The 115343-nt window shown below is 72.1% G+C and carries 85 protein-coding genes and 1 pseudogene (2 of these 86 running past the window's edge); 53 read left to right on the forward strand and 33 right to left on the reverse strand.

Features of this window, described 5'->3' with window-relative positions:
• Both WME82_RS19050 and WME82_RS19055 read right to left on the reverse strand, forming a co-directional pair.
• Positions 1-929, reverse strand: the 5' portion of a protein-coding gene (locus WME82_RS19050) for an SBBP repeat-containing protein (protein WP_438044001.1). 481 nt of this gene lie to the left of the window's left edge; 929 of the gene's 1410 nt are visible here — the first part of the coding sequence; the start codon lies at positions 927-929; its stop codon lies beyond the left edge, outside the window.
• Positions 930-1318: 389 nt separating this feature from the next.
• Positions 1319-2137 carry an SDR family NAD(P)-dependent oxidoreductase gene (locus tag WME82_RS19055; RefSeq protein ID WP_438044002.1) on the reverse strand — a complete coding sequence of 273 codons (819 nt, stop codon included), beginning with the start codon at positions 2135-2137 and terminating at the stop codon, positions 1319-1321.
• Positions 2138-2575: 438 nt separating this feature from the next.
• Here WME82_RS19055 and traA point away from each other — a divergent pair, with 438 nt between their 5' ends.
• The gene (gene traA / locus WME82_RS19060; protein WP_438044003.1) at positions 2576-4705 is read left to right on the forward strand and encodes an outer membrane exchange protein TraA family protein; all 2130 of its coding nucleotides are present in this window, start codon (positions 2576-2578) and stop codon (positions 4703-4705) included.
• Positions 4702-6597: an OmpA family protein gene (locus WME82_RS19065; protein ID WP_438044004.1), complete on the forward strand. Its 1896-nt coding sequence runs from the start codon at positions 4702-4704 to the stop codon at positions 6595-6597. Before traA ends, WME82_RS19065 begins: the two co-directional genes overlap by 4 nt.
• A 187-nt stretch (positions 6598-6784) precedes the next feature.
• Here the strand turns inward: WME82_RS19065 and WME82_RS19070 are convergent, their stop codons facing one another.
• Complete coding sequence (locus WME82_RS19070) at positions 6785-7435, reverse strand: hypothetical protein (protein ID WP_438044005.1); 651 nt, start codon at positions 7433-7435, stop codon at positions 6785-6787.
• A 239-nt stretch (positions 7436-7674) separates the two neighbouring features.
• Between WME82_RS19070 and WME82_RS19075 the strand changes: the two genes are divergently transcribed.
• Together WME82_RS19075 and WME82_RS19080 are read left to right on the forward strand one after the other, a co-directional pair.
• Entirely contained in the window at positions 7675-8193 is a 519-nt protein-coding gene (locus WME82_RS19075) for a peptidylprolyl isomerase (RefSeq protein ID WP_438044006.1), read from the forward strand.
• Positions 8194-8333: 140 nt separating this feature from the next.
• Positions 8334-8858 carry a hypothetical protein gene (locus tag WME82_RS19080; protein ID WP_438044007.1) on the forward strand — a complete coding sequence of 175 codons (525 nt, stop codon included), beginning with the start codon at positions 8334-8336 and terminating at the stop codon, positions 8856-8858.
• 42 nt (positions 8859-8900) lie between these two features.
• Here WME82_RS19080 and WME82_RS19085 read toward each other — a convergent pair whose 3' ends face one another.
• Positions 8901-10694, reverse strand: a complete 1794-nt coding sequence (locus WME82_RS19085) for an ATP-binding protein (protein ID WP_438044008.1) — start codon at positions 10692-10694, stop codon at positions 8901-8903.
• Between the two features lie 123 nt (positions 10695-10817).
• On the opposite strand from WME82_RS19085, the gene WME82_RS19090 reads away from it, so the two are divergent.
• The 3 genes from WME82_RS19090 (at position 10818) to WME82_RS19100 (ending at position 13445) form a co-directional block, all read left to right on the forward strand.
• Positions 10818-11435 (forward strand): DUF47 domain-containing protein, encoded by a 618-nt coding sequence (locus tag WME82_RS19090; protein WP_438044009.1) that lies wholly within the window; start codon positions 10818-10820, stop codon positions 11433-11435.
• Positions 11432-12439 carry an anion permease gene (locus WME82_RS19095; protein WP_437746919.1) on the forward strand — a complete coding sequence of 336 codons (1008 nt, stop codon included), beginning with the start codon at positions 11432-11434 and terminating at the stop codon, positions 12437-12439. The genes WME82_RS19090 and WME82_RS19095 overlap by 4 nt, the downstream gene beginning before the upstream one ends.
• Before the next feature lie 127 nt (positions 12440-12566).
• Positions 12567-13445, forward strand: coding sequence for an NmrA/HSCARG family protein (locus WME82_RS19100; RefSeq protein ID WP_437748000.1), 879 nt, complete (start codon positions 12567-12569; stop codon positions 13443-13445).
• 69 nt (positions 13446-13514) lie between these two features.
• Here WME82_RS19100 and WME82_RS19105 read toward each other — a convergent pair whose 3' ends face one another.
• Positions 13515-14702, reverse strand: coding sequence for a 6-phosphofructokinase (locus WME82_RS19105; protein WP_437746920.1), 1188 nt, complete (start codon positions 14700-14702; stop codon positions 13515-13517).
• A gap of 139 nt (positions 14703-14841) precedes the next feature.
• Positions 14842-17583: a phosphoenolpyruvate carboxylase gene (locus WME82_RS19110; RefSeq protein WP_438044010.1), complete on the reverse strand. Its 2742-nt coding sequence runs from the start codon at positions 17581-17583 to the stop codon at positions 14842-14844.
• Positions 17584-17791: 208 nt separating this feature from the next.
• Here WME82_RS19110 and WME82_RS19115 point away from each other — a divergent pair.
• A pseudogene (locus WME82_RS19115) lies at positions 17792-18673 on the forward strand (serine/threonine-protein kinase); the annotation flags it as partial.
• A gap of 662 nt (positions 18674-19335) precedes the next feature.
• Positions 19336-20244, forward strand: coding sequence for a LysR family transcriptional regulator (locus WME82_RS19120; protein WP_438044011.1), 909 nt, complete (start codon positions 19336-19338; stop codon positions 20242-20244).
• Between the two features lie 6 nt (positions 20245-20250).
• On the opposite strand, the gene dut is transcribed toward WME82_RS19120, so the two are convergent.
• Positions 20251-20706 carry a dUTP diphosphatase gene (dut, locus tag WME82_RS19125; RefSeq protein ID WP_437746923.1) on the reverse strand — a complete coding sequence of 152 codons (456 nt, stop codon included), beginning with the start codon at positions 20704-20706 and terminating at the stop codon, positions 20251-20253.
• An 18-nt stretch (positions 20707-20724) separates the two neighbouring features.
• On the reverse strand, positions 20725-22104 hold the full coding sequence (locus WME82_RS19130) for a M50 family metallopeptidase (RefSeq protein WP_438044012.1): 1380 nt from the start codon (positions 22102-22104) through the stop codon (positions 20725-20727).
• Between the two features lie 113 nt (positions 22105-22217).
• On the opposite strand from WME82_RS19130, the gene WME82_RS19135 reads away from it, so the two are divergent.
• On the forward strand, positions 22218-23081 hold the full coding sequence (locus WME82_RS19135; protein WP_438044013.1) for an SGNH/GDSL hydrolase family protein: 864 nt from the start codon (positions 22218-22220) through the stop codon (positions 23079-23081).
• 119 nt (positions 23082-23200) lie between these two features.
• On the opposite strand, the gene WME82_RS19140 is transcribed toward WME82_RS19135, so the two are convergent.
• From WME82_RS19140 to WME82_RS19160, 5 genes are all read right to left on the reverse strand, one after another.
• A complete protein-coding gene (locus tag WME82_RS19140; protein WP_437746926.1) occupies positions 23201-23950 on the reverse strand; it encodes a lysophospholipid acyltransferase family protein in 750 nt (249 codons plus the stop codon).
• Between the two features lie 183 nt (positions 23951-24133).
• A complete protein-coding gene (locus WME82_RS19145; RefSeq protein WP_437746927.1) occupies positions 24134-24565 on the reverse strand; it encodes a secondary thiamine-phosphate synthase enzyme YjbQ in 432 nt (143 codons plus the stop codon).
• A 9-nt stretch (positions 24566-24574) separates the two neighbouring features.
• Positions 24575-25480 (reverse strand): HvfC/BufC family peptide modification chaperone, encoded by a 906-nt coding sequence (locus WME82_RS19150; RefSeq protein WP_438044014.1) that lies wholly within the window; start codon positions 25478-25480, stop codon positions 24575-24577.
• Positions 25464-26321, reverse strand: coding sequence for an MNIO family bufferin maturase (bufB, locus tag WME82_RS19155; protein ID WP_438044015.1), 858 nt, complete (start codon positions 26319-26321; stop codon positions 25464-25466). The genes WME82_RS19150 and bufB overlap by 17 nt, the downstream gene beginning before the upstream one ends.
• A 146-nt stretch (positions 26322-26467) precedes the next feature.
• Positions 26468-26785, reverse strand: coding sequence for a hypothetical protein (locus WME82_RS19160; protein WP_437300493.1), 318 nt, complete (start codon positions 26783-26785; stop codon positions 26468-26470).
• A 376-nt stretch (positions 26786-27161) separates the two neighbouring features.
• Between WME82_RS19160 and WME82_RS19165 the strand changes: the two genes are divergently transcribed.
• The 4 genes from WME82_RS19165 (at position 27162) to WME82_RS19180 (ending at position 30860) form a co-directional block, all read left to right on the forward strand.
• Positions 27162-28151, forward strand: coding sequence for a hypothetical protein (locus WME82_RS19165; protein WP_438044016.1), 990 nt, complete (start codon positions 27162-27164; stop codon positions 28149-28151).
• Positions 28132-29187 carry a hypothetical protein gene (locus tag WME82_RS19170; protein WP_438044017.1) on the forward strand — a complete coding sequence of 352 codons (1056 nt, stop codon included), beginning with the start codon at positions 28132-28134 and terminating at the stop codon, positions 29185-29187. Before WME82_RS19165 ends, WME82_RS19170 begins: the two co-directional genes overlap by 20 nt.
• Before the next feature lie 94 nt (positions 29188-29281).
• A complete protein-coding gene (locus WME82_RS19175) occupies positions 29282-29758 on the forward strand; it encodes an SRPBCC family protein (protein ID WP_438044018.1) in 477 nt (158 codons plus the stop codon).
• Between the two features lie 628 nt (positions 29759-30386).
• Positions 30387-30860, forward strand: a complete 474-nt coding sequence (locus WME82_RS19180) for an SRPBCC family protein (RefSeq protein ID WP_437872844.1) — start codon at positions 30387-30389, stop codon at positions 30858-30860.
• Positions 30861-30926: 66 nt separating this feature from the next.
• Here WME82_RS19180 and WME82_RS19185 read toward each other — a convergent pair whose 3' ends face one another.
• The 4 genes from WME82_RS19185 to WME82_RS19200 all read right to left on the reverse strand — a co-directional run bounded on the left by WME82_RS19185 (position 30927) and on the right by WME82_RS19200 (position 36105).
• Entirely contained in the window at positions 30927-33416 is a 2490-nt protein-coding gene (locus WME82_RS19185; RefSeq protein ID WP_438044019.1) for an efflux RND transporter permease subunit, read from the reverse strand.
• 866 nt (positions 33417-34282) lie between these two features.
• Positions 34283-35005: a hypothetical protein gene (locus tag WME82_RS19190; RefSeq protein ID WP_437746938.1), complete on the reverse strand. Its 723-nt coding sequence runs from the start codon at positions 35003-35005 to the stop codon at positions 34283-34285.
• Between the two features lie 32 nt (positions 35006-35037).
• On the reverse strand, positions 35038-35463 hold the full coding sequence (locus tag WME82_RS19195; RefSeq protein ID WP_438044020.1) for an EVE domain-containing protein: 426 nt from the start codon (positions 35461-35463) through the stop codon (positions 35038-35040).
• 105 nt (positions 35464-35568) lie between these two features.
• Entirely contained in the window at positions 35569-36105 is a 537-nt protein-coding gene (locus WME82_RS19200) for a L,D-transpeptidase family protein (protein WP_438044021.1), read from the reverse strand.
• Between the two features lie 117 nt (positions 36106-36222).
• Between WME82_RS19200 and WME82_RS19205 the strand changes: the two genes are divergently transcribed.
• Entirely contained in the window at positions 36223-37269 is a 1047-nt protein-coding gene (locus WME82_RS19205) for an RNA polymerase sigma factor (RefSeq protein ID WP_438044022.1), read from the forward strand.
• Positions 37270-37498: 229 nt separating this feature from the next.
• Entirely contained in the window at positions 37499-38530 is a 1032-nt protein-coding gene (locus WME82_RS19210; protein ID WP_437746942.1) for an OmpA family protein, read from the forward strand.
• Positions 38531-38557: 27 nt separating this feature from the next.
• Here WME82_RS19210 and WME82_RS19215 read toward each other — a convergent pair whose 3' ends face one another.
• Positions 38558-42979 carry a hypothetical protein gene (locus WME82_RS19215; protein ID WP_438044023.1) on the reverse strand — a complete coding sequence of 1474 codons (4422 nt, stop codon included), beginning with the start codon at positions 42977-42979 and terminating at the stop codon, positions 38558-38560.
• A 71-nt stretch (positions 42980-43050) separates the two neighbouring features.
• Between WME82_RS19215 and WME82_RS19220 the strand changes: the two genes are divergently transcribed.
• From WME82_RS19220 to WME82_RS19245, 6 genes are all read left to right on the forward strand, one after another.
• The gene (locus tag WME82_RS19220; protein ID WP_438044024.1) at positions 43051-45495 is read left to right on the forward strand and encodes an ABC transporter substrate-binding protein; all 2445 of its coding nucleotides are present in this window, start codon (positions 43051-43053) and stop codon (positions 45493-45495) included.
• 96 nt (positions 45496-45591) lie between these two features.
• The gene (gene galE, locus WME82_RS19225) at positions 45592-46608 is read left to right on the forward strand and encodes a UDP-glucose 4-epimerase GalE (protein WP_438044025.1); all 1017 of its coding nucleotides are present in this window, start codon (positions 45592-45594) and stop codon (positions 46606-46608) included.
• A gap of 187 nt (positions 46609-46795) precedes the next feature.
• Positions 46796-48931, forward strand: a complete 2136-nt coding sequence (locus WME82_RS19230; protein WP_438044026.1) for a peptide ABC transporter substrate-binding protein — start codon at positions 46796-46798, stop codon at positions 48929-48931.
• On the forward strand, positions 48928-51336 hold the full coding sequence (locus WME82_RS19235; RefSeq protein WP_438044027.1) for a glycoside hydrolase family 31 protein: 2409 nt from the start codon (positions 48928-48930) through the stop codon (positions 51334-51336). Before WME82_RS19230 ends, WME82_RS19235 begins: the two co-directional genes overlap by 4 nt.
• Positions 51337-51908: 572 nt before the next feature.
• On the forward strand, positions 51909-53690 hold the full coding sequence (locus WME82_RS19240; protein ID WP_438044028.1) for a di-heme-cytochrome C peroxidase: 1782 nt from the start codon (positions 51909-51911) through the stop codon (positions 53688-53690).
• A 23-nt stretch (positions 53691-53713) separates the two neighbouring features.
• Positions 53714-54784, forward strand: a complete 1071-nt coding sequence (locus WME82_RS19245; RefSeq protein WP_438044029.1) for a catalase family protein — start codon at positions 53714-53716, stop codon at positions 54782-54784.
• A gap of 170 nt (positions 54785-54954) precedes the next feature.
• On the opposite strand, the gene WME82_RS19250 is transcribed toward WME82_RS19245, so the two are convergent.
• Positions 54955-55854 (reverse strand): LysR family transcriptional regulator, encoded by a 900-nt coding sequence (locus WME82_RS19250; RefSeq protein ID WP_438044030.1) that lies wholly within the window; start codon positions 55852-55854, stop codon positions 54955-54957.
• 49 nt (positions 55855-55903) lie between these two features.
• On the opposite strand from WME82_RS19250, the gene WME82_RS19255 reads away from it, so the two are divergent.
• Positions 55904-56620 (forward strand): SDR family oxidoreductase, encoded by a 717-nt coding sequence (locus tag WME82_RS19255; protein ID WP_438044031.1) that lies wholly within the window; start codon positions 55904-55906, stop codon positions 56618-56620.
• Positions 56621-56846: 226 nt separating this feature from the next.
• On the opposite strand, the gene WME82_RS19260 is transcribed toward WME82_RS19255, so the two are convergent.
• Positions 56847-57113 carry a hypothetical protein gene (locus WME82_RS19260; RefSeq protein WP_438044032.1) on the reverse strand — a complete coding sequence of 89 codons (267 nt, stop codon included), beginning with the start codon at positions 57111-57113 and terminating at the stop codon, positions 56847-56849.
• Between the two features lie 37 nt (positions 57114-57150).
• Here WME82_RS19260 and WME82_RS19265 point away from each other — a divergent pair, with 37 nt between their 5' ends.
• Positions 57151-57798, forward strand: a complete 648-nt coding sequence (locus WME82_RS19265) for a fibro-slime domain-containing protein (protein WP_438044033.1) — start codon at positions 57151-57153, stop codon at positions 57796-57798.
• 111 nt (positions 57799-57909) lie between these two features.
• Here the strand turns inward: WME82_RS19265 and WME82_RS19270 are convergent, their stop codons facing one another.
• On the reverse strand, positions 57910-58314 hold the full coding sequence (locus tag WME82_RS19270) for a hypothetical protein (RefSeq protein WP_437553661.1): 405 nt from the start codon (positions 58312-58314) through the stop codon (positions 57910-57912).
• Positions 58315-58612: 298 nt separating this feature from the next.
• On the opposite strand from WME82_RS19270, the gene WME82_RS19275 reads away from it, so the two are divergent.
• Positions 58613-59446 carry a class I SAM-dependent methyltransferase gene (locus tag WME82_RS19275; RefSeq protein WP_438044034.1) on the forward strand — a complete coding sequence of 278 codons (834 nt, stop codon included), beginning with the start codon at positions 58613-58615 and terminating at the stop codon, positions 59444-59446.
• Between the two features lie 38 nt (positions 59447-59484).
• Here the strand turns inward: WME82_RS19275 and WME82_RS19280 are convergent, their stop codons facing one another.
• Positions 59485-60987 (reverse strand): GH1 family beta-glucosidase, encoded by a 1503-nt coding sequence (locus tag WME82_RS19280; RefSeq protein WP_438044035.1) that lies wholly within the window; start codon positions 60985-60987, stop codon positions 59485-59487.
• Positions 60988-61101: 114 nt separating this feature from the next.
• On the opposite strand from WME82_RS19280, the gene WME82_RS19285 reads away from it, so the two are divergent.
• From WME82_RS19285 to WME82_RS19335, 11 genes are all read left to right on the forward strand, one after another.
• Positions 61102-62070 (forward strand): quinone oxidoreductase family protein, encoded by a 969-nt coding sequence (locus WME82_RS19285; protein ID WP_438044036.1) that lies wholly within the window; start codon positions 61102-61104, stop codon positions 62068-62070.
• Between the two features lie 198 nt (positions 62071-62268).
• The gene (locus tag WME82_RS19290) at positions 62269-62628 is read left to right on the forward strand and encodes a glutaredoxin (protein WP_437746957.1); all 360 of its coding nucleotides are present in this window, start codon (positions 62269-62271) and stop codon (positions 62626-62628) included.
• Positions 62629-62891: 263 nt separating this feature from the next.
• Positions 62892-63812 (forward strand): ABC transporter permease, encoded by a 921-nt coding sequence (locus tag WME82_RS19295; RefSeq protein WP_012236088.1) that lies wholly within the window; start codon positions 62892-62894, stop codon positions 63810-63812.
• A gap of 2 nt (positions 63813-63814) precedes the next feature.
• On the forward strand, positions 63815-64876 hold the full coding sequence (locus tag WME82_RS19300) for an ABC transporter permease (protein ID WP_437872868.1): 1062 nt from the start codon (positions 63815-63817) through the stop codon (positions 64874-64876).
• A 45-nt stretch (positions 64877-64921) separates the two neighbouring features.
• Complete coding sequence (locus WME82_RS19305; RefSeq protein WP_437300518.1) at positions 64922-65935, forward strand: ABC transporter ATP-binding protein; 1014 nt, start codon at positions 64922-64924, stop codon at positions 65933-65935.
• A complete protein-coding gene (locus WME82_RS19310) occupies positions 65932-66948 on the forward strand; it encodes an ABC transporter ATP-binding protein (RefSeq protein ID WP_438044037.1) in 1017 nt (338 codons plus the stop codon). Before WME82_RS19305 ends, WME82_RS19310 begins: the two co-directional genes overlap by 4 nt.
• A 62-nt stretch (positions 66949-67010) precedes the next feature.
• The gene (locus tag WME82_RS19315) at positions 67011-68465 is read left to right on the forward strand and encodes a hypothetical protein (protein WP_438044038.1); all 1455 of its coding nucleotides are present in this window, start codon (positions 67011-67013) and stop codon (positions 68463-68465) included.
• A 124-nt stretch (positions 68466-68589) separates the two neighbouring features.
• Positions 68590-68937: a BolA family protein gene (locus tag WME82_RS19320; protein WP_438044039.1), complete on the forward strand. Its 348-nt coding sequence runs from the start codon at positions 68590-68592 to the stop codon at positions 68935-68937.
• Positions 68938-68951: 14 nt separating this feature from the next.
• Entirely contained in the window at positions 68952-69764 is an 813-nt protein-coding gene (locus WME82_RS19325) for a metallophosphoesterase family protein (protein ID WP_437767767.1), read from the forward strand.
• A 160-nt stretch (positions 69765-69924) separates the two neighbouring features.
• Positions 69925-72108, forward strand: coding sequence for a hypothetical protein (locus WME82_RS19330; protein WP_438044040.1), 2184 nt, complete (start codon positions 69925-69927; stop codon positions 72106-72108).
• Positions 72109-72127: 19 nt separating this feature from the next.
• On the forward strand, positions 72128-74893 hold the full coding sequence (locus WME82_RS19335; protein ID WP_438044041.1) for a hypothetical protein: 2766 nt from the start codon (positions 72128-72130) through the stop codon (positions 74891-74893).
• Between the two features lie 83 nt (positions 74894-74976).
• Here WME82_RS19335 and WME82_RS19340 read toward each other — a convergent pair whose 3' ends face one another.
• Positions 74977-75357 carry a CBS domain-containing protein gene (locus WME82_RS19340; protein WP_437916730.1) on the reverse strand — a complete coding sequence of 127 codons (381 nt, stop codon included), beginning with the start codon at positions 75355-75357 and terminating at the stop codon, positions 74977-74979.
• Positions 75358-76139: 782 nt separating this feature from the next.
• Here WME82_RS19340 and WME82_RS19345 point away from each other — a divergent pair.
• From WME82_RS19345 to WME82_RS19360, 4 genes are all read left to right on the forward strand, one after another.
• Entirely contained in the window at positions 76140-76967 is an 828-nt protein-coding gene (locus tag WME82_RS19345) for a hypothetical protein (protein WP_438044042.1), read from the forward strand.
• A 1-nt stretch (position 76968) separates the two neighbouring features.
• A complete protein-coding gene (locus WME82_RS19350; protein ID WP_438044043.1) occupies positions 76969-81162 on the forward strand; it encodes a serine/threonine-protein kinase in 4194 nt (1397 codons plus the stop codon).
• Between the two features lie 416 nt (positions 81163-81578).
• Positions 81579-82490: an esterase/lipase family protein gene (locus WME82_RS19355; protein WP_438044044.1), complete on the forward strand. Its 912-nt coding sequence runs from the start codon at positions 81579-81581 to the stop codon at positions 82488-82490.
• A gap of 54 nt (positions 82491-82544) precedes the next feature.
• Positions 82545-83558 (forward strand): lipase secretion chaperone, encoded by a 1014-nt coding sequence (locus tag WME82_RS19360; RefSeq protein ID WP_438044908.1) that lies wholly within the window; start codon positions 82545-82547, stop codon positions 83556-83558.
• Between the two features lie 9 nt (positions 83559-83567).
• On the opposite strand, the gene WME82_RS19365 is transcribed toward WME82_RS19360, so the two are convergent.
• A complete protein-coding gene (locus WME82_RS19365) occupies positions 83568-84293 on the reverse strand; it encodes a hypothetical protein (protein WP_438044045.1) in 726 nt (241 codons plus the stop codon).
• Between the two features lie 489 nt (positions 84294-84782).
• Between WME82_RS19365 and WME82_RS19370 the strand changes: the two genes are divergently transcribed.
• On the forward strand, positions 84783-84914 hold the full coding sequence (locus WME82_RS19370) for a hypothetical protein (protein WP_438044046.1): 132 nt from the start codon (positions 84783-84785) through the stop codon (positions 84912-84914).
• Positions 84915-84951: 37 nt separating this feature from the next.
• Here the strand turns inward: WME82_RS19370 and WME82_RS19375 are convergent, their stop codons facing one another.
• The 3 genes from WME82_RS19375 to WME82_RS19385 form a co-directional block, all read right to left on the reverse strand.
• A complete protein-coding gene (locus WME82_RS19375) occupies positions 84952-85446 on the reverse strand; it encodes a PaaI family thioesterase (RefSeq protein WP_438044047.1) in 495 nt (164 codons plus the stop codon).
• 84 nt (positions 85447-85530) lie between these two features.
• Positions 85531-86823 (reverse strand): fatty acid desaturase family protein, encoded by a 1293-nt coding sequence (locus tag WME82_RS19380; RefSeq protein ID WP_438044048.1) that lies wholly within the window; start codon positions 86821-86823, stop codon positions 85531-85533.
• Positions 86824-86840: 17 nt separating this feature from the next.
• Positions 86841-87899, reverse strand: a complete 1059-nt coding sequence (locus WME82_RS19385) for an alpha/beta fold hydrolase (protein ID WP_438044049.1) — start codon at positions 87897-87899, stop codon at positions 86841-86843.
• Positions 87900-88453: 554 nt separating this feature from the next.
• Between WME82_RS19385 and WME82_RS19390 the strand changes: the two genes are divergently transcribed.
• On the forward strand, positions 88454-89155 hold the full coding sequence (locus tag WME82_RS19390) for a hypothetical protein (RefSeq protein ID WP_438044050.1): 702 nt from the start codon (positions 88454-88456) through the stop codon (positions 89153-89155).
• 78 nt (positions 89156-89233) lie between these two features.
• Here WME82_RS19390 and WME82_RS19395 read toward each other — a convergent pair whose 3' ends face one another.
• On the reverse strand, positions 89234-90214 hold the full coding sequence (locus WME82_RS19395) for an IS110 family transposase (protein ID WP_438039300.1): 981 nt from the start codon (positions 90212-90214) through the stop codon (positions 89234-89236).
• Between the two features lie 641 nt (positions 90215-90855).
• Here WME82_RS19395 and WME82_RS19400 point away from each other — a divergent pair.
• Complete coding sequence (locus tag WME82_RS19400; protein ID WP_438044051.1) at positions 90856-92268, forward strand: FG-GAP repeat domain-containing protein; 1413 nt, start codon at positions 90856-90858, stop codon at positions 92266-92268.
• Between the two features lie 78 nt (positions 92269-92346).
• Here the strand turns inward: WME82_RS19400 and WME82_RS19405 are convergent, their stop codons facing one another.
• Both WME82_RS19405 and WME82_RS19410 read right to left on the reverse strand, forming a co-directional pair.
• Complete coding sequence (locus WME82_RS19405; protein ID WP_438044052.1) at positions 92347-93042, reverse strand: hypothetical protein; 696 nt, start codon at positions 93040-93042, stop codon at positions 92347-92349.
• Positions 93043-93119: 77 nt separating this feature from the next.
• Positions 93120-94688, reverse strand: a complete 1569-nt coding sequence (locus WME82_RS19410; RefSeq protein ID WP_438044053.1) for a GMC family oxidoreductase — start codon at positions 94686-94688, stop codon at positions 93120-93122.
• 159 nt (positions 94689-94847) lie between these two features.
• Between WME82_RS19410 and WME82_RS19415 the strand changes: the two genes are divergently transcribed.
• The 5 genes from WME82_RS19415 (at position 94848) to WME82_RS19435 (ending at position 106386) form a co-directional block, all read left to right on the forward strand.
• The gene (locus WME82_RS19415) at positions 94848-95192 is read left to right on the forward strand and encodes a hypothetical protein (RefSeq protein ID WP_012236117.1); all 345 of its coding nucleotides are present in this window, start codon (positions 94848-94850) and stop codon (positions 95190-95192) included.
• Between the two features lie 3 nt (positions 95193-95195).
• A complete protein-coding gene (nirB, locus tag WME82_RS19420) occupies positions 95196-97640 on the forward strand; it encodes a nitrite reductase large subunit NirB (protein ID WP_438044054.1) in 2445 nt (814 codons plus the stop codon).
• Positions 97641-97651: 11 nt separating this feature from the next.
• Positions 97652-97969, forward strand: a complete 318-nt coding sequence (locus WME82_RS19425) for a Rieske (2Fe-2S) protein (protein ID WP_437553717.1) — start codon at positions 97652-97654, stop codon at positions 97967-97969.
• A 163-nt stretch (positions 97970-98132) separates the two neighbouring features.
• Entirely contained in the window at positions 98133-100010 is a 1878-nt protein-coding gene (locus tag WME82_RS19430) for a serine/threonine-protein kinase (RefSeq protein WP_438044055.1), read from the forward strand.
• Between the two features lie 295 nt (positions 100011-100305).
• Positions 100306-106386, forward strand: coding sequence for an AAA family ATPase (locus WME82_RS19435; protein ID WP_438044909.1), 6081 nt, complete (start codon positions 100306-100308; stop codon positions 106384-106386).
• A 113-nt stretch (positions 106387-106499) separates the two neighbouring features.
• On the opposite strand, the gene WME82_RS19440 is transcribed toward WME82_RS19435, so the two are convergent.
• Positions 106500-107261 carry a hypothetical protein gene (locus tag WME82_RS19440; protein ID WP_438044056.1) on the reverse strand — a complete coding sequence of 254 codons (762 nt, stop codon included), beginning with the start codon at positions 107259-107261 and terminating at the stop codon, positions 106500-106502.
• A gap of 197 nt (positions 107262-107458) precedes the next feature.
• Here WME82_RS19440 and WME82_RS19445 point away from each other — a divergent pair, with 197 nt between their 5' ends.
• The 3 genes from WME82_RS19445 to WME82_RS19455 all read left to right on the forward strand — a co-directional run bounded on the left by WME82_RS19445 (position 107459) and on the right by WME82_RS19455 (position 111490).
• A complete protein-coding gene (locus WME82_RS19445; protein WP_438044057.1) occupies positions 107459-108391 on the forward strand; it encodes an AraC family transcriptional regulator in 933 nt (310 codons plus the stop codon).
• 186 nt (positions 108392-108577) lie between these two features.
• The gene (locus WME82_RS19450; RefSeq protein WP_438044058.1) at positions 108578-109687 is read left to right on the forward strand and encodes a PAS domain-containing protein; all 1110 of its coding nucleotides are present in this window, start codon (positions 108578-108580) and stop codon (positions 109685-109687) included.
• Positions 109688-109888: 201 nt separating this feature from the next.
• A complete protein-coding gene (locus WME82_RS19455; RefSeq protein ID WP_438044059.1) occupies positions 109889-111490 on the forward strand; it encodes a PAS domain-containing protein in 1602 nt (533 codons plus the stop codon).
• A 56-nt stretch (positions 111491-111546) separates the two neighbouring features.
• On the opposite strand, the gene WME82_RS19460 is transcribed toward WME82_RS19455, so the two are convergent.
• Complete coding sequence (locus tag WME82_RS19460; RefSeq protein WP_438044060.1) at positions 111547-112797, reverse strand: AgmX/PglI C-terminal domain-containing protein; 1251 nt, start codon at positions 112795-112797, stop codon at positions 111547-111549.
• Between the two features lie 167 nt (positions 112798-112964).
• Here WME82_RS19460 and WME82_RS19465 point away from each other — a divergent pair, with 167 nt between their 5' ends.
• Both WME82_RS19465 and WME82_RS19470 read left to right on the forward strand, forming a co-directional pair.
• On the forward strand, positions 112965-113843 hold the full coding sequence (locus tag WME82_RS19465; RefSeq protein ID WP_438044061.1) for a DNA-formamidopyrimidine glycosylase family protein: 879 nt from the start codon (positions 112965-112967) through the stop codon (positions 113841-113843).
• A gap of 125 nt (positions 113844-113968) precedes the next feature.
• Complete coding sequence (locus tag WME82_RS19470) at positions 113969-114727, forward strand: hypothetical protein (RefSeq protein ID WP_438044062.1); 759 nt, start codon at positions 113969-113971, stop codon at positions 114725-114727.
• Here WME82_RS19470 and WME82_RS19475 read toward each other — a convergent pair.
• On the reverse strand, positions 114679-115343 hold the final stretch of the coding sequence (locus tag WME82_RS19475; RefSeq protein ID WP_438044063.1) for an ATP-binding protein. Its footprint extends 2803 nt past the window's final position; 665 of the gene's 3468 nt are visible here — the last part of the coding sequence; its start codon lies beyond the right edge, outside the window; it ends in the stop codon at positions 114679-114681. The genes WME82_RS19470 and WME82_RS19475 overlap by 49 nt on opposite strands.

A 115343-nucleotide genomic window follows, 5' to 3' on the forward strand; every position in this document is an offset into this window, starting at 1 on the left:
GGGCGACCCGACTGGTCCACCGTGATGCCAAACGGCTGCACGTCCCCGGAGCCCGGTCCGTCGAGCGCTCTGGCCCACACCGATTGCCCCGCGGGCGTCAGCTTCACGATGAACTGGCCTCCATCGACTCGAATTGGCACCTCGCGAGTGCTGAGATTGATCGTGTCCACGGACCAGCCGAGGACGAAGATGTTCTTCGAGCTGTCGACCGCGACTGCAGTGGCAGCTTCATACAACGATGTGCCGTTGAACGTGCGCACCCAGCAGCCTGGCTCGCTCACGAGCCCGGTGGCACCGTCGAGCTTCGCCACGAGGATGTCCTCGCCGCCAGGGGTGATCGATCCCTCGCCGAGATCGATGGGCTCGCTGAATCTTCCTGCGACGATGATGTCGTCACTTGCGTCGATGGCGACTCCGGTGAGTGTGCCGCGGCCTCCCAGGCCGATGCTCCAGACATGTTTGCCCGATGCGTCAAGTCGAACGATGAACGGGCCCGCTGGGAGCGGCCCCTCGCCGAAGTCGATTCCCCCCTCAACGCTCTCGCCGGTCAGAACGGGGTTTCCCCTGGAGTCGACGGCAAGGCCCGCGGCATAGTCCGCGCCGAGGTCCCCGAAATGTTTGGCCCAGAGGCGCTCGCCAGCTGGGCTCAGCTTGAGGAGCAGCACGTCACCTCGGTCGCTGGCCGAAGAAAAGGATTCTCCTGCGATCGCGATCGTCCCTGAAAAAACTGCGCTGACGAACACGTTCCCCTCAGCATCGCTCGCAACTGCCGAAGCCCCGGCGCCGCCGGCTTGCTCGAACGCTGTCGCCCAGACGATGCACTCCAGCCCATCGCAGTTCTCATCGTCCGCGGCGTCGCAGCGCTCCACCGCAGGCAGGACCTCGCCCTCGCATACGCCCCAGGTCCCGTCGGCGCCGCAGGTGCGCATCCCTTCCCGGCACATCCCCTCGTTCCTGGTGACGGGCGGGCCGCCGTAGCAAGCTTCCGAATCGTCCGGCGTGCACGATGTGGGCTCGCCTTCACCGCCAGCGCCCCCGACACCGCCGGCGCCCCCAGCACCTCCAGCGCCCCTGCCGCCAGGCGACTGATCGGTGAACTCATCGAGGCCGAGCAGCGCCGCGCACCCGCTGGCGTACAGGGTCAGGCCGATGATCGAACCAAGAGTGTACGCTCGTGCGTGCATGCGATGTTCTGCGCGCTCGCCATCTACCGCGGGAGCGGCCATGCGGGCGCCGGAGCGGAGGTTATCACATCGGAAGAGCTGCCGGCACCGTATCTTCGGAGCGAGCGCCCCGGGGCGTCGCGCGTGGTTTCGTCCTAGCCTCGGGCGCGTCGCGGCATGGTGCCATATCCGATGAAGGAGAGCGCTATCCGCGATGAGAGCCGGCGAATCGCCGCGCGAGGGAGGAAGCGGGCGAGCTGGGACGTCGCCTTGCTCAGCGCGGTCGGGACGGCGACCACGTCGCCCCGATCCGCTGCCGCGATGCCGTAGGCCGCGCAGTCCTCGGCGGTGAGCTCGAACGGCATCTTCCTGCGCGGCACGCCGGGCGCGCCCGCGTCGAAGATCTCGGTGGTCACCGGCCCCGGGCACAGGGCGGTCACCGTGACACCGGTCCCGTCGAGCTCGACGGCCAGGCTCTCGGACAGCGAGAGCACGAACGCCTTGGTGGCTCCATACACCGCATGTCCCGGGGTCGGCTGGAACGCGGCGAGCGACGCGACGTTGAGCACGCGCCCTCCGCCGCGGGCCACTAGGTCGGGGACGACCGCCGCGCAGAGCGCGACGACGCTCTCGCAGTTGAGCCGCACCAGCATCGCCTGCGCCGAGGGATCACCGTCCAGAAAGGGCCCGAATCGCGTCGTTCCCGCGTTGTTGACGAGCCAGGCCGCGCCGCCCAGCTCGCGCGCCCGATCCCGCACGCGGAGGGCAGCGCCCTCGCTGGTGATATCGAGCTCCAGAGGGTGGATGGGCGCGTGCCCAGCGGCGCTCGCCCTTGCGGAGAGCTCCTCCAGACGGTGCGCCCGCCTGCCGATGGCGAGCACCGGCTGCCCGCGCGCCGCGAGCTGCCGCGCGATCTCAGCGCCGATGCCGGACGAGGCGCCTGTGACGATACCGAGGCCCGAGGTCGTGGTCATGGAGCGAGCCTTTTATGCTGCTTCGTCCAGGATCGCGAGCGGGCCGTGCCCCTGATCTGCGGGGGCCCCGGTCAGCAATCTTTCCGTGCGATATTGCCGCAGCGCGGCAGAATCGCGCGAGGGCATCGAGCGCGTCATCGGCTCTGGGGAGCCGAAGGTCGCGCGCAGGTGTCGACCTCGTGCCGTTCCCGTCACCAGGCCATCCGCTCCAGGCGTGTGCGGCCGATCGCCCGTGCGGTTTGCCAGCCGTCCCGCGCGCATGACAGCATCGGACCATCGGGCGGTAGGGGTGGTAGAGGACCGTCGCCTACATGCGGAGCGGGCTTTCGCAGCCTTCCTCTTGCAGATCACGGCGCGGAGCGGCTAGCCTGGAGCTCGTACTTCCGGAGCTCGGGTGCTGAGGACCCGCGAGCGATGCAAAGGACCCGCGAGCGAGCCATGCGCATTCGACGAGCTGCTCTAGTCGCCACGGCCCTGCTCGGGCTGCTGCCAGCGCCGGCGCGCGCACAATCGCAGCCATTCGGCCCGGTCACCCTCTATGAGCCCACCATCGACACGCTGCCGGAGGTCGAGGGGACCGGCCTCTGCGCCGCATCGGCCCTGTCCGACAACGTGGATAACGATTTCTATGTGCCCCTCCCCAGGGACGAACCTGGCGAGCGTCTGGCTTATAACGACAAGGTCAATGCGTTCATCACCAGCAAGATCGGCGATGTCGTGGCAGAGTATCGCGAATACGTCGTTCGGACCGTCCTGGATCTCAGCAACAACAACAGCGACGTTGATGAGGACGAGAACCAGAACGACGAAAGCCCACTGAGCTACGGCGACTTCACCGGACTGATGTCGACGACGTGCCAGGAGGGCGGGTGCGACTTCCCCTGGAACAGCCACGGCACCGGCCAGCCGTTCGGCTCCAGGCTCCGCGGGTTCTTGCTCGTCCCCGAGGAGATCGTGGGTCGACCCGTTCATATCGGCTTCTACGCCGACGATGCGATAAGCCTCACCTTCTGGGACAAGTCCAACGGCGTGCAGCCCGTCATGGTCCGTCCGGCGCGGCTCGGCCTTCCGACATGGCGCCTCACGAACACCGTCATCTTCGAGAAGGCAGGCCTGTACCCGCTCGAGATCCTCTACGTCGAGATCGCCGAGCACGCGGCGCTCGAGATGTCCTACTTCGTCGGCGAGTTCGAGGACTTCGAGCTCGGCGCGCGGGTAGCGGGCAGCGAGAGCCTCAACGCGGCTGGCTATTCCCTCTTCCAACCCGCGCAGTTCTTCCAGACGCTGAGCGGGTCGCCGTCGTTCCCCGATCTCGACCAGTGCCAGCAGTGCAATCGCCAGTTCGCCGGCCAGGCCGGGACCAACGGCTGTCCTGGAAGCTACTATTGCAATGAGGCGGCCCTGTGCGCCCCGTGTGACACCGCACAATTCTGCGGCGAATCCTGCTCGGCCTGCACGGGCGACACGCTGTTCTGCATCAACCTGGAGGGCAGGTCTCAGTGCGCCGAGTGCCGCACCAGCGCCGACTGCCGCGACGGCTTCAGCTGCGACCCCGAGACGCACGAGTGCGAGGAGGAGAACGAGTGCGAGATCGACCCGGACTGCCCGCGCGGCAAGATCTGCGTCGAAAACACGTGCGTCGTATGCGACACGGCCGACCGCTGCGCCGGCAACTCGTGCAACTGCTGCCCCAACGGCATCAACGGCACGCAGATGGACTGCGCGGCCGTCGAGCCGGGGGGGATCGAGATGTGCGTCGAGTGCCTCACCGACGAGCAGTGCCCCGACGGCAAGGTGTGCCACGTGCCCACGGGCCATTGCATGGACAGGCCGCTCCCGACGAACGCGCTGCCCAACTGCTGCGGTGAGGGCTGCGTCGACTGCATGCACCCCGAGGACCCGAACGACCCGCAGTCGCCCCCGGTGCCGTTCTGCCTCCCCGGGCCCGTCGGGACGGCGTGCGCCGCGTGCCGCAACGACATGGATTGCGCCGAGGGACAGTACTGCCTGAGCGGTGAGTGCAAGGAATGCGTCAAGGATAGGCGCTGCGGGCCGCGCTGCGACAGCTGCGGCGGCGACACGCCGTTCTGCCTCGGCCAGTTCTCCGAGCTCGCGGCGTGCGTGCGCTGCACGTCGGACGAGCAGTGCGCCGGCACGACCTGCAACCGCGAGACCCACGAGTGCGACCCGCCGGGGTGCATGGCGACCTGCGGCGAGGACACCCCGCACTGCGACGGCGAGAAGTGCGTCGAGTGCTACGCCGACACGCAGTGTCCGTGCGGCAACACGTGCGACCTCGCGACGAACACCTGCGACATCTCCTGCAAGACGAACCTCGACTGCCTCGGCAACGAGCACTGCCGCTGGACCGACGAGGCGGACGCCAAGGAGTGCGCGCTCGGCCCGATGCCCGACAACGTCGCGTGCGGCGGCACCCTCGCCGAGATCTGCAGCGTCTCGGTCGTCGGCCAGAAGGGCGCCGATCCGCGGGCCGCCGGGCTCGTCGCCCTCGCGGCGCTGGCCCTGATCGAGCGAAAGCGCCGCCGGCGCAGCGGAGGTGCCTCGTGAGAACGCGTCCACTCCTCGCCCCCCTCCTCGCGCTGTCCGCGCTCCTCGCCGGGCGCCCCGCGCTCGCCGAGGAGGGGCGCTTCGATGCCCAGGTCTTCCGCCCGGCAGCGGCCCCGCGCGATCTCGTGATGGTCCAGAAGTCCGAGGTCATCGGCAACCTCTCGCCGACCGTCGGCCTCTACAGCGACATCGCGGCCGACCCGCTCGTGCTGCTCGTCGCGGGCGACGACACGAGGCAGGCCGTCGACGCCATCTCCGGGCGGCTCGAGCTCGCCTTGCTCGCGGGCATCGGCTTCTTCGACGTGTTCGACGTCACGATGGCCATGCCGCTCGTCCTCTTCCAGGAGGGCGGCAACCTCCGCCGCTTCGGCACCGAGGGGTCGGTCAAGAGCTCCTCCGTCGGCGATCTCCGCCTGTCCACGAAGATCTCGCTCCCGTACCTGAACCGGAAGGAGCAGGTCAAGGAGGGGTTCGGGATGGCCATCTCGGGCAACCTCAACTTCCCCACGGGCGACCAGAACGCGTTCACCAGCGACGGGGCGCTGAGCGGCGGCGCGACGCTCATCGGCGACTACCGGTTCAACTTCGGGCTGCTCCTCGCCGCGAACGCTGGCATCTGGCTGCGGCCCGACAACCAGTTCGCGGGCGTGCGCGTCGGCGACATGGCGCAGTTCGGCGTGGCGGCCGAGCAGTACGTCGTTCAGAGCTGGGGCCTGTCGGTCATCGGCGAGGTGTACGGCTACCCCTCGCTCACGAGCTACCCCGACGACCCGGGGCAGATCCCCGCGGAGGCGCTCCTCGGGCTGCGCTGGCAGACCAAGCACGGCATCACGATCACCTTCGGCGGGAGCTTCGGCGCGGCGTGCGGCTTCGGCTCGCCCTCGATCCGCTTCTTCAACGTCATCACGTGGCAGCCGAAGACCTCCCAGGAGCAGGAGGAGATCAACCGCCTGCAGCAGCGCGACAACGACGATCCGGATCGCGACGGCCTCATCGGCGCCGCGGACCGCTGCCCCGACGTGCCCGGGAGCCCCGAGAACTTCGGCTGTCCGGACCTCGACACCGACGGCGACGGCATCTTCGATCGCGACGACAAGTGCCCCGACAAGCCCGCCGGTCCGCACGGGAAGGACGGCTGTCCGCTCGCCTTCATCCGGGGCGACGAGATCGTGATCACCGAGCAGGTCCACTTCGCGACCGACAAGGACATCATCCTCGAGGACTCGAACTCGACGCTCGAAGCGGTCGCGCAGGTGCTGATCGACAACCCCGACATCCGCGAGGTGCGGATCGAGGGCCACACCGACGTGCGCGCGACCGACCTGTACAACATGGCGCTGTCCCAGCGCCGCGTGGCGAGCGTCATGGCGTACCTGATCGCGAAGGGCGTCGATGCCGCGCGGCTCCAGGCGGTCGGCTACGGGCACACGCAGCCGATCTACGACGACACCGGCTGCCAGGGGCACGACGACCAGCTGTCGCCCGATTGCCAGTTCATGACGTCGAAGAACCGGCGCGTCGTCTTCCGCATCCTGCGCTACGGCGCGGCGGGGGCGAAGCCGCTCACCGGCGCGCCCGAGGGGGGCGAGCAGCTCCTGCCGTCCGGCGGCGTGCTGCCGCAGAAGACCCAGGGCACGCTGCCCAGCCAGGGCACGCTGCCGGGGCAGGGGGTCCTCAAGTCGAACGTGCTGCCGAGCGGCGGATCCTCTCTCCCGCCTGCGGGCGGGGCGCCCGGCGGCGCGGCACCCCTGCCGAACCGCGGCAACGCGGGCGGTCTCCCGAGCAACACGGGCGTGCTGCCGCGATCCGGTACCCCCGCGCCCGCGCCGCCGGCACCGGCGCCGTCCTCGTCGAGCCAGCCGCCTGCTCCCGGAGGCGGGGGGACTCGCTAGGAGGGCGTCGATCCTCGGGCCTACGGAGATGGATGGAAGAGGCGCGATGGCGGTCGAGCGCGCGTTGCGAGAAGAGCGGGCGTAGCTCGAGACTGCCGAGCTCCGAGCGCCTCAGGGGAGGAGAGGTCAAACGGACGTCAGCGTCCCAGCGGCAGGAGCCGCGCGACGCTGACGTCTTCTGTTGCGCTTACTTCTTCGGCGCGGGCTTCACGGGCGCCGGTGTCGTGGCGGGCTTGGCCGACGACGACGGGGGGAGCGGCGACGGCGGGGCAGAGGAGGCCGGCTTGGCCGACGACAGCGGGGTGGGCGACGCGGGCTTCGCCCCCGGCTTGCCTGGCTTGGCCGAGGTCGCAGGAGCGGGCGAGTCCTCGTACGGCTCGTCGGCTGCAGCCGGAGGAGCAGCAGGCTGGTCCGCCGGCGGCGCCTCCGGCTCGGCAGGCGCCGCCGAGTCGGCGGGCGGCGTCGCCGGGTGCAACGTCAACGGCTTCGCCTCTCCCTCGGTGCGGCGGACCCAGATCACCGCCGTCCCGCTCGCGACGCTGGCATAGCGGCCGTCCTCGGTGCGGATCTCCTCGTTGACCGCCTCGATGACCGCGTCGCCGCCGACGCCGCACGCGGCCTTGCGGAGCGACTCGAGGCGCTCCGCCTCCGTGCGGGCCGTCGGATCGCTCGCGATCGGCTGAAGGCGATGGTACTCGCGATCGGGCAGCTGGCCCGCCGGAATGACGTGCATGTCGCTGCAGAACTCGCCGGAAGGCGTGCGTTTGTCTCGGAACTGAGTGCTGCAACCGGCGATCAGCGCGGCACCCAGGGCCGCCGAGAGGAGGAGGCGCTGCATGCTGCCTTCTTACCAGCGATGCGACGCGCGATGCAAACCCCGTGCATCATGGACGCAGCCGACGTGCACCAGGGACGCCAGCCGATCCGGCGGCACGCCGCCTCTCGCAGGTTTCTTGCGGGTGGATCGGCTCCTTATGCCGTGCCCGTCACCGGGCCGCCACACCCGCTGCCACCGCCCCATCCACCGTCCCATCCAGTGTTCCGATCTCGTGAACGCCTGGATATGCTTCGCGGCCGATGCGCCCGATCGAGCGATCCGCTCCTCTCGGCTTCCTCACCTTCCTCGGCGCGGCGCTCGCCGCCGCGTGCAGCGCGCCTCAGGCGGCGCCGCACGCCCCTCCGCGCAGCGCCGCCCCTGCCGAGGAGAGCGCCTCGAGCGCCGCTGCGTGCCTCGCGGCCGCCAGCGCACCGCGGCAGGCCCGCCCCGACGAGCCGCCGCGGATCGGCGTGAAGCACATCCTCGTCCGCTATGCCGGCGCCGATCGCGCCGAGGGCACGACGCGCACACGCGAGGAGGCGTGCCTGCGCGCGATGGAGGCGCGCGACAAGATCCGCGGCGGCGCCGACTTCGGCGAGGCGGTGGCGCAGTACAGCGAGGAGGCCGGCGCGGCGTCGCGCGGCGGCTCGCTCGGCACCGTGGAGCGCGCCGACGTCCTGCCGCCCTTCGCCGATGCGGCGTTCGAGCTCGATATCCAGCAGCTCAGCGACGTCGTGGAGACCCGCTATGGCTTCCACGTGATCCTCAGGACGGAATAGCCCTCCTGCCGAGAGCGAGCCTCCCGCCGGAGACCTCTCTGGCTGCCCGCGCGCTGCCTCTCCTCGCAGGCCACATCACGGCGCCTCGCGGGCCGCGCGCAAGGGTTGCGTTCTCGGCGGAGGCGCAGCATGAAGCACCCATGCGCGCTCACAAGCTCCTCGCCGCCTTCGCCGTGATGATCGCCTCGCCAGCGCTGCTGATCGCGGCGTGCAAATCCAGCGACGAGCCGGAGGAGGTCGCCCCGGCGCCAGGCGCCGTCACGGCGCCGACCGCGACGGCGCCGCCGCCCGCGGCGACCGGGACGGTGCCGGCCGCGACGGCGCCGCCGCCCGCGGCGACCGGGACGGTGCCGGCCGCGACGCCGACCCCGGCCGCGCCTCCAGCGACCACGACGGCCGCCCCGACCCCAGCCGCCCCGGCGACCCCGAAGCCGGACGCGGGCGCGCCGGCGGACGCCGGCGCGCCGAAGGACGCCGGCACCGCCACCACGGCCGACGCGGGGGCGCTCTCGACCAAGCTCGCGGCGTGCGCCGCGAAGTGCCAGACGATCCTCCAGACCTGCCTGACGCCGAAGTTCCCCGCGGACGGCGGCCTGCCCGCGCTCGCCGATCCGGCGGCGTGCCAGGGCTCGTTCGACTCCTGCCGCACCGCCTGCGCGCCGTAGCTCCCGCCCCCCTCGGCGAGGCCGGCTCCAGCGCCGCCGAGCCTACTTCTTCTGGGCGCCGGTCGGCAGCGTGATCCGGAAGAGCGCGCCGCCGGCCGCGCCGGTCGTCACCGTGATGTCGCCGCTCATCGCCTCGACGAGGTGCTTCGCGATGGACAGGCCGAGCCCGGTGCCGCCCGACGCGCGAGAGCGGCCCGGATCCACCCGGTAGAACCGATCGAAGACGCGGGCCTGGTGCGCCGCAGGGATGCCCGGACCGTCGTCCTCGACCTCCAGGACGACGCGCCCGCTCGCGGCCCGCGCGCGCACCACCACGTGCGAGCCGTTCGGCGTGTGATGGATCGCGTTGTCGACGAGGTTGGTCAAGATCTGGTCCAGCGCGCGCGGATCCGCCGCGACGAGCGTGCCCGGCGCCACGTCGATCTTCACGTCGGTGTCCCTCTCCATGGCGCGCCCGCGCAGGAGCGCCACCGCCGCCTCGGCCTGCACCGAGAGGTCGAGCGTGCCCGGCGAGAGCGGCCGCTCGCCGCCCTCGATGCGCGACAGATCGAGCAGATCGTCCACGAGCCGGTGCAGCCGGGTCGCGTTCCGCTCGATCACCTCGACGAAATCGCGCGCCGCCTCCGGGTCGTCGAGCGCGCCGCCGAGCAGCGTCTCGCTGCTCGCGCGGATCGACGCGACCGGCGTGCGCAGCTCGTGCGACGCGTTGGCGATGAAGTTGCGCTGCAGGCCCTCGATGCGCCGCAGCTCGGTCACGTCGAAGAAGACGGCGACGACCCCCGCCGCCCCGCGGCTCTGCGCCGGCAGCGCGAGCGGCGCGGCGTTCACGAGCAGGATCCTGCGCCCCGGAGGCCCGGCCACGCCTGGCGCCGCGGGCGAGATCTCGATCTCGCGCGTCGCCGCCGCGCGCGCGAGCGCGACCTCCTCGAGCAGCTCGTGCAGGCTCGACGAGCGCAGCACCTCGAGCGGCGGGCGGCCGACCGGGTCCCTGCGGATGCCGAGCAGCTGCGAGAGCGCCGGGTTGACCAGCGTGATGTCGCCCTTCTCGTCCGTGACGAGCACGCCCTCGCGCATCGACTCGAGCACCGCGCCGAAGCGCTCTCCCTCGCCCCCGAGCTCGCGCCGCGACACCTCCAGGCTCTCGGCGAGGTCGTCCAGCGCGCCGCCCAGCGTGGCGATCTCGTCGTGCCCCTGCATGCGCGCGCGCCGGCCCAGGTCGGCCCGCATCTCCCGCGCGACGCCCGTCAGGTAGACGAGCCGCCCGGAGAGGGCGCGCGCCCCGGCGAGCGCCGCGGCGACGGCGAGCGCGAGGGCCAGGAGGGTGCCCTCCACCACGCGCGTGCGGGCGGCGGACAGGCTGCGGTCGATCGCGACCGGCTCGAACGCCACCCGCACCACCCACGGCCCGTCCGGGCGATCGAGCCGCTGCGCGGCGTAGAGCATCCGCATCCGCGTCGTCTTGCTCACGCGCTCGCTGCGCCCCGTGCCCTGGCGCCGCGCGTCGGCGACCTCGTCGCGCGTCGCGTGCGTGTCGAGCTGGCCGAGCCCCTCCGGCGCGACCGACGAGTCGCCCCGCACCGCGCCCTGCGGATCGATGAACGTGACGCGCGCTCCTGCGACCTTCGACAGCGCCGTCGCGAGGGCGGGCGCCTCGGCGGCGAGGTCTCCTGACCTCGCGGCGACCTCGGTGACGAGCGCCGTCCGCGTCGCCAGGTCGTCCTCCGTGTGCGCCGAGAGCTCTGCCCCGAGCGTCTTCAGGACATAGCCGTCGAACACCAACGCCGCGAGGATCGCGATCCCCACCGCGAACGCGATGAGCTTGCTTCGTATACCCATGTCACCAGCGTGCCCGGCTCACGCCGCGCGCGACGTGGGCGAAGATCCTCATGTTACCTGGTTTTGTCCGTCCCATGACGACTCGTTGACGTGATGCGGGGAGACGGGTAAACGCCCGGCCCCATGGGATTGACCCGTGACGCAGTCTTCTTCGACGCGCTGGCCAACCATGCGCGAAAGAGCGTCGCAGCGAGCGAGCTCCTCCTGGAGATGCTCGACCGGCTCGACGACGCCCCGGCCCTGGTGCAGCGGATCTCCGACCTCGAGGACGAGGCCGACAAGATCACCCACGAGTGTCTGGCCGCCCTCCACCAGACGTGGATCACGCCGCTCGATCGCGAGGAGATCCACGCGCTCATCACCCGCCTCGACGACGTGCTCGACTGCATCGAGGCGGCGAGCGTGAGGCTCGTGCTCTTCGAGATCACCAGCGCCCTGCCGGACGCGCGGCTGCTCGCGCAGGATGTCGTCGACGCGTGCACCGTCATGAGCTCCGCCATCCAGTCGCTCAGGGACCTTAAGAAACAGCCGCACCTCCTTGAGCTCTGCGTCGAGATCAACAAGATCGAGAACGCGGCGGACGCGCACTACCGCAACGGGTTGGCGGCGCTCTTCAAGAAGGGGAACGACCCGCTCCTCGTGATGAAGTGGCGCGATATCTATGACCTCTTGGAGCACGCGACCGACCGCTGCGAGGACGTCGCGAACATCATCGAGGGCATCGTGCTCGAGCACGCATGACGACCTACATCCTCGCCATCCTCATCATCGCGCTGGCGTTCGATTACATCAACGGCTTTCACGACGCCGCGAACTCGATCGCCACGGTCGTCTCGACGCGCGTCCTGTCGCCGCGCACCGCGGTGCTCTGGGCAGCCGCCTTCAACTTCATCGCGTTCGCGCTGTTCGAGCCCACAGTGGCGCGGAACATCGCGAAGGGCGTCGAGCCGGGGTTCATCACGCCGAACGTCATCCTGGGCGGCCTGCTCGGCGCGATCATCTGGAACCTGCTCACGTGGTGGTGGGGGCTGCCGTCGTCGTCGTCGCACGCGCTCATGGGCGCGTTCGCCGGGGCCGCGGTGAAGAGCGCGGGGCGGCTGTCGGTGCTCGACGCGACGGTCTTCGGCAAGACGGCGGCGTTCATCCTTGTGTCGCCCTTGCTCGGCGCGGTCATCGGGTTCTCGCTCATGCACGCCATCCGGCGGCTCGCGCGGGGCTGGACGCCCGGGAAGGTGAGCTCCCGGTTCCGGCGGCTGCAGCTGCTGTCCGCCGCCGCCTACTCGCTCGGGCACGGCGGCAACGACGCCCAGAAGACGATGGGCATCATCACGGCCCTCCTCATCTCCGCGGGCCTCCAGGAGGGCGGCAAGGACCCGAAGCCGATGCTCTGGGTCGTGCTCGTCTGCCACGCGGCGATGGGCCTCGGCACGCTCTCCGGCGGCTGGCGCATCGTGAAGACCATGGGGATGAAGATCACGAAGCTGAAGCCGGTGGGCGGCTTCGCGGCCGAGACGGCCGGCGCGGCGACGCTGTTCAGCGCCACGGCGCTCGGCATCCCCGTGAGCACGACCCACACGATCACGGGCGCCATCGTCGGCGTCGGCGCCACGAGCGGGCGCCTCTCTGCGGTCCGCTGGGGCGTCGCCGGGCGCATCGTCTGGGCCTGGATCTTCACGATCCCCGCCTCGGCCGCCCTCGCCGCGGTCGCCTACACCATCGCGAGCGTCATCAGCGGCCAGCCCTGACGGCGCAGGCGAACGCGGCGTGACGCCATGCAGGCGAGCAAGCGCCTCGCTCGCGCGCCAGGCGGCGGCGCTCGCGCGGCCCGCCCTGGGACTTACGAAGCGCGCCGCCGATCTCCATAGCGCGACCATGCGGGCGCTCGTGACGGGGGCGACGGTGGCGCCGGGAGGGGCGGTCGCGCGGGCCTTGCTCGCCCGCGGGCACCGCGTGCGCGCGTTCTCCGCCAGGCCTGGCGATCCGACCGCGGCGCGGCTCATCGAGCTCGGCGTCGAGGTCGTCCAGGGCAGCGCCGACGAGCCCCGCTCGATCGCGCGCGCGGCGGCCGGCGTCGACGCGGTCTTCGCCATGGGCTCGCCGATCGAGGGCGGGCCCGCGGCCGTCGAGGCGGAGCTGCGGCTCGGCCTCGCCGCCGCCGAGGGCGCGAGCGCCGCGGGCGGCGCGCACCTCGTCTACACCTCGGTCGCGAGCGCCGACCGGGGCACGGGCGTCCCCCATTTCGAGAGCAAGGCGACCGTCGAGCGGCACATCACCGCGCTCGGCGTCCCTTGCACGATCCTCGCCCCGGTGTGCCTGATGGAGAACCTGCTCACGCCCGCGGCGCTCCTCGGCCTCCGGCGCGGCGTGTACGCCGCCCCGCTCCCGGCGGGCTGCCCGCTACAGCAGATCGCGGCCGACGACGTGGGGCGCTTCGCGGCGCTCGTGCTCGAGCGCCGGCGCGACTTCCTCGGGCACCGGATCGAGCTCGCGTCCGACGAGCTCACCGGCGCCGAGGCCGTCTCGGCGCTGTCCCGCGTGGCCGGCCGCGAGATCCGCTACGCCGAGGTGCCGCTCGCCGAGGTGCGCGCGCGCAGCGAGGACCTCGCGGCCATGTTCCGCTGGCTCACGCGCGGCGGTCACGGCGTGGACCTCGGGGCGCTCCACGCCGCCTACCCGGAGGTCGGGTGGCGGCGCTTCGAGGACTGGGCGCGCGAGCACCTCGCGGGCACGCTGACCCGAGCGGTCGCGTGAGCCTGCGAGGGCGCCGCGTCGATCCGGCGCGTGGTCCACCCGGCCCGCGCGCGGAGCTCATCCGACGTGCTACGGAGCGCGGCTCGGTCGGGCCGCCCCGAGGCTGATGAAGTGGTCGAGGATCCAGGTCTTGAAGCGGCTCAGGTCGAGCCGGTCGAGCAGCGGCAGGAACGCCCGCTCCACGCCGTCCTCGCGGCGCACGGAGGCGAAGTCGAGCACGCCGACGTCGTTCGCGGCGAGCACGTACGGCATCACCTCGGTGCGCCCCTCGTCGAAGGCCGCGAGCAGCAGCGACCCCTTGAGGAAGGCGGCCGAGACGTCGAGGAAGGCGGGGCGGATCCCGCGGATGTACCGGCTGAACGGCTCCGCGATCACGCGCTTGTCCGGTGAGTCGCGGAGCCCCGCGCCCTCGAGCTGCATCTTCAGGTAGTCGCTCGCCGACATGCCGGGGTGCTCCTTGCGGCGGCGCTCGGCCTCGTAGCCCTCGGCGACGATCACGAGCGCGTAGTCGGCGCGCTTGAGGCCGTCGGCGAGCTCGCTCAGCACGTCCTGCGGGAAGCGGAAGAAGGGGAGCACGATGAGGTGCGCCCGGGCAGCCACCGCGCAGTGCAGCGCGTGCCGCCCGCTGCGATTGCCCATCATCTCGAGGATGTAGATGCGCTTGTGTGTATAAGCGTCCTCGTAGAGCCCGCGCGCGATGGTCGCGCCCGTCTCCACGCCGGACAGGAAGCCGATCGCGCGATCGCCCTCCAGATCGTTGTCGATGGAGACGTTCACGAAGCCGGCCTGCGGGCGCACCTCGAACTCGTCGAGCCACGCCTTGATGCCCTCGAACGTGCCGTTGCCGCCGACGCAGATGAGGTGCGTGAACCCCTGCGCCTTGAAGGTCGCGGCGGCCTGCTTGCGCTTCTCGCGATCGAGGAAGCCGGAGTAGCGCTCGCTGCGGAAATCGCTGCCCGCGTCGAGCACACGCCGCCCCATCGAGCGCGCAGGGATGCCCTGCGCGAGCAGATCGTAGCGCTGGCGGCGGCTCATGATGAGGCGCTCGAACTGGGGCTGGGCGCGCGCGTCCGCGGTCAGGGAGCGGAAGCCCTCGGTCGCGGCCCACACCTCGTAGCCTCGCCGCGCCGCCTCCTCGGTCAGCGCGACGGCGACCGAGGAGTAGCCAGGGGCGTTGCCGCCGTCGAAGACGAGCAGCAGGCGCTTGTCCGATGCCGGGAGGGTGTCGGGACGTCCGAACTCGACGATGCTGGTCATGGCGCCGGCCTTCTACCACGCGACGACGAGGTTGGCTGAGCGATTGTCACACGTTCGCGCTCGTTGTTTGACGACGCCCGGCGTTGGACGACAGCGCCGCGCGGCGTCGAGCGAGCGCGTGGCGTCGAGGGCGCGCCGTTCACCCCGTGTTGCGCATGCCGGCGGCGATGCCGTTCAGCGTGAGCAGGAGCGAGCGATCGCGCCCCGAGTCGCCGCCGCGGCTCGCCCGCAGGAGCTCGACTTGCAGGAATGAAAGGGGGTCGACGTAAGGATTGCGCAGCGAGATGGACCGCTGGAGCGTCGGGTTGCCCTCGAGCAGCCGCCGGTTGCCCGTGAGCCGCTTGAGCCACGACCGCGTCCGCTTGTATTCCGCGATGATCCGCGGCGCGACCACCTTGCGCGCGGCGGCCGGCGCGAGCTCCGCGTAGCCCGCGAAGATCGTCATGTCGGCCTTCGCGAGCACCATCTCGACGTTGTCGATGACCGCCCGGAAGAACGGCCACGACGCCATCATCTCCTTCAGCAGCTCCGCGCCCTCGGGGCGCTGGCCCATCGCCTCCAGGCCGCTGCCGACGCCGTACCACCCCGGGAGGATGGCCCGGTTCTGCGTCCACGCGAAGACCCACGGGATCGCGCGCAGCGACTCCAGGCCGCCCGCGCGCCGCTTGCTCGGGCGCGAGCCGAGCGGCAGGCGCGCGATCTCGTCGATCGGGGTCACGGCCGTGAAGAACTCCACGAACTTGGGCTCCTCCCAGACGAGCGCGCGGTAGGCGCGCCGGCCCGTCTCGGCGAGCTCGTCGAACGCAGCGGCGTAGCGCAGCTCGGACGCGGTGGGCGGCCGCGGCTGCGCGCCCAGCGTGTGCAGGAGCACGCCGCTCAGCATGATCTCCAGCGTGCGCATCGCGAGCTCGGGGCGCGCGTACTTGTGGTCGAGCGCCTCTCCCTGCTCGGTCGCCTTGTAGCGGCCGCCGACGCTGCCGGCCGGCAGGGCGAGCAGCGCCTGGTGCGCCGGTCCGCCGCCGCGCGCCACCGACTCGCCGCGGCCGTGGAAGACGCGGAGCGGCAGCTCCGCCTCCGCGGCGATCTTCGGCAGCGTCTCCTGCACGCGCCGGAGCGCCGCGCTCGCCGCGAGCAGGCCGACCTCCTTGCCGGAGTCGCTGTAGCCGATCATCACCTCCTGCACGCCGCGGGCGAGGACGTGCGGCCGGTACTCCGGGTGCGCGAGCAGCGCGCGCAGGATCCTCGCGCTGTCGTTCAGCGCGCCGAGCGACTCGAACAGCGGGACGACGTCGATCCGCGCGCACGAGCGCGCCTCGTCCCACAGCCCTGCGGCCTTCGCGCTCGCGAGCGCGGCGAGCACGTCGTGCTCGCTCTGGGTCATCGACAGGATGAGCGTGCGGCAGGACGACTCTCCGCCGTCGCGCTGCGCCGCGGCGATGCGCTGGAGCGCCTCGAACACGCGGCGCCCCTCGGGCGTCATCTGCGCCGGCTCGACGCGGCCCTCCGCGAGGCTCTGCGCCGCGGCGCGCGCGTCCTCGGCCGGCGCGCGCATCTCGAGCTCCGCGAGCGCGAAGCCGAGCGCGCGCACCTGCGAGAGCAGCGCCCGAGCGCGCCGCTCGCCCGAGCTCGCGCAGCGCGCGGCGCGCAGGCTGTCCGCGACGACCGCGAGGTCGCGCTCGAGCTCCGCGGGCTCGCGGTAGGGGACCGCCAGCGTCGGCTCCTCCGGGCGCACGAAGGCGCGCCCCTCGCGCGTGGGGCCCTGCCCGGAGCGCGCGCGCGCCTCGGCGCGGCCGTGCTCCGCGTGCTCGAGCGTGGCGGTGAGGCGCGCCTCGATGAAGTGCAGCTTGCGGCGCCACGGCTCGCCCTCGGTGCGCGGGCCGAAGTGCGCGGCCACCTCGGGCATCGCGGCGGCGTCCTCCTCGATCGAGGCGAGCAGCCAGGGCGGCGGCGTGACGTGCCGGACCGACTGCGACAGCGCGCCGCCGAGGTCGCGCGCCGCCCGGATGAGCCGGCGCAGCCCGCGGGTCCGGTAGGCGAACAGCGCGTCCTCGAGCACGGCGGGCACGACGAACGGGTTGCCATCCATGTCGGCGCCGACCCACGAGTGGATCCGGAGCGGCACGATCTCGGCGTCCAGCGGCTCGCCGTACGCGGCCTCGAACGCGCGCCCGATCGCCGCGGGCAGGTCGGGGAGCAGATCCCAGAGGATCTCCTCGATGTACCAGGCGACGTTCTTCACCTCATCGCCGACGGTGGGGCGATCGCGGCGCACCTCGTCGGTCTGCCAGAGCGCGGTGATCTCCTCGCGGATCTGGGCGAGCTTACTCGCCGACTCGTCGGGCGTCAGCTTGCAGCGATCGCGCTCCTCGAGGTTCCTCGCGATGCGGTAGAGCTTCTCGAGGACGGTGCGCCGCGCCGCCTCGGTCGGGTGCGCGGTGAAGGTGAGCGTGACGTCGAGCGTCCTGAGCGCGGCGCGCACGCGCTCCGCGGGGACGCCGGCCTTCTTGAGCGTGTGCATCGCGGCCTCGAGCGAGCCGCGCTGCGGCCGCGCTCCGGGATCCGTCGCGTACGCGCGCGCGCGGCGGATGCGGTGGTGCTGCTCCGCGAGGTTGACGAGCCGGAAGTAGACGGTGAACGCGCGGATGACGGGCTCGAGGCGATCGTGGGGAAGCTCCGCGAGCAGCTTGCTGAGCTCCGCGGCCGCGTGCGCGCGCCCGTCGCTGGGGCCGCGGCGCCGGCGGATGGCGAGCGTGCGGATGCGCTCTTCGATGGCGAAGAGCTCTTCTCCCTCCTGCTCGATCAACACTTCCCCGAGCAGGCGTCCAAGCAGGCGAACTTCTTTGCGAAGAGGTCGATCGACCTCACGGCGGCGCGGCGGCATGGCGGCCAGCGTAGCGCGATGCGGCGTAAAACGGACCACCGAGTGTGGCCTGGGCGGACGGTCGGTGGCGCCGGGGGTGTGGCGGCGCCGGGGCAGGTGGCGCGCCTCGGGGCCTGGGCGGGTGGGCGGTGGTGCGAGCACGGTCCGTGCATCGCCCGTTCATCCGCGCCCTTTCGAAGCCTCGTCGAGCTCGTGTACCCTCGGGCGGATGGCCGATGACGTGTTCGGGATCGTCGGCACGACCCAGGGGGCGTTCAAGGTAGAGCGGGTCGTCGCCGAAGGTGGGTTCGGCGTCGTCTATCGGGCGTACCACGAGGCGTTTCGAGCGCCGGTCGCGCTGAAGTGCCTCAAGGTCCCGGCGACGCTGCCCGAGCAGCTGCGCGTGCAGTTTCTTGAAAAATTTCGTGAGGAAGCGGAACTTCTGTTCCGCCTGTCGGCCGCGATCCCTGCCGTCGTCAGGCCGCTGCACCACGACGTGATCTCGGCCGCGACCGGCGCCTTCGTGCCGTTCATCGCGCTGGAGTGGCTCGAGGGCCGCACGCTCGCGAGCCACATCGCCTCCCGCGCGGCGATGGGAGCGCCCCAGCTCGCGCCGGGGGAGGTGATCCGGCTGCTCGCGCCGGTCGCGCGCGCGCTCGAGGCGGCGCACCATTTCCCCGGGCCGAGCGGCCCCACGTGCGTGGTCCACCGCGATCTCAAGCCGGCGAACATCTTCCTCGCCCAGATCCATGGCGCGGAGGTCGTCAAGATCCTCGACTTCGGCATCGCCCGCGCCCGCGACGCCGCGACGGTCATGGCCGGCCAGACCGCCACCACGTCGGGCGGCCTCTCGACGGCGTTCACGCCCGCCTACGGGGCGCCCGAGCAGTGGGCGCCGAAGCGCTTCGGCAAGACGGGCCCCTGGACCGACGTCTGGGGGCTCGCCGTGACCGTCGTCGAGGCGCTCGCCGGCCGCGAGATCATCGGCGGGGATCACGTGGCGATGATGGGCACGGTGCTCGACGAGAAGCGCCGCCCCACGCCGAGGAGCGAGGGCATCTTCGTGCCCGACGCGCTGGAGGCCGCCTTCCGGCGGGCGCTGGCCGTGGATCCGCGCGAGCGCTTCCGGGACATCGGGGCGTTCTGGGACGACGTCGAGCAGGCGCTCGGGCTGCCGAGGAGCGCTCCGCCGATCGCGGTGCCCAGCCGGAGCCACGCGCCGGCCGCCGCCCGCGTCCGCTCCTCGGTGTTGCCCGCATCGCCCTCGCCGTCGGGATCGACGCGGTCGCAGGATCTCCTCCAGGGCACCGCCCTCGCGGCGCCGGCGGCGTTCGCGGAGGCGACGGCCCGGGAGCTCCACCTGCCGGAGCGCGGCGGCGGCCGCTTGCAGCCGCACAGCCTCCCCACCGAGCCGGTCGTGCCGCTCGCGCTCGACTGGTCTCCTCCCGCGCCCGCGCCCTTCGCGCGGCCGTCCTATGCGCCGTCGAGGATGCCGCCCCCGATGATGGAGCGCGCGCCCGCGCGCCCCAGCCTGAGCACCGGGGAGCTCATGGCGATGTTCGCGTTGCCCGTGCGGCTCGCCGGCGCGGGCGTCGTCATCACCCTCCTCGATCTCGCGGCCGCCTCGCTGCTCTTCGGCGGCCAGCGCATCGGCGTGGGCCCCATCGGCGGCGTGGGCCCGATCGGGCTCTTCCACGTCGCGGTGGGCCTCGTGGTTCTGGGCATCGGGATCGCGGTGTTCCGGCTGTTCTCGTCGGACCGCTAGCGCAGCCCATGCCCGCGAAGCCGCAGGACCTGGGCGACACGCGATGGGACGACGTCCGCGTCTTCCTCGCCGTCCATCGGCACGGGAGCCTGGGCCAGGCCGGCGCGCGCCTCGGCCTCGACACGTCCACCGTCAGCCGCCGCTTGACGGCGCTCGAGGCGTCGCTCGGCGCGCGCCTCTTCGACCGCACCCGCGACGGCCTCGTCCCCACGCGCGTCGCCGAGCTCGTCCTGCCCGCCGCCGAGGCGATGGAGGCCGCGCACCGGCGCCTCGCGCGCGACGCCTCGGGCGCCGAGGCCGACGCCGAGGGCGTCGTGCGCCTCAGCGTCGCGCCGGGCTTCGCCGACTCGTTCGTGGTCCGGAGGCTCCCGCGCCTCCGCGCCCTCCACCCCAAGATCCGCGTCGAGCTCGACGCGTCCGTCCGCGTGCTCGATCTCACCCGGCACGAGGCGGACCTCGCCCTCCGCTCGATCCGGCCGGAGGGCGCCGACCTCGTCGTGACGAAGCTCGCGTCGGCTCGCTGGGTCGCCGCCGCCTCGGAGCAGCTCGTGGAGCACGCCGGCCCCGTCGAGGCGTGGGACGCCGTGCCGTGGATCGCCTGGGATCGCGACCTCACCAGCTTCCCGGCGGCGCGCTGGCTCGCGCGCCACGCCCCCGGGGCGGAGATCGCCCTGCGCACGAGCTTCTTCGTCTCGCAGCTCACCGCCGCGGAGATCGGGCTCGGCGCCCTGCTGGTCCCCGAGCCGTACCTGGAGGTGCATGCCCTCGCGCCGCTGAGGTTCGCGAGCGCGCTCGAGCCGAGTGCGGCGGAGTGGCCCACGGACGATCTCTGGCTCGTCGGCCACCGCGCCCTGCGCGACGTCCCCCGCGTCGCTGCGGTGTGGAGCTTCCTCATCGACGAGCTCAGGTCGCGGTGAGCTCTGTCACTCCTCGCGCTGCACGCCCGTCGATCCGTAGCCGCCCGCGCCGCGCGCCGTCGGCGCGAGCGCGGGGACCAGGACCACGTCCGCGAGGGCGACCGGGCAGATCACGAGCTGGGCGATCCGATCGCCGCGGTGCACCGTGAACGGCGCTGCGCCGAGGTTGATCAGGACGACCTTGATCTCCCCGCGGTAGTCCGGATCGATCGTCCCGGGGCTGTTCAGCACGGTGACGCCGTGGTGAAGCGCGAGCCCCGAGCGCGGCCGCACCTGCCCCTCGTGACCGTCGGGGAGGGCGACCGCGTAGCCCGTGGGCACGAGCTTCCGCTCCCCGGGCGCGAGCGTCACCGGCGCCTCGATGGCCGCGCAGAGATCGAGCCCGACGGCTCCCTCGGACTGGTAGGCGGGGGGAGGGACCTCGATCGGCCCCACGCGGAGGAAAGGCACCTGGATGCGCACGCGGCGGAGCCTAGCCGGTCACGGGCGCGGCAGCAGCGCCTCGAGCGCCGAGCCCCGGAGCGCCTCGAGCGCCGAGTCCGACCACGCCCGCGCCCGATCCGAGAACCCGGCCTCCACCGCGCGCCGGAGCAGATCGAGCGCCCCCTCGAGGTTCCCGTCCTTGGCGCTCGCGCGCGCCGCGCCGTACGCGTCCTCGCCGAGGCCCACGCGGCGGAAGATCGCCTCGTAGAGCCGCGCCGACCAGTCGAACGCGCCGCGCTCAAACGCGATCTCCGCCATCCTCCGCGCGTCGTCCTCCGAGAGCTGCTCCACGATGTCCAGCGCCACGGCCGCGGCCCGCGCCGCCTCGCCCTGCTCCACGAGCACCCGGATCAACGGGCCCGCGACCTCCTTCCGGTCGTCGCCGGCCTCCCGGGCCGCCTCGAGCACCTTCCGCGCCTGCTTCAGCTCCCCGAGCGCGAGGTGAATCGCGCCGACCAGCGCCGGGTCGGGCTCGCCCTGCTTGCGCGCCTGCGCGAGCGCTTCCCCCGCGCGCTTCGTATCGCCGAGGAGCAGATGCGACCAGCCGATGAGCTCGTGCGCCTCCCGGAGCGCGCGCTTCGGTGGCGCCGGCGACTGCGCGAGCACCTCCGCCGAGAGCGCCATCGCCTCGCCCGTCCGCTCGTCCTCCACGGCCCGGCGCGACCGCTGGAGCAGGACGGCCGTCTCGGGCGGCATCGACTCCTCCTGGAACTCCGCTCGCCGGCGGTTCGCGGAGGGCGACGGCACCGCCGGCTCGCTGCGGAACCGCTGCAGGCTCTGGAACGCGGACATGACGAGGATGAACGAGAAGAAGAAGAACCCCGCCCTCAGGAAGAAGATGGCGAGGATCACGGCGGCGATACCCGAGATGGCCGCCGTCAGCCGGGCTCGCCGCGGGCCGAGCGCGTGCTCGAGGACGTGGCCGCCGTCGAACGGGAGCACGGGGATCAGGTTGAGGACGCCCCACCACACGTTGACCTTGATGAGCATCTCCATCCCGTTCAGCACCAGCGTCGGGAGGGCGTAGAGCGCCGGCACGTAGCTGAGCACGAGGTGGAGGACCCCGGCGACGAAGAAGCCGGCGAAGGGGCCTGCCAGGCTGATCAGCACGTGCTGGAGCCGCCCGAGGGGCAGGAGCGAGCGCCATGTCGTGGTCCCGCCCATGAAGTGGAGCGTGATCTCCGGCTCGATCCGGTGCCGCTTGATGGCGAGCGCGTGGCCGAACTCGTGCATCAGGACCGACAGGAAGACCACGAGGATCCAGACGAGGAACAGCTGGTACTGCTGACTGGCCAGGATTCCGTACCCGAGCAAGGCGGCGGAGAGCCAGAACCCGAGCTGGACGTCGACCGAGACTCCAAACAGACGGAAGCTCATGCGCATGTAATAAGCCGTGCGGGCCGTTCGCTCAATGATTGCCGTGCGGACGCGGCCGGCCGTAGAGTGCGCGCCGCGCACGCGGCCGCGCGGACGCGGCGCCGGGAGCGAGCATGGGCAGGGAGATCCGGGTCAGGAGATGGGCGCTCGCCGGGGTTGCCGCGGCGGGCATGGCGTGCGGCGCCGCACCGGCGCCCGCGCCATCCCCCGGGGCCTTGCCGACGCCCGCGCCGCCGTCGGAGGCCTCCGCGCCGGCCGCCGCCCGCCCGCCCGAGGCCTCCGCGCCGGTCGAGGCCGCTGCCGCGCCGCTGGCCGCCGCGCCCCCCGAGTTTGCGGTTCCGCCCAACACGGCGGTCCTCCACGTCGGCGACTCGTTCGCGGTGGCGGGCTTCGCGCAGGCGCTCCGCCCGAGGATGCAGGAGCACCGCGTGCGCTACGCGGTGAAGGCAGAGACCAGCTCGTACACGGTGACGTGGGCTTCCAGGATGGAGCTCCTGGTCGCGAACTACCAGCCGGACCTCGTGATCATCAGCCTGGGCGCCAACGAGGTGGAGAACGTCAACCCGCCGGCCCACGCCGGCGCGATCCGCCGCATCGTCAAGGCGATCGGCGGTCGTCCGTGCGTGTGGGTGTCGCCGCCGCTCTGGCGCAAGGACACCGGCATCATCGACGTGATCCGGACGAACTCGGCCCCGTGCCGCTTCTTCGACTCCGACGCGCTGGTGCCGGGCCCCCTCCCGCGCCAGAAGGACAAGATCCACCCGAACGAGGTCGGCGGCGCGCGCTGGGCCGAGGCCTTCTGGAGCTGGCTCACGGCGGAGCACCTCCCGGCCGGCGGGGACCAAGGCGGCGCGGCGCTGGCGCGCGGCCCCTGGGCGCTCCGGCCGTCTCCGCCGGAGGAGCACCGCTCCCGGGCGGAGGCCCCGGAGAGCGCGGCCAAGCCGGGCGAACAGGTGCCGGAGCGGCGGTCGGAGTGATCCGAGTTGAACGGCTGACGGGGGAATTCCTCCGCCCTGCCGGAATGATGGAACCGCCAAGGCGCCCAAAGACGCCAAAAGACATCACCTTCGGCCAAGTACCCCCACCGGCCGGCGCCCTACGCCGCCGACGTCGCGACGCCCGCGCCGCGGTGGACCAGCCCAGGATCGTGGCCGAGCGCCCCTGCGATCGCCGCCCTCACGTCCCGCATCAGCCGGTTGCGGCCCCCGGCGCCGTAGGGCGCCGGATCGATCGGCGGCATGATCGTGACCACCACCCGGTGGTGCTCCTGCACCACGAAATCCTTGGCCCGGAGCACGTGCCGCGTGCCGTCGATCGCCACCGGGAGGATGGGCGTGTTGGTCTCGATCGCCATCCGGAAGCCGCCGCTCTTGAACGGGAGGAGCGCGCCGGTCTTGCTCCGCGTCCCCTCCGGCGCGATCCAGACCCGGGTCCCGTCCTGCAGCATGGACGCGCCCACCTGCAGGCTCGCGCTGGCCTGGACGTGATCGCTCCGGTTGATCCGGATGAACCCCGCCGCCTTCATCGCCTGGCCGAAGATCGGCACGTTGAACAGCTCCTTCTTGGCGATCATCCGGAGCCGCCCGGGGATCGCGCGGAACACCACCGGGATGTCGAAGAGGCTCTGGTGGTTCGACATCACGACGAACGGCCGCGCGCCAGAGGCGTGCTCGCGCCCGCGCACCACCAGATCCACGTCCGCGTCCTCGAGCACCTTGCGCGCCCACCAGTCCAGCCGCTCATCGCAGCGCTCGAGGGTCACACGCCCGATCATCGCGTCCACCACGGTCGGAAAGCAGATCCGGGCAGTGTCGAAGATTCCCATGAACGTCGTCTGAAGGCTCATCGCTCTCTTCCCGCTGGTTCCGCTGAAAGGTGAGGGGATCGCGTGGCGCGCTGGCGACCGATCAGGCCCTGCCGTACGCGGCGGGCAAGCGGCCCCCGAGGGGCGCCGAGCTCATCCAGGGCTCATCCAGCACTCGTCCACTGCTCGTGCTCGTCCGTACGCGAACGCCGCAAAGTATACCACTCAACCCCCGGCTGTGGTGCCGGTCACGGTCACTACCACACGGCGCGCGTGGGGAGAACTACGGTGCTCCCAGACATACAGGGCTTGCCAGGTCCCGAGCGCGAGGCGGCCGCCGGAGATCGGGATCACCTCGCTCGAGCGGGTGATGGCGCTCCTGAGGTGGCCCGGCATGTCGTCGGGGCCCTCGTCGTCGTGCTCGTACTCGCGGCTCTCCGGGGCGAGGCGGGACATCCAGCGCTCCAGGTCGCGGAGGACGGCCGGATCGGCGTTTTCCTGGAGGATGAGGCTCGCGGACGTGTGCTGCAGGAACACGGCGCAGAGCCCGACGTCGACGCCCGCGCCGGCGACGACGCCCGCGACCTCGCGCGTGATGTCGACGAAACCCCGGCCGTTCGTGCGGATCTCGAGCGTGCGCTGGACGATGGTGGTCACCGCGCCATCTTAGCCGCCTTCAGCGCGGGCGCCCGGCACGACGTCGACGATGAGCCCCCAGCTCGTCCATCGCTGGAACCACACGCCGACGCGCTCGGCCAGCGCCGCGCCCGCCCCCTCTCCGCCGCCCGTCGTCTCGTCGCCGCAGGCCTCCGCTCCGTGGGCTCCGGCCGCCACCTCCTCACACGCCGGGACGAGCGGTACGCCCCGCCCGAGCGCCTCGAGGAGGGCGAACGCCGGCGGCTCGAGCTCCTCGAAGCGGATCGTGAGATCGGCGCCGCGGAACACGGCGAGGCGGACGGGGCGGGGCGCGGGCAGCGCGGGCGACAGGCCCTGCTTGAGCTCGCTCCGGAGGACGTGCGCCGGGTGGCCGAGCCGCACCAGCGCGAGCAGCGGGTGAAGGACGATCCTGGCGGTGGACCAGCCGTCCGCCGGCATGCCCGTCACCTTCGCCGGATCGAGCGGAGGGGGCGAGGCGCCGTCGAACAGATCGACGAGGGCGTGCTCGTACCGCGCCACGTCGCGCGCGAGATCCCGCAGGGCAGGGGGGAACCCCTCGTGGGCGCCCGCGAAATCGGCGACGTATCGCCCGAGGTCGCGCAGCGTGAAGCTCGCGGGCGGGTGCGCTGCGAGGTAGGCCCTCGCGAACGCGTCGAAGCCGTCGTCGCCGAGGACGTGCGCCAGCGCGGGGTAGTCCTCGCGGAGCGCGTCCCTGTGCCGCAGCCAGAACTGCCGCCGGTAGATGTCGGCCTGCTCGGCGGGCGCGAGCCGCTCGCTCCCGGCGACGTGCTCGCGGCACAGGCCGGCGAGCTCGGCGTCGTCCGGGAGCGGCGCGCCGGCCGTGAACATGCGGGTGAGCTGGCCCATCAGGGCGGCGAGGCCGGCCGGGGGCGCGGGGTCAGGCGGCGCGCGCACGCGCCACCTCCTGCCGGATCGTCCGCGCCTTCTCCGCCTCGGCGGCGAGGACCTCGAACGAGGGGAGGTCGTCGTCCCACTCGATCAGCGTCGAGACGTCGCCGGCGCGGGCGACCGCGCGCCGGTAGAGCGCCCACACGGCGTCGACCACGTGATCGCTGTGGGTGTCGAGGATGTACGCGCCCTGGTGCGTATGGCCGGCGAGGTGGAACTGCACGATCCGGTGGTGCGGCACGCCGTCGATGTAGGCCTCCGGATCGAAGCCATGGTTGTACGAGGAGACGTAGACGTTGTTGACGTCGAGCAGGATGCCGCAGTCGGCCTCCTCCGCGACCGCCGAGAGGAACTCCCACTCGCTCATCCGGCTGGCCGTGAAGGTCAGGTAGCTCGACACGTTCTCGAGCGCGAGCCGGACCTCGAGGAAGTCCTGCACCACCCGCGCCCGCGCCGCGACGTGCCGCACGGCCTCGTCGGTGTACGGCAAGGGGAGCAGGTCGTGCAGGTTGATCCCGTGCGCGCCCGTCCAGCACAGGTGATCGCTCACCCAGGGCGAGCCCACCCTGGCGAGCAGCGCCTTCAGCCGGCGCAGGTAGTCGAAATCGAGCGGATCCGTGCTGCCGATCGACAGCGAGACGCCGTGCTGGACGAGGCGGTAGCTCGAGAGGACGCGCTCGAGGTTGGCGATCGGCATGCCGCCGTCCACCATGAAGTTCTCGCTGATGATCTCGAACCAGTCGACCCGGGGCCGGTGCTCGAAGATGTGCCGGTAGTGCGGGATGCGCAGCCCGACGCCGACGCCGAGGTCGGGGAGTCCCAGCCGCATCCGTTCGGGGTTCACCATGGTTCACCGCGAGCCTTGCTCAGGGGTGGAGGGATGCGCCGCGGCGCCTCACGGCCCAGCGGATCCGGCGGATCCGCGTGGCATGGCCCGACGGCCCAGCGGATCCGGCGGATCTGCCGGATTCCGCCGGGCCGGGCGCGCCGAACCTACGACGAGCAGTCGGCCGGCTTGCAGCCGCCCTTGCCCTTGCACTCGTTCTGGCCGGCGCACGCGTGGCTGTCGCTCTTGCAGCCGCCCTTGCCCTTGCACTCGTTCTTGCCGGCACAGCACGCCTTCGCGGCGTTCTCCGGCGCCGCGGCCGGAGGCGCATCGGCCGCGGGGGCGGCGCCCGTCTCGGGCGCGGGCGGAGGCGACGAGGCGCAGCCCGCGAGGCCCGCCACCATGCCCGACACCGCCGTCAACGCCAACGTCTTGCCCATGTCGATCGTCATCTGATCCTCCACGCTCGTCTTCGTCGCGATCACCGAGCCCACCGCGCGCCTCGCCAGCATGGCGCGCCCGCGCGCTGGAGCCCGTCGGGTCTCGCCGGCCTCTCGACCGCGCTGAGCCCATCGGCTACGCGTCACTACGCCCGGCCGGTTCCACGGTTTCACTTCGGACGCGTTGATTCTTCATTCAACTCCCCGTAAGTGAGCGGGGTTGACCTCCACGCCCACGCGAGCCCCCCCTGCGTGCACGGCGTCCGGCGGCGTAGCCTCTGCGGCTGGGGCGCGCGGCCAGCGTGCAGCGTTCCATGCACGACGTAACTCGCTTCGGACGGCAGGCGCAAGACAAAGCGTTCAGCGCGGCGCGCCGGCGCCGTGGCGCGTCCTCGTCCACCCGCGCCGCGGGGCGCTCCCCGTGCTCGCGGCGCTCTCGCTGGGGGCGTCCGGCTGCGGGGGGGCTCCGCGCGCGGGGGCCGGCGCGGCGGGTGATGTGGCCTCCGGGCGCGAGCTCCCGGTCGAGGCGATCGCCGCCGAGCTCGAGGCGATGAGCGGCGCGGTCCTCGAAGGGCGGGAAGCGACGTTCCGGGGCATCCTGGCCGACGCGATCGCGAAGGACGCGTACCTGTGCCAGCCGGCTCCGCGCCGCGTCTTTTCCGGGGCGCGCGGCGACGTGCCGGAGGGGGAGCGGCGGATCGCCGGGGTGATGCCGCACTACGGCCTCTTCTTCGGCCCGATGAGCTACCTCGTGCGGCGGCGCGGCGGCGCCTGGGAGGTCGACGTGCGCATCGCGGTCGACCCGCCGGAGGGCGCGGGCTGGCTCGAGCTGCCCGACTGCGGGCTCTCCGCCCGGCTCGGGGGCGCGATCGCGTGCCGCGGGACGCCGTATGCGCGCTCGGGATCGACGGACGCCTGCCCGGGCTCCGGCGTGTTCACGGCGAGGGCGACGCCGGCCGCGATCCGCGCGCTGCTCGCGCGCTGGTCGGACGAGGCCGAGGGGTACTGGAACCGCGACGCGCGCGCCTTCGGGCTGCCGGTGCGCTACGACTTCGACTTCGTGCTGGCGGACGAGGCGCGCGCGCGGGCGCTCCGGGTCGACCTCGCGGTGCCGCTCTCGCCGACGTGCGGCAGGACGCCGTACTTCAGCGCGATGCGGGCCGGCTGGTCGCTGCCCGTGCTCGCCCACGAGGTGGGGCACGTGCTCGGGCTGCTCGACGAGTACGAGGCGCTCTCCGGGATCGTCCGTTGCTATCCGAAGACGCCGTTCCCGGGCGCCGAGATCAGCCGGATGGGGCTGTCGATGAAGGAGGAGACGCGGCTCCTGCCGATCCATCACTACCTCGTGCTCCGCCGCTTCTTCTGCCGCGAGCCCGCGTCCATCGACCCGTATGCCGGCGCGATCCGCTGACCCGACGCCGGCGCGATCCGCCGAGCGCTCCACGCGGCCCCGCGCCTGCCGCCGCCTCGCGGCCGCGGCGCTCGCCTACGTCAGCGCCGCGGCGCTCGCGTGGACGGGGCTCACGGGCTGCCGCTCGGAGCCAGAGCGCGGCGTGGCGGACGCGGGGCCTGGCGCGGCGGACACGGGAATCGGCGCGGCGGACGCGGGGGCCGGGGCGTCGGACGTGGCGCCGCCGCTCGTGGGGGCGCCTCCGGGGCCGAGGGCGCTCGCGCCGCCGGCGGAGCCGCGCTGTCCGCCGGAGATGGTGCGGGTCGCGCGCCGGTTCTGCGTCGATCGCTACGAGGCGGTGCTGCTCGACAAGGAGACGGGGCTCGAGATCTCGGCGTTCTATCCTCCGTCGCGCCAGGCGGCCGCGTCCGTCGAGCGTGTGTGGTCGAAGATGCGGCTGCAGCTCGGGGACGACGAGGCGCGCCGCATGGAGCTGCCGCTCCTGCCCGGCTGGCAGAAGCAGCGCGAGTTCGAGCCGCGCGCGGTGTCGCGCAAGGGCGTGCTCCCGCAGGGCTACACGACCGGCGCGCAGGCGGATCTCGCGTGTCGGAACGCGGGCAAGCGGCTCTGCTCGCTCGACGAGTGGCGGACGGCGTGCCGCGGCGAGCGAGACGAGCAGTTCCCGTACGGGCCGACCTACGCGGACGGGCGGTGCAACGTGTTCCGCGAGCACCACCCGGCCGGCGTGCTCCACCGCGACGTGACGCTCGGGCACAGCGACCCTCGGCTCAACCTGGTGCGCGTCGCCGGGGCGCCGCTCTTGCGGCGGACGGGCGAGACCGCGACGTGCGCGAGCGCATGGGAGGACGACGCGGTCGCCGACATGGTGGGCAATCTGGACGAGTGGATCGACGATCCGGAGGGGACGTTCGTCGGCGGGTTCTATGCGCGCGCGACACGCGAGGGGTGCATGGCGCGCGTTGCATCGCACGATTTCACGTATTTCGACTACTCGACCGGCGTCCGCTGCTGCGCGGATCTGCGCGCGGCCCCGTGAGGGCGCGCTCGAGGCGACACGCGACGCTCTGGTAGCATCGACCGCTGCGGGGAGATCTGCACGCGCCCGTGCGACGCCGCGAGGAGGTACACCGATGCTCGACGCCCGATATCACGTCTACGATTCAGCTGTGCTGGACGCCCCCATCGAAGAGGCGTGGAGAGAGCTCCGAGATATCGTCAAGCTCCTGCCGATCGTCTTCGGTGACGGCGTCAAGGACTACCGTTACGTGGACGGCGGCTCGGCGGAGAAGATCCCGTCGCGCTTCGAGTTCACGCTCCATCCGTCGGGAGACAAGGCCGTGGAGGAGGTGGTCGCGCGATCCGAGACCGAGCACTCCGTCACGTACCGGCTGCTCGGGCAGGTCCTTGGCATCGAGGGGTACATCGCGACGTACCGGCTCCACCGCATCACGACCGAGCCGGGCAAGGCGTTCCTCGAGTGGCCCCGCGAGTTCGGCGTCGCGCCGGGCCAGGAGCCTGAGAAGGTCGTCCCGTCGGTCGCGGCCCTCACCGCGAAGGAGATCGTCGCCATCAAGGAGCACTTCGCGAAGCGCCGCCGCTCCGTGTGATGCACAGCGACCTCGGCCGAGCGCGCGGGGCCGAGGTGGAGCCCCACGGTTCCGCGAGGGATGGCAGCAGGGGGCCGGAGTCCGATGGCAACCGCTGGAGTGGCCTGCGCCGGGGGGCCTCAACGGATCGCAACCGTTAGGAAGGGCCTGCGCCGGGGGCCTCAACGGATCGTAACCGTTAGGAAGGGCCTGCGCCGGGGGGCCTCAACGGACCGCAACCGTTGGGAGGGGCCCGCCGCCGGGGGTCTTCAACGGACCGCAACCGTTGGGAGGGGCCCGCCGCCGGGGGTCTTCAACGGATCGAGTGCGCGCGAGGGGCCCGCCGCCGGAGGTCTTCGACGGATCGAGTGCGCGCGAGGGGCCTGCGCCCGGGCGGCAGCAACGGATCGCGTGCGCTGAAGCGGGCGCGAGCGACGGGTCCGCGACGGATCGACTCCGCTGGGGGCGGCCAGGGCTCGGGCCTGCTGGCGCGCGACCACCCGGGTCGTCCGTTCACGACGGCGCATCTCGCCTTCCCGAGCGCACGCCGCCGTGACGAGGGCGCGCTCGAGAGGCCGCGACATCCCCTGATAGCATCGCTCCGCCGCGCATGGCGGTGTCGCGCCTGCGGCATCGGGAGGAGGGAGCCATGATCGACGCGCGTTATCACGTCTACGACTCGGCGGTGCTGGACGCCCCCATCGAGGAGGTCTGGCAAGAGGTCCGCGATATCACGAAGCTCATCCCCGTCGTCTTCGGGGACAACGTCAAGGAGTACGGCTACGTGGAGGGCGGCTCCGCGGAGAAGGTGCCCTCGCGGTTCGCATTCACGCTCGTCTCGGGGGAAAGCTCGCTGGAAGAGGTGGTCGCGCGCTCCGAGACCAAGCACACCGTCACCTACCGGCTCTACGGGCAACTCTTCGGCATCGAACGATACACCGGGACCTACCGGCTCCGGCGCATCACGACCGAACCGGGTAAGACCTTCCTCGAGTTTCCACGGGAGTTCGGGGTCGCGGCAGGTCACGATCCCGCGCAGGTCGTCCCGACCATCGCCGCGCTCACCGCGAAGGAGGTCGCGGCGATCAAGGCGTACTTCGCGAAGCGCCGCCGCGCTGCGTGATCCTGCCGCCGCGCCACGAACATCGCGGCACGGCGGCCGCCCGAGCGCACTGCGCGCCGGGCGCGCTCAGGTCGTGGGGCGGCCGACCGCGAGGAAGGCCTCCTCGCCCTTCGGGCGCCGCCGGTCGCGCCAGACGAGCGCCGCGGGCAACACCAGCACGGCCGCGAAGAGGCACGCGAGCTCGCCGATGACCGCGGCGACGCCCAGGCTCCGCACGGCGTAGTTCTGCGAGCGGACCAGGGCGAGGTAGCCCAGCGTCGTCGTGAGGCTGCAGAGGATCACGGCGCCGCCCGTCTCGCGCACCGCGGTCAGCGCGCCGCCGGCGCCCTCCCGCGCGTACCGCTGCACGATGTTCACGGCGTAGTCGACGCCGATGCCGAACGTCAGCGGCAAGGCGATGAAGTTCAGGAAGTTGAGCTTCACGTCCATCAGCACGAGCAACCCCGCCATCCACGAGACGCCGACGAGCAGCGCGCCGAGCACCGCGAACGCCGGGCGGCCGCCGCGGAAGGCGACGAGCACGACGAGGACCGTCGCGGCCAGCGAGAAGAGCACCGCCGGCGGCACGTCGTCGATGACCGCCGCCCACATGTCCGCGTAGATGACCGCGCGCCCCGAGCCGCGCACGACGCTGCCGTCGGGGAGCCGCGTCTCGCGGTACGCGTCCGCCCACCGGAAGAGGTAGTGCGCGTCGTGCACGCTCTCGGGCGTGATCGGGCTGATGTACACGATGCGCCCGCGCGTCCCGTCGGTCTCGGTGAAGGCGCGCGCCACGCCCGCCGGCAGATCGTCGATCCCGAACGGCGCCAGATCGTCCGGCGGGATGACCGCCTGGATGCGGCGCCAGTCCTCGTCGCCCACGAGGCCGCGCTTCCGCGCCCTGAGGACGCGATCCTTGATCTCCTGGAGCAGCGGGAGCTTCTCCGCCTGATCCCGCGGGACCAGATCCTGGAGCGCGTAGATCTCCTTGAACGGCTTCTCGCCCTCGGGCGCCGCGTCGCGCCTCGCGTAGAGCGCGGCGCGGAGCGGCTCGACCTGCTCGGGCCGGTCCACGAGGATCGCCATGCCGTCGGTGCCGACGTAGCCGGTGATCTCCTCCGCGAGCGAGCTCAGGCGGATCTGCGCCGCGCGGGCTCCCTCGTCGTTGCGGAGGTTCTGGAGGTTGTACTCCATCGGATCGGCGCGCACGTAGCTCACCGCGGCGACGAGGCCGGCCGCGGCCAGGGCGAGGCCCGCGAGCGTGAGCGTGACCGGGCTCCGCGACGCGAGCCGCGCGAACGGCGCGCCGAACGCGATGCCGCCCTGAGCGCGCCGCCGCAGCCTGCCGAGCAGGCCCGGCGACTCCTGCTCGAGGGGGACGATCCGGTCCATCACCGCGAGGATGCTCGGCAGCGCGACGAACGTGGCGATCCAGCAGAGCACCATGCCGGCGCTGCCGATGAGGCCGAAGTCGTGGAACCCGCGGAACTCGGTGACGAGCAGCGAGCCGTAGGCGGCCGCGGCCGCGCAGCCGGCCGTGAGCGTGGGCAGCCAGGTCTCGCGGTGGGCGACGCGCACGCCCTCGAGCAGGCTCGCGCCGCCGCGGCGCGCCTCGAGGTAGCGCGCCATGTAGATGATCCCGAAGTTGATCCCGTTGCCGGCGACGATCGAGAAGAGGAACCCGGTCGCCATGTTGAGGTGGCCGAGCGCGAGCTGGGTGGCGCCGAACGTCCAGGCGACGCCGATGCCGATCGTGATCAGCATGGCGACGAGCGTGCGCAGGCGCAGGTAGTAGAGGAACACGACAGCGGCGATGAGCACGGCGCCCGAGACGCCGACGTCGGTCAGATCCTCGTTGATCGCCGCGTACTCGGCGATGCCGGTCTGAAGATCGCCGGCGAGGCCGTGGGTGATCCCGGGCTCGAACGAGGCGGGGCGCACGCGCTCGACGACCTCGCTCACGCGCCGGATCGCCTCGGAGCCGGCGGCGAAATCGCTGGCCATCACCTTCGAGCGGATGGCGACGACGACGGTCTTTCCGTCCTTCGACTGGTAGTAGCCGTCGGGGTAGCGCCCCGTGTCGACCCCCTGGAGGCCGAGGCTCTGCTCGATCGAGCTGGCGCTCACCTCGGGGGGCGGCTCGTCGTCGTCGAGCAGCGCGCCCGTCGCCTTGTTGACCTCGTAGGCGTAGCGCGCCTCGATGTCGTCCCTGAGCTTGGTGAGCCTGTCGCGGTCGACGTAGAGTCCGGCGCGCGGCGAGAGGAAGCGGTAGGCCTCGTGCACCCCGTCCTCGACGCTGCCGACCCACGGGGGGCCGATCTTCTCGATCTCCGGGACGAGCGCGTCCGCGGCCCGCTGGAGCGCGGCGGTGGGCGTGCCCTCGCCGCCCTGGAGCACGACGAAGAGCGTGGAGACGCCGGCCGTCTTGGCCGCGACCCGGTCGAGTTCCTGCACGCTGGGCCGCGACGCCGGCAGCAGCGACTCGAACCCGGTCAGCACATGGAGCCGCGTCGCCAGGAAGAGGGCGATGACGGTGAGGATCCCGGTCGCGAGCAGCGGCAGCGCCGGCCGCTTCACCTGGAGCTCGGCGAGGCGCGACGCGAGCCCGCCGCCGCGCGACGAGGGCGGCGCGAGGCGGGGAGAGGGCTCGCGGGGAGCTTCACCGGAGCTTTCGTGTGAATCAGGGGAATCAGGGGAAGGAAACGGGCGGGACGCCGGAGGCGGTGGCATGGGCGGAGCGGACATGAGACGGTGTGTGGTTCCGGGGCGGAAAGGGACGTTGGAAGGACGGTGGAAGCGCCGGGGTGAAAGCGCCGGTGGACCACGTTCTAGGGAACGGGCGCCCCGGAGAACAGCGGTCGTGTGCGGCGCGGCGACGGCGCGCCGCCGAGGTCCAGGTGGCCGCGGAGGCGCGCCGGGCCCGCGGGCGCTCCCACGGCCCCGCTGACCATGATGCGGTGTTCGGGATGCGCAACGACGATCTCGTGCGCCGCCTGATCGGTCACGAGATCGCCCGCCTCGCGGGGCGAAAAAGCGGCACTACAGGGAGCTCGTGGCCGGCTCTCGACGTCATGGCCTCAAGGATGGGCGCCCGGCGTGCCTCCCGTGTCGAGTCCGCTCCCCTACGACGCCTCTCCCGCGGGCCTCGCGCGATCGGAGGGGGCCTGTGAAGCCTTGCTCGCGTCGCGCAAGGGCCAAGGCAGATAGGGTGTCGCCGGCGGCCAAGCCCGCCGATCGATCGCCTCATGAGGTATACGAACAGGCCCTGGTTCCGCGTGCCACAAATCCCGCCAGGGATCTGTCTCGCAAACGAAGAGAGATTCGACGCAAAGACGCGAAGAGCGCAAAGACGCGAAAATACAAAAATCTGTTCTTTTTTGCGTCTTTGCGTCTTTGCGTTGAAAACTCTCTCCGGATCCCGGGCCGGACCTCTGGCGGGCGGACTAGGGGCCCGGCGGGGTCGTGCCGGCGTCCGCGGCCCCCGCGCGGCGAGGCTTCGCAGCGCCGCCTGAGCCCGCGTCTCGGGGCGCGCCCGCGTCCACCGGCGCGGCGCCCGCGTCTCGGGGCGCGCCCGCGTCCACCGGCGCGGCGCCCGCGTCGGCCTCGGCGCCCGCGTCCGGCGGCGGCTGGTCGGGTGCCGCGGGGGGCGCGGGCGGCGGGGGCGCTGGCGGGAGCTCGCTCTCCCAGCACTCCGGCTTCGGGGGCGCCGCGAAGTGGACCGCGCGCGACGCGGCGTCGCCCTTCCGGGTGACGAGCTTGTCGGTCTTGTACACGGTCGCGTTGCCGCACGCGTACTCCGCGGCGTCCTTCGACTCGCGCGCCACCACGCGCGTCCGGGGCGCGCGCTGGTTCTCGCACTGGGCCCACTCGATCTCGTACTCGGCGTCCTCGTCGGAGAGGAGGATCCGGCTCGGCGGATCGTCCTTGGACCGGCGCCCGGTGAGCGTCGTCCGGGTGATCGGCTCCTTGCCCTCGCGCACCGTCAGCGTGACCGGGAAGCGAAGGCTCCCGCGCATGTGCGCGCGCGTCGCGCCGATCTCGAAATCGGGGCAGATCGGCTCCCCGTCGATCGGGGACGGCACGGGCGGGCCGCCGCACGCGGCGCTGGCGAGGAAGCTGCCGAGGAAGAAGACGGCGAGGGGTCGGGCTCCGGGGCGGAGGTTCACGACGGGATTAGTCGTTTCCCCGGGTCCGCGCGTCAAGCGATCTTGGTCTTGCCCAGCTTCAGCACCCGATCGAAGTGCTCCTTCGAGACGGGCACCACGCTGAGCCGCGACCGCTTCAAGAGCGAGATCTCGGCCAGCGACTCGTCGCCGCGGATCGTGTCGAGGCTCACCTGCACCTTGAGCGGCGCGACCGGCTCGATGTCCACCACGCTCCAGTCCTCGTCGGCGTCGGCCGTCGGATCCGGGTACGCTTCGCGCTTGACGCGCGCGACGCCCGCGACCGCCTTGCCCTCGCTCGAGTGATAGAAGAGCACGAGATCCCCCTGCTTCATGGCCCGCATGTTGTTGCGGGCCTCGAAGTTCCGGACGCCGTCCCACGTCGTCTGGCCGTCGCGCACGAGCTGCGCGAACGAATATTTCTGCGGCTCGCTCTTCATCAGCCAGTAACGGCGAGACATGCACGATCTCCAGGGCAGGCGCGAGGGCGGCGCCGGCCTCGCCGTCGCGCTCTCATCCTCGACGGACAGCCCGTCGATTTGACCGGCTACCCTAGCACCGCCCGTTCAGTCGGTGATCACGATCTTGGCGCCGTCCGGCGTTCGACGCGCGATCTCGTCAATCTCGTCGTCGTCGAGGGCGATGCAGCCGAGCGTCCAGTCGCTCTCCTTGTGCACGCCCGCGAGCTGCGCGCTACCTACGCCGTGGATGCCGATGCTGTGCCCGACTCCGCGGCCCGGCGGGACCTCGCCGCGCCGCTTGAGCTCGGCGAAGCGCGCGCGATCTTCCTCGTTCGGGTAGCTGACGATCAGGAACCGATGGAACAGGCCGTTGATGCGGCCCGCGACGCGGTACGTGCCGACGGGGGTGCGCCTGTCGCCCTCGTAGCGCTTCGGCCCCGGCCCGCCCGGCCCGAGGGCGACCCGGTAGGACCGGATGATCTTGCCGCCCGCGACGAGATCGAGCGTGTGCTCGCTCTTGTCGATCCGGATCTCGGTGACCGGCGGGGCACCGCCCTGGGCGGCGGTCAGGGAGGGGACCGTGTGGGTGAGGGAAGCGGCGAGCAACGCCGCGGCGAGGACGAGAGGGGGCCTGAGGAGCATTCCCGACCGTCGGCGCCGGGCTGGAGAGTGTGACGCCCGGTCGAGGCCTGCAGTATTCTCGATCGGGCGCGTCACACTCCGCGGCCGCGGCGCGATGCAGGGTCGATGAGCACGCCGATGACCACCGAGGACCGCAGCCCCGCGACGAACCCCCTGGCAGAGCCGGGGCTCCGCCGAGCCCTCGAGGATTTCGTGCGGCGGCGCGTCCCGAGCGGCGAGGTCGACGACGTGGTGCAGACGGTCCTCTGCGACGCGCTCGCGTCGCCGGGGCGCCCTGCCGACCCGACGGAGCTCCGGCGCTGGCTCCTCGGGATCGCGCGCCACAAGGTGGCCGACCACCACCGGCGCTCGGCGCGGGAGGCCGCGACGGAGCTGCCCGACCTGCCGGTCGGACCGCCGCCCGTCGAGGCGCGCGAGCTGGCGCGCTGGGCGGAAGAGCAGGCCTCCGCGAGCCGCGACGCCCGGCAGACGCTGTCGTGGATGGCCCGGGAAGGGGAAGGCGAGAAGCTCGAGAGCATCGCCGCCGAGGAGCAGGTGCCCGCCGCCCGGGTGCGGCAGCGCGTGTCGCGGATGCGGCGCTGGATGCGGGAGCGCTGGATGGCCGAGCTCGCCGCGGTCGCGGCGCTGGCCATCCTCGCGATCCTCGTCGCCCGGCTCCTGCGGTCGACGAGCGACGCGCCGTTGATCGCGCCCCTGCCCGAGCCGCAGCCGAGCGCGCCGCCCGACGGGCCTTCACCGCCCATCGCGCCGCCCTCGCCGCTCGACGCGCTGGAGCGCGCGCGGTCGCTGCGGGCCGACGCGCTGCGCGCCTGCGACGAGGCGGCCTTCCGCCGGTGCCTGGACCAGCTCGACGAGGCGGATCGGCTCGACCCGGCGGGCCGCGACGCGCCGGAGGTCGCCGCGGCGCGCGAGCGCGCGCTCGAGGCGCTCCGCGCGCCGACGGAGAAGGCCCCGGCGCCCGTCAACGAGAAGCTCGACAAGAAGGACGAGAGCAACCCTCGCCCCGCGCCGAAGCCTCGCCCGAAGGTGGCGCCGCCGCCCGCACAGAAGCCCACCTCGTCGGTGCCCGCGGAGCAGATGCTCAAGGAACAGATGCTCAAGTCGAGGAAAGCAGCGCCGAAATCGAAGGCCGACGAGATGGATTTCCCGTCGGGGAAACTCTAGCTGCTCGCGCCAAGGGGCGAACGACGCGCCGAGATCGAGCCGAACTCGACGGCTCGCCGTCGCCTCCGGAGCGGGGGGGCCGACGCGCTGCCGAGGGGGAGCGGCGCGCGCCGCCGTACGAATCCATCTCGCAGTTTCCGGCGTAGTCGTCTAAACACGCTGGCGCTCGGCGCCATCAACGACGCCAAGGAGAGGAGCCCAGGAGATGCGAACGACGAGATGGCTTGGAATGGCATTCGCAGTGTCCCTGCTCGCGGCGAGCGCCGGCTGCGCGGTTGAGCCGCAGCAGCAGACCGCGAAGGCGCCGGCACCGCCGCCCGCGCCGCCGCCGCCTGCGCCGCCTGCGCCGCCCCCTGACGCGGACGCGGACGGGGTGCTCGACGATGGCGCTGACAAGTGCGTCGCCGAGAAAGAGGACGGCCTGCCGCCCGACGCCAAGGACGGCTGCAAGTCGACCGACCCGGACGGAGACGGCCTCGTGGCCGATGCCGACAAGTGCCCGACCGAGGCCGAGGTCAAGAACAACTACAAGGACGACGACGGTTGTCCGGACGTCCCGCGGGTCGCGCTGCTCGGCAACGAGGTGAAGCTCAACGAGAAGATCGCCTTTGCCGCCGGCAAGCCCGATATCGAGCCCGCGTCGCAGGAGCTCCTCGCGAACATCGCGCAGGTCCTCAAGGACCATCCGGAGATCCAGTTCGTCGAGGTCGCGGCCTATTCCGAGAAGCTCGCCAACGACGCCGCCACCGTGACGCTCACGAAGAAGCGCGCCGAGGCGGTGGTGAAGGCGCTCACCGCGCTCGGGGTCGAGAAGAACCGCGTGCGGGCCGCCGGCTACGGGGCGCACTGCGCGACCGATCCGGGCGAGACCGAGGAGGCGAAGGAGAAGAACCGCCGCGTCGAGATCAAGATCATGCGGCTCGACGGCAAGGACACCGGCGTCGAGCTCGCCTGCGCCGCGGTCGCCACCAAGGGCCTCAAGCCGGCCGGCGTGCCCGCGACCGCGCCGAAGGGCGCCGCGAAGGCCTCCGACGCGAAGCCGGTGGACCCGAAGGCCGCCGCCAAGCCCGCGGACGCGAAGCCCGCCGCTGCGCCCGCCGCACCGGCGCCCGCCGCCGCGCCGCCGGCTGCAGCGCAGCCCGCCGCCGCCGCGCCTGCCCCCGCCGCGCCCGCCGCGGCGAAGCCCGCGGACACGAAGCCGGCCGCGGCGAAGCCCGCGGACACGAAGCCGGCCGAGACGAAGCCCGCCAGCGTGAAGTAGGCGCTCGGCGCCGCGCGAGCGGGCAGGCTAGCGAGCCTGTCCGCGCGCGGCCGCGAGCAGGCTCGCGAGCGCCTCGCGCGCGGCCTGCCGGCGCTGCGGCTCGGGCAGCGCGCCCGGGCGCAGGCGCTGGATCTCGGCGCACAGCGCGGCGCGATCGCCGGCGAGAGGCGCGCCGCACGGCGCGTCGCGCGCGCCGTCTCCGGGGGCGTCGCGCGGCGCAGGCTCGCCGGCGAGCACGGCCGCGGCGGCCTCGATGAGGCGCGCGGTCGCCGCCGCGCCGGCGTCCTCGCCCCGGAATCGACCCACGAAGTCGGGCTGCTTCGAGAGCCGCGAGAGGACGTCCCAGCGCTGCTCGCGCACGGCGAGCTCCGTCGCGAAGAGCACGACCTTCAGGTTGCGGCCGAGGTCGGGGAGGGCGCGCGTCTCGCCGTCGAGCGCCATCAGGTCGTCGACGACGCTCGCGTCGAGCGCCGCGGCCGCGCAGCGCACCGCGACGCTGAGCAGATCCGCGCGCAGGGCCGGGCCGAGCGAGGGAGCGCGGCCGAGCGCGCGCGCGGCGGCGAGCACGACCGGGCCGCAGTGCCCCTCGCGGCGCTGCCGCGCCAGCATCACGCCGGCGTCGTAGAGCCGGCCGCTCTGCCGCAGCGCCTCCACGGCGGCCGTGAACGCGTCGGGGTCGTACGTCCCCCGCTCCGCCGCCGTGAGGAAACCGTCGAGACTGCGCAGGGCAGGGCACGCGGCCGCGCTGCCCGCGCGCGCCCGTCGTTGGAGGTGCGGCAGCTTGCCGAGGACGTCGGCGATGCGCAGCGAGAGCGCGAGCGGGTAGGCGTCGCAGGCGGGCTCCTCGTAGCCGCCGAGCTCGACCCTGGCCTCGGTGCACGCGAGCGGCCTGGCGACCGCGGCGAGCGAGCGCGCGGTCCTCGCGACGAGCGGATCGAGCCCCTGGACCGCGGCGAGGCCGGCCGGGAGCGGATCGAGGAGCGCCGTGACCGCGGCGTCGTCCGCGTCCGGCGGCAGGAGGCCGCGGACGAGCGTCCAGAGGTCGCCGGCGAGGAAGGGGTGACCGGCCTCGGCCGCGAGCTGGGCGTCGATCGCGAGGAGCGCGCGGGCGTCCCGGCCCCAGGCGAGCGGCTGGTCCGGGCGCAGCGCCCGCCGCCCGAGCCGGAGGCCGAACGAGAGCGCGGCGATCGCCCGGCGCGCCGCGGCGGTGCCGCGCTCGGCGTCGCCGTCGAGGAAGTGGTAGGCGGCCGCGAGCGCCGCGGCGCTGACGTAGGCGCGCGCCGCGTCCTCGTCGCTCCGGGGCGAGCCCTCGGGCGCGAGCGCCGCGGCGAGGGAGCCCTCGGGCTCGCCGCGGGTGCGGAGCCCGAGGCCGAGCTGGAAGCCGTTCGCCCCTTCGAGGAGCCCGGCGCCGTACGAGACGTCGAAGCTGAGCGAGAAGACGCGGGTCGCGGTCTTCTCCTCGTAGCGGTAGGTCATGCGCGGCACGCGCAGGCCGCGGGCGTCGGCGGCGGCGAGGACGCGGTCGAGGGCGTCGCGCGCCTCGGCGCGCCGGCCGCCGGCGAAGTCGCGCACGGCGCCGACGAGGGCGAGCACGTCGCCGGTGTCGGCCGCCTGGCAGGCGTCGTCCGACGCCTTGCTCATGGCGGCAGCGTACGCCGACGGATCCGGGGCAATGCCGGCCCGGGCCTTCGCGATCTCGCCGAGGTACGAGAGCGCCCAGGCGACCCGGCTGCCGCTGTCGTTCGCGAGCGCGATGGCGTCGGGCGACGGCGGCCCGCCCAGCACGGCGGCGCCGAGGAGCGAGGCGAGCAGCGCGAGGTCGGCCTGGTCGCGCAGCCCGAGGGCCGAGAACGCGCGGGCGTAGCCGACGAACAGGCCCCGCAGATCGCCGCCGCCGTCGCGCGCGGCGGGGAGCGACGCGAGCGCGTCGAGCAGCGCGCCGCCGGCGGGGCCTCGTCCGACGCCGCCACTCCGCGCCGGATCGTCGCGGAACGCCGCGGAGAGCCCGCGGAGCACCCGGCCGAGCGGGGCGCCGCTCCGCTCGGCGAAGCGCTCCGCGGTGGACGACTCGAGGAGCGCGCGGGCGAGCGCGTAGCCGCCGGTGAGCGCGTCGGCGAGGTCATGGTCGACCCAGCCGGAGAGGCCCGCGGCGACGGCGGCCTCGGCGTCCGCGGTCGGGAGGGTGAAGCGCGGCGGAGCGACGCGCGCCGGCGCGCCGGCGGCGCGCGGCGGCGCCGAGAGGAGATCGATGGCGTCGGAGAGGAGCGTCACGAGGAGCCGCGCCCGGCGCGCCCACGGGCCGTCGCCCTGCCTGTACCGCGGCGCGAGCAGGATCCGTCGGCGGACGTCGCCGAGCCGCGCGAGGGCGCGGCGGGCCTCGGGGCTCGGCCCGCGCCCGGCGGCGCAGGCGGCCCCGGCCGGCGGCGGCTTGCGCGAGCGCTCGGTGAGCAGCACGGCGAGGACGCCGTCGGCCAGCGCGGTGACGTCCTCGACGAGCTCGGGCGGGGGCGCCTCCGCGGCGTTGGCCGCGCCGGCGCCGGCCTCGGCATCGCGCGCCGCGAGCCCCGCGACGGCGCGCCGGAGCGCGTCGCGCGCCTGCCGGCGCTCCGGGGGGAGCCTGGCTGCGCCGGTCGCCTGCGGATCCAGCGCGCCGGCGGCGCCGAGCGCGGCGTAGCGGGAGAGGCTCGCGGCGAGCGCCGCGAGGCCGGGGTAGGGCAGCGCCGGGGCGGGCGCGAGCGCGCGCTCGATCTGCGCGGACGAGAACGCGAGATCCGGCGCCTGACCGGAGGCGAGCCGGTACAGCGCGTCGGCGGCGTAGAGGCCGGCGACGCCCCATCCAGCCTGCTCGGTGAGCTCGCCGCGGAGCTTGGCGGTGAGCGCGCCCTGCAGGGCGAGGAAGTGCGGGGGCTGCACCTCGGGCGGGTACGCCATGCCCGCGAAGACGCCGGCGAGCGCCGCGCCGAGGACGGCCTCCGGGTCGTGCGCCTCGGCCATGCGGCGCTGCACGGCGATCTGCGTGAGGTCGACGATGGCGTCGCGGAGGGGCTCGTCGGCGAGCACCCCGGGGCTGTAGGCGAGGGGGATCAGCGCGAGCGCGCGGTAGCGGCGCGGCTCGGCCTCCGCGAGGGCGCGCAGCGCGGCGAGGTGCGCGAGGCCGAGCTCGGTGGCGCGGCGGTGGACGGCGCTGCCCGCGCTGCCTGCCTGGCTCGCGGCGGGCGTGGGGCTGCGCTCGTGGAGCAGGGCGGGCGCGTGGGCCCACGCGGTGCTCGTTTGCTCGACGGCGCGGACGAGCGCCTCGTAGCGCGGCAGCCACGCGTCGAGCGGGAGGCGCCGTCCCGGCGCCGCCGCGGTGCTCGCGGGCGCGGCAGAAGGGTCGCCCGGGGCGAGGGCGCCGGCGAGCGCCGCGGCGAACACGAGGTCGCGCGGGCCTTCCATGGGGGGCGCGACGTCCCGGCCGCAGCCGGGGGCCTTGCCGAGCAGGTCGTCGAGCGCGGCGCGCCGGTCCGCGGGGACGGCCCGCAGCACGGCCGCGCCGCGGGCGCGCCACGCGGCGCGGCCGTCCCGGGCCGTGCGCACGCGGAGGAGGTCGCCGTAAGGCGTGTCGCCCGGCGCGGGCGGCGGGCCTGGCCGGGGGGCCGAGGGCGCGAAGGGAGCGTCGTCCTCGGCCTCCTCGAGCGCGACCCCGGCGGTCGCGAGCAGCTGCAGCGCGTAGCGGCCGCGCAGGACCGGCTCGTCGTTCGGGTCGCGCCCCTTCACCGCGGCCGCGAGGGCGTCGGCCGCGGCCGCGGCCTCGACGTAGCGGAAGCGGCCGGCGGCGCCGAAGGCGCGGCGGACGAGCGCGGCGAGCGCGATGTCGTCCGCGACCCGCGAGAGCGACGCGTCGCCGCGCGTGATCGGCGCGAGGCCGGCCATGAACGGCGCGAGCGGATCGGCCGGAAAGAGCTGGACGGAACCATGGCGGGCGCGCGCGTGGACGAGGTGCTCGTACCCGAGGGCCTCGCCGATCGCGAGGAGCAGCGCGTCGGCGGCGAGGGCCCCAGGGGGCGGCAGCGGCGCGGCGCGGATCCATCTCGCCTCCGCCGCGGCCGCAGGCGCTCGCGCCGCGGCCTTGGCCTCCGCGCCCGCCTCGACGATGACCGCGGCCCGCGGCCCGCGCCCGCCGCGCCGGTCGAGGTCGCGGAGCAAGAGCGCCCACGGGTCGTCGGCGTCCCGGGCGGCGCGGGCCGAGATGTAGCCGAGGGCGAGCTCGCGCGGCGGCCGGCCCTCCGCGAGCGCCGCGGCGAGGGCGCGCTCGCACGCGTCGAGGTGCGCAGGATCGCACTGGGCGGCCTGTGGGGGCGTGGCGCCCGGGGAGGCCGCGCCGCCGCAGCCTGCGGCGAGCAGCGCGAGGAGCAGCGCGGAGCAGAGCGGGAGAGCGCGCGGCGAGGAGGACACGCGATCGTGCAGCATGGCGCGCGCGCGACCTTACACGAAACCACCCCTGTCTTCCTGCCTCCGGAGCGCCGTGCTACGCGCGCGGTATGCGACGGGCTTCGGAGCGACGAGGTGCCGGCGGCGCGGGGGGCGGCGGGAGCGCCGGTTGCGGGGCGCGCGGCGCCTCCGCGGCGCTCGGGCTCGCGATCCTCGCGCTCTCGGCGTGCAGCGAGGGCGAAGGCGGGTATGCCGGGACGACCGCGCGCGTCGGCAAGGACACAGAGACGATCTACATCAACAACGGCAGCGAGCCCGAGTACCTGGATCCAGGAAAGTCCAACGACTCGGCGAGCTCCACGCTGGTGCAGCAGATGTTCGAGGGGCTGACGACCTACGGCGCCGGCGACCTCCGCCCGGTGCAGGGGGTCGCGACCCACTGGGAGCAGAGCGACGACAACCGGCTCTTCCGGTTCCACCTGCGGCCGGAGGCGCGCTGGTCCGACGGCAAGCCGGTCACGGCGCACGACTTCGAGTACGCGTGGAAGCGGGTGCTGCGCCCCTCCACGGCCTCGCTCGCCGCGACGAACCTCTACGTCCTCAAGAACGGCGAGCTGTTCAGCCTCGGCAAGCTCAAGGCGCTGCGCGAGGCCGCGCCGCTCCGCGCGGCCCCCCGGCCCGACGCGCCATCCGCGCTCGATCTGCCGAAGGGGGCGTTCGTCGTGGTGCTGGCGCGCTCGCCGATCCAGGTGGACACGGCGATCGCGCCCCTCGCGGCGCTGCCGGAGGGATCCGCCGCCGTGACGTTCGCGAAGGGCGACGGGAAGGGCGACGCAAGCGATCGGCTCTCGTTCGGCGCGGCAGGAGGCGGCGCGACAGGGGGCGACGCGGCCGCTGGCGGCGCGGCGCCGCTCGGCTCGGCGCCCGGCGGCGGCTGGCAGGGCGCCGTCGTCGACATCGTCCGCGTGGGCCCGCCGTGCAAATGCAACGGCGCCGCCGACCGGTGGTTCGAGATCGAGCGGGGCGGCGCGCGCGGCTTCCTCCCGGGCTGCGCGCTCGTCCCCCCCGCGGGCAACGCCGGCAACCCGGGCAAGGAGAGCGCGGGCGCCGCGCCCCGGTCGGAGGCGTACGCCGTCGTCACGCCGCACACGAGCCTCCCCACGTACGACGCCGCGGCGCCGCCCTCCGGCAGCGCCGCGCAGGGCGAGCCCCCCGTGGGCTTCGTGCCCGACGCGCTCCTCGTGGAGGACGACGGCGCTGTCGGCGTCCGGGCAAGGGACGACCATACGCTCGACGTGCAGCTGGAACAGCCCACGCCCTACTTCACCGATCTCACGAGCTACGTGACGCTCTTCCCCGTGCGCAAGGACGTGATCGAGGCGTTCGAGAAGCGCGGCGAGCCCGAGCTCTGGTTCCGCCCCGAGAACATCGTGGTCAACGGCCCTTACACGCTCGATGAGTGGAAGTTCCGTTACGAGATCACGATGAAGCGGAATCCGATGTACTGGAACCACGACAAGCTGAAGATCCACCGCGTCGTGTGGCTGGAGGTCGAGCTCTACAATGCCACGATGAACATCTACAAGGCGGGGGATCTCGACTACCTGGGCGACAACACCTCGCTCCCCGCCGAGCACATGGACTGGCTGTCGACCAAGCGGGATTTCCAGCGGTACCCGTACCTCTCCATCTACTGGTTCGAGTTCAACACGAAGAAGCCGCCGGTCGACGACGCCCGCGTCCGCTGGGCGCTCAACCTCGCGGTCGACAAGCGGCAGATCGTCGAGAAGGTCACGCGGGCGGGGCAGACGCCGGCCACGCACTACGTCCCGGACTACACCGGATCGGGCTACGACGAGGCGGTCGCCGAGGACAGGAAGCTCGGGGTCGATCCGTTCGCGTCGCCGGAGGTCGCGTTCAACCCGGAGCGCGCCCGCGCGATGCTCGCCGAGGCAGGGTACGAGGTCGTCCAGGAGGGCGACGGGTACCGGGCGAAGAACTTCCCGGCGCTCGAGCTCCTCTACAACACGAGCGAGGGCCACAAGCAGATCGCGGTCGCGGTCCAGGACATGTGGAAGCGCCACCTCGGCGTCTCGGTCACGCTGCGGAACGAGGAGTGGAAGGTGATGCTCAAGAACGTGCGCGACGGTCACTACCAGGTCGTGCGGTTCGGCTGGATCGGCGAGTACAACCACCCGGCGACGTGGCTCGGCACCCTGCTCTCGTACAGCCCGCAGAACCGGACGGGATGGGCCGACCAGGAGTTCGACGATCTGATGCGCGCCGCCGCGGCGACGGCGGATCCGAAGGAGAGCATCCGGGCGTTCCGCAAGGCGGAGAAGCGGGCCCTCGACCGCATGCCCAAGCTGCCGCTCTACTTCTACACGAAGTCGACGCTGGTGAAGCCGTGGGTCAAGGGGTTCAAGGGCAACTCGCGCGGCGTGCAGCTCGTGAAGTGGCTGTGGAACGACCCGAGCTGGCGCGACAACCCGTCGAACGAGACCGCGTTTCCGGAGCTCGAGTTCCCGGCTCCGGGGCGGCTAGGCGTGCCCTGACGGCGCCGCTGGGCCGGCTAGGTCCCCGTTGACGCGCCGGCCTGTGCCGTGGCCTCATCGACGAGAGCGCGGCATAGACCCTCTCGGGAGAACGACATGAGCAAGACGATCCTGGTCACCGGAGGCGCGGGCTACATCGGCTCGCACACCTGCGTGGAGCTCCTCCACGCGGGCTACCGGGTGGTGATCCTCGACAACCTCTGCAACAGCCGCAAGGCGGCGGTGGAGCGGGTGGAGCGGATCGCCGGGAAGCAGGTGACGTTCATCCAGGGCGACATCCGCGACGCGGCGCTCCTGGATCGGCTGCTCGCCGAGCAACCGATCGACGCGACCATCCACTTCGCGGGGCTGAAGGCCGTCGGCGAGTCGGTCGAGAAGCCGCTCGCGTACTACGAGAACAACGTCGCGGGGACCGTGTGCCTGCTCAAGGCGCTCGACGCGCGGGGCGCGCGGAAGCTGGTGTTCAGCTCGTCCGCCACCGTGTACGGCGATCCCGAGCGCGTGCCGCTCGACGAGGGGAGCCGGCTCGGGCCGACCAACCCCTACGGGCAGTCCAAGTTCATGGTGGAGCAGATCCTGCGCGACGTGGCGGCCACCGGGGGCTGGTCGCTCGGGTCGCTGCGCTACTTCAACCCCGTGGGCGCCCACGAGAGCGGGCTCATCGGGGAGGATCCGAACGGGATCCCGAACAACCTGACGCCGTTCATCACGCAGGTCCTTGTGGGGCGGCGCGACAAGCTCCGGGTGTTCGGGGGCGACTGGCCGACGCCGGACGGCACCGGCGTGCGCGACTACATTCACGTGGTCGACCTCGCGCGCGGGCACCTCGCCGCGCTGAACCGCATCTTCACCGTCGGCGACAGCTTCACCGTCAACCTCGGCACCGGGCGGGGACACTCGGTGCTGGAGATGGTGGCCGCGTTCGAGAAGGTCAGCGGGAGGCGCGTCGCCCACGAGATCGTGGCGCGCCGCCCCGGGGACGTCGCCTCGGTGTACGCGGATCCCGCGCGCGCGGTCGAGCTCCTCGGCTGGCGCGCGGAGCGCGATCTCGAGACCATGTGCCGCGACAGCTGGCGCTGGCAAGAGCAGAACCCGAAGGGGTTCGCCGATTAGGGCCGCGGATCTGAGGCGCGATAGAGCGCTCCTGCTCGCGGCCCTCTCGTGCCCGCTCGCGGCCTGCGCGAGCGAGACCGAGGGGTACGTCGGGACGACGTCGCGCGTCGGCAAGGACGTCACGACCTTCTACGTCAACAACGGCGACGAGCCGGAGTACCTCGATCCCGGCAAGGCCGTGGACTCCGTGAGCATCACGCTGCTCCACCAGATGTTCGAGGGGCTGACCAGCTACGCGCCCGGCGATCTCCACGCGGCGCAGGGGGTCGCGGCGCGCTGGGAGCGGAGCGACGACAACCGGTTCTTCCGGTTCCACCTGCGGCCGGAGGCGCGCTGGTCGGACGGCAAGCCGGTGACGGCGCACGACTTCGAGTACGCGTGGAAGCGCGTGCTGCGCCCGTCGACGGCCTCGCTCGCCGCGACGAACCTGCACGTCCTCAAGAACGGCGAGCTCTTCAACCTGGGCAAGCTCAAGGCGCTGCGCGAGGGCGCGACGCTGCGCCGCGCGCCTCGTCCCGACGCGCCGCCCGCGCTCGAGCTGCCCAAGGGGGCGTTCGTCGTCGTGCTCGGCCAGTCGCCCGCCCGGGTGACGTCGGCGGTGGCGCCCCTGCCGACGCCGCCCACCGGGGTGACCTCGGTGACGCACGCCGAGCCCGACGAGGCGACCGGCGCCGGCGAGCGGCTCTCGTTCGACGCGGCCGGCGCGACCCCGCCGCCCGCGCCGCGCGACGCCACCCCGGGCGGCGGGTGGCGGGGCGCCGAGGTCGCGCTCCTCGCGGCCGGGCCGCCGGTCGCCTGCAATGGCGCGGCCGATCGCTGGTTCGAGATCGAGGGGCCAGCGGGCCGCGGCTTCCTCCCGGGCTGCCTGCTCGCGCCCGTGGAGGGCGCCGCGTACGCGCTGGTCGCGCCTCACGCGAGCCTCCCGACGTACGACCCCGCCGCGGCCCCAGGCGCTCGCGCCGCGCCGCCTTCCGGCTCCGGAGGGGCGACCGGGTTCGTCGCCACGTCTTCGCTCGCGGAGGACGACGCCGCCGTGGGCGTGCGGGCCCGCGACGACCTGACCCTCGACGTCGAGCTCGAGCAGCCGACGCCTTACTTCACCGATCTCACGAGCTTCGTCACCCTGTTCCCGGTGCGCCGCGACGTCGTCGAGCCGTTCGAGGCGCGCGGCGAGCCGGAGCTCTGGTTTCGCCCCGAGAACATGGTGGTCAACGGGCCGTATCGGCTCGACGAGTGGAAGTTCCGGTACGAGATCACGATGAACCGGAACCCGGCGTACTGGGGCCACGACGCGCTCAGGATCCACCGGATCGTCTGGGTGGAGATCGCCCAGTACAACGCCACCCTGCAGCTCTACAAGGCGGGGGACATCGATTACCTGGGAGACAACTGCGAGCTCCCGTACGACCACCGCAGCTGGCTGTCCGGGAAGAAGGATCTCCGGCGCAGCGAGTTCCTCTCCACGGTGTATTACGAGCTCAACACGAGGAAGCCGCCGGTCGACGATCCGCGCGTCCGGTGGGCGCTGAACCTCGCGATCGACAAGCGGGAGCTCGTCGAGAAGATCACGCGGCTCGGGAAGCCGGCGACCCACTACGTGCCCGACATCACCGGATCCGGCTATGCCGAGCAGGCGGCGGAGGACAGGGCGCGCGGCGTGGATCCGTTCTCGAGCCCCGAGGTCGGCCACGACCCGGCGCGCGCCCGCGCGCTGCTCGCCGAGGCCGGTTACGAGGTCGTCCGCGCGGGAGACGAGCTGCGGGCGAAGGGGTTTCCGCCGCTCGAGATCCTCTACAACACGGGGGAGGGGCACGCGCAGGTCGCCGTGGCCATCCAGGACATGTGGAAGCGCCACCTCGGGGTCTCCGCGACGCTGCGGAGCGAGGAGTGGCGGGTGATGCTCAAGGACCTCCGCGACGGCAACTTCCAGGTGATCCGGCTCGGCTGGCTGGCCGACTACAACCATCCGCAGACGTGGCTCGGGACGTTCCTGTCGCAGAGCCCCCAGAACCGGACCGGCTGGGCAGACGCGGAGTTCGACAAGGCGGTCGGCGAGGCGGCCGCGACGGCCGATCCCAGGGACAGCATCCGGCGCTTCCGGGCGGCCGAGCGGCGGGCGCTCGACGGGATGTGCAGGATACCGCTCTACTTCGAGGAGAAGCCGACCCTGGTGAAGCCGTGGGTGAGGGGGTTCATCCCCAACGCGCGGAACACGCAGCTCATCAAATGGCTCTGGATCGACCCGGACTGGCAGAAGCGGCCGGCCGGAGAGCCGCCGCCCGTGCTGGAGCTGCCGCCGCCGGGGCGGCTCGGGGGGCCATGACGGGCGCGCGCAGCCTCCTCACCGACGCCTCGATCGGCGCGACGCACGTGCTCCTCTGGGGCGCCCGCGCCGCGGTCGAGATCCGCTGTCCAGGCCCCGGCGTGCTGCGCGTGCGGCACGCCCCCTCGTCCGCGGTGACCAGCTTCACGCACCCCGAGCTGCCGCCCAAACGCTCCTTCGCCGTGGTGGCAGACGGCGCGCTGCCGCTCTCCGCGCGCCGCGAGGGGGACACGCTCCACGTGAGCGCCGAGGGCGCCTCTCTCGAGGTCTCGCTCGCCTCGGGCACATGGATCTTCAGCGACGCCGCGGGCCGCGCCCTCGCGCGCAGCGAGGCCGTCTCGGGGCAGGTCCGGCCGGCGTTCCCCGTGGACGAGCTCCGCTCCAGGCTCTCGCTCGCGGCGCCGCCGGGCGAGGCCTACCTCGGGTTCGGCGAGAAGGTCGGCCCGCTCGACAAGCGCGGCCTGCGATTCACCTTCTGGAACACCGACGCTTTCCCGCCGCACGTGGAGTCCGACCCGCTCTACGCCTCGATTCCTTTCTTCATCGCCCTCCGCGGCGGGGTGGCCTGGGGCCTCTTCCTCGACGAGCCGTGGCGCTCGGAGGTCGATATCGCCCTCAACGACCCGACCCGGATCGAATGGGAGTCGCGGGGCCCCGAGCTCGACGTCTACCTCCTGGCCGGCCCGCACCCGGCCGACGTCCTCCGGCGCTACGCCGCGCTCACCGGGCGCCCGGCCATGCCGCCCCTCTGGAGCCTCGGGGCGCACCAGTCGCGCTGGGGCTACGAGACCGAGGACGACGTGCGCGGCGTCGTCCGCGGCTACCGATCGCGCGGCCTCCCCCTCGACGTTGTCCACCTCGATATCGATTACATGGATGCTTATCGGGTCTGGACATGGGACCGCTCGCGCTTCCCCGACCCGGCGCGGCTCGCGCGCGAGCTCGCGGCCGAGGGCGTCAAGCTGGTGACGATCGTCGACCCGGGGATCAAGGCCGACGAGGGATACGCCGTCTACGAGGAGGCGAGAGAGCGAGACTACCTCGTCCGGCTGCCTCGCGGCGGCCCCCTCGTGGGAGAGGTCTGGCCCGACCCGGCGGTCTTCCCGGATCTCACGCGCGAGGAGGTGCAGCGCTGGTGGGGTGATCTGCAAAAGCCCTTCGTCGACGCGGGCATCGCCGGCATCTGGAACGACATGAACGAGCCCGCGTGCTTCTCCGTCCGCCCCGACAGGGGCCTGCCGGCGCCGAGCGGCGGGCGCGCCGCGGGCCTCGGCGCCATCGAGGGCAGCACGCTCCCCGACGACGCGCGCCACGGCGCCCGTCGCCACCTCGAGGTCCACAACGTCTATGGACTCGGCATGTCGCGGGCCGCCCACGAGGGCCTCGCGCGCCACGCGCCGGAGCGTCGCCCCTTCGTGCTGACGCGCGCCGCCTTCGCCGGCATCCAGCGCTACGCCGCGGTGTGGACGGGCGACTTCGCCAGCAATTTCACGCACCTGGAGGCGTCCATCCCGATGCTGATCGGCCTCGGCCTCTCGGGCGTGCCGTTCGTGGGCGCGGACATCCCGGGCTTCACCGGGCGCGCGAACGGCGAGCTGCTCGTGCGCTGGATGCAGGCGGGGCTGTTCTATCCGCTGATGCGCAACCACGCGACGAGGGGCAGGCCGGCGCAGGAGCCCTGGCGCTTCGGCGAGCCGTACCTCGGCCTCGCGCGCGCGGCGCTCGAGCGGCGCTACCGGCTCCTGCCGACCCTGTACACGCTCATGCACGAGGCGGCGGAGACGGGGATACCCGTCCTGCGGCCGCTGTCGTTCGCGGCGCCGGACGACCCCGAGGCGCTCCACGCCTTCGATCAGCTCCTGTTCGGCGGCGATCTGCTCGTGGCGCCTGTGGTGCGGCCAGGGCAGTCGAAGCGGCTGGTGTACCTGCCCGCCGGCGCATGGATGGACTTCGCGAACCTGGAGCGCGCGGGGAGCGTGGATCAGGGCGGGCGGCACGTGATCGCCGATGCGCCGCTCGGGGTGGTCCCCGTGTGGCTGCGCGCCGGAGGCGCGGTGGCGCTCACCGCGCCTCGGATGCACACGACGAGCGCGAGCTGGGAGGAGATCACGTGGCACGTCCACGCGGCGGAGCGCGTGAGCGGCCGCCTGGTCGAGGACGAGGGCGACGGCCACGGCGCGTCGCGCGCCACCCGGATCGAGGGCGGCCTCGACGGCGCCATGTTCTCGCTCGAGCGCAGCGCGACGGGCGATCTGCCGCTCGCGCGCGAGGTGGAGACGATCCGCGTCCACGGCGTGCCGGCGCCGCGCTCCGTGGTCGGGGCCAGGTCGCACCGCGCGATCGACGGGGGCGTCGAGATCGAGGTCGCGGCCGACTGGCAGCGGATCGAGCTCAAGGTGTCCTGATCGCGGCGGCGGCGTAAGCACGCTGCTGTTGAAGTGCCTGCATCACCAGCGCTCGCAGCGGCCGTGGCCGCAGACGTGTTCCTTGGGCAAGCGCTCTCTGCACCCCGCACCGAGCATGGCAGCTCGACGGGTTAGATAGTCTATTTTATCCGCGCTTGACCCGAGCAGAGGGCTCACCGCTTCCTACGCTCCCGGCGTGAATTGGTGAAGGTGGTAATAAAAAGACTTCTTCACGGACGACTCCTCGCTCCCCTTGTAGATCAATGATAAATTGTCGCCGCCTTCAACGTCGTCGTCGGGGCTGTGGACCCTGTGGGGCCAGGCCTGCGAATGCCCCCTTCTCCACGCGATCCAGGGGCCTGACGCCACAAGTCCACGGCCCTCGGGTCCGCTTCCGGACCCACAGATGTGCCGGAGGACCCTCATTCATTTCCAGGCTACGGCACGCAGGGAGCCCCGCGAGCGTAGCGGTTGTTGCTGCGTTTAGAGAGATGCCACCGCGCTGCATGCCCGTGCCCGCGCGCGGCCGGTCCGCCGATTGCATCGTCTGCTGCGCCTGAACGGGAGATGAAATGATGGGACTGAGGCACCTCGCCACGTCGGCTTTCGTCGTCCTGGCGACACCGACACTCGCCGCTGCCAACGTCGTGCTGCTCGATCAGGGCTGGACCGAGGACGAGCGGCAGATCTACTACCGGACTTCGCAGGGCTCGGCGCTGATGTCGTACGACATCTTCCTGCACCTCGAGGAAGCCGGAAGCGAGCGATCATTCCGTGCCGACCAGAACATGGTGAGGTACGGCCTCGTTCCTCAGCCGCCCGATCGTCGGCGCAACCCGGACGGACTTCCGATCGGATGGACGAGAACGGTGGTCAAGGAAGGCCGGTGGAAAGGCGACTGGGCGGGGATCTCCTGCGCGGCCTGCCACAACGGCCAGCTCGAGTACCGCGGAACGAGCATCCGGATCGACGGCGGCTTCAACCACACGCTCGATCTCTTCGCCTTTCTCGAAGGGCTCGACGACGCCTTACAAGCGGCGAACAAGGACCCGGGGAAGTTCGCCCGTCTCCAGCGGCGCATCCCCGCGAGCAACCTGCGCGAGCGCCTGGCGGCCAACGCCGCCGAGGTCCACGCTATCCGCAGCCGGTACCTCCGCACCTCGACCCGGGTCGGGCCGGGCCGGATGGACGCGCTCAATCTCGTCCACAATCAGGTGGTGGCGAACTCTCTAGGGTATCCCGAGAACTGGATGGCGTTGAACGCTCCGGTGAAGTGGCCCTTTCTCTGGAATGCGCCGCAGTCGGCGTGGATCGGCTGGCGTGGCACCCAGCAATTTCCCCTGTCCCGCAACATCGGCGAGTCGATGGGGCTGTGGGTGAAAGCCAACCTGACGGCGAAGACTCCCGAGGAAGGCCTGTTCGACACGACCGCCGACATGAACGGCCAGATCGCGATGGAGGGTCTCCTGCGGCGTCTCGCGCCGCCACGCTGGCCCGAAGAGGTCCTGGGAAAGATAGACCGCGTGAAAGCGGCGGCCGGAAAGGCGCTCTTCCGGCAGGAATGCGCCCAGTGCCATTCGCAGTGGCCCCATCGGTGGGGCGAGCCGAAGCGGAAGGGCATGCGCTTCATCGAGAACGCATTGATTCCGGCGAAGACCATCGGCACCGACCCGACCCAGGTGCAGAATCTCACCTACGGCCTGAACCCGACCGTTTTCTCGGGCGCCCTCGCTCCGTTTCTTCCCCCTCCCCACAAAGGGCAGAGCATCGCGCCCGCGCTCGTCGTCCTCGTGACCGCGGTCTCGGGCGTGACCGAAAAAGCCCTCGCGAAGCTCGGCCTGAGCGCTGAGCAGACCGAGAACGTGACCGGCTACCGGAACGAGACCGAGCCGATGCCGCCGAACGGCCTGTACAAGGCGGCGCCCAGCGAAGGGATGTGGGCAATCGCTCCCTACCTGCACAACGGCTCGGTCCCCAACCTCTACGAGCTCCTCATCCCCGCGAAGGACCGCTCGAGGCGCTTCTACCTCGGGCGCGAGTTCGATCCCGTCAAGGTGGGCGTGGACACGTCGGGAGCCTCCGGCAAGTTTCTCTTCGACACGACGCTGGTCGGCAACTCGAACGCCGGCCACTCGTTCGAGGACGGCCCCATCGGCGACGGAGTCATCGGAAGGCGGCTCTCGGACGAGGAACGCTGGGCGATCATCGAGTACCTGAAGATCCTCCCCGAGGAGCCACGCCAGATCGCGCCTTTCGGCGGACCGAAAGACCCGATCGCCGCCTGGAAGGATCCGACTTTTTACCACGTCAAACACCCTGGGGGTTACCAGGCAGGGCCGGCGGGTACCGAATGAAGACGTCGTTCTGGAGGAGTGCCGTGGCGATCGGGTTGTTTCTCTCCTGTCCGGGGTGCGTCACCCGCACGGCCAGCATTCCGTCGCTCGGGATCGCGGAGGAGACGCTCGAGCCGAACGAGGCTGCGCTGATCGAGGCGATCAAGGAAGAGACGCTCCGGATCATCCGCAAGCAGTATCCGCCGGGCGTGCGCCCGGTCCGCCGGGACGCCCACCCGAAGACGTTCGCCGTCGTGAAGGCGGAGCTCATCGTGCTCGACGACCTGCCGAAGGAGCTCCGGTACGGCGTTTTCAAGGCGCCCCGCAAGTTCGATGCGCTCGTTCGCTTTTCCGCGGGAGGAACCAACGTGAAGCCGGACACGGAGCCGGAGCCGCGGGGCATGGCCATCAAACTCCTGGGGGTCGAAGGGGAGAAGCTCCTTCCCGCGGAGAAGCACGAGAAGACCCAGGACTTCATCATGATCAACTTCCCGGGATTCGCCGTGAGCAACCTCAAGGACTACCTGGAGCTGTTCCGGGCCGTCGCGGAGGGCCCTGAAGCGCGCGCCGCGTACATGCGAGCGCACCCGGAGATCGACAGGCTGAGTGCGCTCATGGCATCCCAGGTCCTCAACAATCCGCTTCAGTCGCAGTACTGGAGCGAGGTCCCCTACAAGCTCGGACCGGGCGCGATCAAGTTTTCGGCCAAGCCGGTCTCGCGAACAGGCGATCCGAGGCCCGAGAATCCGGGACCGGATTTCCTGCGCGAGGTGCTGCTCGAGCAGCTCAAGCGCGAGGACGTCTATTTCGACTTCATGGTGCAGCAGCAGACCGACCCGGTGAAGATGCCCATCGAAAACTCGACGATTATCTGGAGCGAGGAGCTCTCGTCGTTCCGGCGCGTCGCCATCCTGCGGATCCCGAAGCAGAACCCGGCGGACTTCAAGGACCTCGCGCTCGCCGAACTTCTGTCGTTCACGCCCTGGCATGCGCTGCCGGAGCACCGGCCGCTCGGCTCGATGAACCGCGCCCGGCGGGCGGCCTACGAAGCGGTGTCGAAGCTGCGGCACGAGATGAACGGCCAGCCGCGCTCCGAGCCGACCGAGCTTCCGTGACGGCCTCGGCTACCTTCCGCCGAGCCGTTTCAGCCCGTTGCGCGAGAGGACCTCGCGCGTGTCTCGCACACGCCCACGTGATCCCCAGCGGGACCTGCCACTTCGACCGCGCTGGCGACCGCGCCGGAGCGCTACCGTAGGTTTTTACACGGCTGCCGCCAGGACCCCGATCAGCGGTGCTTCGTCACCCAGTCGATCGCCAGCCGCACCCGCGTGGAGAGCAGCCGCCGTGACGGGTACACCGCGAAGAGCTCGCGAGGCTCGACCGTGCGCCCCGTGATCGTGAGCTCGACGAGCGCCTCGCCCTGCTGCTCGATCACCTCGCGGGGCGCGCAGACCACGCCGAGCCCCTGCGCCGCGGCGGCGATCGCCACCCGCGGGTCGTTCACGCAGAGCTGCGCGCGCGGCCGGACCTCCTCGATGGAGCCGTCCCGCCGGCGAAGGCGCCATGCGGCGCCCGGGTGGCTCAGGACCGCGGGCACGGACCCGAGCGACGCGCGCGCGAGCCGCGAGCGGCCCTCGAGCGCGTCCTGCACGAGGCGCGGCGACGCGGCCAGCGCGTACGGGAGCGACCACATCCGCCGCGCCACGAGGTCGGCGTCCTGAACGGGCCCGGCGCGGAAGGCGAGGTCGATGCCCTCCTCGACCAGGGGGACGACCGCGTTCGTGAGCGTGAGCTCCAGCGACAGGCGCGGGTGCCGGGCGGCGAAGGAGAACAGCGCCGGCGCGATCCGCTGCGCGCCCGTCATCACGGGCGCCGTCACCCGGAGCCTGCCCGCGGGCTCGTCCTCCCGATCCGCGGCCCGGTCGAGGACCGAGCCGAGCTCGTCGAGCAGCGGCCCGGCGCGCTCCATCAGCCGCGCGCCCTCGCCGGTGAGGCCGACGCGGCGTGAGGTGCGCTGGAGCAGCCGCACCCCCAGCGCCTCCTCCAGCTGCGCCACCCGGCGGCTCACGGTGCTCGTGGGCACCCCCGTGCGCCGCGCCGCCTCCACGAAGCTCAGGTGGTGAGCGACGGCCGCGAAGAGCCGCACGTCCTCGAGGGAGATCATCCCGCTCATGGGACGGAGCATGCCACAGCATCCCATGGTTTGCCCGAGGCGCGCGCGCTACGCCTCGCTCATGCACCTTGAAGATCAGCATGTCGTCGTCATCGGCGGCTCGTCGGGCATCGGCCTCGGCGTGGCCAGGGCCTGCCTCGAGCGCGGCGCGTCTCTGACCCTCGTGAGCCGCTCGCGCGAGCGCCTCGCGCGCGCCGCGGCCGAGCTCGGGGAGCCGCGCCGGGTGCGCACCTTCCCGGCCGACGCGACGCAGGAGGCCGAGGTGCGGAGTCTGTTCAACGAGCATCCGCCGGCGCGCCACGTGGTGGTGACGGCGGTGGAGGGCCACTATCAGCCGATTCGCGCGCTGGACATCGCCGCGGCGCGCCGCGTGATCGACTCGAAGCTCGTGGCGGCCCTCCACGTCGCCAAGCACGCGCGGACCGAGCCGGGCGGCTCGCTCACGTTCACGGCCGGGATCGCGGCGGAGCGGCCGGGGCCCAGCGGGGCGGTCGTGGCCGCTGTGAACGGGGCGCTCATGGCGCTCGTGCGCGCCCTGGCCGTGGAGCTCGCGCCGGTGCGCGTGAACGCGCTGTCGCCGGGCTGGGTCGACACGCCGGTCTGGGACTCGCTCGCGGGCGGCGCCAAGCAGGAGCGCTTCGCGCAGCACGCGCGCCGCCTCCCTGTCGGGCGCGTGGGCGCGCCCGCGGACATCGCCCACGCCGCGCTCTTCCTCATGGGAAACGGGTTCACCACCGGCGAGGTGCTGCGCGTCGACGGGGGACACCGCCTCGTCTGAGCCCGAGCCCGCCCAGGGAGGTGGCCGGATTCGACAGGTACGCAACGCGAAACCAGGGACGGCAAGCGAGGGAACGAGGGAAGCAAGAAAAGCGCGGGGAGCGAGGGAGGCGCCTCCTGGTTCATCGAACAAGGCATGTTCCCCGAGCTTGCCGCAGTGCTTCACCGCGCGATCGCCAGGAGACGTGGTTGACAGAAGCCACGAAATATGGTTGTGCTACTGCTCTCTAGGAGTGCACCATGTACCCTCGTTCTTTCTTTCTTCTGACCTTCGCAGCGGTAGCCCTGGCGTGCTCTTCGACGCCCGACGAGAGCAGCGGCCCGACCTCCGGGTCCGGCGGCAGCAGCGGGACGCCCGCGAGCAGCAGCGGGACGCCGACGAGCGGCGTTAGCAGCTCGACCGGCGACGACTTCGGGACCATCACGGGGGGCAACGCGACCGCCGGCGCAGGCGGCGCAGGCGGCAGCGATTGCAAGAGCGTCCTCGATGTCACGTATCGTGACTTCAAGGAGACGCACCCCGACTTCGAGATGGCCGACTTCAGGGGCGACGTCGTCCGCCGCCAGCTCATCAAGCCGACGCTCGACGGCGACCTGAAGCCGCAGTTCCTCGACTCCGTGGGCTGCTTCGCGGACATGGAGACACCGCTCGGCTGCAGGGACGGGGTCGGCAATCAGAAGACCATCACGAGCGAGGACAGCTTCAACCAGTGGTACCGGGACGCGGCGGGCGTGAACATGACGTTCACCAAGGAGCTCGCGCTCGAGGAGTCGTCGCCCGGATCGGGGCAGTACGTGTTCGACAGCGCGGATTTCTTCCCGCTGGCGCCGGAGGAGGGGTTCGGGATCACCCCGCCCAACAACGGCAAACGACAGAACTTCCTCTTCACCACCGAGATCCACCTGATGTTCGGCTACGTCGCGGGTCAGACGTTCACCTTCCGGGGCGACGACGACATCTGGATCTTCATCAACGGCAAGCTCGCGCTCGATCTCGGCAGCATGCACGGGCCGGAGACGGGGGTCATCGACTTCGATGCCCAGGCCAAGGACCTCGGCATCTTCCCGGGCAACAGCTACGCGATGGACATCTTCCACGCGGAGCGGCACACCGACGGGTCGAACTTCCGCATCGAGACCAACATCTCCTGCTTCGTGCCCGTCGACGTCCCCCTGTGAGGCATCCGGGCTCGCCCCGCGCCCTCTCGCAGGCCTGAGCCCGGCGTCCGACCGCGGGACACACGCCGTGAGCGTGCAGGCGTTCAGGGTCGCGTGCGACGCAGCCCGGATTCAGACGTCGAGCGCGATGTTGTTGGGGTTGGCGGCGTCGATCTTGACCGGCACGACGAGGCCCGGCTGCACGCGCGGGATCGCCATCTGATGGATGACCGCGAGGATGGCCGCGCGGTAGGGCGGCGCGTTCGGGCGATACACCTCGAGGTCGACCCGGCACTGCGGCTGGTAGTTGATCATCGTGCCGGTGGGCTGGACTACGAGCACGCGGGCCTGCGCGGGCAGGCCCGTCATGCGGAGGTTGGCCGCCGCCGTCTGGGCCTGGATCATCTCGTTCGCGCCCGCGAGCATCTTGTTCGCGTTCTTCATCATGGGCAGAAAGACGGTGACGAACACCACGGCCATGACGCCCAGCACGACGAGGGTGATCACGATTCCTAAGAGGGGACCGGCGATCGACATGGGAGCCTCCACACGACTGCGTTGAGGGGCCGGCGGTCGGCGGAGCGTAGGGGAGGACCCCGAGCTGCGCGTCGCACCGGCGAGGGAGCGACCGATGCCACGGGGCTCCTCCGCGATCACCAGGGGAGCACGAAAGGGCGCCAGCGACAATCCCGCGGAGCGCGCCGCCCTCGCCGTGGCTGCGGGAGATGTGCGACGATCGAAAAGGAGGCCAGAGCCACCGAAAGCCCGGCCAATGACGCGCTCCTCGGGCGGTGCCAGGCTCCTCTCCCATGATCGATGACAAGAGGATTGACCGATGACGAACAGCGCTGAACCACTCAACTTCAGCGACGAAGCGCACTGGACCGCCGTGGCGACCAGCTACGAGCGCTGGGCCGAGCCGTTGACGGCGGGCTTCGCGCGCGCGGCGCTGTCGCTGGCGGGCGGGCTCGGGCAGGGCGAGCGCCTGCTCGACGTCGCCGCAGGGACGGGCGCCCTGGCGCTGGCCGCGGCCGAGGAAGGCGCGCGCGTGCTCGCGACCGACATCTCGCGCGGCATGGCGGCGCGCCTGCGCGAGCGACTGCAGCCCTTCGCCGGGAGCGAGGCGCGGGTGATGGACGGGCAGGCGCTGGACGTGGAGGACGCGACCTTCGATGTGAGCTGCTCCGTGTTCGGCGTCATGATGTTCCCCGACTGGCGCCGCGGCATGGCCGAGCTCGTCCGCGCGACCCGGCCCGGGGGCCGGGTCATCGTGGCGACCTGGTCGAGCCCGGAGGGGGCAGGCCCGGGGCCGCTCTTCCTGCAGGCCTATCGCCGCACCTTCCCGGAGGCGCCGATCCATCCGCCGCCCCAGGGCATGACGGCGCTGTGCTCGCTGGAGGGCCTGAAGGCCGAGATGCTCGGGGCCGGGTGCGGCGAGGTCGCCGTGCACGCGGTCGACGGCGCATGGGGCGGATCTTCGGTGGACCGCGTCATGACGGATCTCGACGAGATCCTGCCCGTCATGCACCTCTACGCCGCGCTGGACGGCGACGGGCGCGCTCGGCTACGCGGACCGCTGCGCGCCGCCATCGAGTCCTTCGCCGAGCCAGGCGGGGCCGTGCGTGTCCCGGTGACGGCGAACATCGCGATCGGCCGCAAACCCCGCTGACCATGGAATGCAGGGCGGCCCGGGGTGGGCCGCCGGGATCAGCCGGTCACGTTGTCCCACGCGACGGCGGTCGGCCCGAGGAGCGAGCGCCCGCCGGTCGCGATGACCTCTCGGTACCAGGAGAACGAGTCCTTCGGGATCCGTCGCTGCGTCGCGTAATCGACGTAGACCAGCCCGAAGCGATCCTTGTAGCCCTCGGCCCACTCGAAGTTGTCGAGGAGCGACCAGGCCCAGTACCCGACGACCGGGACGCCCTCCTGGACCGCCCGCGCCAGGCCGAGCAGGTACCGGTGCATGACGTCGATGCGCTTCGGGTCGTGCACCTTGCCGTCGAGGAAGACCTGGTCCCGCGTCGCCAGGCCGTGCTCGGTGATCCCGATGGGCAGCTTGTACCGCTCCCAGAAGTACCTCGATCCCCAGTAGAGCGTGCTGGGGACGATCTGCAGCCAGTCGAGCGTCCCGCGCGGGTAGCCCGGCGGGGAGGCGACGCGCTCCGGCCTGCCGTCCTTGCCCTGCCGCCACGTGCCCGCCGAGTACATGTTGAGCCCGAGGTAGTCGATCGGCCGCTTGATCTGGTCGAAGTCGCTGGCGGGGAACTCGGGCATGTCGTCGCCGAAGAGCCGGAGGCCGCTCTCCGGATACCGCCCCTCGAGCACCGGACAGATCCACCAGGCGTTGTTCCAGGGGTTCTTGTCATAGACCGAGAAGATCGCCTCGCGCGCCGCCTCGATGTCCGCCGGATCCTCGGTCGCCGGGCGCTGCACCTGGGTGGCGAGCACGTAGCCGATCTTCGCCGCCGTGGCCGCGGCGCGCAGCGCGTCCACCTGCTTGCCGTGCGCCCGCATCTGGTTGTGGGCGGCGGTCAGGTACTCCCGGTAGGGGAGCTTGAGCCCGGGGGCGAAGACCCCGTTGAGGAGCGCGTTGCCGATGAACGCCTGCGGCTCGTTCTGCGTCACCCACCAGGGCACGCGATCGCCGAGCCGCCGGGCGACGACGGTCGTGTAGTCCGCGAACCAGTCGGCGACGTCGCGCTGGAGGAACCCGCCGCGATCCTGGAGCGCCTGGGGGAAGTCCCAGTGGAAGAGCGTGCACATGGGCACGATGCCGGCGCGGAGGAGCTCGTCGACGAGGCGATCGTAGAAGTCGAGCCCCTTCGGGTTGACCTTGCCCGTGCCGTCCGGGAGGACCCGCGTCCACGAGACGCTGAAGCGGTAGCTCTTGACCCCGAGCTCGGCGAGCAGCCCGACGTCTTCCTTGTAACGGTGGTAGTGGTCGCAGGCGACGTCTCCGGTGTGCCCTTCGAAGACCTTCCCAGGGGTCTTCGAGAAGACGTCCCACACGGAGGGCGTCCGGCCATCCTCGCTGGCGGCGCCTTCGATCTGGTAGGCCGCGGTGGCCGTGCCCCACAGGAAGTCCGCGGGAAACGGCGCGGCCGTCGCGTTTGCTCGGCCTGCGCCGGCCGAGGCGGCGGTCACAGGCGGGGGCGCGGAGGAGGGAGAGGCGTTGCTCGCGGAGAGCGACTCGGAAGGATGGAGAGCCATGGAGGCATCATCCACGGCGTGCGCGGGACAGCAATGGGTTCGATGCGCGTCGATGCGGGTCGATGATCGCGCCGGTCGCTTGACGGCCCAGCGCGGCTCGACAACATGGGCGGCATGCTCGCGATCCGACCGAAAGCCGCAGGCGGCCCCGAGGTGATGACGCTGGAGGAGCTCCCCACGCCCGCGCCGGGCCCCGGGGAAGCCGTGGTCCGCGTCGAGGCCGCCGGCGTGAACTTCATCGATATCTACCAGCGGAGCGGCCAGTACAAGCTCGAGCCGCCCATCCCGCTCGGCCTCGAGGGCGCGGGGCGCGTCGAGGCGGTGGGGCCGTCCGTCACCGAGGTGAGGGAAGGGGACGAGGTCGCGTGGACCGGCGGCCCCGGCTCGTACGCGACGCACGTCCGGATCCCGGCCGCGAAGCTCGTCCCCGTGCCCGCGGGCGTCGGCGCGAAGCGCGCCGCGGCCGCGATGCTCCAGGGCATCACGGCGCAGTACCTCGTGCGCTCCACGTTCCCGCTCGGCCCCGGCCACACGTGCCTCATCCACGCGGCCGCGGGCGGGGTCGGCCTGCTCCTGTGCCAGATGGCGAAGCGGCTCGGCGCGCGCGTGATCGGCACCGTCTCGACCGAGGAGAAGGCGCGCCTCGCGCGAGGCGCCGGCGCCGACGAGGTGATCCTGTACACGAAGGCCGATTTCGAGGCGGAGGCGCGCCGGCTCACGGGCGGCGCCGGCGTCCACGTCGTCTACGACGGCGTCGGGAGCGACACGTTCGTGAAGGGCCTGGGCGCGCTCCGCCTGCGCGGCACGATGGTGCTCTTCGGCCAGTCGAGCGGGCCGGTGCCGTCGTTCGACCCGCAGATCCTGAACCAGAAGGGGTCGCTCTACCTCACGCGGCCGAGCCTCGGCCACTACACCGCGACGCGCGAGGAGCTGCTCGAGCGCGCCGCCGACGTGCTCGGCGCGATCGCGCGCGGCGAGCTCACGATCTCGATCGGCGCCACGTACCCCCTCGCCGAGGCGGCGGAGGCGCACCGCGCGCTCGCCGGGCGGGCGACGACGGGGAAGGTGCTGCTCATCCCGTAACGGACGGAATCGTCGCGCGGAGGCGCGATTCGAGGCGCGGAGGAGCTGGGGAGTTCGGCCCTGCTGCGGGAGCTCCTTGTCTCTCTGGTTCTCTCAGGCGTGCAGACGTGCGCTGTACGCGAGCAGCCTCGGGCCAATCCTGCCGTTGACCGTGTCGTCTTCGGGCCGGTACGCTCCCGGCGCGGAGGTGCTCATTCCATGGCCGAACGTCCCACGCTTGCTCCCGAGAAGATCTCGGACACGGTGAAGTCGCAGATCGCCGGATTTCATCGGTCCATCGTCGACGAGGTCGCGGCGGCGGTGAGCCGCGACCGGGTGGTCCTCGTCGGGATGGCCCAGAATCCCTTCGTGAAGAAGGCGCGCCAGCTGCTCGACGGAGAGGGCGTGAAATATACCTACCTGGAGTACGGGAGTTACCTCTCCAGGTGGAAGGAGCGGCTCGCCATCAAGCTCTGGGCCGGCTTTCCTACGTTCCCGATGGTGTTCGTCGGCGGGGTCCTCGAAGGCGGCTACGCGGAGCTCGTGAAGCTCCGCGATCAGGGCAAGCTCAAGGGCTAGCCGTGAACATGCGCGCATGAACGCCGGGCACAGCGCGCAGGCCGCCTCGGCCGCGGCGCTTCGCGCGGCGCGACGTGCCGCGCGAAACGCCGCGGTCGACCGGCGGTTCCGTGATATGCGGGAGGTCGCGGCGCGCCCTCGCGGCGGTCGCCGCGCTGAAGGAAGGCAGCTCGGAGGCACCTCGTGACATCGCTCGGGATCCACGGAAGGCGGCGGGATGACGGGGCGAGCGGCGCGGCCCGACGGCCGGGAGGCGGCGCGCCGTGAGCTCCTACGCCATCAAGCGGCTGCTCTCCATCATCCCCACGCTCTTCCTCGTCGCCACCCTGGTGTTCGTCCTGGTGCGCATCGTGCCGGGCGGCCCGTTCGACCAGGAGCGGGCCGTGCCCGTCGAGGTCCAGCGGCAGCTCGACGCCAAGTACCACCTGAACGATCCGGTGCTGAAGCAGTATGGCGACTGGCTCCTTGCGCTCGTCACCCGAGGCGACCTGGGCCCGACGTTCAAGTACCCGAACCGCACCGTCAACGAGATCATCGCGCTCAGCCTGCCCGTGTCGATGCAGCTCGGGTGCTGGGCGATGCTCTTCGCCCTCGCGACGGGCATCCCGCTCGGCATCATCGGCGCGATCCGCCAGAACACCTGGAAGGACACGGCGGCCATGGGGGTCGCCATGGTCGGCCTCAGCGTGCCGCGGTACGTGCTCGCCCCGCTGCTCATGCTCGTCTTCTCGCTCAAGCTCTACTGGTTCCCGGTGGCGCGCTGGGAGACGTGGCGGCACATGGTGCTGCCGGTCATCTGCGCCGGGCTCCCGGTCGCGGCCTACATCGCCCGGCTGACGCGCGGCGGGATGCTCGAGGTGATCCGCTCGGATTTCATCCGCACCGCCCGCGCCAAGGGGCTCTCCGAGCGCAAGGTCGTCCTGAAGCACGCGCTCCGGGGCGGGCTGCTCCCGGTCGTGAGCTTCCTCGGCCCCGGCTTCAGCGGCCTGCTCGTCGGCTCCCTCGTCGTCGAGAAGATCTTCAACATCCCCGGCATGGGCCGTTACTTCGTCGAGGCGGCCACGAACCGCGACTACAACCTCGTGATGGGGGTCATGCTCGTCTACGGCTTCCTGCTCATGCTCTTCAACGCGATCGTCGACGTGGCGTACGCCTTCATCGACCCGCGGGTGGAGCTGCGCTGACCATGCTCCACGCCGCCCTCCCGCAGCCCGCCGCCCCCGGCGATCCGCCCGCCGCCCCTGGCGGCGCGGGCGGCGCGGGCGGCGCGGCACCAAGCCCGGCCGGCCCGCTGCGGCTCGACGCGCTGGAGCAGGGATCGAGCCTCGGCCGCGACGCGTGGCGGCGGCTCCGAAAGAACCGCGCCGCGGTCGCTTGCGGCGTCGTGCTCATCGCGATGATCCTCGCCTGCATCCTCGTCCCGGAGCTGTCGAGCTACCGGTACGACAAGGCGGATCTCAAGCTCGGCGCGCAGCCCCCGTCGCTCGCCCACTGGATGGGCACCGACTACTTCGGCCGCGATCTGATGGCCCGCGTCTTCTTCGGCGGGCGCATCTCGTTCGCCGTCGGCATCGTCGCGACGCTCGTGAGCTTCGTCATCGGCGTGAGCTGGGGCGGGGTAGCCGGCTACTTCGGCGGCAAGGTCGACGCGATCATGATGCGCATCGTGGACGTTCTCTACACGTTCCCGTTCCTCATCCTCGTCATCCTGCTGATGGTCTTCTTCGCGAACGACCAGACGGTCCTCTACCGCGCCTGGAAGGTCGCGCTCGGCCTCTTCGTCAAGGAGCCGTCGGACCCGAGCTATTTCCCCATCTTCCAGATCGTCGTCGTCTTCGCGGCCCTCGGCGGCATCTCCTGGCTCACCATGGCCCGCATCGTCCGCGGCCAGGTCATCGCGCTGCGCGGCCAGCCGTTCATCGAGTCGGCGCGCTCGATCGGCGTCGGGCACGCCGCGCTGATCTTCCGGCACCTCGTGCCGAACGCGGTGGGCCCGATCATCGTCTACACGACGCTCACCATCCCCGAGGTGATGATGACCGAGGCGTTCCTGAGCTTCCTCGGCCTCGGCACGCAGGAGCCGCTGTCGAGCTGGGGCCTGCTCGCGTCCACCGGCGCCGACGCGATGGACCTCTTCCCCTGGCAGCTCGTCTTCCCGGCGCTGATGCTCGCGCTCACGCTGATCTGCTTCAACTTCCTCGGCGACGGGCTCCGCGACGCCCTGGATCCTCGCATCCGAAAGGACTGAAGGGCGCCGCGCTCCATCTCCGGGACGCGCGCGCCCGCACGGACCATGCTGCTCGAGGTCAAGAACCTGAAGACCCACTTCTTCACCGAGGAGGGGGTGGTCCGCGCGGTCGATGGCATCTCCTTCAGCCTCGATCGCGGCGAGGTCCTCGGCATCGTCGGCGAGTCCGGCTCGGGCAAGAGCGTGACGAGCCTCTCCCTCCTGCGGCTCATCCCCGACCCGCCGGGCAGGATCGTCGGCGGCCAGATCCTGCTCGAGTCCGAGGGCGGAGTCGTCGAGGACCTCGTGGAGGCGAGCGAGGCGCGGATGGAGCGCGTCCGCGGCGACCGGATCGCGATGATCTTCCAGGATCCGATGACGTCGCTGAACCCTTACCTCCGGGTGAGCGAGCAGCTCATCGAGGTGCTGGAGCTCCACCGCGGCATGGGCCGCGCCGAGGCGCGCCGGCGCAGCGTCGAGATGCTGCAGGCGGTCGGGATCCCCGCGGCGGCGTCGCGGATCGACGACTACCCGCACCAGCTCTCGGGCGGGATGCGGCAGCGCGTGATGATCGCGATGGCGCTCCTGTGCGACCCCGATCTGCTGATCGCCGACGAGCCGACGACGGCGCTCGACGTCACGATCCAGGCGCAGATCCTGGACCTGATCGGGGAGCGGAAGGAGGCGCTCGGCGCGGCCGTCCTCCTCATCACGCACGACCTCGGCGTCGTGGCGAAGATGGCCGATCGCGTCGCGGTCATGTACGCCGGGCGCATCGTCGAGGAGGGCCCCGTCGGCGCCATCTTCCACGCCGCCCGGCACCCGTACACCATCGGCCTGTCGCGCTCGATCCCGCGGCTCGACGACGCGCGCGGCGCGGATCTCGTCCCCATCCCCGGGATGCCGCCCTCGCTCGCGCGCCTGCCGCCGGGCTGCCCGTTCCACCCGCGCTGCGCGCACGCGATCGCGGCGTGCCGGGAGGAGGCGCCGCCGCCGCGCGTCGTCTCGGGCGAGGGCAACAGGAAGGCGCTGCACGTCGTGCGGTGCCACGTCGAGGACGTCGCAGGACGAGCGCCATGACCACCGCCGCAACCCCCCCGCCGCTGCTCTCGGTGCGCGATCTCAAGGTCCATTTCCCGGTGCGCCGCGGCCTGCTCCAGCGGCAGGTCGGCACGGTGCGCGCGGTCGACGGCGTCTCGTTCGACGTCGACCGCGGCGCGACGCTGGGCCTCGTCGGCGAGTCCGGCTGCGGCAAGTCGACGACGGGCCGGGGCATCCTCCGCCTCGTCCCGCCCACGTCGGGGAGCGTGAAGATCGACGGCCGGGAGATCCTGACGCTCGATCCGCGCGCGCTGCGGAAGGCGCGCCGCGAGATGCAGATGATCTTCCAGGACCCGTACGCGAGCCTGAACCCGCGCATGACGGTCCACGATCTCATCGCCGAGCCGCTCTCCACCCACGGCCTCGTGTCGTCGCGCGACGAGGCGCTGCGCGAGGTGGCGCGCCTCATGGAGCTCGTCGGGCTCTCGCCCTCGTACATGCGGCGCTATCCGCACGAGTTCTCCGGCGGCCAGCGGCAGAGGATCGGCATCGCCCGCGCGCTCGCCCTGAAGCCGAAGCTCGTGATCGCCGACGAGCCGGTCAGCGCGCTCGACGTGAGCATCCAGGCCCAGATCGTCAACCTGCTCGCGTCGCTCCAGCGCGAGCTCTCGCTCACGTACGTGTTCGTCGCGCACGACCTCGCCGTGGTCCGCCACCTGTCAAGCGAGATCGCGGTGATGTACCTCGGCCGGATCGTGGAGCGCGCTCGCCCGGACGAGCTCTTCCGTTCACCGCAACATCCGTACACGCAGACCCTGCTGTCGGCGATCCCGATCCCGGATCCCGATGTCGAGCGCACGCGCCGCCGCCTGCCCCTCGTCGGCGAAGTGCCGAGTCCGCTGAACCCGCCGTCAGGGTGCCATTTTCACACACGCTGTCCCTATACGATGGACCGGTGCAGCGCCGAGGCCCCTCCGCTGGAGGAGCGTCGCCCTGGGCACTGGGCCGCCTGCCATCTCACCGAGTTGCCCACGGCACCTACGCATCCGTGATGTGATCCGGCGGCGCGCAATACCCCACATCGGCTGAGCTCGTTGTCCAGACATGACGTGGAATGTCCGATGACAGGATTTTCCTGACCTCTGCGTGCAGCAGCGGGGTTAGGATCCTGGGACCGATGCCGCGAATCTCTGACGCCACGCTTCGCGCCCAGATCCCGACGGCCCTTCTCATCGGCGGCGATCAGGCGTTGCTCCAGCGCTGCCAGACGGCGGCGATGGATGTGGGGATCATCGTCAAGGCGTGCCCGGTATCGATGGCCGCCGCGCTCGCGGAAGAGCGTCGGCCGGTGGTCATCGTGGTCACGTCGTCGACTTACGCGCTCGCTCCCGAGGCGTTCGAGGAGATCGCGCGCGACGTGGTCAGCACGCTCGTGCGGGTCGACGAGGCGATGGTGGAAGACGATCTCGGGGCGCTGCTGGCCACGGCGGCGCGCGAGAGCCGCAAGCAGCGCTCGCGGCAGCTGACGCCCGGTCGCTACTCGATGATGCCGGCGGACGAGAGCGCGTCGGTGCCGCGGTCGGAGCGCTTGACCATCGGGGTGATGAAGGCGGACCCGGCGTCGCGGCGCGACCCCGAGGCGACGCCGCTGCCGCGCTCGGGGCCGCGCAGCGCGGGCGCGCAGGAGCTCGCGTACCGCGAGCGCGTGGCGGCTGCCGTGGCTGCGCAGCGGCCGGAGCGCTCACGCGCGGAGGCGCCGGCGGAGGCGGCGTACCGCCCGCGCGAGGCGCCGGTGCCGCGCTCGGAGCGCCTGGGGGTCATGGTGGGGCCGCCCTCGTCGCGGGCGCGCCGTGAGCTGCCCGCTCCGACGCCGCTCCCGCCGCCGCCGGCCGCTGGCCCGGTGGTTGCGCGCCGGGACGCGTCCAGGCCGGTGCAGGCATCGCCGGCGGCTGGAGCGTACGTGCGGCGGGATACGCCGCTGGCAGGCTCGCATCCGGCCGAGGCATACGCGCGGCGGGATACGCCGGTAGCTGGCTCGCAGCAGGCCGGGGCGTACGCGCGTCGGGATGCGCCGGCCGCGACGTCCGCACGGAGGGAGGCGTCGGCTCCGCTGCCGCAGCAGGCCGTTCCGAGCTCGCGGCAGCAGGCCGGGGTGGTTCCGCGTCGGGATACGCCGGCGGCGCATGCGCTTCCGCGGCAGGTGCCTCCGTCACCTGCCGCGCAGCGCGACGCGCAGCCGTGGGAGCAGCGCGACGCGCAGCCGTGGGAGCAGCGCGACGCGCAGCCGTGGGCGGAGAACATCGGCCTGCAGGCAGGCGCGGCGCCCCCGCAGCGGGAGGCGCTCGCGATGGGCTCGCAGGACGGCGAGGCGCACGGCGGTCATTCCGCGTCGCCGCCGAGCTCCCATCGCGCGCCGCCCAGCTCCCATCGCGCGCCGCCCAGCTCCCATCAAGCGCCGCCCAGCTCCCATCAAGCGCCGCCGTCCTCTCGCAGAGCGCAGTTCCACGTCGACATCGCTCTCCTGTTCGATGAGCGAGGTCTGCCGCGCGCCGATCCGCAGGCGAAGTGACGCTCGGCCGGGGCGCGCCGGGCGGCTCGTCCGCTGGCGGGGGCGCCGGGCGATCCCTTTGCCGGCGAGGGGCCGCGCCCCACGGGTGACCGGCGGCGCGGCGGAGGGTAAGCTTCGCGCGGCCATGACGACAGGAACGAAGCAGGAGTCGATCCACGGAAAGCTCGTTCACGCGCTCGATCCCGTGCACATCGAGCTGGAGAACGAGAGCCGCATGCACAGCGTGCCGGTGGGCTCGGAGACCCACTTCAAGGTGCTCGTGGTGAGCGAGGCATTCCGGGGCCTGAGCCCGCTCGATCGCCACCGCCGGGTCAACGAGCTGGTGCGCGAGGAGTTCCGCTCCGGGCTGCACGCCCTGACGATCCGCGCGATGACGCCGGACGAGTGGGAGCGGCAGGGGGGCGCGGACTTCCGCTCTCCCCCGTGCCTGGGCGGCTCCAAGGCGCCGGAGCCCGGCGCCAAGTCGGGCTGAGCGGCGAGGCGCGCATGGAGCTCGTCGTCGCCCTCGTCTCGGACCTGCACTTCGGCCCGGAGGCGTCGTTCGGGGGCAAGCTGCGCAAGCTCACGGGCGAGGCGCCCGAGCTGACCCGCGCCTTCGTGAGGCGGATGAACGAGATCACGCGGCCCGATCTCGTCGTGAACCTGGGCGACGACATCGAGGACGAGGGGCCCGAGGCCGACCGGGAGCGCTACGGCGCCTGCATGGCCGCGCTCGGCGGCCTGAAGGCCGAGCTCTTCCACGTCGCCGGCAACCACGACGTGATCCACCTGAGCGAGGCCGAGCTGCTGTCCGCCTGGGGCAGACCCGAGGCGACGCGGCTCCACTACGCCTTCGACCGCGGCGGCTTCCACTTCACGGTCCTTCACACGCGCGAGCGCAAGGATCACGACATCTCGCTCGGGCCAGAGCAGCTCGCCTGGCTCGGCGAGGACCTCGCGGCGTCCCCGCTGCCCAAGATCGTGCTGATGCACCACAGCGCGGCCGATCAGGATCTCCGGGGCAACCGCTGGTTCGAGGGGAGCCCGCACATCTGCCTCGTGCGCGAGCGGCGCGCGATGCGGAAGATCTTCGAGGAGCACGGCGTGCTCGCCGTCTTCAACGGCCACCTGCACTGGAACCACCTCGACGTGATCCGCGGCATCCCGTACGTGACGCTCCAGAGCCTGATCGAGAACCTCGACGACGACGCGCCGGGCCGCCCCGCCGCGGCGCACGCGGTCGTGCGGCTCGGCCCGAAGCGCATCGTGGTGGAGATCGAGGGCGCGGAGCGGGCGCGGTACCAGTTCGACCGGCGGTAGGGGGCGGAGAGCGCCCGAGCGGGAAATTGAGGTCGAGAATCGGCCGACAGATCCGCTCCATTCCAATGCCCGTTTCCGATCGTCGTTTTCAGGCGTGCGTCGGCTCGGAACGCCAATTGACACCTCATTCGGGGGCGCTTTAGCGTTATTTTCGACCGTCATGCGCCGCAACGACTCACGCCTCCGCCCCGCTCTCCTCCTCGCACTCGCCTTGTTCGGCGCCGATTGCGGTGACGATGCCATCTGTTCGCCAGGCGCCCTGTCCGCCTGTTTCCTCGCCGACGGGTCGCTCGGCGCGCAGCAGTGCAACGCGGATGGCACCGCGTTCGGCGCGTGTGCCCCCGTGGCGAGCGGGGCTCGACGAGGGTGCGAACACCTCGGCGAAGCGTGCTGCCCCGCGCTCCCCGAAGAGCTCGTCGCGGGCTGCGACGCCGCCGCGAGCCAGGCGAACGACGCCGCGTGCGACGATTTCCTCGCGAGCGCCAACGCGGTCGATCTCTGCACCGGAGGGCCCGGGGAGGGTGGGGCGCCGGTGGTCCCCTATGGCCCGAGCTGCGCCGGCCTGCTCGACGCGTGCTGCGCGGCGCTGCCGGCGCAGCTCAGGGAAGCGTGCCACGCGACCGGATTCCGGGGCAATGAGCAGCTGTGTCACCGGTTCCTGGAGAGCGACGCCAAGGACAACGGCTTCTGCGCCGACGTCGACCCCGCGGCCGAGAGCTGCGGTTATCTGTCGGAGCGGTGCTGTCCCTCGCTCCCCGAGGGGGCGCGCGAGCGCTGCGCCGCCCTCGCGGGGGAGTCCGATGCGGCGCGGTGCCTCGACTACCTCGGCGGCGCGGCGGACGCGGGCCGCTGTCCGAGGCTCGCCCCGGACGAGCCGTTCAGCGCGGCCCCGTGCGAGGCGCTGCTCGATACGTGCTGCGCGACGCTCGAGCCTGAGCTTGCGTACGAGTGCGATCTGGCCGCGATGTCCGGCGTCCATGCCCGCTGCGAGGCGTTCACCGGCTCGATCCGCGCGTTCGGCCTCTGCCTCGGCAGCGACGGCGCGGGGGGCGGCGGCGACGACTGCGGGGACACGTCGAGCGACGTGGACAACTGCGGATTCTGCGGCAACGTCTGCGGCGACCAGCACGCGACGCCCTCGTGCGCGGCCGGCAGGTGCTCGCTCGCGTGCGACCTCGGCCACGCCGACTGCGACGGCGAGCCCGCGAACGGCTGCGAGGCGGACGTCGAGGGCGACGCGGACAACTGCGGGGCCTGCGGCAACACCTGCAGCGCGCGCCACGGCGCCGCCACCTGCGTCGCGGGCGCCTGCGAGGTCGCGTGCGACGCCGGGTACGCCGACTGCGACGGCGACGCCTTCACCGGGTGCGAGGTCGCGCTCGCCTCGGATCCTTTCAATTGCGGCGCGTGCGGCAACGACTGCGCTGGCGGCCTCTGCGACGCCGGGGAGTGCGCCCCGGGCGCCACGTCGCTCGCCTCGGGCCTCGCGGTGCCATCGGCCCTCGTCGTCGACAACAGCGCCCTTTACCTGGTCGGCTTCCAGCACGCCGGCGGCATCGCCGTCCGCGTCGACAAGCTCTCCGGCGGCGCGACGTGCCTCGCCAACGGCGCTCCTCCCGGGGTCGTTGGCTGCAGCGCCGACCGCTTCGAGGACATCGCCCTGCTCGGGGCCGACGCCATCGTCACCGGGTCATCCGGCGTGCTCCGGTACCCCTTGTCCGGCGGCGCCGCGATCCCCCTCACCACCGCGATCCCCGACCCCTGGGCGGTCGTCACCGACGGCAGCGACGTCTGGTTCACCTCGCTCTCTCAGGGCGGGATCTACCGCGTCGACGCCCTCACGAGCGGACAGCGCGCGCAGGAGATCACCGGCGTGTTCTCCGAGCCAGGGGGCGCGCTCGCGAGCGACGCGGAGCACCTCTACTGGTCCCGGACCGACGGCACCGTCGTGAAGCTCCGCAAGGACGGCACCGAGCGGCGCCAGATCGCGTCCGGACAGGTGGTGGACACGACGAACCTCACGCCTCACACCCTCGCCGTCGACGCCGAACACCTCTTCTGGAGCAGCCCGAACGGGTTCGTGTTCCGGCTCGCCAAGGACGGCGCCGACCTCACGGTGCTCGCCGACGATCAGCCGAACCCCGCCGGGATAGCCGTCGATCCCGGCGACGGCGGCGCCGTCTACTGGGCCAACCGCGTCGGCTCCATCCGCAAGGTCCCGAAGGCCGGCGGCGCCGTGACGACGCTCGCCGTCGGCCAGCTCGACGCGATCGCGATCGCCGTCGACGAGGCGTTCGTCTACTGGGCGACCCGGGCGGGGGACGTCCGCAAGATCGCGAAGTGAGCTGAAGAGCAGCCGGGAGATGCAGCGCATGCATGATCGCGTCGAGGGCAGTCCGTCGCACCGAAGCCCTGTCTCGAGCCGCCTCCGGCGTGCGCCGGCGCTGCGCCTCCTCGGGACGCTCGCCGTGCTGCTCGCCGCCGGGGTGGTGGCGGGCATGGGCTGCGGCCAGGAACCGCCCCCTCCCGCCGTCGCGGCGCCGCCCCTGGGCGCGCAGGCGAACGACGACGCGTGCGCGTGCAGCGGCGGCTTTTATTACAACGGCGAGGCGATCCCGATCGAGGACACCCGGTGTGACAGCTTCGTGTGCGGGCGCGACCTCATCGCCTATCACTGCGTCGACCTCGGCGCGAACGACAACTGGCGCAGCTTCCCGGGGAACAGGTGCGGTGATCTCGCTTGTCCCGGCGCAGGGACCTTCTGCGGCGCGGACGTCGTGAACGGCGAGCCCGCGGCCCTGTACCAGTGCGCGGGCGCGGGGCAGATCCCGCTCGAGTGGACGATCTGCGAGGGGGGCTGCCGCCGCGGGGCGTGCACCGACGCCGCGACGAGCGAGTGCCCGTGCGAGGTCCCGCCCGTCGCCGGCGGCGATCACATCCCGCGCACCTGTGGGCAACGCGTGTGTTTCCCGACCGGGGCTGGCAGCGACGGGGTGAAGATGGTGTGCACCGCGGACGGGTGGCAGAGCCTGGGGCTCTCGTGCACGCAGCGCGCGGGCACCTGCAACGCCTGCCGCGGGGTGCAGGACAGCTTCGACAACGAGGTCACCACGACCGCGTGCGGCGAGACGATCTGCGGCCTCGGCCACGGCAACCGCAGCGAATGGATTTGCGGAGAAGCGGGGTGGCTCGACCTCAATCGCCCCTGCGAGCCGGGCAAGCCGGAGGAGGAGGGCGCGGAGTTCGGTCGCTGTCCGGAGCAGTTCCAGGACAAGGACGGGACATGGAAGTCGGTCGAGCAGGGCCAGACCTTCTGCGGTGATCAGGTCTTTCGTAGCCCCTGGAACAACGACCTGGCGCGGAGCTTTGGCGAGCCCTTGATCCAGATCAAGGGAAAGGCGACGCAGCTCTTCGCCTGCCCCGGGCCGGGCGCCCGCCCTGTGCCGTATCGGGAATGCTCCGCGCTCGGCGGTACCGGCGAGTGCAAGACCGTGCGGGAGCTGCCGGCGATGCACTACCACGAGGTCACCGGCGCGCAGCCCCAGGACGGCGCCAGGACGATCCGCGACTGGGACCGCTGCGACGAGGCGTGCCCCACGGTCACCGACGCGGTGTACACGAGGGTGGGGCCGGACGACAACGGCTTCTGCCGCCATCTGTTCTGCGGTCAACACGGGATCACCGGCCGCGTCGGGACCTTGTACCAGTGCGCCTACGACGATTGGACGTACTGTCCGCCGTCGGCGGAGTCCACGCGCGCCGTCGTGGGCCGTCCGGTGCCCTACGAGGAGTGCTCTGTGGCGTGCATGCCGCTCGACACCAAGAGCCGAAACGACGTGTGTGATGCCACGTCGGATCAGGAGCCGTTCGGGATCCCGGATCCGACGCCCGAGCCGAGCCCGTCGTCGCGCTGCGACGCCATCCTCGATTACCAGGGAAACGAGGTCCCTCCGGCGTCGCGGCGGCGGGGCGCGAGCGTCTGCGGCCGCGGCGGGCAGGTGTTCGAGTGCCGCGATCGGCAGCTCTACCGCCCCGACGGCTGGCACGCCACGGGGATCTCGTGCGGCACCGCGTGCGGGATCTGCGGCCCGGATCCGTACGGGGCCCAGAGCTCGTTCTGCAGATCGATCACGGAGTTCTTCGGCAACACGTGCAGCGACATCACCGCCGAACCGGAGGCGATCCTGTGCAACAACAGCGATGACGTCCTCCTGAACGACCCTGCCTACTGCGGCCACAACCCCGGCCTGCACGCCGCGGGTGACCCGTGGATGCTCTACGCCTGCAAGGCGTATTGCGAGCGCGAGGACGGCGCGTCGACGCGCTGGGTGCCGTGCGAGGGGCGCGAAGGCGACGGCCAGAACGGGCGAGAGAGGACGCGGGTCTACCGCTTCGATCACGCGACCTACTGCCCGATGGGGTGCATGGTCAACCAGAGGGTGAACGACGCGTGCATCGCGCCCACGGGGAGCCTCCAGTTCCCGTTCCCCGATCACAAGATGATCCAGAACATAGGCCACAAGCCGGACTGGAACGAGGGCCGGCACCTCGGCGAGGACATCGGCAAGGCGAGCGGCCGGACGGAGGGCACTTACGTCTTCCCGATCGCCCCTGGCAAGCTCCTCCGGGCGGGCATCAACTGCTCGCAGTACCTCGGCATCGCGCTCGTCGAGCACCGCTTCAAGGAGAACGGCGAGGAGAGGCGGTTCTGCTCCTTCTACGGGCACCTCGACGTGGATGAGCTGGCGATGACCCTCGTGGGACAGGACATCGGCACCGACACGCCGCTCGGGAAGATCGCCTATTGGGACGACATCCCGAGACAACACAACCTCCATTGCGACACCAAGTGGACGGAGTGCCCGGCGGAGGACAGCTTCCCCTGCGATCCGGGCAATTCGCACCTGCACTACGCGGTGCTCTCCCACGCCGAGTGCGCGCGCTTCGACGACGGGGGCGGCGCGCCGCCCGGGTACGATGAGTGCAACACCGCATCGGCGGTCGGGTACCTCGACACGGAGACGCGGATCGAGTCCTATACCGCGCTCGACGGGACCTGCGCGATCCCCATCTCGAGCCCCGACGGATACATCTCCCCGGAGTGGTTCGTGACCTCTCGTCTACATTGATCCACCGCCCGCGCCAGCGTCGAGCGCCGGGCGGGGAGGCGTCCTCGGCTTGACCGGCGCCTCGCGCTGGCAGGCGCGCGACGTCAGGCGGAGGTCGGCGGGAGCGGCATCACGCACTCCACGAAATAGCGCAGGATGTCCTGCGGGGTGATGATCCCGACGAGGCGCCCCTCGCGCACCACCGGCAGATGGTGGATCCGGTTCGCGCGCAGCAGGGTCATCACCTCGTCCGTGGGCATGAACTCGTCCACGCAGATGGGCGGGGTGCTCATCACGTCTGCAGCCGTCATGCCTGCGTACTCCTTGCGCAGGAGCACGCCCAGGAGATCCGTCTCGCTGACGAACCCGACGATGTGGTGCCCCCCGTCGATGACCGGCGCGCCGCTCAGGTGATGGTTGGCGAACAGCTGCAACATGTCGGTGACCGGCGTGCCCTGCTCCAAAGCGATAACACGCTCGGTCATCAGATTGCGCGCATGGCCCTTCATGGTCCGGGGCATGTAATGATCAACACGCGGCGACGTCAAGGGCGTCGACGCACCGCGCCGAGCAGCCCGTCCAGCCGCCGCCCTTCCGCAACGCCCCCGCCCCAACGTCCCCGCCCCAGCGCCCTCCGTCGCGCGACCGCTGCGGACGGCCGGGGGCGCAACGCACCGGCCGGCTCGGCCGACCTCGGCGCCCCCTGCCGGCCGCCCCGGCGGCCAGCGGGCCCGCCGGGGGAGCTCAGGGAGTCGACGGCGGGGCCCGGGAGGCGCAGGCCCAGGCCGTCGTCCGCTCGGATGGATCGCTCCCGCCGAGCGCCTTTCCGGGCGCCTCCCGGCGAGGAGGTTGGCTGTCAGCGACAGGCCATCGTGTCGCCACCATCGCACTTCGACCGCACCCCATCGCCCCTCCGTCCCCGGTGCCAGCAGCGCTGTCCATGATGCCTTGGACAGAGCAGGAGTCTCGCGCCAACAGCGCCGCAACAGCGCCAACAGAGCGATCGCGCCGCGACACAAAAAAAGAGACCATTGCGTGCGCGTCGGTCTTTGCCCGGCGGGGTATCAGTGACATCTTTCCATTTGTCTCTGTAGCGGAGATGGCCCGATCGGCCGCTCCGACTCGTGGGCTTCTTCGCGGCTCGTGCATCTGAACAAGATCACGCACCGGTGTTCGATGCGCGCACCCCTTGGCCCGCGCCTCGGCGCCGGTCGTTTCGGGAGCTCGTGGGCCATGCGCTCATGGGCATCCCAGGGGGGCGTTATCCATGGAGCATTCGCCGAAGCTAGCTGCACTCCTCCTGGCCATCGCTGCGCTCTTCGCGAGCGCGTGCGCGGTGGCGCTCGATCCGGACGCTCCGGCCGAGGACGCCGGGGACGCCGCGTCCCAGGCCGCCCAGACGGCGAACGCGCTCACGTCGAACGCGCTGACGTCGAACGCGCTCACGTCGAACGCGCTCACGTCGAAGGCGCTCACGTCGAACGCGCTCACGGCCGAGGCGCTCTCGGGCCACCCGCGCACGGCCGAGGCGCTCCGCGACCCGGCCGCGCGCACCCTGCTGAAGTACGTCGCGGGCTGCGCGCTGCCCGCGGGTGAAGGCTTCACCGTCGCCGTCGACGGCGACGAGTTCTCCTTCCCAGGGGAGCTCGGCCTCGCGGCGAGCTGGGGCGAGGAGGGCGGCGCCTGCGACGAAGCGTGCCGGTCCTGGGTCAGCGGCTGCGTCCTCGCCCGCGTCAATTACCTCGGGCACAAGGTGAACATCTCCGTCCGCGGAGATCGCGAGGAGCTCCAGGCCGGCAAGGTCGAGCGCGCGGCCTACCCGACGCGCGAGGCCACCTACTACGGCGACATCTTCGCGCCGCTGCCTCGCTACAACGCGTGCCTCCCCCCCGAGGCCTCGTCGCTCGCGCGCGCCTGCGGGCCCTCGCTCGAGACGTGCGCGATCAAGGTCGCCGGCTCGTGCGACAGCCTGTGCGACGAGCCGAACAGCGACGGAAGCTTCCCGAACTGCCGCGGCAAGGTCCGCAGCAGCTCGGGCAAGCTCATCGTCGAGAGGACGCCGAACCCCGGCTCGGTCACCGTGTTCCTGCGCTGACGTGGGCCACGCGGAGATCATCGCGGGGCGCTTCGTCGTCGAGGGCGAGGCCGCCTCCGGAGGGATGGGCACCGTCTACAAGGCGTACGACCGCCTCGGCGGCGCGGCGGTCGCCCTCAAGATCGTCCGGCTGAGGAACGAGATCCAGATCGAGCGGTTCGAGCGGGAGGCCGCCCTCCTCGCCGCGCTCGTCCACCCGGGCATCGTTCGCTACGTCGCGCACGGCAGCACCCCGGAAGGCGATCGCTACCTCGCCATGGAGTGGCTCGACGGCGAGGACCTCGCCGCGCGCCTCGCGCGCCGCGTCCTGCCGGCGAGCGAGGGGCTCTTGCTCGTGCGCCGGGCCGCCGACGCCCTCGCGTTCGCGCACGCGCGCGGCATCGTCCACCGCGACATCAAGCCGAGCAACCTCTTCCTCCCGGGCGGGGACGCCGGGCGGGTCAAGCTCGTCGACTTCGGCATCGCGCGGCCCAGCAGCGACGCGGGGCGCGTCACCGTCACCGGCGGCGTCCTCGGCACGCCGGGGTACATGGCCCCGGAGCAGGTCGAGGCGCACAGCGTGCCCGACCCGCGCGGCGACGTGTTCTCCCTCGGGTGCGTCCTCTTCGAGTGCCTCGCCGGCCAGCCCGCCTTCGCGAGCGCGAGCCCGATGGCTTCGCTCAGCAGGGTGCTGCTGATGAGCCCACCCCGCCTCCGCGACGTGCGCGCGGACGCGCCGGCGCCGCTCGACGAGCTCGTCGCGCGCATGCTCGCCAGGCAGCCCGGCGACCGCCCGCGCGACGGCGCCGAGGTCGCGGCCGAGCTCGACCGGATCGCCGCGATGCGGGGCGGGTGGACCGCGCCGCCCGACGCGCCGACGCTCGCGGGCGGCGCGCCGCCCGACGCGCCGGCCCACGGCCTCGCCCCGCGCGACCGCGCCGCCCTCACGCTGGGCGAGCAGCGCGTCGTGAGCCTCGTCTTCCTCGGCGAGCCCGGCCACGGCGCAGCCCGGGCGCCGCAGCCCGCCCCGCAGGCCCAGGAGGCCCCTGGCGAGCCGCCGCCCGCCTCGCGCAGGTCGCAGCCGCCCGCCTCCCGCAGGTCGCAGCTGCCGCCCGGATCGAGCAGGTCGCAGCCGTCCACGTCGAGCGCCCGGGCCGCGGAGATCCGCTCGCTCATCGAGCTCCACGGCGGCAGGCTCACGCAGCTCGTCCCGGGCGTGGAGCTCGTCATGATGTCCGGCCCCGGCAGCGCCGTGGATCGCGCCGAGCGCGCCGCCCAGTGCGCGCTCGCCCTCCGCACCGAGCTCCCGGCCGCACCGCTCTGCGTCATCACGGGGCGGGGCGTCTTCTCCGCGGGCCTCGCCGAGGGCGACGTGATCGATCGCGGCCTCGCCGAGCTCCGCGCGGCGCTCGATGAGCGTGAGGTGCGCGCGGTGCGCATCGACGGCGCGACCGCCGACATGCTCGGCCCGCGCTTCATCGTCGCGCACGCCGCACCCTCGGCGCCGGGCGGGCCGCTCTTCCTTTACGGCGAGCGCGCCGTGGACGAGATCGCCCCCGCCTTGCTCGGGAAGCGCACCCCGTGCGTCGGCCGCGCCCGCGAGCTCTCGATGCTCCACGGCGTGCTCGCCGGCTGCATCTCCGAGGCGCTCGCGAGCGCGGTGCTCGTCCTCGGGCCGCCCGGCGCCGGCAAGTCCCGGCTCCGCCTGGAGCTCTTCGCCGCCCTGCGGCAGCGGGACGAGCCGATCGAGATCCTCTGGGGCCGCGCCGACTCGGGCTCTCCCGGCTCGCCGTTCGGCATGATCGCGGACGTGCTCTGCCGGGCCGCCGGCCTCCGCGCGCGCGACCCGGCGTGGGCGCGGCAGCGCAAGCTGAAGCAGCGGCTCGGGCGTCACCTGGGCGGCCCGGCGCTCGATCGCGCGGCGGCGTTCCTCGGCGAGATCAGCGGCGCGCCGTCGCCGGAGCACGCCCGCCTGGTGCGGGCGGCGCGCCAGAGCGCCACCGGCATGAGCGACGGCGTGGGGGCCGCCTGGGAGGACTGGCTCGCCGCCGAGTGCGGCGCGCGCCCGGTGCTCCTCGCGCTCGAGGACCTCCACTGGGGCGACGCCGCCACCGTGCGCCTGCTCGACGCGACGCTGCGGAACCTCCGCGAGCTCCCGCTCATCCTGCTCGCGCTCGCGCGCCCGGACGTCCACCGGCTGTTCCCGAGCCTGTGGGCCGAGCGCGAGGTGCAGACGATCAAGCTCGGCCCGCTGCCGCGCCGCGCGAGCGCGGAGCTCGTGCGCGCCGCGCTCGGCGAGCCCGTGCCCGACGGCGTGGTCGCGCACCTCGTCGAGCGCGCCGGCGGCAACCCGTTCTACCTGGAAGAGCTCATCCGCGCGGTCGCGAGCGGCAAGGAGGAGCTCCTGCCCGACTCGGTGCTCGGCACGGTGGAGGCGCGGCTCGACGCCGAGGGCAACGAGGGCAAGCGCGTGCTCCGGGCGGCCAGCATCTTCGGCGATCGCTTCTCGAAGCGCGGCGTCGCGGCGCTGCTCGGCGGCGAGGAGCGCCTCGCCGACGTGGAGGCCTGGCTGACGGCGCTCGCCGACCGCGAGCTCGTCGCGCCGGCCTCGGCGTCGGCGGGCCTCGCCGACGCCGCCGACTACGTCTTCCGCCACACGCTCGTCCGCGAGGCCGCGTACGCCATGCTGACCGAGCGCGACCGCGCCCTCGGCCACCGGCTCGCGGGCGCGTGGCTCGAGCGGAGCGCCTCCGCCGATCCGCGGGGCGTGGCCGAGCACTTCCGCCGCGGCGGAGAGCCCGGCCGCGCGGTGCGCTGGTACCGCCGCGCGGCCGGGCAGTCGCTCGAGGCGAACGACCTGCGCGCCGCGATCGAGCGCGCCGCGTGCGGCGAGGCGTGCGGCGCCGAGGGCGAGGATCTCGGCGCGCTCCGGCTGGTCGCGGCCGAGGTCAACGTCTGGACGGGCGACCTCGCGGCGGCCGAGGAGCTGGGCGCGTCCGCGGCCGAGCTGCTCCCCGCCGGCTGCGCCGGGTGGTTCCGGGCGGTCACCCAGATCGCCGCCGCGGCCGGGAAGCTCGGCGCGGTCGACCGCGTTGCGCGGTGGGCCGCCGTCGCCGAGGGGATGTCCGCGGCGCTGCCCTCCTACGCGTCCGCTGCGCCGCCGTCCTGCGCGCCGCCGGCGCCGACGTCTGCGGCGTCGGCGGGGCCGCCTTCCGCGGCGCCCCCGGCGCCGGCGTCCGCCGCGTCCGCGGCGCTGTCCTCCGGCGCGGCCGCGCTGCGCCGCGCCCGGATCGCGTGCTTCTGCGAGTGCGGCGCGCAGCTCGTCTTCGGCGGCCGCTACGCCGAGGCCGACGCGCTGCTCGCGCGCATCGACGAGGACCTCCGCGCGCATCCGCCGCCGGACGCCGAGCTCGTCGCGATGGCGCAGCAGCTCCGCGCGATCCGCGCCTCGGCCGGCGGCGACCCCGAGGCGTGCCTCGAGGGCCTGGAGGCGGCGCTCGCGGCCTTCGAGCAGGCCGGGGACAGGCGCAGCGCGTGCGTGATCGGCGCGAACCTCGGCTTCATCTACGCCGAGCTCGGCGAGCTCGGGGCGGCCGAGTCCGTCCTGCGCGCGGCCCTGGAGGCCGCGGACCGGATGGGGCTGCGCGAGCTCGAGACGGTGGCGCTGCACAACCTCGGCCACGCGCTCGGGCAGCTCGGCAAGCTCGACGAGGCGCAGCTCGTCGAGCGGCGCGCGGTGGAGGCGTTCCAGCAGCGGGGCGACCTCCGCATGGAGGGCGTGGCGCGGACCTACCTCGCGAAGATCGCGCTCCTCTCCGGCGACGCCGCGACCGCCGAGCGGGAGGCGCGCGCGGCCGAGGCGGCGCTGCACGTGGCTCCCCGGCTGCGCGCGGCCGCCGTGGCGGTGCGCGCGCGGGCGCTGCTCGCCGCGGGCGAGGTCGCGGCGGCGCTCGGCGCGGCGCGGGCGGCGTTCGGCGAGCTCGCGGCGCTCGGATCCCTGGAAGAAGGCGAGTCGCTCGTGCGGCTCGCCTACGCCGAGGCGCTCGCGGCGTCCGGCGCCCACGGCGAGGCGGCCACGGTGCTCTCGGAGGCCAGGGAGCTCCTGCTCGCGCGGGCGCGGCGGATCGCGGACCCGCGGCGGCGCGAGCGGTTCCTGACGGCGGTGCCCGAGAACGCGCGCATCGTCCTCGGCGCGCGCGGTGCGACGGCGACCTAGCCGACCCGAGGGCTCGCGCCCTCCGCCTCGCCCGTCCGCGTGCCCCCGGCCCTCGCCGCGACATGGGCGGCTCTGCGCCCCCGCGCTGATGCCCTGTCGCGCCGCCTGGACCGACGTGACCCGTGAAGGGGAGGACACCGGGCTTCCGATTGTCCAGGATACGCGAGGTGCCTGTCGCGCTGAGAGCCTGTGAGTTCTGCTTGATTCGAATTAAACAAATACTCTATCAGAGGTGACAGGTGATCAGACGAGCTCATTCCTCCAGCATGCGCGCTGCACGACCCACCGCCGTCACACCCGCTCGAAATCAGAGAGTCGAGAGAAAACGATGGGCCGGGCGCCGGATGTGGATTGACGCATTGCGGTGCACGGCGGGAGCTGTCGTGGTGCTGCTCTCGCAAGGATGCGTCGCGTCGATGGACGAGCCGGCGGACGTGGAGCGCGCCGAGTTCGGCGAGGGCGCCCTGGCGATGAAGAGCTATGCGCAGACGCGGTATCCGATCGTGCTCTGTCACGGGATGGCCGGCTTCAAGGCGATGTTCGGGGTGATCGACTACTTCGGTGGGATCGCGTCGGCGCTGCGCTCCGGCGGAGCGGAGGTGTACGCCACCGAGGTGCCCCAGTTCGACAGCACCGAGGCGCGGGGGGAGGCGCTGCTCGCGCAGGTCGAGGATATCGTCGCGCGCACCGGGAGCGGGAAGGTCAACCTGGTCGGGCACAGCCATGGTGGGCTCGACGCCCGGTATGTCGCCGCGGTGCGGCCGGATCTCATTGCCTCGGTGACCACCATCGGGTCTCCGCATCAGGGGGCCGAGCTCGCCAGTTTCCTCCAGGAGAACCTGCGGGAGGGCGGGTTCGCGGAGGGGGCGCTCTCGTTCCTCGCCAACGGCCTCGGCGCGGTGCTCAGCCTGCTCAGCGGGCACACGGCGCCTCAGGACGCGATCGCCGCCGTCAGATCGCTGTCCGCCGCCGGGATGCGCGAGTTCAACGCGCGTTACCCCGCCGGGCTGCCCGGCGGCCGGTGCGGGCAGGGCCCCGCCGAGGAGGGCGGCGTGCGCTTCTTCTCGTGGTCGGGGACAGCGGTCGTCACGAGCCTCATCGATCCGACGGACCTGACGCTCAAGCTCATCTCCACGCTGTATTCGGAGTCGAACGACGGGATGGTGGGCAGGTGCAGCTCCCACTTCGGAGAGGTGGTCCGCGACGACTATGCGATGAACCACCTCGACGAGGTCAATCAGATCTTCGGGTTTATCAACCTGTCTGGCCCGAACCCGAAGTCCGTGTTCCGGTCGCACGCGAGCCGGCTGAAGGCCGTCGGCCTCTAACCTTCTGGAGGGCTCTTCGTGGCGCGTCGTGGCAGGACCGCTTTCTTCGTGGCAATGGCGCTCGTCGCGACGGTCGGCGTGGGGCGCCTCCTCTCGGGGGAGCGGCCTCGACCGGCGGCGCCCTCTGGCAGGTCGAACGACGGGGCCGCGCGCCCCGGTCGGAAGGAGGCGCTGCCCGCGCTGTCGGTGGCGCCGTCCTCCACGCGCGTCCGGCAGGCGCTGTCGGGCTCGCGGCCCCCAGCGGCGCCGCGCCCGCCGGCGATCGCCGCGCCGCCCTCGCTCCGCGGCACCGACGTCGACGGCGCGGTGACCGTCGACGAGCGCGGCGATCTGGTCGTCGGCCCGGAGCTGCTCGGGCTGTTCGACTACTTCCTGAGCGCCGCCGGCGAGGAGCCGGCGCGGGCGATCCGGGCCCGCGTCGTCGCGGCGATCCGGGAGCGGGCGGCGGGGCGCGCGGCGGAGCAGGCGATCGCGCTGTTCGACCGGTACCTCGGCTACCGCGAGGCGGCCGGCGAGGCGCGCGTCGAGCAGGAGGCCGATCCGGCGGCGCGCCTCGCCGCGCTGCGCGAGATCCGGCGCGCATGGTTCGGCGAGGCGGCCGCGGCGCGGCTGTTCGGCGACGAGGAGCGGGAGATCGAGGCGGCGATCGAGGAGTCCCGCATCCTCGCGGACAAGGCCCTCTCGCCGGAGGAGCGCGACGCGCAGATCGCGGAGGTCGAGGCGGCGCTCCCGGAGGCCGTCCGCGAGGCGCGGGAGGCGGCGACGCGCCCGCTCGCGCAGCAGGCCGAGGAGCAGGCGCTCCGGGACGCGGGCGCCTCGGACGAGGCGCTGCGCGCGCACCGGGTCGCGACCGTGGGCCCCGAGGCCGCGGACCGGCTCGCGGAGCTCGACCGGCAGCGGGCGGCCTGGCAGCAGCGCCTCGACGCGTTCGCCGGCGCGCGCGCGGACATCGAGGCGACGGTGGCCGATCCCGACGCGCGGCGCGCCGAGGAGGAGGCGCTGCTCGAGGGCTCGTTCACGCCCGAGGAGCGGCTGCGCGTGCGGGCGATCCTGGGCCTCCCGCGGTGACGGGCGCGCCTACAGGGATCCGCTGATCGAGAGCCCGAGCCCGCCGGGGGTGACGAGCGGGGCTGCGCCCACCTGGAGGACCTGGCCGCGCTGCAGCGGCACGCGCACCTGCCGAGGCATGGCGATGCCGCCGAGCAGCATCCCCAGGCCGACGGCTTGCCCGGCGCCGAGGAGGGAGAGGCCGACCGCGCTGGCCGCCGTCGGCCGCCCCGTGCCGAGGTGGATCCACGGACCCGCGAGGGGGATCAGCAGCGAGGCGGGGTTGGCCGAGGTGCGTTCGTGGCGCCGGACGACGAAGCAGGCGCCCTGGGAGCACTGCGGCACCAGCCGGATCCGCACCTCCGGCTGCGCGAGGGAGAGCGTCGCGCCGCGGACGGCCGACGCGACCCAGAAGCCGCCCAGGGTCGACGCGCCCGCGATGATCCAGCGCGCCCTCCGCGGGTTCGCGACGTAGGCGGCGGTCGCGACCCGCTGCGGGGCGCGCTGCGTGATGGTCGCGGCCTGCTGCGGAGCGCGCTGCGTGATGGTCGCGGCCCGCTGCGGAGGCTCGGCACGACCCTGCGCCGGAGCCTGAGGCGAGATGGCCTGAGGCGAGGCGGCCTGCGTCGCGTCAGCGGCGGAAGCGCTGGAGATGCCGAGACAGAGGCCGATCCCGAGAAGCCCGGCGAGCCCCTGGACGACGCCTTTCCCCCTTGTTGACCTACCGCTGGTTCTCCCCGTCTTCGAAGTCCACATGCGCCCCTCCCGGTGCCATCGACGCACCTGCGCTGGAGAGAGCAAGCCTCGGGCCTCCTGCGGGAGATGCCTTTCGCCCCCGTCGATCGAGTGCCCGGGATCCGGGGCAGGGAGGTGCAGTGAGCACAGAGGGCAAGGAGAGCACAGCGATTCTCTGCGATCCCCTCGGAGTCCTCGGCGCCGCTGCGATTCCCCTTCATGGAGAGGAGGCGCCGAGTCCCGCGTCCCGGGAAGACGCCGCAGACGAGGAGCGTCTGACACGGCCAGGCCCTGGGATCCGCGGCGCTCTCGAATTTTACGGGAAAAATTGAACAGGGAGGCGGGGAGACGGGGAGTACAATCCAAAAAATCTCCCTGTCTCCCTGTTCAATTTTCTGCTGAAAAATGGCTCGGGACCCGCACGCTCCCCAGCCACGAGGCCGACGCAGCCCTGTTCTCCTCGGCGGCGACGGCGTCTTCCTGAACGACGCGCACGTCGCTTACGACGCTGTGGGGAACGATCGCCAGCTCCGCGATCTCTGGTTCACGATCCTGAACCAGGTTTACGAGCTCGGCGTCGGGTCGTTCGGCGACGATCTCCGCGGCGTGCCGAACGCGCTGCTCGAGGAGAGCCTCCGGTAGCCGCGCCGGCTCACGGGCGAGCCGGCGCGGGCGGCGCTCACCGCAGGATCAGGCACGTCGTTGTGGCGTGGGCGTAGAGGGTGCCGTCGGCGTCGCGCAGCATCCCGTCGGCGGTGGCGTGGCGCTTGCCGAGGTGGACGACGCGGCCCTCGGCGATGAGCTCGGGCCCGCCGGCGCGCGGGGCCTTCACGAAGCTGACCTGGAGCGAGACGGTCGAGTAGCCGACCCCCGCCTCCAGGGACGCGTGCACGGCGCAGCCCATCGCGGAGTCGAGCATCGTGCTCAGATACCCGCCGTGGACCATCGCGATCGGATTCTGGTGCTGCTCGCCGGGAGATCCGGTGATGACGACCCGGCCGGCCTCCACCGCCGCGACCCGCAGCCCGAGGAAGCTCGCGATCGGCGCCATCGGCAGCTCGCCGTTCATCATGGCCGTGAGGTAGGCGAGGCCGGACATCGATCTCACCTTCTCCACCGCCGGCGCAGGATCTTGCCACGTCACCACCAGCTGTCGTTCCTGATTCGTCGTCATGATTCCCTCTCTCCCTGTTCCTGAATCCGACGTTCGCGACGTGCGTGACGTCCGCGCGAGCCCGCGATCGATGGACCTCGGAGCCTATCCGTGCAAGGAAGCGAGCTCAAGGCCACCGCCGCTCTTCCGTCCGGCGCGGCGCGCGCCGGCGCCGGAGATCGCGACGCGCGCGGCCTGCACCTCCTCGTCGCTGATCACCGCGCGGACCATCTCGGCGATCCGCCTCCAGACGGAGTCCCTGCGGTACGGCAGCCCGACCTCCCTGCACAGGGCCTCGACCTCCCTCGCGACCTCGGGGTATTGCCGGAGCGGCAGGTCCGGCCAGAGGTGATGCTCGATCTGATACCCCATGTAGCCGTGCAGGAAGTCGGCGGCGCTGCTGGGGCTCTCGTAGTTCACCGAGCCGACGATCTGCCGGACGTAGTACTCCTCGCGGCTGCGCGCGGCGCCCTCGAAGATGGGGATATCCAGGCCCGTGTGGGTCGGCGCGATCACCGCGAAGCTGTGCAGGTTCGACAGCAGCTCCGCCACCACGCTGTTGACGAGCACGCCGAGCGCCGCCCAGCGGCCGAACGGCAGGAACGCGAGCGGCAGGAGGACGAAGTGCACGAGCGCATACGGCAGGTACGAGCGGAGCAGCATCTCGCGGTCGAGCAGCACGCTGGGCGACCAGGCCGCGCGCTCGCGCCCCTCCGTCGAGGCCTCGGCCGCGCGCTCGCGCCGCTTGCGGAGGGCGCTCCGGGTGGCCGGGCCATAGTAGAGCCACTTCCACGTGCACGCGGTCACGAGCAGCGCGAGCGCGCGGACGAACTTCGGCTTGCTCTTCAGCCACGCCATGTTGACGGCGACGCGGTCGGGGTCGCGCTCGTCGCCGGTGTAGCAGTGATGAGAGACGTTGTGCTGCGCCTGCCACGCGTCGGCGTCCAGCCAGTCGAACCAGTCCCACAGGCTGCGCCGGCCCCGCGCGAACGTGCGGCTGTTCCAGGCCGGGTCGCCGCCGGCGACGCCATCATACGCCTTGTGGAGGACCGGGTGCGCGACAACGACCCACCTGGCGAACCGGCCAAGGGCGATGAGGATCATCGAGATCGGGTTGGGCCCGAGCGCGGACGTCGCGTACCCGAGGGCGGAGAAGGCGCGGCCCAGCAGGGACAGGCGCTTGATATGGCGGAGATCCTCCGCGCCCGCCCGGGCCGAGGCGCCGGCGCGGATCGCCTTGATGCCCGCCATCAGCCGCCGGGCATCCTCGGCCGAGAGCGAGGTCGTGCGAGGGGCCGTGTCGGTCGCCGCGGGCGCGGCGCGGGGAAACGCATCATCGGTCTTCATCGTGAGCTCCGTCCTCTGCGTCTCGAGCGAAGCGAGGCGTGTCATGGCCATGGGGATGATCCGAGCGCTCATGACGCGCCCCCGGGGGCCTGGTGGCGCCGCAGCCAGGCGGCGATCTGCTCGTACGGGGTCCGAGGCACGGCCGGGCCGAGGCCGAGATCGAGCCTGCGGGGAAGCGCGATATGGCCGCCGCCGTCCATCCAGACGACGCGGGCGGGCGACGAGAGCCCCCCGCGCGCTGCCAGGCCGGAAAGCGTCGCCGGGGGCACCATCGGATCCTGGCGCGAGTACAGGAGCAGCGCCGGGGTGGCCAGCGAGCCAAGGATCCTCCCGGCGCCCTGGGCCTCGTAATAGGCCGTGGGATCGCGGAAACCGAAGCGGCGGACCACCGTCAGGCGGTCCCACTCGCGCAGCGTCGCCGCCCGATCGACGGCCGACGGCGGGACGGGCATCTGCCGCCGCCGCGCGATCTCCCGGTACATCCGCTTCAGCCCCCCGAGGACGTGGCGCCGGTACACGACGCTCTCGGGGCGATCCATGTGGCTCACGGCGCGATCGAGGTAGAGGGGCGAGCAGATCGAGGCCACGGCCGCGAGCCGCGGGTGCCCCGCCGCGGCGAGGTGGAGCGCCACGTGTCCGCCCATCGAGAAGCCGACGACGAAGATCCGCTCCTGGCGCGCAACCATGGGATCGCCGCTCAGCACGGCCGCGAGGTCCTCCCAGAGCCCCGCGTGGTGGAGATCCTCCGGGTCGCACGACGAGCCGCGCTGGCCGAGGCGGAGCACCGACAGCCCCTGCGCGCGCAGGGCAGCCGTCGCCGCGCGCAGGTAGGCCGAGCGCACATCCCCGCCCATGCCGTGCAGCAGGACGACCAGCTCGCGGCTGCCCGGGGACGGGAAGTACAGGCCGGTCAGCGTCGCCGCGCCGTACGGTCCGCCAGGGACGCGGAACCGCCAGGGGACCGGGGACGTGAGCTCCGGGGTGAGGCTGCTCGTGACGAAGCCCGCGATGGTCGCGGCGTGGCCGCGCACGAGGCGCACGAGAGGCGCGCGCTCACCCCGCCGCGCGGACAGTGGCTCGGGGCGCTGCATCCAGGATGCGCGATGAAGGGCGTTCTGCTCGATCATGGGTCCTCTACCTCTTCCTCTCCGCCGCGAGGCGCGCTGTCCGGCGCGAGCTCCTGATCCACGGGTGTTCGCCGAGGAGCCGGGCCGAGCGACAGCCGGCCACGGCCGGCACGGGGCGGCGTGGGTGCGGCGGCGAGAGGCGTCACTGCAGCAAGGATGCCAGTCTCCAGCGGGCCTCGTGGGCCGCTCTCCGCCCCGACGCGGGCGCGCCGAGCGTCATCAGGGCCTCAGCGAGCCCAGGCTGCATCGGCGCGGACATCCGCTTGCTCGATCGAGCAACGCGCCGCGCCGCCGGCGGCGCATGCGGCCAGCCGGGGTAAAGGGGCCAGCCGCCAGCTGGAGGTCCTGGCCTCCATGCGAGGAGCCCTCCCGCGGCGCGGCGTGAGGGCTCCGACGCCGAAACGCGGCGCCGGACGGGCGGAGTCGCGCCCCAGCCGGCTGGCACCGCGGTTGCCATGCACGAACCGGCATCGACGAAGGCATCCCGGCCGCGCTGCTCGCCGGCCGCGCCAGCGTCGCTTGCAGACCAGAGGTCTGCGCGAAGGAGCATACCCATGAATCCCGTGGCAATGTCTACAGGGGCTGTCCAGATCGTGGCGGGCGTCGTGATCGGTTATCTCACCGTCTCCATGGCAGAGTCGTTTCTCCACCGGAACGCGCTGCACGCGACCCTCAAGGTCCGAAGCGCGGCGAAGCGGCTCGGCTTCGTGGGCCGCCCGCTCTTGCGCGCACATACGAGTCACTCGGTCGTGCATCACGGCAAGACCTACCGTGAGAGTCACGTGCGGCAGTTCCGGAACCGGGAGGAGCAGGAGCGGCTGGATCGCTGGATCGTCGAGACCCAGGGCGACCGGCGGATGATCCGCGAGCAATACGGCGTCTCGCTGGCCGGCCTGGGGATCCTCGCGTTCGCCGCCCCCGTGCTGCCGTTCTTCGCGCTGTACGCGCTCTTCCTCCCGGCGGCGGTGGTCGTCGGCGCCTTGCTGCCGCTCGTGATCTACCCGCTGTCGTCGCTCGTCCTCCACCCGTACCTGCACATGCCGCGGGCCGAGGCCATGGCCCGCGCGTCGCGGCCGATGCGGTGGCTGCTCGGCACGCGCTACGTGCGCTTCATCTCCCGGCACCACTACCTGCACCACCGGTACATGCACTGCAATTACAACCTCCTCTGGCTCGGCGACCTGCTCCTCGGGCGGCACCGCCGGGCGAGCGACGAGGATCTCGCCGAGATGCGCGGCCAGGGGATGATCTGCTGAATCCGCAGGTCAGGCATCCTGAGAGGGCTCTGCCTCGCGAGCGGGGAGAACTTCAACGCAAAGCAGCCGTGTTCTTTGTCAAGCGGCGGCGACCTGCCAGGGTCGGTTCGCCTTCACCATCGCGTTGAGGATGGTGAGCAGCTTGTGCATGCACGCCGTGAGGGCGACCTTCGTAGGCTTGCCGGCGGTCTTCAGCCGGTCGTAGAAGGCGCGGATCACGGGGTTGAAGCGCATGCAGGCGACGCTCGCCATGTAGAGCATCGATCGCACCGAGGCTCGTCCACCCCAGATAGCTCGGCGCCCCTTGATCTTGCCGCTGTCGTGGTTGAACGGAGCCAAGCCCACGAGCGCGGCGATCTGCTTGCGGTTGAGCGTGCCCAGCTCGGGCAGGTCGAACAGCAGCGTGCGCGAGGTGCCGGGCCCGACGCCGGGGACCGAGCGCAGCAGCTCGTCCTTGGCGCGCCAGAGCGGGCTCTTTTCGATCTTGTCCTTGAGCTCGTCGTCGAGCTTTTTCAGCTCTTTTTCGAGCGTCTCGATGATGCGGTTGATGCTGCTGACGACGCGCGCGACGCGGCGGGGCCCAACCAAGCCCGAGAGCCGATTCTTCTCGGCCACCAGCATGGTGATCAACTGGCGCCGGCGCGCCAGCAGCAGCTCCAGCTCCAGCGTCGTGGCCTCGGGCATCGGCGTCAGCGGCGGCTGCACGGCGGCGGCAAAGTGCGCGATGCACTTGGCATCGAGCCGATCGGTCTTCGCCTGCCGGCCGGTGGCGCGCGCAAAGTTGCGGATCTGGAGCGGGTTGACCACCGCCACGGGCACGGCCGCGACGCTCAGCACCGCCAACACCGGCATCTCCAGCCCACCGGTAGCTTCCAGCACGACGAGCGTCGGCGACAGCTCGCGTAGCTGGTCCACCAGCGCCTGCAGGCCCTCTTCGTCATGCGCCAGCCGCCCCCCTGCGCTGGAGCCATGAACGGCCCAGTCCAGGTGCTCCTTCGAGACATCGATCCCTACGAACGTGGACACGTCGACCTTTCCCTCACTGAAACGCGGAAACATCAGCCCCAGAAGCCCATCCTTGCGAACGATGCGAGCTATGCCTCAGGCAGCCGTGCGGGCTTATCCAGGACCTACGGCGTGGCGACCCATGCTTTGCGACGGCCTCAAGACCAAGGCGCGAACGGTCTGCCACGCGTAGCTTTGTGGCGGCTCGCCGCGAAATTGTCCACAAATCCACAGGTTGCCGGTCTCCCCCCCGGCCCCCCCTCGGTACGACGACGACGTGGATCCAGAACGCTCGCGGAACATACAAGGCGCCAGGAGCGCAGAGGCGCAAAAGAGCAAGGTGTCTGTTGTTGCCCCTTCGCGGAAGAGGTGCTCCGGGGATTCACGGAGCTGGGCGCGCGTCGTGGTGGAAAATTACACCACGACGCGTTGCCGGCAGGGAGAACCGTCGTGGCCGGCTCGGCGACGCGATGCGCCGGGCAAGAACGTGCCGCCGCGCCCCTGATGACGCGATGCGATTTTCCTGCTCCGATGAATGCGCAGCCCGTTCATTGCATCGTAGTCGCCGAGCCGCCGAGGGCGCGGGGACGGGCGTGTCCTGGAGACGTTCAGGTTCGTGGGTTTCATTTGTCTTGCGGAGGTAGCCTATGGGGTGTGCGCGACACAGCAGCGGACGCATGTTGGTAGCTTGTTGTTTGCTCATCGGATTCAGCTCGGGGTGCGAGAGCTCGGTTGTCGTTCCCGAACCATCTCCCCACGACGACTCGGTCGATTCGCCGCGGGACGAAGAGGCGGCTGACGTCGGCTCGCCGGACAGGCCCGTTGCCTGGCGCGGGACGGCCGAGCGCGTCGTCGATGTGCCGAACGGCGGCGGCGCGGATGTGCCGAACGGCGGCGGCGCGGATGTGCCGAACGGCGGCGGCGCGGATGTGCCGAACGGCGGCGGCGCGGGCGATCGATGTGCGGGCCCGTTCCCGGGCGAGGAGCCGAGCGACGGCAGCGGCTACTACCTGAAGCCCGGCCTCCTCTATCCCGCGGAGTCCTCGGGCGTGTACATGGGTCAGCTGTCGCTGGGCGACATCGACGGGGACAGGCGCTTCGACTTCGTGAGCACGGATCGCAGAGCGCTGTACTTGCAGACCCATCCGCGGGTACGGGACCTGAACGGCGAAGTCATCTACACCTCTTCCACGCCGGCCAACTCGGTCGAAGACACGTTGTTGCTCGACGCGGATCGCGACGGCGCGCTCGACGTCGTCGTCGCGCAGCAGGAAGGGCTCGCGTTCCTCCGCAACCAGGGCGGCGGCGCCTTCGAGCCCCCGAGGATGATCACCGCGCCAACCACGTTCTCCCCGACCGCCGTGGACCATGACGGGGATGGCATCCTCGACATCGTCGGGCTCGGTTATCACAGCAAGATCCTCGTCTACCGGGGCGACGGCGGCGGCGGCTTCGAGCTGACCCACGAGCTGCCGGGCGGCGTGTTCATGTCCGGGATCGTCACCGGCGACGTGACCGGGGACGGTCGCCCCGACGCGGTGATCGCGATGACCGGCGTGGGCGCGGGCATCGCCGTCTTTCCGCACGACGTCGAGCGCGGGTTCGACACGACCGGACAGCAGGTCTTCTTCGAGACAACACCGCCGAGCTCAGGCGTCTCGTTCGTCTCGGTCGCGGTGGGCGACGTGAACAACGACGGACGCCAGGACGTCGCCGCCGTCACGCACGAGTACTCCGACGGGCCGATGCGGGTGTGGATCCTGCTGCAAGACGAGCTCGGCCACCTGACTGCGCCGCAGCCGCTGCTCACCATCGATGACCACCAGTATTTCGTCTCAGGAGGCCTGCAGATCACCGATCTGAACCTCGATGGGCGGAGCGATCTCGTCGCGGTCAGCCGAAACACCGCCGAGATGTGGTCGTTCCTTCAGACCCAGGAGGGCACGTTCGAAGCCGAGGCGGCTCCATTCCCCGGCACCTTCCAGGACATCGACGGTTTCGGCATCGGCATCACCGATTTTGACTGCAACGGGTGCCCTGACGTCGTGGGCGTCCAGCTCGGCGGTCTGGTCGTCTTCCGCGGTCGCGGCTGCGCGACGGCGCCTTGAGCGCTCCCGCGGGCGGCGCCTCCTGCCCCTTGTCCAGCCCGTCCTGAGCTCGTCTCGCCGGGAGCGGGGGGCCCGGATCTACGCGGCCTTCGCCGGCTTCGGGTTCAGCTCGAGGAAGCGGCGCTGGTAGGCGTACGAGCGAAAGCGGATCTTCAGCGGCGGCTTGTTGTTGCTCTCGATCTCGAGCTTCGCGCCGTCGTCGTGCTCGGCGCAGTGCGGGATGCGCAGCGTGTAGGTCGTGCCGCCGCCGGTGCGCACCGCGATGCTCCCGAGCGCGAGCCCGGCCGCGGCGACGGCCGCGTTGGTCCCGGTCTCGCCGTCGTGCGCCTTCGCCTCGATGCCGCGGGTCGCCGGCCTCGCGCACACGCAGCAGCCTGCCGGCCAGCTGATCGTCTCGCTCGTCACCGGCGCCGGAAAGCCCGGCGTCGGGTGGACGTAGTCGTCGGCGAGCACGGTGAGGACGCGCTTGTCGACGAGGTACGCGGCCTGGCACTTGTCGCAGAACGCCGGGTCGTCGGTATGGTTGAGCTCGATCTCCTCGAGCGTCGCCTGGCAGCGCGGGCACGTCGCGGTGCCGGCCAGGTCCTTGGCGGCCAGGAGCGACCCGAGCGAAAACACAGCGAACCCGAGGCCGCCGGCGAGACAGAGCAGCCACAGCAGACCGGAGCGGCCGATCATCGCGCGGAAACAGAGGAACGAGAGGCCGGCGAGCACCGCCGTGATGACGGCGTACTTGATGGTGGAGCCCGTGTTGCGGGTCACGGTGGACGTCATGAGGGCGACCTTAGCGCCGGTCGACCCTCGAGCGCGCGCCGAACGCTGTCAGCGGGTCTCTCGCCCCCGGGCGGCGGCTACACCGCGCCGTCGCGGAGCCACTCGCCGAACCGCTCGCCGATCATCAGCGCTGTCAGGTTCGTGTTCACGCTCGGGATGGTCGGCATGATGCTCGCGTCCGCGACGACCAGGCCCTCGACGCCGCGGACCCGCCCGCGCCCGTCGACCGCCGCCGAGAGGTCCCCCTCGGGCCCCATCGGGGCCGTCCCGCACGGGTGGTAGCCCGAGCCGCAGCTCCGGGTGATCCACCGCTCCAGCGCCTCCCGCCGCATCAGCGTGCGCTCCGTTGGCCAGACGAACCAGCCGAGCTCGCGCATCGGCGCGGTGCGGGCGATCTCGTACGCGAGCGTGAGCGCGTCGACCGCGCGCGACAGGTCGTCCCGGTCGACGAGCATGTTCGAGACGATGCGGGGCCGCGCGTGCGGGTCGGCGCTCACGTGCTCGATGCGGCCGACGCCGCGCGGCTTGCCGATGCAGCACGCGATCGCGAACGCCGGCACCGTGAGGCGCGGGTGCAGCGGGAAGAACGAGCCCGGCTGGAGCATCACGTCGTTCGGGTACGGGCTCCCGCGCGACGTGTAGCGGAGCATCGTCTGGACGAGCGGCTGGCGCAGGACGTCGATCAGGCCGCGGCGCCGCGGCCACAGGCCGATGACGGCGCCCGGATGATCGAGCAGCCGCGCCCCCACGGCGGGCACGTCGGACACGAGCGCGACGCCGAGGCGCGCGAGCTCGGCCCGCGGCCCGATCCCGCTGCGCAGGAGGATCCCCGGCGTCGCGATCGCGCCGGCGCTCAGCACCACCTTCCGCGTCGCGACGACCTCGACGCGCCCGTCCGTCTCGATCTCGACCCCCTCGACCCGGCGGTTCCGCACGAGCACCCGCCGCACCGTCGTGCGCGGCCGGAGCCGCAGGTTCTCGCGCCGGCGCACCTCGGCGGTCAGGTAGCAGCGCGCCGCGCTCATGCGCTGTCCGTCGATCTTGTTCATCGCGTGCGGCCCGACGCCGCCGGGCGCGCGCGGATCGTTGGTGTCCGCGCACTCGGGGTGGCCGAGCGCCCTGCACCCGTCGACGAACGCCGCCTGCCACGGCACGAGCTCCTCGCGCCGGGCGCGGCGGATCGGCACCGGGCCGCCCTTGCCGTGCCAGGGCTCGCCGAAGTCGAGATCGTCCTCGAGGCGCTTGAAATAGGGCAGGCAGGCGTCGAAGCCCCACTCGGGCAGGCCGAGCGCCGCCCACTCGTCGTAGTCGTAAGGCTGGCCGCGGACCGCGATGCACGTGTTCACGGCCGACGAGCCGCCGACCACCTTCCCGCGCGGGAAGAGGAACATGATCTGGCCGGGCGTCGGCCGGTGGCGATAGCCCCAGTCGTGCGCGAGCCACGAGTTGCGGGTGCCGTCCCGCAGATCGGCGGGCAGGCCTTCCGGGTCCGGGTAGTCCGGGCCCGCCTCGAGCAGCAGGACCTCGCGATCCGCGCGCTCCGTGACGCGCGCCGCGATCACGGCGCCCGCCGAGCCGGCCCCGACGACGACGAGCTCCGCGGCGCCGGCCGGGCGGGGGGAAGAGGACGTTGACGATCGAAACACCTTGGAAACTCGACCTACACGGGATCGCGCCGCCGGGCAACGAACCCTCGAAACTGTCCTCGCTGTATGACCTTCATGCGGCGCCAGAGCGGCGCGCGCCGGGCGGCGTACGGCGCGCGCGCCCGTCCGAGGGTCCGATGATCCGCCCGGGAGGCCACATTGGAAACACCGAGGTTCATACAGGGTGTCTACTCGTTCGAGGGGCAGGGCCTGGAGCAGCCGGTGCCCCTTCGTCCGGCGGTCGGGTACACCGTCCCGCGGGACAAGCGCGCTCAGCTCATCTACCTGCGCGCGGGCAACTCCACGTCCGAGCTCATCTACCTGCTCCTCAAGCGCGACGGCCACCCGATGCGCTATTTCCCGATCGGCGCCAAGGCGGCGATCCACGTGCCCCTCGTGATCGTCGAGGACATCCACCCGGAGAGCGTGATCGAGCTGTGCGTGGGCGCGCCCGAAGGCGCGCGCGGGCTCGCGACGATCGACATCGGCCTGGCGGAGATCTGAGCCATGCAGAAGAAGCGAAAGCTCGTGTTGATCGGCAACGGGATGGCCGGCGTCCGCACGGTCGAGGAGATCCTCGCGCGGGGCGGGGCCGACCAGTTCGAGATCACCATCTTCGGCGACGAGCCTTATGGCAATTACAACCGCATCCTGCTCTCGGAGGTGCTGAACGGCTCCCAGGACCCGAGCGAGATCTTCCTGAACCCCCTGGCCTGGTACCGGGAGAACGGCATCCAGCTCCACGCGGGCGTGCGCGCGCGGGCCATCCACCGGCACTCGCGCCAGGTGACGGGCGATCACGGGGTCGTGGCGCCGTATGACAACCTGATCCTCGCGACGGGCAGCTCGGCGTACATCCCGCCGATCCAGGGGGTGCGGCTCGAGGGCGGCAAGGAGAAGCCCGGTGTGTTCGTGTTCCGCAGCCTGGATGACTGCCACAAGATCGCCCAGTACGCGAAGGGCAAGCGGAGCGCCGCGGTCATCGGCGGCGGGCTCCTCGGGCTCGAGGCCGCGCGCGGGCTGCAGAACTTCGGTCTCGACGTCCACGTGGTCCACATCAGCGGTCACCTGATGGGGCAGCAGCTCGACGCCACGGCGGGCGGCATCCTGAGGACCACGCTCGAGCAGCTCGGCGTGACGGTGCACCTCAACAAGAGCACGAAGGAGGTGCTCGGAGGGGATCGCGTGACGGGGCTCCGCTTCGCCGACGACGAGGCGCTCGCCTGCGATCTCGTGGTGATCTCCGCGGGCATCCGGCCGAACGTGGAGATCGCCCTGCGCGCCGGCCTGACCGTCGAGCGCGGGATCGTGGTGGACAACCACCTGCGCTCGCCCGACGACCCGAGGATCTACGCCGTCGGCGAGTGCTGCCAGCACCGGGGGCAGGTCTACGGGCTCGTGGCGCCGCTCTGGGAGCAGGGCAAGGTGCTGGCCGATCACATCACGAGGCGCAACGAGAAGGCCTCCTACGCCGGCTCGAAGGTCTCCACGAAGCTCAAGGTCATGGGCATCCAGCTCGCCTCGATGGGCATCACCGAGCCCGCCGACGACCGCGACGAGATCGTGCAGTTCCTCGAGCCGAAGAAGGGCACTTACAAGAAGCTCATCATCCGCGACGGCAGGCTGCTCGGCGGCATCCTCCTTGGCGACGTCAGCAAGGCAGCGTACCTGATGCAGGCGTTCGACAAGAGCACGCCGCTCCCGGAAGAGCGGCTGTCGCTGCTGTTCGACATCGGGGCGCCCTCGGCGCAGGCGACGATCGAGGAGATGCCGCAGGGGATGCAGGTTTGCAACTGCAACGGCGTCACCAAGGAGGGCCTCGTCGCGTGTGTGCGCTCCGGCAAGCGGACCCTCCGGACCATCATGGACGCGACGCGCGCGGGCATGGGCTGCGGGGCCTGCAAGCAGCTCGTCTCGGAGGTCGTGGCGTGGGCGTGCGGGGGCGCGGCGGAGCAGGACCCCGCGGCCAGCTACTACGTGCCTGGCGTCCCGCTGAGCAAGCCCGAGCTGGTCCAGGCGATCCGCGAGCGCGGGCTCCGGTCGGTGTCCGCCGTGTTCCGCGAGCTCGCCGGCGGGAACGAGGACCCGGGGAGCAAGCCCGGGCTCGCGTCGCTGCTCCGCACGTTATGGCACCACGACTACGACGACGAGCGCGACGCCCGCTTCATCAACGACCGCGTTCACGCGAATATCCAGAAGGACGGCACCTTCAGCGTGATCCCGCAGATCGCGGGGGGCGTCACGTCGGCCGCGCAGCTCCGGCGGATCGCGGACGTCGTCGACAAGTACCGCGTGCCGCTCGTGAAGCTCACCGGCGGCCAGCGCATCGACCTGCTCGGCGTGAAGAAGGAGGACCTGCCGGCCGTGTGGCGCGATCTCGACATGCCCTCTGGGTTCGCCTACGGGAAGTCGTACCGCACGTGCAAGAGCTGCGTGGGGAGCGACTTCTGCCGGTATGGGCTCGGTGACAGCATCGCGCTCGCCTTGAAGATCGAGGACCGCTTCCAGGGCATGGACACGCCGGCCAAGCTGAAGCTCGCGACCGCGGGCTGTCCGCGCAACTGCTCGGAGGCGATGGTGAAGGACGTCGGCGCCGTGGCGGTGGAGGGCGGTAAGTGGGAGATCTACGTGGGTGGCGCGGCCGGCGCCCACGTGCGCAAGGGCGACGTGCTCTGTGGGGTCGACACGCACGAGGACGTGCTCCGGCTCATGGGCCGCTTCATCCAGTATTACCGCGAGAACGCCAGGTACCTGGAGAGGACGTACGGCTTCGTGGAGCGCGTCGGCATCCAGAAGATCCGCGCGGTGGTCGTGGACGACAGCGAGGGCATCGCGGCGCGCCTCGACGAGGAGATGCGGAAGACGGTCGAGGCGTACCGCGATCCGTGGCGAGAGGCGAATTCACCGAAGACGGCGAACCAGTTCCGATCGGTCCTGCCGATCGTGCAATGAGGGGGCGCGACATGGAGATCACCCTGGGCCCCCTCTCGGCGATCCCGCCGGGCGAGGGGCGCGCGTTCGAGGTCGGATCGGAGCGCATCGCGGTGTTCGTCACGCGGGAAGGCCGCGTGTTCGCCACGCAGGCGAGCTGCCCGCACCGCGGCGGCCCGCTGGTCGACGGGCTGCTCGGCGGCTGCACGCTCATCTGCCCGCTGCACGCCCAGAAGTTCAACCTGGAGACGGGAGAGGCCCTGAGCGGCGGGGAGGGGCTCAAGACCTATCCCGTCCGCCTGAGCGCGACGAACCAGATCCTGGTGCGGATCGAGGGCGGCGGGGGCTGAGCGCCGGCCGCCCCGCGCCCGGGGGAGGCCCGACGCCGGCGATGGCGCGTGCTGCCGCGCGGGCGCTCCGCGGGGCCCCCGGATCGCGCGTCTTTGGGTACGCTACAGGAGCGCGTCGCGCGTCCCGCGTCACGCGATGTTGCCTGGAGGGTTCCCGTTCGTCATGGCCGACCCCACGACAGCCGCACCGCTCGCCCCCGGCGCCGTCCTCGGGGGCGATTTCCGCGTCGTCCGCCCCCTGAGCCAGGGGGGCATGGGCGCCGTGTTCGTCGCCGAGCAGCTCTCGACGGGCAAGCCGCGCGCGGTGAAGCTGATGCACGCGCAGCTCGCGCAGGACCCGCGCTTCCGCGAGCGCTTCGAGCAGGAGGCGAGGGTAGGGGCGCGGATCGAGAGCGATCACGTCGTCGAGGTCGTCGCCGCGGGGGTCGATCCCGCGACGCAGACGCCCTGGCTGGCCATGGAGCTGCTCGACGGGGCCGACCTTTCGGCCGTGATGGCGCAGCGCGGCGCGCTGCCGCCCGACGAGGTGCGCGAGCTGATGGGGCAGCTGTGCCACGCGCTCGGCGCGGCGCACCGCGCGGGGGTCGTCCACCGCGATCTCAAGCCCGAGAACATCTTCATCGCGCGGCCGCGGCAGCAGAACGTCCGCTTCAAGGTGAAGGTGCTCGACTTCGGCGTCGCGAAGATCGTGGCCGAGGCGCGGGCGACGACGTCGATCACCGCGTCGGTCGGGACGCCGCTCTGGATGGCGCCCGAGCAGACCGAGCTCGCCGCGCAGGTCGTCCCGGCGTCGGACGTCTGGGCGCTCGGGCTGCTCGCGTTCTACCTGCTCACCGCGCGCGTCTACTGGGTCGAGCCGAGCCGCGGGCCGAGCGCCTCGGTCATGTCGCTCATGCGCGAGGTGCTCTTCGGCCCGCTGGATCCGCCGTCCGCCCGCGCCGCGCAGCTCGGCTGCGCGCACCTGATCCCCCCCGGCTTCGACGCCTGGTTCGCCCGGTGCCTCGCCCGCGACGTCCGCGCTCGCTTCGCCGACGCGGCGCAGGCCATGGCGGCGCTCGATCCCGTGCTCGCCGCGGCTGCCCACTGGTCCGCGCCGCTGCCGGCCGTGCCATCCATGCCCACACCGCCGGTGTATTCCGGCCCTTCCGGGCCGACCCCCGCGCCGACCCAGCCGGGGGTCTACCGCACCGACGTCGGCGGCATGGCCGGCGGCACGCTCGTCCCGGTGCCGGCGTTGCCCCCGCGCAGGGCCCCCTGGGGCCTGCTGCTCGCGATCGCAGGCGGCGGGCTGGTCGCCGCCGCCGCGCTCATGGCCTTCGGCTTCATGGCCTTCCAGCGGCTCCGCGCGGCGGACCGCGCCGCCGACAGCGCGCCGCCGGCGCCGCTGTATGGCAGCGGCGATGCGCCCGTGGGCGGGGCGCCGACGCCGCCGGCCAGGCCATCGAGCGCCGCGGCGAGCAGCGACGTCGATCTGGCCGGCACCTACGACATCGTATCGTCGCGCAACCCGGGCGGGCAGGGCAGCTACTCGGGCAACGTCCTCCTCTCCCGGAGCGGCGACACGTACCGGATCGCCTGGATCATCACGAAGGGCGCGGGCTACGAGGGGATCGCGCTCGTGCAGGGGCAGACGCTCGCCGTGGGATGGGCGAGCGGCGGGCCCTACGGCGCGGCCGCCTACCGCATCGACGGCGGCCGCCTCCGCGGGCAGTGGATCGCCACGGACCGGCCCGGCCAGGTGATGGCCGAGGAGCTGGAGGGCCCTGAAGGGCTGGTCGGCAGCTACCGGATCGTCGACGGCGCTCGCAAGGGCACGGTCGTCATCGTGCCCACGGGCGAGACGTACGCCGTCACGTGGGCGCTGAGCACCGGCGCGCTGAAGGGGGTGGGCATCCGCTCGGGCGATCAGCTCGTCGTGGGCTGGTCGCCGAGCCAGCAGGTCGGCGTGGTCAGCTATGCGATCGCGGGCCGGCAGCTCGCGGGGCGATGGGGGACCCTGGGCGGCACGCTGGCGGGGAGCGAGGCGCTGGTGCGCCGCTGACGAGCGGAACGAGCGGAACGACGCGCGAGGCGAGCACGGACGCCCTGTTGCGACCGGGAGAGTCCAATGGTTTCGAGCGGCAGACGGTGACGGCAGTCCCGATCCAGCGTGCGGGGCAGAGGTCCTGCCACGATGTCATCGACAGGGCGGCGCCGGTGTGGGGCCGGTGTGGGGCGTGGCGCGCGCCGGGGTTCGCGGAGGACGGAAGAGGGCCGGCGCGTCGCCCGCTCAAAGCGCTGGCGACCCGCGCCGACCATGGCAGCATGTGTCGCACATCACCCGCATCAGGGCTCAAGTGGGCACCAATCCCGTCTCGTCCGATCACGGGTCTTCGTCCCGTTACGCCATCATCGAGGCCATCTACGAGGGCTCAGACACCGTTCTCTACCGGGGTGTACGCGAGGACGATGGCCATCCCGTGGTGCTCAAGGTCCTCCGGCGCGATCACGCGAGCCCTCGCGCCCCCGAGCGGCTTCGCCACGAATACGAGATCGCTCGGGCGCTCGACACCACGGCCATCGTCAAGCCCTGTGGGCTCGCGATGCTCGGCGAACAGCCGGCGCTGGTCCTGGAGGATTTCGGCGGCGTGTCGCTCGATCGGCTCCAGGATGGGCCGACGCCGCTCGAGCGCTTCTTCCCCCTCGCCATCCGCCTGGTCGAGGCGCTCGCCGGGCTGCATCGGCACGGCGTCGTCCACAAGGACATCAAGCCTCAGAACCTGCTCCTCAACCCCGCCACCGGCGAGGTGAAGATCACCGACCTGGGGATTGCGTCCCGGATACCCCGCGAGCTCCAGCACCTCGAGCACATCGGGCTCATCGAGGGGACCCTGGCCTACATGGCCCCGGAACAGACAGGCCGGATGAACCGCTGGATCGACCAGCGGACCGATCTCTACTCCCTGGGCGTCGTCTTCTACGAGATGCTGACGGGCACTCTACCGTTCCAGGCCGACGATCCCGTCGCGTGGGTCTATTGCCACATCGCCCAGGCGCCGCGGCCTCCGCACGCGCTCGTCCCCTCGATTCCCCCGCAGCTCTCCGCGGTGGTGCTCAAGCTGCTCTCCAAGGCCGCCGAGGAGCGTTATCAGAGCGCGGCGGGCCTGCGGCACGACCTGGACGAGTGCTTCGCCAGATGGCGGGCGAGCGGCTCCGTTCCCCCCTTCGCGCTCGGGGGGCGCGATCTCTCCGACCGGTTCCAGGTCCCGCAGCGGCTGTACGGGCGCGAGCGCGAGGTTACGGCGCTGCTCGCCGTGTTCGAGCGCGTGGTCGCGAGCGGTCGGCCAGAGCTCGTGCTCGTGTCGGGCTACTCGGGCATCGGCAAATCGTCGCTCGTCGCCGAGCTGCACCGGCCGGTGGTGAGGGAGCGCGGCTTCTTCCTGTCCGGCAAGTTCGAGCAAGCCGCGCGGGACGTCCCCTACAGCGCGTTCCATCAGGCGTTCCGGGCGCTTTTTCAGGAGATCCTCTGCGCGAGCGAGGAGCAGGTCGAGGGCTGGAGACAGCGTTTCCGGGAGGCCCTCGGTGAAAGCGGCGGGCTGCTCGCTGACGTGCTCCCCGAGCTCGGGCTGCTCCTCGGCCCTCAGCCGCCCGTGCCCGAGCTGCCGCCCGCCGAGGCCCAGAGCCGGCTCCACGCGACGCTCCAGCGCTTCGTCTCGGCATGCGCACAGAAGGACCACCCCGTGGCGCTCTTCGTCGACGATCTGCAGTGGGCCGACGCGGGAAGCCTCCAGTTGCTCGAGCAGCTCGCCACCTACGCCGGGTCCGAGCACCTCCTGCTGATCGGCGCGTACCGCGACAACGAGGTCGGCCCCGCGCACCCGCTGCGGCTCACGCTGGCCGAGGCGCGGAAGCGCGGCGCCGCTGTCTCCGAGCTCGTCCTCGAGCCGCTCTCGGCCGCCCACGTCGGGGCGCTCGTCGCCGAGACGGTCCACGCGCCGCACGCGCCCGCGGAGCAGGCCGAGCCGCTCTCGCGGCTGGTGTACGAGAAGACCGGCGGCAACCCGTTCTTCGTGCTCCAGTTCCTGATCGCCCTGCATCAGGAGGGGCTCATCACCTTCGACGCGGAGGAGGGCAGGTGGCGGTGGGACATCGCCGCGATCCGGGACAAGGAGTTCACCGACAACGTCGTCGAGCTGATGGCGGGCAAGCTGAAGCGGCTCTCCGGCCCGACGCGGGACGCGCTCATGCTCGCCGCGTGCCTCGGCAGCAGCCTGGAGCTCGACACGCTCGCGGTGATCGCGGGCCGTCCGGCGGCGGAGCTCCGCGACGCGCTCGAGGAGGCCGTGCGGGAGGGGCTGCTCCTCCGCCGGGACGGCGCCTATCGATTCCTCCATGACCGGGTGCAGCAAGCCGCCTACTCGCTCATCCCGGCGGGACAGCTCGCCGAGATGCACCTCCGGATCGGGCAGCTGCTCCTCTCGGCACAACGCGCCGAGGAGCGCGACGACGCGCTCTTCGACGTCGTCGGCCACCTCAACCGCGGCGCCGCGCTTCTGCGTTCCCAGGCGGAGCGGGATGAGGTCGCCGCGCTGAACCTCCGCGCCGGCAGGAAGGCCAAGGCGGCCGCGGCCTTCCAATCCGCCGCCGCGCTCTTCGCGGCTGGCCTTTCCCTGCTCGCGCCGGCCTCGTGGGAGACAGGTCACGAGCTGACCTACGGCCTGACCTTCGAGCGCGCGCACATCGCGTACATCACCGGCAGCTTCGAGGAAGCCGAGCGGCGCCTGGAAGAGCTCATGGATCGCGCGAAGACCCGGCACGAGACGGCCGCCGTCGTCGAGCTCGTCTCCGCGCTGAATGTCACCCGCGGGCAATACTGCCGCGCGGTGGAGATCGGGCTCTCGTGCCTCCGCGCGTGCGACGTTGATCTGCCGCTCCACCCCACCGACGCACAGATCGAGAAGGAGACCGAGCGCGTCTGGCAGGCCCTGGGCGATCGGGCCATCGAGGACCTGATCCATCTGCCCCCCATGACGCACCCGGAGATCAAGATCACGATGGGCGTGCTGCAGAGCGTGTCCCTCCCTGCGTTCTTCGTGGACCCGAACCTGTACAACATCGTCGTCATGCGCATGGTCAAGCTCTGCCTGCGCCACGGCAACACCGAGCACTCCGCTTTCGCGTACGCCGCCTTCGCGATGGTGATCAGCTCGAGGTTCGGGCGATATCAGGAGGCTTACCTGTTCGGCCGGCTCGGCCACGACCTGGCGGACCGGAGCGGCCTCCTCACCACGAAATCGGTGGTGGTCATCCTCTTCGGACACTATGTCGTCTTCTGGACACGCCACTACAGAGAGACGTATCCATACACGCGCGACGGCTTCAGCGCCGCGGTCGAGTCCGGTAATCTGAACAACGCGTGCCTCATCTGCATCTGGGCCGCGCTGTTCCCGCTGCTCTCGGGCGAGCCGCTGGAGGACGTGCTCCACGAGGTCAAAGAGCGCCTCGACTTCGTGCGCAGGGTCGGTTACGCGTTCCCGCACAACGCCCTCCTCGGCGGCCACGCCATGATCCAGACGCTGCGCGGGAGGCCGGTCCGCTCCTTGATGCGGGACGGGTCCGAGCTGGATCCGCCGGGCTTCGAGGCGCAGCTGGAGGAGGCTGGGCATCTGGAGGCCGCTCGCGACTTCTATTACGGCTTGAAGGCGCAGGCGCTCTTCGTGCTCGGCTCTCCCCGAGAGGCGCTCGCGGCGGCGACCCGCGCGATTGCCGAGCACCCCCCCGGGGTCCGGCCGCACGCGCTCATCGCCGAGAGCTTCTATTATCGCGCCCTCGCGCTCGCGGCCCTCTTCAACGCGCCGCACGGCGCGCACGAGGCGCAGCCATCCCCGCTGTGGGTGCTCCCCGAGGGGCTCCTCGAGTGCGAGCGGCAGCTCGGCGCGTGGGCCAGGAGCGGCCCCGACAACTTCCTCCACAAGCACGCCCTGGTCCGCGCCGAGATCGCCCGGCTCCTGGGGCGCGAGCCGGAGGCCAGCCGGCTCTACGAGCAGGCCATCGCGGCGGCGCGCGAGGGCGGCTTCGTCCAGCATGAGGCCATCGCCTGCGAGCTCGCCGCGGAGTTCTACCGCGCGCGCGGCCTCTCGACGCCCGCCGACAGCTACCTGCGAAGCGCCCGCGCCGGCTACTTCCGCTGGGGCGCCCGCGCCAAGGTGGAGCAGCTCGATCAGCGCTACCCTCACCTCGTCGAGCGCAAGCCGATCGCCCCCACCGTCACCTTCGCCGTACGGGCCGAGCAGTTCGACGTCCTGTCGGTGGTGAAGGCCGCGCAGAGCATCTCTGGCGAGCTCAAGCTCTCGCGGCTGCTCGAGATGCTGCTTCGCATCGTGGTCGAGCACGCGGGCGCCGAGGAGGGCTGTGTCCTCCTGGTCCGGGAGGAGCAGCTGTGGCTCGCGGCGATCGAGACGCCAGGGGGCGAGGTACGGCTGCTGGATGCGGGCGAGGCGCCTTCGGCGGCGTTGCCGCAGTCGGTCCTCAACTATGTTCGCCGGAGCCACGAGCGCGTGCTGCTCGACGACGCCGCCGGCCGGCACCCCTTCACGGAGGATGAGTATTTCCGGCGCAAGCGCCCGAGATCGGTGCTGTGCCTCCCGATCGTGCGCCAGGGCCGGCTCATCGGCCTGCTCTACCTGGAAAACAACCTCGCCACCGGGGCGTTCACCCCCGGGCGGCTCAGCGTCGTCGAGCTGCTCGCCTCGCAGTCGGCGTTCTCGCTGGAGAACGCGACGCTCTATGCCGAGGTGGAGCAGGAGAACGCCGAGCGGCGTCGGGCGGAGCAGGCGCTCAAGGCCAATCAGGAGATGCTCCAGGCCATCGTCGACAACTCGGCGGCGAGCGTCTTCGTCAAGGATCGAGAGGGCCGATTCCTGCTCGCCAACCGGCAGGTGGGCGCCCTCCTGGGCACGCCGAGCGAGCAGCTCCTCGGGAGGACCGACGCCGACCTCTTCCCTGCTCCCTTCGCCGAGGTGGTCCGCGAGCACGAGCGGAAGGTGCTCGAGGCGGGTGCGCCGATGGAGTGGGAGGAGACGGTGCCGCTGGAGGACGGGCTGCACACGTTCCTGTCGATCAAATTCCCTCTCGGCGAGGGGGTCATGCCCGGCGTGCTCTGCGGCATCTCCACCGACATCACCGAGCGCAAGCGGGCCGAGCAGGCCGAGCGCTTCCTGGCCGAGGCGAGCCGCAAGCTGATGACGCTGGGGTACAGCGCGACCTTCGAGAGCGTGGCGCAGCTCCCGGTGCCCGAGCTCTCGGATCAGTGTGTCGTCGAGGTGCTCTCGGCGGACAGGACACCGGGCCCGACGGTTGTCGCAGAGGTGCCCGGCGAGCAGCTGGAAGCGCTGAAGGACGCGCTGCGCGCTCTGGCAGAAGCGCCGCCGGCCGGATCCGAGGGGGTCGATGGCCGCGCCGCGCCGCTGGTGCAGCAGGTGCGTTCGCTCGACCCGCGGGTCAGGCCCCCCTGGGAGCGGCTCGGCGTCCACGCGTTCCTGCGGGTTCCGCTGCTCGCGCGCGACCGGTACTTCGGCGTCATGACCCTGCTGGCGACCGCGCCCGAGCGCCGCTACGGCCCCGCCGACCTGCGGCTGGCCGAGGAGCTGGGGCGCCGCGCGGCGCTCGTGCTCGACAATACCCGCCTGTACACCGAGGCCCAGGAGGCGATCGAGCGGCGGGACGAGTTCCTCGTCGTCGCGTCTCACGAGCTCAAGACCCCGCTGACCTCGATGCAGATGCAGGTGCAGGCGGCCGAGCGCCTGCTGCGCCGCGGCTCGCTCGCAGGCGTTCCCCCGGCGCGGATCGAGGCGATGTTCCGTATCCTCGGCCGCCAGACGTCGCGGCTCGGGCACCTGGTCGACGAGCTGCTCGACGTCACGAGGATGAACGCCGGGCGGCTGACGCTCACGCGGGCGCCGGTCGATCTGGCGGCGCTGGTGGGTGAGGTCGTCGAGCGGATGCGCCCCCAGCTCGCGGACGCCCGCTGCCCGACGCAGCTGGATCTGGGAGCGCCCGTGGTCGGGCACTGGGATCCGGATCGCCTGGAGCAGGTCGTCATCAACCTCCTGTCGAACGCGATGAAGTACGGCGCAGGCGGGCCTATTTTCATCGGCGTGCGGCGGCAGGCGGATCGCGCGCTGCTCGTGATCCGGGATGAGGGGATCGGGATCGCGGAGGCCGATCAGGGCAGGATCTTCGAGCGCTTCGAGCGCGCGGTGTCGGTGCGCAACTTCGGCGGCATCGGGCTCGGGCTCTACATCGCGCGCTCGATCGTGGCGTCGCACGGCGGATCCATCCGGGTGCAGAGCAAGCCGGGCGCCGGCGCGACGTTCGTGGTGGAGCTCCCGCTGAGCTCACCGGAGAGCGCCGTGCCGGCCGGATCCGTCGCAGACTAGGGCGTACGGTCCGCCGGAGCCCCGCGCTGGTCCAAGCGTTCATCTCCGATATCGACAAGAGCCCATCGATGCTTCGCTCGAAGATCCTTATGTCCCCGCGGCGAGCGTCGCGCTCACGACAGGCTGCGGCTCTCCGGCGGGATCCACGCCGAGTGGGGCGAGATCGTTTCCATGTGGGCCAGCACCTCGGCCTGACCCCAGCGCTCGAGCGCGTCCATCTCCGCCGGGCCGAGCAGCCGCCGGATCGCGCCCCAGGTGCGCTCGAACTCGAGCGCGGACAGGTGCTGCGATAGCGCGGTGAGGGGGCTCAGGTCGGAGTCGTCGCCTCGGTACGCCGCGTAGGCCTCGGCGTCCCATCCTTCCAGCGGGAGCGCCTCCGCCTCGGCGATGCGCCGATCCAGCGTGTCCTCGGTCTCCGCCCACGCTCGGGCGATCTGGAAGAGCTTGGCGATCTTGTCGAGCGGCAGGCCGAACCGCGCGACGCGGTGCTCCTTGCGGCGCGATAGCCACACGACGAGCACCTGCCACATGGTCCGCCAGTCCGGCAGCCGGTCGAGGACGAAGTAGCGCTCCTCGATCCACGCGCGGATCTGCGCCGCAGCCGCCGTGCCCTGGGAGCGCTCGACGTCGGCGAGGAACGCCGCGATGTGCACCGCGATCATGCCCTCGTAGTCCCGCTCCTCGTCGTCCAGCGCCTCGATCGCGATCTCCGCCCGGACGCAGCGGCGCGCGGCCGTCTTCACCGCCTCGACGTCATCGATGCGGAGCCCTAGATCGGGCCAGAAAGGCGCTGCCCTGTCCAGGCTGAGGAGCCGGACAGCGCTCGTGTAAGCGTAGGATGCATCGAGGTCGAGGAGATCGAGGGTGGGGTTCATCGGCAGCGCAGCCCGGGCTTGTCTGGAGCGGCCAGCGTAGCCGCGCCGGGGGTGAACCGGTAGGTCGCCCCGACCTCGGCGCGCCGGAGAGCGCCTCTCCGGCCGGAGCCGCTCTAGAATGCGGACATGCGATTCGAAGGCCCGCGCGCTCCGGGCACGCCGCTCGCCCTCGCTGAGGCCGCCTCGCGGAGGTCGTCGTGACGGAGTCCGCCCACCGGCCCGAGATCGAGCGCGCGCTCCGCTTCATCGCCGCGAACCTCGAGAGGCCCATCACGGTCGCGGACGTCGCGCGCGCGGCGCGCCTCAGCGAGTTCCATTTCCACCGGGTCTTCCACGCGGCGGTCGGCGAGCCGATCGGGCGGTTCATCACCCGGAGGCGGCTCGAGCAGTCGGCGCTGCGGCTCGCGTACGAGCCGGACCGCAGCATCATGGATGTGGCGCTCTCGTCCGGCTACTCGTCCGCCTCGAACTTCTCGAAGGCGTTTGCGGCGCACTTCGGCTGCAGCCCGTCGCAGGTGCGGAGCCCGGAGCGCGGCCTCCCCGTCGCGATCGGGAAGCTGACGTCGCTCTACGGAAAGGACTTTCGGCCGGAAGAGCTCTATACGCTCCCGCCCGAGCGCGGGGTCGACGAGCGGCGCCTCGAGGCGGCGGCGTGGAGCGCGCGGGTCCGCTTCGAGACCACGAGCGGGCTCGACTTCGCATGCCTCGCCAGCCCGGGCGGGTACGACGTCTCGGCCCTCGAGCGCCTCTGGTCGGACCTCATCGCTGCCGCCAGGCAGCTCGGGCTCTGCGAAGACGCCGTGGATGCCTGGGGTATACCGCACGACAGCCCGCAGATCACGGCCCCCGAGCTGTGCCGATACCACGCCTGCGTGCCCTGTCCGGAGGCCGTCCGGCTGCCGCCCCCGCTCTTCCGCGGCCGGATGAGCGAGGGCCGCTACGCCGTCTTCCGCTATGCCGGCGAGGTGTCCGGGATCCCAGCGGCGTATCGCAGCATCTATTCGTGCTGGTTCAGGGAGAGCAGCCTCGCGCCCGACGACTTCACCTCCCACGAGCACTACGTCACGGACGAGCCGAAGGACGGCCGCGTGGATCTCGAGCTCTGGTTCAAGGTGCGGCCGCGCCGCTGACCGCAGCAAACGCGATCCGTTGTCCATCGCACCAACATCATCCCGTTGCGAGCGCGGCTTCCCAACAGCGATGCGCTTCTGATACAAGCCATCTTGTTGAGGGGGACATACGGGAGGGAGACGATGGCGAACGAAATGGACGCCACTTCGGGGCTGCTGCATACATTCTTTGTATCCTGTCCAGAGATGCTCTTCATCGCGGGGATCGATGGGGATGTGCTGCACTCGAGCGGCGCGCTCCGTCGGGCGCTGGGGGCCGGGATAGCGCATGGCAATTCGCTCACGGCGCTCGTCCATGCGGAGGATCGCGCCGACTTCGCCGCTGCGTGGATCCGGCTGAGGGAGCAAACAGAGCCGGTGCAGGTCGATGTGCGCCTGATGGACGCCCAGGGCGCTTACCGGCGTCTGACGTGCAACGCGAGCCGGGCGCCCGAAGGGGGCACGATCCACGGGTCGCTGCGGCAGGCCGACGCCGACGGCAAGCGCGGCCCGGCAGAGCCGAGCCTCAAGGAGCGGCTCCTCGACGGCCTGGCAGACAGCCTGGAGGTCGTCATCTGGGCGATCGACACCGAGGGGACCATCCTCTACCACGACGGCAAGGGGCTCGATGCCGCCGGGCTCGCGAGGGGCGAGCTCCTCGGGAAGAACCTGCTCGAGCTCTATCCCGAGAGAGAGCGCGCCGCCTTGCGGGCGGCGATCGCCGGCACGATGGCCCATGATCACACCACGGCGCACGGCGTCCACTGGGAGAGCTGGGCCGTCCCCGTGCGCAACAGGCGCGACGAGGTCGACGCGGTGCTCGGGTTCTCGCTCGACGTCACCGCGGTGAAGCGCACGCAGGACGAGCTGCGGGCCAGGCTCTCTCAGATCGAGAAGCAGCAGGAGGTGATTCGCAACCTCTCCACGCCGATCATCGAGGTGTGGAACGGGGTGCTGACGCTCCCCATGATCGGCGTGGTCGACAGCGTGCGGACGGCCGAGGTGATGGATACGCTGCTCGCGCGCATCATGGAAAAACAAGCCCATTTCGCGATCCTCGATCTGACCGGGGTCGACATGGTGGACACGAAGGTGGCGAGTCATCTCATCGAGCTCGTGGCGGCGATCCGCCTGCTCGGCGCCGAAGGCATCGTCGCCGGCATCAAGCCGAACGTCGCGCAGACGATGGTCGCGCTGGGGCTCGATCTCTCGACGATCTCGACGCAGCGCGATCTGCGGGCTGCCCTGAGCTACTGTATCCGGCGGATGGCGCCGCAGCCGCATCAGGAGAACCGCGCCAGTGTGACGGCGAGCTGACGGTTCCCGCGCGCGGCCCTGCGCCGTCGAGCTCGCTCCGGCGCCGGAGAGCGCCTCCGGCGCGATGCCGCCTTCCTTTTCGGCCGATGTGCTCACCCGGAGGGTGCAGAAGCGCGAGAACGGAGCGATGATGCGCCCGGTTGTGACGGTTCAGCAGCGGGGCCGCGCTCGGCCCTCGCATCGGGCTCACGGGGTGGGTGCGTGCACACGACAGCCGAAGATCGCGCAGAGACTCTTCACATCGACCCACGTCTCCTGATCGAGGCCCTGGACGACCCAGCGCTCGTCATCGACGCGCGGGGCGCCGTCCTGTGCAAGAACGAGCAGCTTGATCGCCTTCTCTCGGGGCTCGGGGCGCCGAGCCTGCCGCTGTCGCCGGAGGGCGATCGCGTGCTCCTGTCGCTGGCGCCCGCGGCCGCCGACGTCGCCCGGATCCAGGCGCTCCTCTCGGGCGAGGTCGATCGAGCCGAGATCGACCTCCCGGACGAGGGCCGCGGCGCGCCGCGGTGGATGCTCCGCGGGCTCGCCTGCACGATCGGCGGCGGCCGCGGCGCGTTGCTCCGCCTCGTCGATGGGGGGGAGCGCGGGGTCCGGGAGCATCAGCGCCGGTGCGCGCAGGTGGTCGAGTCCATGCACCTCGGCTGCACGTTCCTCGCCCTTGATGCCCCGGAGGATGACCGGTCGCTCCGGTACGTCTACATGAACCTTGCCGCCGAGCGGATCGCCAGCAGGCCCACCGCAGCGATGCTCGGCCGGACCATGGACGAGAGCGTCCCCAGCCTTCGGCAGATCGGCATTCCTCAGCGCCTGGCGGAGCTGATCCGCAGCGGCGGGACCGACGAGAGCGAGGTGATCCTCCCCCAGGAAGTGGGCACGCGCGTCATGACGACGTGGTCGTTCCCCGTGGGAGATCAGTGCGTCGCCGTGATCTACGACGACGTCACCGAGCGCAGGGCGACGGAGGCGTCGCTCGAGAGCGCGCGCCTCCTCCTCGACGGCATCGTCGAGCACCTCCCGCTCATGCTCTTCGTCAAGGATGCGGCGGAGCTCCGCTATGTGCGGGTGAACAGGAAGTTCGAGGAGTTCCATGGCCACGCGCCAGGAGAGCTGATCGGCTTGCGCGCCAGCGACTTGTTGCCGCAGGCGCTGGCCGCGAAGATCGACGCCGAGAGCCGCGACGTCCTCGCGGGGGGCGTGCCGGTCGAGGTCCCGGAGCTCCGCGTCCCCTCGAAGCGCTTTGGGGACCGCATCGGCCGCGCCCGGTTCATCCCCATGGAGGACGCCAAGGGCAAGGGCCGTTATCTCCTCGGGCTCATCGAGGACGTCACCGAGCGCAAGAGGATCGAGGACGCGCAGCGCCAGGAGTCGATCCTCCTGGAGACCCAGCGGCGGCTGATCGAGCTCGTCCAGGAGCTCTCGACGCCGAGCATCCCCATCCACCCGGGCATCCTCGTCGTCCCGCTCGTCGGCCAGATGGACAGCTCGCGCGGCGCCCAGCTCGTCGAGTCGCTCGTCGCCGCGGTCGAGCGGCACCACGCCGAGTTCGTCATCATCGATATCACCGGCGTCACGTCGGTCGACAGCGCGGTGGCCAACCACCTGCTCCAGGCCACACGCGCCGCGGGGCTCCTCGGGGCCGAGTGCAGCGTCGTCGGCGCCTCGCCCAGCATCGCCCGCACCGTGATCGAGCTCGGCATCGAGTTCGGCAAGCTCGCGACGCACCGGGACTTGCAAGCCGGGTTCCGGCACGCGCTGGCGCGGAAGGGGTATGTGATCAGCGCGCGCGCGGATCGAAAGGCCTGAGCGCGGCGGAGCCGTCCGCGGCACGCGCGGTGGCTGCCCGCACTACCCCTTCGGCGTCATGAGCCTGGCGAGAACATGATGGGATACACCACCGTGACGACGCCGCCCGCGGGCGCCGGAAACGTGAACTTCTCGAACTCGCGCAGCACGCAGCTCACGACCGCGCGATCCGGCATGAGCGCGCTCGCGGGCGATGGCGGGGGGCTGTTCGGCAAATCGCCCTCGGCGACCGCGGTCACCTTGCCGTCCCTGCCGATGACGAAGCGCACAGCGATCCGGCCAGCGAGGTTGGGATCGCGGCGCAGCCCGTCTTCGTAGCATTTGCGCAGCTCACCGAACCGCGCGCGCACGACGTTCCGGATCTCCTCGGGGTGCAGCCGGCCCGAGGCCTCCATCGATAGCGCGCGAAACAAGGGCGGCGCCCCTGGCGGCCCGGTGAACCGACCCTCGCGGGGGAGGGCTCGGAGCATGAGGATCTCCGGCTTCGAGCCCGGCGGTCGCTCCTTCCATTGTCGCGCGCGGCCCAGGGTGGTCGACACGACCTCCTTGACGTCGGCGAGGCTCGCTCCTGGCACGGCGCGCAGGCCGATGCGGTCGAGGCAAGTCCGCGGCGCCTTCGCGCACGCGGCTTCGGCGAGCTCCGCGAGCGCGGCGGAGGCGCGTTCCCGCTGCGGGCCGACGACCTCGCGCTTCACGAGCGTCCGGACGAACCCGCCGCCCTCCGAGGCGCTCGGCGGGGCGACGGTCAGCTCGAAGAGGCTCACCTCCACGTCGCGTTCGCGGACATCGACGGCGATCTCGAACCACGGCGGCTCCGGGGTGCTCTCCTCGGGAGCGCCTGGCACGGGCGCGCGGAAACGGAGCCCGCCCACGCCGGTGCGCAGCAGCGCCACGGGGTAGCCCGCGAAGGCCGCCGTGCGGGAGACGCTCTCGATGACGATCCAGGCGACCGCTTCGTCCGCCATGACGGCGATCTCGCCCTGCGCGGGCGCGCCGCGGTCGCTCTCGCGGGCGCGGCGCGCCTCCAGCTGCACGAACAGCTCATCGACCTTGGTCAACCGGCCGAGCTCGGCGATGCTCTTCGCGTCGCCGACGAGCCGGCCGTCCAGGAGGATCTGGTCGCCTCGGATCTCGACCTCCGGCGGCGAGGCTGCGTCGGGCGGGGCGTCCGGAGCGACGGGCGGCGCCGCGGGCGCCACGGTCACGGCGATCGGACGCTCGGTCGACGCGCGCGGGGGCGCAGGCGCGGCGCACGCGCAGAGCGACGCTGCCAGCAGGACGACGGGGCACCAGGTCGGGTGAGACATCGAGGGGTTCTCCAGGGTCGCGACGCTCGACTGGCGCGAACCGAGGAGGGGAGCATACATGTTCAGGCGAGCGTGAAACGAGGCTGGCGATGCGGTGAGGGCCTGACTCTTCCGCTCGTGCCCCTTGCGATCCGGCCGGTCCGCACCAGAGCCTCCGGACACCGCTCATGCCTGAAGGCGACACCCTCTTCCGCATCGCCGCCGCCCTCGGCCCCGCGCTCACGGGCGCGCCCGTCATCGCGCTGGAGCTGCCCCGGAGCGACCAGCCGTGCCGCCGGCTCGTCGGCCGCCGCGTCGAGCGCGTGGAGGCGCGCGGCAAGAACCTCCTGATCTTCTTCGACGAGGGGACCGTCCTCCACACACACCTGCGCATGAGCGGGGCCTGGCACCTCTACCGCGAGGGCGAGCGCTGGAAGCGGTCCGAGGCGACAGCGACGGCCATCCTCGCGGTCCCGGGCTACGTCGCCGTCTGCTTCCGCGCGCCCGTCGCGCGCCTGCTCCGCGCGAGCGCCTTGCGCGGCGATCGCCTCCTCGGCGGCCTCGGCCCGGATCTGCTCGGCGACGCCTTCGACGCCACCGAGGCGCTCCGCCGCCTGCGCGCCCTCGACGAGGTGCCGCTCGGCGTCGCCGTCATGGACCAGCGCGTCATCGCGGGCATCGGCAACATCTACAAGAGCGAGCTCCTCTTCCGGACGCGGCTCGACCCCTTCGCCCCGGTCCGGGCGTACTCCGACGAGGAGCTCTCCGCGATGCTCGACGTCGGCCGCCGCCTCCTGCAAGCCAACGTCGAGCCGCGAGACGCCGCCAGCGCGTACCGTGGGCCGACCGCACATTACATGACCACACGCACGACGCGCGCCGGCGGAGACCGCAGGAGGCCGGTCAGCGTGTACGGCCGCGAGGGGCGCGCCTGCTACGACTGCGGCGCCGCTGTCCAGATGCGCCGGCAGGGAACGATGATGCGGTCGACTTACTTCTGTCCTCGCTGCCAGCCGACCCGCGCCGCGCCGCCGCCGCCGGCCGGGCCTGCTCCGTCCGCGCCGTGACCTCGGCCGCCGGCGGGCCGCGCTGCGGCGCGTGCGCGAACGCCAGCCCCCCCGGCGATCGCGCGGCGCGCGCAACCGTGCTGCCTGGCAGACCTTTCCGGCGCTCCGATCGTACGATCCGCTCCATGCGCCTCACCCTGCTCCTGTTCCTCGCGCTCGCGCCCGGGTGCAGCCACGCCCTGGACGAGCCCGTCACCCCGGACGACGCCGGGAGCGCAATGCCCCCGCCGGCCCCCGTCTCCTCCTCCTCGGCGAATGCGCCGGGCCCGCCGCCCGAGACGGGCACCGCCGAGGCCGAGATCGACCCCCGCCTCGCCCCGCTCATCGCCGCCGCCTTTCGCGACTACAAGCCCTGGGGGCGCGTCGACGACGAGCTCCGCTGGGCGCCCTGGCTGTGCCGGATGCCGCTGCCCGGCCGCGTCCGCATGAGCGCCGCCGAGGACGGCAGCCACGCTCGCAAGCTCTACTCGGTGTTCGCCAAGCACCGCGATCGCTATCCGCTCGCCGAGGGACAGGCCCCCGTCGCTCAGCCGGTCGGGCAGGTCCTGGTCAAGGAGAGCTTCGTCCCAGAGCTGGTGGCGGACGGCGCGGCGGCCGCCCTCCCGGGCGCCGGCGCCACGCCGCCGGACGCCGCGGATCACTTCGACCCCCTCCTGCGCGACGGCGATCGCGTCTACCGCGCGTCGCGCCTCGCCGGCGCCTACGTGGTGCTCAAGGTCGCGCCGGACACGCCCGGCACCGACGCGGGCTGGGTCTACGGCACGGTCACGCCCGCGGGCCAGGTGACCTCCGCCGGCCGGGTCGCCTCGTGCATGGGGTGCCACGTGAGCGCCCGTCACGAGCGCGTCTTCGGGCTCGCGCCGGCGCCGCCCGCGGCGCCCTGACGGGCTCCGGACGCCGCGGCGGCGTCGACGACCCCGGCGAGCGCATCCAGCGACATCGGCTTGACGAAGTGGGCGTCGAACCCTGCCGCCTCGGCGCGGCGGCGGTCCGACGCCTGCCCGTACCCCGTGAGCGCGATGAGCGCGCCCGAGCACAGCTCGGCCTCCCTCAGGCGCCGCGCCACCTCGTAGCCGTCCATTCCTGGAAGCCCGATGTCGAGGAGCACGAGATCGGGCCGATGCTCCGCCGCGGCCTTCAACGCGCGCGGGCCGTCGCCGGCGATCCACACCTCTTGCCCGAGGGCCAGCAAGGCGTCGGCGAGGGTGCGCGCCGCGTCCACGTTGTCCTCGACGATGAGGACGCGGAGCTTCCTCGCCGCCGGAGACGGCTGTTCTGCGTTCTCCGAGGGCGCGGACGTCGCCCCGACGGCCGCGGCGGGCAGGCGCTCGTCCGCCGCCGCGGGCTCGCGCTCGTCCGCCGCGACGGGCAGGCGCACGATGAACTCGCTGCCTTGCCCGAGCCCCGGGCTCGTCGCTTCGATGCTCCCGCCGTGGAGGGCGACCAGATCGCGGACGATGGTCAGCCCGATACCGAGGCCGCCGGGCGCCCGATCGAGGC

The sequence above is a fragment of the Sorangium sp. So ce128 genome, assembly GCF_051525245.1.
In the GTDB taxonomy this organism is placed as follows: Bacteria; Myxococcota_A; Polyangia; order Polyangiales; family Polyangiaceae; genus Sorangium; species Sorangium cellulosum_B.

Coding starts and splice junctions, on each gene's coding strand:
- WME82_RS19135 (WP_438044013.1), top strand. CDS start 22,218: ATGGGCAGGGAGATCCGGGTCAGGAGATGGGCGCTCGCCGGGGTTGCC.
- WME82_RS19300 (WP_437872868.1), top strand. CDS start 63,815: ATGCTCCACGCCGCCCTCCCGCAGCCCGCCGCCCCCGGCGATCCGCCC.
- WME82_RS19345 (WP_438044042.1), top strand. CDS start 76,140: ATGGAGCATTCGCCGAAGCTAGCTGCACTCCTCCTGGCCATCGCTGCG.
- WME82_RS19220 (WP_438044024.1), top strand. CDS start 43,051: ATGCGACGGGCTTCGGAGCGACGAGGTGCCGGCGGCGCGGGGGGCGGC.
- WME82_RS19085 (WP_438044008.1), bottom strand. CDS start 10,694: ATGGGTATACGAAGCAAGCTCATCGCGTTCGCGGTGGGGATCGCGATC.
- WME82_RS19365 (WP_438044045.1), bottom strand. CDS start 84,293: ATGTGGACTTCGAAGACGGGGAGAACCAGCGGTAGGTCAACAAGGGGG.
- WME82_RS19325 (WP_437767767.1), top strand. CDS start 68,952: ATGGAGCTCGTCGTCGCCCTCGTCTCGGACCTGCACTTCGGCCCGGAG.
- WME82_RS19140 (WP_437746926.1), bottom strand. CDS start 23,950: ATGAGCCTTCAGACGACGTTCATGGGAATCTTCGACACTGCCCGGATC.
- WME82_RS19255 (WP_438044031.1), top strand. CDS start 55,904: ATGCACCTTGAAGATCAGCATGTCGTCGTCATCGGCGGCTCGTCGGGC.
- WME82_RS19175 (WP_438044018.1), top strand. CDS start 29,282: ATGCTCGACGCCCGATATCACGTCTACGATTCAGCTGTGCTGGACGCC.
- WME82_RS19450 (WP_438044058.1), top strand. CDS start 108,578: ATGCTCTTCATCGCGGGGATCGATGGGGATGTGCTGCACTCGAGCGGC.
- WME82_RS19305 (WP_437300518.1), top strand. CDS start 64,922: ATGCTGCTCGAGGTCAAGAACCTGAAGACCCACTTCTTCACCGAGGAG.
- WME82_RS19100 (WP_437748000.1), top strand. CDS start 12,567: ATGCGGGCGCTCGTGACGGGGGCGACGGTGGCGCCGGGAGGGGCGGTC.
- WME82_RS19330 (WP_438044040.1), top strand. CDS start 69,925: ATGCGCCGCAACGACTCACGCCTCCGCCCCGCTCTCCTCCTCGCACTC.
- WME82_RS19355 (WP_438044044.1), top strand. CDS start 81,579: ATGGACGAGCCGGCGGACGTGGAGCGCGCCGAGTTCGGCGAGGGCGCC.
- WME82_RS19250 (WP_438044030.1), bottom strand. CDS start 55,854: ATGCTCCGTCCCATGAGCGGGATGATCTCCCTCGAGGACGTGCGGCTC.
- WME82_RS19470 (WP_438044062.1), top strand. CDS start 113,969: ATGCGCCTCACCCTGCTCCTGTTCCTCGCGCTCGCGCCCGGGTGCAGC.
- WME82_RS19335 (WP_438044041.1), top strand. CDS start 72,128: ATGCAGCGCATGCATGATCGCGTCGAGGGCAGTCCGTCGCACCGAAGC.
- WME82_RS19080 (WP_438044007.1), top strand. CDS start 8,334: ATGCGCGCTCACAAGCTCCTCGCCGCCTTCGCCGTGATGATCGCCTCG.
- WME82_RS19075 (WP_438044006.1), top strand. CDS start 7,675: ATGCGCCCGATCGAGCGATCCGCTCCTCTCGGCTTCCTCACCTTCCTC.
- WME82_RS19320 (WP_438044039.1), top strand. CDS start 68,590: ATGACGACAGGAACGAAGCAGGAGTCGATCCACGGAAAGCTCGTTCAC.
- WME82_RS19095 (WP_437746919.1), top strand. CDS start 11,432: ATGACGACCTACATCCTCGCCATCCTCATCATCGCGCTGGCGTTCGAT.
- WME82_RS19240 (WP_438044028.1), top strand. CDS start 51,909: ATGATGGGACTGAGGCACCTCGCCACGTCGGCTTTCGTCGTCCTGGCG.
- WME82_RS19405 (WP_438044052.1), bottom strand. CDS start 93,042: ATGACGTCCACCGTGACCCGCAACACGGGCTCCACCATCAAGTACGCC.
- WME82_RS19210 (WP_437746942.1), top strand. CDS start 37,499: ATGGCATTCGCAGTGTCCCTGCTCGCGGCGAGCGCCGGCTGCGCGGTT.
- WME82_RS19290 (WP_437746957.1), top strand. CDS start 62,269: ATGGCCGAACGTCCCACGCTTGCTCCCGAGAAGATCTCGGACACGGTG.
- WME82_RS19235 (WP_438044027.1), top strand. CDS start 48,928: ATGACGGGCGCGCGCAGCCTCCTCACCGACGCCTCGATCGGCGCGACG.
- WME82_RS19285 (WP_438044036.1), top strand. CDS start 61,102: ATGCTCGCGATCCGACCGAAAGCCGCAGGCGGCCCCGAGGTGATGACG.
- WME82_RS19360 (WP_438044908.1), top strand. CDS start 82,545: ATGGCGCTCGTCGCGACGGTCGGCGTGGGGCGCCTCCTCTCGGGGGAG.
- WME82_RS19055 (WP_438044002.1), bottom strand. CDS start 2,137: ATGACCACGACCTCGGGCCTCGGTATCGTCACAGGCGCCTCGTCCGGC.
- WME82_RS19130 (WP_438044012.1), bottom strand. CDS start 22,104: ATGAGCTTCCGTCTGTTTGGAGTCTCGGTCGACGTCCAGCTCGGGTTC.
- WME82_RS19340 (WP_437916730.1), bottom strand. CDS start 75,357: ATGACCGAGCGTGTTATCGCTTTGGAGCAGGGCACGCCGGTCACCGAC.
- WME82_RS19395 (WP_438039300.1), bottom strand. CDS start 90,214: ATGTTTCCGCGTTTCAGTGAGGGAAAGGTCGACGTGTCCACGTTCGTA.
- traA (WP_438044003.1), top strand. CDS start 2,576: ATGCGCATTCGACGAGCTGCTCTAGTCGCCACGGCCCTGCTCGGGCTG.
- WME82_RS19440 (WP_438044056.1), bottom strand. CDS start 107,261: ATGAACCCCACCCTCGATCTCCTCGACCTCGATGCATCCTACGCTTAC.
- WME82_RS19070 (WP_438044005.1), bottom strand. CDS start 7,435: ATGCAGCGCCTCCTCCTCTCGGCGGCCCTGGGTGCCGCGCTGATCGCC.
- WME82_RS19380 (WP_438044048.1), bottom strand. CDS start 86,823: ATGGCCATGACACGCCTCGCTTCGCTCGAGACGCAGAGGACGGAGCTC.
- WME82_RS19280 (WP_438044035.1), bottom strand. CDS start 60,987: ATGGCTCTCCATCCTTCCGAGTCGCTCTCCGCGAGCAACGCCTCTCCC.
- WME82_RS19205 (WP_438044022.1), top strand. CDS start 36,223: ATGACCACCGAGGACCGCAGCCCCGCGACGAACCCCCTGGCAGAGCCG.
- WME82_RS19385 (WP_438044049.1), bottom strand. CDS start 87,899: ATGATCGAGCAGAACGCCCTTCATCGCGCATCCTGGATGCAGCGCCCC.
- WME82_RS19425 (WP_437553717.1), top strand. CDS start 97,652: ATGGAGATCACCCTGGGCCCCCTCTCGGCGATCCCGCCGGGCGAGGGG.
- WME82_RS19215 (WP_438044023.1), bottom strand. CDS start 42,979: ATGCTGCACGATCGCGTGTCCTCCTCGCCGCGCGCTCTCCCGCTCTGC.
- WME82_RS19270 (WP_437553661.1), bottom strand. CDS start 58,314: ATGTCGATCGCCGGTCCCCTCTTAGGAATCGTGATCACCCTCGTCGTG.
- galE (WP_438044025.1), top strand. CDS start 45,592: ATGAGCAAGACGATCCTGGTCACCGGAGGCGCGGGCTACATCGGCTCG.
- WME82_RS19120 (WP_438044011.1), top strand. CDS start 19,336: ATGCCCGCGAAGCCGCAGGACCTGGGCGACACGCGATGGGACGACGTC.
- WME82_RS19460 (WP_438044060.1), bottom strand. CDS start 112,797: ATGTCTCACCCGACCTGGTGCCCCGTCGTCCTGCTGGCAGCGTCGCTC.
- WME82_RS19105 (WP_437746920.1), bottom strand. CDS start 14,702: ATGACCAGCATCGTCGAGTTCGGACGTCCCGACACCCTCCCGGCATCG.
- WME82_RS19275 (WP_438044034.1), top strand. CDS start 58,613: ATGACGAACAGCGCTGAACCACTCAACTTCAGCGACGAAGCGCACTGG.
- WME82_RS19170 (WP_438044017.1), top strand. CDS start 28,132: ATGCCGGCGCGATCCGCTGACCCGACGCCGGCGCGATCCGCCGAGCGC.
- WME82_RS19310 (WP_438044037.1), top strand. CDS start 65,932: ATGACCACCGCCGCAACCCCCCCGCCGCTGCTCTCGGTGCGCGATCTC.
- WME82_RS19430 (WP_438044055.1), top strand. CDS start 98,133: ATGGCCGACCCCACGACAGCCGCACCGCTCGCCCCCGGCGCCGTCCTC.
- WME82_RS19110 (WP_438044010.1), bottom strand. CDS start 17,583: ATGCCGCCGCGCCGCCGTGAGGTCGATCGACCTCTTCGCAAAGAAGTT.
- WME82_RS19265 (WP_438044033.1), top strand. CDS start 57,151: ATGGCCGACTTCAGGGGCGACGTCGTCCGCCGCCAGCTCATCAAGCCG.
- WME82_RS19465 (WP_438044061.1), top strand. CDS start 112,965: ATGCCTGAAGGCGACACCCTCTTCCGCATCGCCGCCGCCCTCGGCCCC.
- WME82_RS19090 (WP_438044009.1), top strand. CDS start 10,818: ATGGGATTGACCCGTGACGCAGTCTTCTTCGACGCGCTGGCCAACCAT.
- WME82_RS19180 (WP_437872844.1), top strand. CDS start 30,387: ATGATCGACGCGCGTTATCACGTCTACGACTCGGCGGTGCTGGACGCC.
- nirB (WP_438044054.1), top strand. CDS start 95,196: ATGCAGAAGAAGCGAAAGCTCGTGTTGATCGGCAACGGGATGGCCGGC.
- WME82_RS19200 (WP_438044021.1), bottom strand. CDS start 36,105: ATGCTCCTCAGGCCCCCTCTCGTCCTCGCCGCGGCGTTGCTCGCCGCT.
- WME82_RS19375 (WP_438044047.1), bottom strand. CDS start 85,446: ATGACGACGAATCAGGAACGACAGCTGGTGGTGACGTGGCAAGATCCT.
- WME82_RS19390 (WP_438044050.1), top strand. CDS start 88,454: ATGAATCCCGTGGCAATGTCTACAGGGGCTGTCCAGATCGTGGCGGGC.
- WME82_RS19315 (WP_438044038.1), top strand. CDS start 67,011: ATGTCCGATGACAGGATTTTCCTGACCTCTGCGTGCAGCAGCGGGGTT.
- WME82_RS19195 (WP_438044020.1), bottom strand. CDS start 35,463: ATGTCTCGCCGTTACTGGCTGATGAAGAGCGAGCCGCAGAAATATTCG.
- bufB (WP_438044015.1), bottom strand. CDS start 26,321: ATGGTGAACCCCGAACGGATGCGGCTGGGACTCCCCGACCTCGGCGTC.